General features: G+C 68.6%; 107 protein-coding genes and 2 pseudogenes (2 of these 109 only partly in view). 56 read left to right on the top strand and 53 right to left on the bottom strand.

The features are described 5' to 3' along the window. Positions 1-260, bottom strand: partial view of a bifunctional lysylphosphatidylglycerol synthetase/lysine--tRNA ligase LysX gene (lysX, locus tag ACFPJ1_RS04140; RefSeq protein WP_380101461.1) — the 5' end (the start) only. The gene continues 3,097 nt to the left of window position 1, outside the view; only the first 260 of its 3,357 coding nucleotides appear in the window; it begins with the start codon at positions 258-260; its stop codon lies off the left edge, out of view. A 128-nt stretch (positions 261-388) separates the two neighbouring features. Between lysX and ACFPJ1_RS04135 the strand changes: the two genes are divergently transcribed. Together ACFPJ1_RS04135 and ACFPJ1_RS04130 are read left to right on the top strand one after the other, a co-directional pair. Beyond that, positions 389-1,135, top strand: coding sequence for an alpha/beta fold hydrolase (locus ACFPJ1_RS04135; protein WP_380101460.1), 747 nt, complete (start codon positions 389-391; stop codon positions 1,133-1,135). 71 nt (positions 1,136-1,206) lie between these two features. Next, positions 1,207-1,629 carry a PPOX class F420-dependent oxidoreductase gene (locus ACFPJ1_RS04130; protein ID WP_380101459.1) on the top strand — a complete coding sequence of 141 codons (423 nt, stop codon included), beginning with the start codon at positions 1,207-1,209 and terminating at the stop codon, positions 1,627-1,629. 6 nt (positions 1,630-1,635) lie between these two features. On the opposite strand, the gene ACFPJ1_RS04125 is transcribed toward ACFPJ1_RS04130, so the two are convergent. From ACFPJ1_RS04125 to ACFPJ1_RS04110, 4 genes are all read right to left on the bottom strand, one after another. After that, positions 1,636-2,865 (bottom strand): ROK family transcriptional regulator, encoded by a 1,230-nt coding sequence (locus tag ACFPJ1_RS04125; RefSeq protein WP_380101458.1) that lies wholly within the window; start codon positions 2,863-2,865, stop codon positions 1,636-1,638. 183 nt (positions 2,866-3,048) lie between these two features. Further along, the gene (locus ACFPJ1_RS04120) at positions 3,049-5,970 is read right to left on the bottom strand and encodes an ATP-binding protein (RefSeq protein WP_380101457.1); all 2,922 of its coding nucleotides are present in this window, start codon (positions 5,968-5,970) and stop codon (positions 3,049-3,051) included. 151 nt (positions 5,971-6,121) lie between these two features. Beyond that, positions 6,122-6,322, bottom strand: a complete 201-nt coding sequence (locus tag ACFPJ1_RS04115; protein WP_380101456.1) for a hypothetical protein — start codon at positions 6,320-6,322, stop codon at positions 6,122-6,124. 37 nt (positions 6,323-6,359) lie between these two features. Beyond that, a complete protein-coding gene (locus tag ACFPJ1_RS04110; RefSeq protein ID WP_380101455.1) occupies positions 6,360-9,245 on the bottom strand; it encodes a type 2 lanthipeptide synthetase LanM family protein in 2,886 nt (961 codons plus the stop codon). Between the two features lie 436 nt (positions 9,246-9,681). Between ACFPJ1_RS04110 and ACFPJ1_RS04105 the strand changes: the two genes are divergently transcribed. Together ACFPJ1_RS04105 and ACFPJ1_RS04100 are read left to right on the top strand one after the other, a co-directional pair. Then, on the top strand, positions 9,682-10,761 hold the full coding sequence (locus tag ACFPJ1_RS04105; RefSeq protein WP_380101454.1) for an MsnO8 family LLM class oxidoreductase: 1,080 nt from the start codon (positions 9,682-9,684) through the stop codon (positions 10,759-10,761). A gap of 82 nt (positions 10,762-10,843) precedes the next feature. Then, positions 10,844-12,304: an NAD-dependent succinate-semialdehyde dehydrogenase gene (locus ACFPJ1_RS04100; protein WP_380101453.1), complete on the top strand. Its 1,461-nt coding sequence runs from the start codon at positions 10,844-10,846 to the stop codon at positions 12,302-12,304. 112 nt (positions 12,305-12,416) lie between these two features. Here the strand turns inward: ACFPJ1_RS04100 and ACFPJ1_RS04095 are convergent, their stop codons facing one another. The 4 genes from ACFPJ1_RS04095 to ACFPJ1_RS04080 are packed head-to-tail and all read right to left on the bottom strand — an operon-like array spanning position 12,417 to position 16,058. After that, positions 12,417-13,643 carry a glutathionylspermidine synthase family protein gene (locus tag ACFPJ1_RS04095; protein WP_380101452.1) on the bottom strand — a complete coding sequence of 409 codons (1,227 nt, stop codon included), beginning with the start codon at positions 13,641-13,643 and terminating at the stop codon, positions 12,417-12,419. Then, a complete protein-coding gene (locus ACFPJ1_RS04090; RefSeq protein ID WP_380101451.1) occupies positions 13,643-14,095 on the bottom strand; it encodes a hypothetical protein in 453 nt (150 codons plus the stop codon). Before ACFPJ1_RS04090 ends, ACFPJ1_RS04095 begins: the two co-directional genes overlap by 1 nt. Continuing rightward, positions 14,092-15,450 carry an APC family permease gene (locus tag ACFPJ1_RS04085; protein WP_380101449.1) on the bottom strand — a complete coding sequence of 453 codons (1,359 nt, stop codon included), beginning with the start codon at positions 15,448-15,450 and terminating at the stop codon, positions 14,092-14,094. Before ACFPJ1_RS04085 ends, ACFPJ1_RS04090 begins: the two co-directional genes overlap by 4 nt. Before the next feature lie 50 nt (positions 15,451-15,500). Beyond that, entirely contained in the window at positions 15,501-16,058 is a 558-nt protein-coding gene (locus ACFPJ1_RS04080; protein ID WP_380101448.1) for a GNAT family N-acetyltransferase, read from the bottom strand. Between the two features lie 96 nt (positions 16,059-16,154). Between ACFPJ1_RS04080 and ACFPJ1_RS04075 the strand changes: the two genes are divergently transcribed. The 3 genes from ACFPJ1_RS04075 to ACFPJ1_RS04065 are packed head-to-tail and all read left to right on the top strand — an operon-like array spanning position 16,155 to position 17,472. Further along, a complete protein-coding gene (locus ACFPJ1_RS04075) occupies positions 16,155-16,739 on the top strand; it encodes a TetR/AcrR family transcriptional regulator (protein WP_380101447.1) in 585 nt (194 codons plus the stop codon). Positions 16,740-16,786: 47 nt separating this feature from the next. Further along, the gene (locus tag ACFPJ1_RS04070) at positions 16,787-17,062 is read left to right on the top strand and encodes a ribbon-helix-helix protein, CopG family (RefSeq protein ID WP_380101446.1); all 276 of its coding nucleotides are present in this window, start codon (positions 16,787-16,789) and stop codon (positions 17,060-17,062) included. Further along, complete coding sequence (locus ACFPJ1_RS04065; protein ID WP_380101445.1) at positions 17,062-17,472, top strand: type II toxin-antitoxin system VapC family toxin; 411 nt, start codon at positions 17,062-17,064, stop codon at positions 17,470-17,472. The genes ACFPJ1_RS04070 and ACFPJ1_RS04065 overlap by 1 nt, the downstream gene beginning before the upstream one ends. A 220-nt stretch (positions 17,473-17,692) precedes the next feature. Here ACFPJ1_RS04065 and ACFPJ1_RS04060 read toward each other — a convergent pair whose 3' ends face one another. From ACFPJ1_RS04060 to ACFPJ1_RS04040, 5 genes are all read right to left on the bottom strand, one after another. Beyond that, positions 17,693-20,167 (bottom strand): glycoside hydrolase family 2 protein, encoded by a 2,475-nt coding sequence (locus tag ACFPJ1_RS04060; RefSeq protein ID WP_380101444.1) that lies wholly within the window; start codon positions 20,165-20,167, stop codon positions 17,693-17,695. 82 nt (positions 20,168-20,249) lie between these two features. Then, the gene (locus ACFPJ1_RS04055; RefSeq protein WP_380101443.1) at positions 20,250-20,852 is read right to left on the bottom strand and encodes an SGNH/GDSL hydrolase family protein; all 603 of its coding nucleotides are present in this window, start codon (positions 20,850-20,852) and stop codon (positions 20,250-20,252) included. Next, complete coding sequence (locus tag ACFPJ1_RS04050; protein WP_380101442.1) at positions 20,852-21,949, bottom strand: Gfo/Idh/MocA family protein; 1,098 nt, start codon at positions 21,947-21,949, stop codon at positions 20,852-20,854. The genes ACFPJ1_RS04055 and ACFPJ1_RS04050 overlap by 1 nt, the downstream gene beginning before the upstream one ends. After that, on the bottom strand, positions 21,946-22,692 hold the full coding sequence (locus ACFPJ1_RS04045; protein WP_380101440.1) for a sugar phosphate isomerase/epimerase family protein: 747 nt from the start codon (positions 22,690-22,692) through the stop codon (positions 21,946-21,948). The genes ACFPJ1_RS04050 and ACFPJ1_RS04045 overlap by 4 nt, the downstream gene beginning before the upstream one ends. Positions 22,693-23,856: 1,164 nt before the next feature. Beyond that, entirely contained in the window at positions 23,857-24,345 is a 489-nt protein-coding gene (locus ACFPJ1_RS04040) for an SAM-dependent methyltransferase (RefSeq protein WP_380101439.1), read from the bottom strand. Positions 24,346-24,552: 207 nt separating this feature from the next. Here ACFPJ1_RS04040 and ACFPJ1_RS04035 point away from each other — a divergent pair, with 207 nt between their 5' ends. Beyond that, positions 24,553-25,566, top strand: coding sequence for a LacI family DNA-binding transcriptional regulator (locus ACFPJ1_RS04035; protein ID WP_380101438.1), 1,014 nt, complete (start codon positions 24,553-24,555; stop codon positions 25,564-25,566). On the opposite strand, the gene ACFPJ1_RS04030 is transcribed toward ACFPJ1_RS04035, so the two are convergent. From ACFPJ1_RS04030 to ACFPJ1_RS04020, 3 genes are all read right to left on the bottom strand, one after another. Next, positions 25,556-27,658, bottom strand: a complete 2,103-nt coding sequence (locus tag ACFPJ1_RS04030; RefSeq protein WP_380101437.1) for a molybdopterin-dependent oxidoreductase — start codon at positions 27,656-27,658, stop codon at positions 25,556-25,558. The two genes, ACFPJ1_RS04035 and ACFPJ1_RS04030, sit on opposite strands and share 11 nt — an antisense overlap. A 36-nt stretch (positions 27,659-27,694) precedes the next feature. Then, the gene (locus ACFPJ1_RS04025) at positions 27,695-28,213 is read right to left on the bottom strand and encodes an AAA family ATPase (RefSeq protein WP_132189544.1); all 519 of its coding nucleotides are present in this window, start codon (positions 28,211-28,213) and stop codon (positions 27,695-27,697) included. Between the two features lie 82 nt (positions 28,214-28,295). Beyond that, positions 28,296-28,895, bottom strand: coding sequence for a TetR/AcrR family transcriptional regulator (locus ACFPJ1_RS04020; RefSeq protein ID WP_380101436.1), 600 nt, complete (start codon positions 28,893-28,895; stop codon positions 28,296-28,298). A 69-nt stretch (positions 28,896-28,964) separates the two neighbouring features. On the opposite strand from ACFPJ1_RS04020, the gene ACFPJ1_RS04015 reads away from it, so the two are divergent. The 3 genes from ACFPJ1_RS04015 to ACFPJ1_RS04005 all read left to right on the top strand — a co-directional run bounded on the left by ACFPJ1_RS04015 (position 28,965) and on the right by ACFPJ1_RS04005 (position 31,062). Continuing rightward, the gene (locus ACFPJ1_RS04015; RefSeq protein WP_380101435.1) at positions 28,965-29,543 is read left to right on the top strand and encodes a 2TM domain-containing protein; all 579 of its coding nucleotides are present in this window, start codon (positions 28,965-28,967) and stop codon (positions 29,541-29,543) included. 55 nt (positions 29,544-29,598) lie between these two features. Next, positions 29,599-30,246, top strand: a complete 648-nt coding sequence (locus tag ACFPJ1_RS04010; protein WP_380101433.1) for a Pr6Pr family membrane protein — start codon at positions 29,599-29,601, stop codon at positions 30,244-30,246. A 174-nt stretch (positions 30,247-30,420) separates the two neighbouring features. Continuing rightward, the gene (locus ACFPJ1_RS04005; protein ID WP_380101432.1) at positions 30,421-31,062 is read left to right on the top strand and encodes a class I SAM-dependent methyltransferase; all 642 of its coding nucleotides are present in this window, start codon (positions 30,421-30,423) and stop codon (positions 31,060-31,062) included. A gap of 141 nt (positions 31,063-31,203) precedes the next feature. Here ACFPJ1_RS04005 and ACFPJ1_RS04000 read toward each other — a convergent pair whose 3' ends face one another. Then, entirely contained in the window at positions 31,204-31,860 is a 657-nt protein-coding gene (locus ACFPJ1_RS04000; RefSeq protein ID WP_380101430.1) for a transglycosylase family protein, read from the bottom strand. A 643-nt stretch (positions 31,861-32,503) separates the two neighbouring features. On the opposite strand from ACFPJ1_RS04000, the gene ACFPJ1_RS03995 reads away from it, so the two are divergent. Beyond that, positions 32,504-33,103 (top strand): response regulator transcription factor, encoded by a 600-nt coding sequence (locus ACFPJ1_RS03995; protein ID WP_380101429.1) that lies wholly within the window; start codon positions 32,504-32,506, stop codon positions 33,101-33,103. On the opposite strand, the gene ACFPJ1_RS03990 is transcribed toward ACFPJ1_RS03995, so the two are convergent. From ACFPJ1_RS03990 to ACFPJ1_RS03980, 3 genes are all read right to left on the bottom strand, one after another. Then, on the bottom strand, positions 33,082-33,480 hold the full coding sequence (locus tag ACFPJ1_RS03990) for a 6TM ABC transporter family protein (protein WP_380101428.1): 399 nt from the start codon (positions 33,478-33,480) through the stop codon (positions 33,082-33,084). The genes ACFPJ1_RS03995 and ACFPJ1_RS03990 overlap by 22 nt on opposite strands. Next, complete coding sequence (locus tag ACFPJ1_RS03985; RefSeq protein ID WP_380101427.1) at positions 33,477-35,717, bottom strand: prolyl oligopeptidase family serine peptidase; 2,241 nt, start codon at positions 35,715-35,717, stop codon at positions 33,477-33,479. Before ACFPJ1_RS03985 ends, ACFPJ1_RS03990 begins: the two co-directional genes overlap by 4 nt. A gap of 251 nt (positions 35,718-35,968) precedes the next feature. Next, positions 35,969-36,925, bottom strand: a complete 957-nt coding sequence (locus ACFPJ1_RS03980; protein WP_380101426.1) for a catalase family protein — start codon at positions 36,923-36,925, stop codon at positions 35,969-35,971. 204 nt (positions 36,926-37,129) lie between these two features. Here ACFPJ1_RS03980 and ACFPJ1_RS03975 point away from each other — a divergent pair. Then, a pseudogene (locus ACFPJ1_RS03975) lies at positions 37,130-37,621 on the top strand (DinB family protein). A gap of 18 nt (positions 37,622-37,639) precedes the next feature. Here ACFPJ1_RS03975 and ACFPJ1_RS03970 read toward each other — a convergent pair. After that, positions 37,640-38,194 (bottom strand): cysteine hydrolase family protein, encoded by a 555-nt coding sequence (locus ACFPJ1_RS03970; RefSeq protein WP_380101425.1) that lies wholly within the window; start codon positions 38,192-38,194, stop codon positions 37,640-37,642. Between the two features lie 97 nt (positions 38,195-38,291). On the opposite strand from ACFPJ1_RS03970, the gene ACFPJ1_RS03965 reads away from it, so the two are divergent. After that, positions 38,292-38,459, top strand: a complete 168-nt coding sequence (locus ACFPJ1_RS03965) for a hypothetical protein (RefSeq protein WP_380101424.1) — start codon at positions 38,292-38,294, stop codon at positions 38,457-38,459. Positions 38,460-38,529: 70 nt separating this feature from the next. Here the strand turns inward: ACFPJ1_RS03965 and ACFPJ1_RS03960 are convergent, their stop codons facing one another. The 7 genes from ACFPJ1_RS03960 to ACFPJ1_RS03930 all read right to left on the bottom strand — a co-directional run bounded on the left by ACFPJ1_RS03960 (position 38,530) and on the right by ACFPJ1_RS03930 (position 43,076). After that, entirely contained in the window at positions 38,530-38,970 is a 441-nt protein-coding gene (locus ACFPJ1_RS03960; RefSeq protein ID WP_380101423.1) for an SRPBCC family protein, read from the bottom strand. A gap of 61 nt (positions 38,971-39,031) precedes the next feature. Beyond that, complete coding sequence (locus ACFPJ1_RS03955; RefSeq protein ID WP_380101422.1) at positions 39,032-39,370, bottom strand: ArsR/SmtB family transcription factor; 339 nt, start codon at positions 39,368-39,370, stop codon at positions 39,032-39,034. Continuing rightward, positions 39,367-39,831, bottom strand: coding sequence for an SRPBCC family protein (locus tag ACFPJ1_RS03950; protein WP_380101421.1), 465 nt, complete (start codon positions 39,829-39,831; stop codon positions 39,367-39,369). The genes ACFPJ1_RS03955 and ACFPJ1_RS03950 overlap by 4 nt, the downstream gene beginning before the upstream one ends. Positions 39,832-39,924: 93 nt before the next feature. Beyond that, positions 39,925-41,004 carry an ABC transporter ATP-binding protein gene (locus ACFPJ1_RS03945; RefSeq protein ID WP_380101420.1) on the bottom strand — a complete coding sequence of 360 codons (1,080 nt, stop codon included), beginning with the start codon at positions 41,002-41,004 and terminating at the stop codon, positions 39,925-39,927. Further along, positions 41,001-41,813, bottom strand: coding sequence for a molybdate ABC transporter permease subunit (gene modB, locus ACFPJ1_RS03940; protein ID WP_380101419.1), 813 nt, complete (start codon positions 41,811-41,813; stop codon positions 41,001-41,003). Before modB ends, ACFPJ1_RS03945 begins: the two co-directional genes overlap by 4 nt. Positions 41,814-41,895: 82 nt before the next feature. Next, positions 41,896-42,681 (bottom strand): molybdate ABC transporter substrate-binding protein, encoded by a 786-nt coding sequence (gene modA / locus ACFPJ1_RS03935; RefSeq protein WP_380101418.1) that lies wholly within the window; start codon positions 42,679-42,681, stop codon positions 41,896-41,898. Continuing rightward, positions 42,681-43,076, bottom strand: a complete 396-nt coding sequence (locus ACFPJ1_RS03930) for a TOBE domain-containing protein (protein ID WP_380101417.1) — start codon at positions 43,074-43,076, stop codon at positions 42,681-42,683. The genes modA and ACFPJ1_RS03930 overlap by 1 nt, the downstream gene beginning before the upstream one ends. 111 nt (positions 43,077-43,187) lie before the next feature. Here ACFPJ1_RS03930 and ACFPJ1_RS03925 point away from each other — a divergent pair, with 111 nt between their 5' ends. The 3 genes from ACFPJ1_RS03925 (at position 43,188) to ACFPJ1_RS03915 (ending at position 46,056) form a co-directional block, all read left to right on the top strand. After that, on the top strand, positions 43,188-45,143 hold the full coding sequence (locus ACFPJ1_RS03925; protein WP_380101416.1) for an acyl-CoA dehydrogenase family protein: 1,956 nt from the start codon (positions 43,188-43,190) through the stop codon (positions 45,141-45,143). After that, positions 45,136-45,753, top strand: coding sequence for a hypothetical protein (locus ACFPJ1_RS03920; protein ID WP_380101415.1), 618 nt, complete (start codon positions 45,136-45,138; stop codon positions 45,751-45,753). The genes ACFPJ1_RS03925 and ACFPJ1_RS03920 overlap by 8 nt, the downstream gene beginning before the upstream one ends. A gap of 114 nt (positions 45,754-45,867) precedes the next feature. Continuing rightward, positions 45,868-46,056, top strand: coding sequence for a hypothetical protein (locus ACFPJ1_RS03915; RefSeq protein WP_380101414.1), 189 nt, complete (start codon positions 45,868-45,870; stop codon positions 46,054-46,056). Positions 46,057-46,443: 387 nt separating this feature from the next. Here the strand turns inward: ACFPJ1_RS03915 and ACFPJ1_RS03910 are convergent, their stop codons facing one another. Continuing rightward, the gene (locus ACFPJ1_RS03910; protein ID WP_380101517.1) at positions 46,444-46,617 is read right to left on the bottom strand and encodes a helix-turn-helix domain-containing protein; all 174 of its coding nucleotides are present in this window, start codon (positions 46,615-46,617) and stop codon (positions 46,444-46,446) included. Here ACFPJ1_RS03910 and ACFPJ1_RS03905 point away from each other — a divergent pair. After that, positions 46,534-46,986, top strand: a complete 453-nt coding sequence (locus tag ACFPJ1_RS03905) for a hypothetical protein (RefSeq protein WP_380101520.1) — start codon at positions 46,534-46,536, stop codon at positions 46,984-46,986. The two genes, ACFPJ1_RS03910 and ACFPJ1_RS03905, sit on opposite strands and share 84 nt — an antisense overlap. A 28-nt stretch (positions 46,987-47,014) precedes the next feature. Here ACFPJ1_RS03905 and ACFPJ1_RS03900 read toward each other — a convergent pair whose 3' ends face one another. Together ACFPJ1_RS03900 and ACFPJ1_RS03895 are read right to left on the bottom strand one after the other, a co-directional pair. Continuing rightward, positions 47,015-47,167 (bottom strand): hypothetical protein, encoded by a 153-nt coding sequence (locus ACFPJ1_RS03900; RefSeq protein ID WP_380101413.1) that lies wholly within the window; start codon positions 47,165-47,167, stop codon positions 47,015-47,017. Positions 47,168-47,244: 77 nt separating this feature from the next. After that, the gene (locus tag ACFPJ1_RS03895; RefSeq protein ID WP_380101412.1) at positions 47,245-49,791 is read right to left on the bottom strand and encodes a bifunctional FO biosynthesis protein CofGH; all 2,547 of its coding nucleotides are present in this window, start codon (positions 49,789-49,791) and stop codon (positions 47,245-47,247) included. Between the two features lie 90 nt (positions 49,792-49,881). Between ACFPJ1_RS03895 and ACFPJ1_RS03890 the strand changes: the two genes are divergently transcribed. Further along, entirely contained in the window at positions 49,882-50,451 is a 570-nt protein-coding gene (locus ACFPJ1_RS03890) for a TetR/AcrR family transcriptional regulator (RefSeq protein ID WP_380101411.1), read from the top strand. 30 nt (positions 50,452-50,481) lie between these two features. Here the strand turns inward: ACFPJ1_RS03890 and ACFPJ1_RS03885 are convergent, their stop codons facing one another. After that, a complete protein-coding gene (locus ACFPJ1_RS03885; protein ID WP_380101410.1) occupies positions 50,482-51,696 on the bottom strand; it encodes an MFS transporter in 1,215 nt (404 codons plus the stop codon). After that, positions 51,693-52,139: a MarR family winged helix-turn-helix transcriptional regulator gene (locus tag ACFPJ1_RS03880; protein WP_380101409.1), complete on the bottom strand. Its 447-nt coding sequence runs from the start codon at positions 52,137-52,139 to the stop codon at positions 51,693-51,695. Before ACFPJ1_RS03880 ends, ACFPJ1_RS03885 begins: the two co-directional genes overlap by 4 nt. Before the next feature lie 1,284 nt (positions 52,140-53,423). Here ACFPJ1_RS03880 and ACFPJ1_RS03875 point away from each other — a divergent pair. Continuing rightward, positions 53,424-54,596, top strand: coding sequence for a hypothetical protein (locus tag ACFPJ1_RS03875; protein ID WP_380101407.1), 1,173 nt, complete (start codon positions 53,424-53,426; stop codon positions 54,594-54,596). Here ACFPJ1_RS03875 and ACFPJ1_RS03870 read toward each other — a convergent pair. The 3 genes from ACFPJ1_RS03870 to ACFPJ1_RS03860 are packed head-to-tail and all read right to left on the bottom strand — an operon-like array spanning position 54,568 to position 64,417. Then, positions 54,568-57,120, bottom strand: a complete 2,553-nt coding sequence (locus ACFPJ1_RS03870) for an ATP-binding protein (protein WP_380101406.1) — start codon at positions 57,118-57,120, stop codon at positions 54,568-54,570. The genes ACFPJ1_RS03875 and ACFPJ1_RS03870 overlap by 29 nt on opposite strands. Then, entirely contained in the window at positions 57,117-60,671 is a 3,555-nt protein-coding gene (locus ACFPJ1_RS03865) for a phospholipase D-like domain-containing protein (protein WP_380101405.1), read from the bottom strand. The genes ACFPJ1_RS03870 and ACFPJ1_RS03865 overlap by 4 nt, the downstream gene beginning before the upstream one ends. Beyond that, the gene (locus tag ACFPJ1_RS03860) at positions 60,668-64,417 is read right to left on the bottom strand and encodes an AAA domain-containing protein (protein ID WP_380101404.1); all 3,750 of its coding nucleotides are present in this window, start codon (positions 64,415-64,417) and stop codon (positions 60,668-60,670) included. The genes ACFPJ1_RS03865 and ACFPJ1_RS03860 overlap by 4 nt, the downstream gene beginning before the upstream one ends. A gap of 302 nt (positions 64,418-64,719) precedes the next feature. Here ACFPJ1_RS03860 and ACFPJ1_RS03855 point away from each other — a divergent pair, with 302 nt between their 5' ends. Continuing rightward, entirely contained in the window at positions 64,720-66,126 is a 1,407-nt protein-coding gene (locus ACFPJ1_RS03855) for a S1 RNA-binding domain-containing protein (RefSeq protein ID WP_380101403.1), read from the top strand. A 339-nt stretch (positions 66,127-66,465) separates the two neighbouring features. Here the strand turns inward: ACFPJ1_RS03855 and ACFPJ1_RS03850 are convergent, their stop codons facing one another. Further along, positions 66,466-67,725, bottom strand: coding sequence for a glycosyltransferase family protein (locus tag ACFPJ1_RS03850; RefSeq protein WP_380101402.1), 1,260 nt, complete (start codon positions 67,723-67,725; stop codon positions 66,466-66,468). 41 nt (positions 67,726-67,766) lie between these two features. Between ACFPJ1_RS03850 and ACFPJ1_RS03845 the strand changes: the two genes are divergently transcribed. From ACFPJ1_RS03845 to ACFPJ1_RS03825, 5 genes are all read left to right on the top strand, one after another. Beyond that, positions 67,767-68,246: a MarR family winged helix-turn-helix transcriptional regulator gene (locus ACFPJ1_RS03845; RefSeq protein WP_380101401.1), complete on the top strand. Its 480-nt coding sequence runs from the start codon at positions 67,767-67,769 to the stop codon at positions 68,244-68,246. Next, positions 68,239-68,706, top strand: coding sequence for a methyltransferase family protein (locus ACFPJ1_RS03840; protein WP_380101400.1), 468 nt, complete (start codon positions 68,239-68,241; stop codon positions 68,704-68,706). The genes ACFPJ1_RS03845 and ACFPJ1_RS03840 overlap by 8 nt, the downstream gene beginning before the upstream one ends. 87 nt (positions 68,707-68,793) lie before the next feature. Next, positions 68,794-69,444 carry a TetR family transcriptional regulator gene (locus tag ACFPJ1_RS03835; RefSeq protein WP_380101516.1) on the top strand — a complete coding sequence of 217 codons (651 nt, stop codon included), beginning with the start codon at positions 68,794-68,796 and terminating at the stop codon, positions 69,442-69,444. Next, entirely contained in the window at positions 69,441-71,081 is a 1,641-nt protein-coding gene (locus ACFPJ1_RS03830) for an MDR family MFS transporter (RefSeq protein ID WP_380101399.1), read from the top strand. Before ACFPJ1_RS03835 ends, ACFPJ1_RS03830 begins: the two co-directional genes overlap by 4 nt. Continuing rightward, a complete protein-coding gene (locus ACFPJ1_RS03825; RefSeq protein ID WP_132189567.1) occupies positions 71,078-71,377 on the top strand; it encodes a thiamine-binding protein in 300 nt (99 codons plus the stop codon). Before ACFPJ1_RS03830 ends, ACFPJ1_RS03825 begins: the two co-directional genes overlap by 4 nt. A 47-nt stretch (positions 71,378-71,424) precedes the next feature. Here the strand turns inward: ACFPJ1_RS03825 and ACFPJ1_RS03820 are convergent, their stop codons facing one another. Next, the gene (locus ACFPJ1_RS03820; RefSeq protein ID WP_380101398.1) at positions 71,425-72,168 is read right to left on the bottom strand and encodes an SDR family oxidoreductase; all 744 of its coding nucleotides are present in this window, start codon (positions 72,166-72,168) and stop codon (positions 71,425-71,427) included. Between the two features lie 99 nt (positions 72,169-72,267). Between ACFPJ1_RS03820 and ACFPJ1_RS03815 the strand changes: the two genes are divergently transcribed. Further along, entirely contained in the window at positions 72,268-73,119 is an 852-nt protein-coding gene (locus ACFPJ1_RS03815) for a helix-turn-helix transcriptional regulator (protein ID WP_380101397.1), read from the top strand. A gap of 180 nt (positions 73,120-73,299) precedes the next feature. Then, positions 73,300-74,607 carry a ThuA domain-containing protein gene (locus ACFPJ1_RS03810; RefSeq protein WP_380101396.1) on the top strand — a complete coding sequence of 436 codons (1,308 nt, stop codon included), beginning with the start codon at positions 73,300-73,302 and terminating at the stop codon, positions 74,605-74,607. 30 nt (positions 74,608-74,637) lie between these two features. Here ACFPJ1_RS03810 and ACFPJ1_RS03805 read toward each other — a convergent pair whose 3' ends face one another. Both ACFPJ1_RS03805 and ACFPJ1_RS03800 read right to left on the bottom strand, forming a co-directional pair. After that, positions 74,638-75,030: a bile acid:sodium symporter family protein gene (locus ACFPJ1_RS03805; protein WP_380101395.1), complete on the bottom strand. Its 393-nt coding sequence runs from the start codon at positions 75,028-75,030 to the stop codon at positions 74,638-74,640. Continuing rightward, a complete protein-coding gene (locus ACFPJ1_RS03800; protein WP_380101393.1) occupies positions 75,031-75,525 on the bottom strand; it encodes a bile acid:sodium symporter family protein in 495 nt (164 codons plus the stop codon). A gap of 96 nt (positions 75,526-75,621) precedes the next feature. Between ACFPJ1_RS03800 and ACFPJ1_RS03795 the strand changes: the two genes are divergently transcribed. The 3 genes from ACFPJ1_RS03795 to ACFPJ1_RS03785 all read left to right on the top strand — a co-directional run bounded on the left by ACFPJ1_RS03795 (position 75,622) and on the right by ACFPJ1_RS03785 (position 79,378). After that, complete coding sequence (locus ACFPJ1_RS03795) at positions 75,622-76,728, top strand: WD40/YVTN/BNR-like repeat-containing protein (RefSeq protein ID WP_380101392.1); 1,107 nt, start codon at positions 75,622-75,624, stop codon at positions 76,726-76,728. A gap of 75 nt (positions 76,729-76,803) precedes the next feature. Then, positions 76,804-77,655, top strand: coding sequence for an endonuclease/exonuclease/phosphatase family protein (locus ACFPJ1_RS03790; RefSeq protein WP_380101391.1), 852 nt, complete (start codon positions 76,804-76,806; stop codon positions 77,653-77,655). A 262-nt stretch (positions 77,656-77,917) separates the two neighbouring features. Then, positions 77,918-79,378 carry a C40 family peptidase gene (locus tag ACFPJ1_RS03785; RefSeq protein WP_380101390.1) on the top strand — a complete coding sequence of 487 codons (1,461 nt, stop codon included), beginning with the start codon at positions 77,918-77,920 and terminating at the stop codon, positions 79,376-79,378. A 94-nt stretch (positions 79,379-79,472) separates the two neighbouring features. On the opposite strand, the gene ACFPJ1_RS03780 is transcribed toward ACFPJ1_RS03785, so the two are convergent. Beyond that, positions 79,473-79,961, bottom strand: a complete 489-nt coding sequence (locus ACFPJ1_RS03780) for an inorganic diphosphatase (protein ID WP_132189574.1) — start codon at positions 79,959-79,961, stop codon at positions 79,473-79,475. 50 nt (positions 79,962-80,011) lie between these two features. Here ACFPJ1_RS03780 and dacB point away from each other — a divergent pair, with 50 nt between their 5' ends. From dacB to ACFPJ1_RS03715, 13 genes are all read left to right on the top strand, one after another. Beyond that, on the top strand, positions 80,012-81,373 hold the full coding sequence (gene dacB / locus ACFPJ1_RS03775) for a D-alanyl-D-alanine carboxypeptidase/D-alanyl-D-alanine endopeptidase (RefSeq protein ID WP_380101389.1): 1,362 nt from the start codon (positions 80,012-80,014) through the stop codon (positions 81,371-81,373). A gap of 61 nt (positions 81,374-81,434) precedes the next feature. Continuing rightward, entirely contained in the window at positions 81,435-82,529 is a 1,095-nt protein-coding gene (locus tag ACFPJ1_RS03770) for a zinc-dependent metalloprotease (protein ID WP_380101387.1), read from the top strand. Beyond that, a complete protein-coding gene (gene tilS / locus ACFPJ1_RS03765; RefSeq protein ID WP_380101386.1) occupies positions 82,501-83,589 on the top strand; it encodes a tRNA lysidine(34) synthetase TilS in 1,089 nt (362 codons plus the stop codon). Before ACFPJ1_RS03770 ends, tilS begins: the two co-directional genes overlap by 29 nt. A 59-nt stretch (positions 83,590-83,648) precedes the next feature. Then, complete coding sequence (gene hpt, locus ACFPJ1_RS03760; RefSeq protein ID WP_132189578.1) at positions 83,649-84,200, top strand: hypoxanthine phosphoribosyltransferase; 552 nt, start codon at positions 83,649-83,651, stop codon at positions 84,198-84,200. Between the two features lie 193 nt (positions 84,201-84,393). Then, complete coding sequence (gene ftsH / locus ACFPJ1_RS03755) at positions 84,394-86,424, top strand: ATP-dependent zinc metalloprotease FtsH (RefSeq protein ID WP_380101385.1); 2,031 nt, start codon at positions 84,394-84,396, stop codon at positions 86,422-86,424. A gap of 4 nt (positions 86,425-86,428) precedes the next feature. Then, on the top strand, positions 86,429-87,001 hold the full coding sequence (folE, locus tag ACFPJ1_RS03750) for a GTP cyclohydrolase I FolE (protein WP_465261061.1): 573 nt from the start codon (positions 86,429-86,431) through the stop codon (positions 86,999-87,001). Positions 87,002-87,138: 137 nt separating this feature from the next. Further along, entirely contained in the window at positions 87,139-88,281 is a 1,143-nt protein-coding gene (locus tag ACFPJ1_RS03745; RefSeq protein ID WP_380101383.1) for a S1 family peptidase, read from the top strand. A gap of 140 nt (positions 88,282-88,421) precedes the next feature. Next, positions 88,422-89,219, top strand: a complete 798-nt coding sequence (folP, locus tag ACFPJ1_RS03740; protein ID WP_380101515.1) for a dihydropteroate synthase — start codon at positions 88,422-88,424, stop codon at positions 89,217-89,219. Further along, a complete protein-coding gene (locus ACFPJ1_RS03735; protein ID WP_132284383.1) occupies positions 89,216-89,680 on the top strand; it encodes a nuclear transport factor 2 family protein in 465 nt (154 codons plus the stop codon). Before folP ends, ACFPJ1_RS03735 begins: the two co-directional genes overlap by 4 nt. An 11-nt stretch (positions 89,681-89,691) precedes the next feature. Then, positions 89,692-90,078 (top strand): dihydroneopterin aldolase, encoded by a 387-nt coding sequence (gene folB / locus ACFPJ1_RS03730; protein WP_380101513.1) that lies wholly within the window; start codon positions 89,692-89,694, stop codon positions 90,076-90,078. Then, complete coding sequence (gene folK, locus ACFPJ1_RS03725) at positions 90,075-90,641, top strand: 2-amino-4-hydroxy-6-hydroxymethyldihydropteridine diphosphokinase (protein WP_380101382.1); 567 nt, start codon at positions 90,075-90,077, stop codon at positions 90,639-90,641. The genes folB and folK overlap by 4 nt, the downstream gene beginning before the upstream one ends. 2 nt (positions 90,642-90,643) lie before the next feature. Further along, entirely contained in the window at positions 90,644-91,162 is a 519-nt protein-coding gene (locus ACFPJ1_RS03720) for a DUF3180 domain-containing protein (RefSeq protein WP_380101381.1), read from the top strand. 95 nt (positions 91,163-91,257) lie between these two features. Beyond that, on the top strand, positions 91,258-91,614 hold the full coding sequence (locus tag ACFPJ1_RS03715; RefSeq protein ID WP_380101380.1) for a hypothetical protein: 357 nt from the start codon (positions 91,258-91,260) through the stop codon (positions 91,612-91,614). Between the two features lie 42 nt (positions 91,615-91,656). Here ACFPJ1_RS03715 and ACFPJ1_RS03710 read toward each other — a convergent pair whose 3' ends face one another. The 3 genes from ACFPJ1_RS03710 to ACFPJ1_RS03700 form a co-directional block, all read right to left on the bottom strand. Beyond that, a complete protein-coding gene (locus tag ACFPJ1_RS03710; protein WP_380101379.1) occupies positions 91,657-92,967 on the bottom strand; it encodes a type II toxin-antitoxin system HipA family toxin in 1,311 nt (436 codons plus the stop codon). Further along, positions 92,960-93,286 (bottom strand): helix-turn-helix domain-containing protein, encoded by a 327-nt coding sequence (locus tag ACFPJ1_RS03705; protein ID WP_380101378.1) that lies wholly within the window; start codon positions 93,284-93,286, stop codon positions 92,960-92,962. The genes ACFPJ1_RS03710 and ACFPJ1_RS03705 overlap by 8 nt, the downstream gene beginning before the upstream one ends. Before the next feature lie 405 nt (positions 93,287-93,691). Beyond that, on the bottom strand, positions 93,692-94,897 hold the full coding sequence (locus ACFPJ1_RS03700; protein ID WP_380101377.1) for an NADH-quinone oxidoreductase subunit D: 1,206 nt from the start codon (positions 94,895-94,897) through the stop codon (positions 93,692-93,694). A 26-nt stretch (positions 94,898-94,923) separates the two neighbouring features. Between ACFPJ1_RS03700 and ACFPJ1_RS03695 the strand changes: the two genes are divergently transcribed. Both ACFPJ1_RS03695 and ACFPJ1_RS03690 read left to right on the top strand, forming a co-directional pair. Then, positions 94,924-95,412 carry a PH domain-containing protein gene (locus ACFPJ1_RS03695; protein WP_380101376.1) on the top strand — a complete coding sequence of 163 codons (489 nt, stop codon included), beginning with the start codon at positions 94,924-94,926 and terminating at the stop codon, positions 95,410-95,412. Beyond that, positions 95,409-96,836 (top strand): PH domain-containing protein, encoded by a 1,428-nt coding sequence (locus ACFPJ1_RS03690; RefSeq protein WP_380101375.1) that lies wholly within the window; start codon positions 95,409-95,411, stop codon positions 96,834-96,836. The genes ACFPJ1_RS03695 and ACFPJ1_RS03690 overlap by 4 nt, the downstream gene beginning before the upstream one ends. Positions 96,837-96,898: 62 nt before the next feature. On the opposite strand, the pseudogene ACFPJ1_RS03685 reads toward ACFPJ1_RS03690, so the two are convergent. Further along, positions 96,899-97,582, bottom strand: a pseudogene (locus tag ACFPJ1_RS03685) (SAM-dependent methyltransferase); the annotation flags it as partial. Further along, complete coding sequence (locus ACFPJ1_RS03680) at positions 97,579-98,133, bottom strand: 2'-5' RNA ligase family protein (RefSeq protein WP_380101374.1); 555 nt, start codon at positions 98,131-98,133, stop codon at positions 97,579-97,581. The pseudogene ACFPJ1_RS03685 and the gene ACFPJ1_RS03680, both read right to left, overlap by 4 nt. 126 nt (positions 98,134-98,259) lie before the next feature. Between ACFPJ1_RS03680 and ACFPJ1_RS03675 the strand changes: the two genes are divergently transcribed. The 7 genes from ACFPJ1_RS03675 to ACFPJ1_RS03645 all read left to right on the top strand — a co-directional run bounded on the left by ACFPJ1_RS03675 (position 98,260) and on the right by ACFPJ1_RS03645 (position 105,386). After that, positions 98,260-99,117 carry a Rossmann-like and DUF2520 domain-containing protein gene (locus ACFPJ1_RS03675; RefSeq protein ID WP_380101373.1) on the top strand — a complete coding sequence of 286 codons (858 nt, stop codon included), beginning with the start codon at positions 98,260-98,262 and terminating at the stop codon, positions 99,115-99,117. Beyond that, a complete protein-coding gene (gene panC / locus ACFPJ1_RS03670) occupies positions 99,114-99,941 on the top strand; it encodes a pantoate--beta-alanine ligase (protein ID WP_380101372.1) in 828 nt (275 codons plus the stop codon). The genes ACFPJ1_RS03675 and panC overlap by 4 nt, the downstream gene beginning before the upstream one ends. 22 nt (positions 99,942-99,963) lie before the next feature. Continuing rightward, the gene (locus tag ACFPJ1_RS03665) at positions 99,964-101,652 is read left to right on the top strand and encodes an L-aspartate oxidase (RefSeq protein WP_380101371.1); all 1,689 of its coding nucleotides are present in this window, start codon (positions 99,964-99,966) and stop codon (positions 101,650-101,652) included. A 4-nt stretch (positions 101,653-101,656) separates the two neighbouring features. Continuing rightward, positions 101,657-102,511, top strand: a complete 855-nt coding sequence (gene nadC / locus ACFPJ1_RS03660; protein ID WP_380101370.1) for a carboxylating nicotinate-nucleotide diphosphorylase — start codon at positions 101,657-101,659, stop codon at positions 102,509-102,511. Then, complete coding sequence (locus ACFPJ1_RS03655) at positions 102,511-103,275, top strand: type III pantothenate kinase (protein ID WP_380101369.1); 765 nt, start codon at positions 102,511-102,513, stop codon at positions 103,273-103,275. The genes nadC and ACFPJ1_RS03655 overlap by 1 nt, the downstream gene beginning before the upstream one ends. Before the next feature lie 186 nt (positions 103,276-103,461). Continuing rightward, a complete protein-coding gene (locus ACFPJ1_RS03650) occupies positions 103,462-103,905 on the top strand; it encodes a hypothetical protein (protein ID WP_380101368.1) in 444 nt (147 codons plus the stop codon). 35 nt (positions 103,906-103,940) lie between these two features. Continuing rightward, positions 103,941-105,386: a multicopper oxidase family protein gene (locus ACFPJ1_RS03645; protein WP_380101367.1), complete on the top strand. Its 1,446-nt coding sequence runs from the start codon at positions 103,941-103,943 to the stop codon at positions 105,384-105,386. A gap of 1 nt (position 105,387) precedes the next feature. Here the strand turns inward: ACFPJ1_RS03645 and ACFPJ1_RS03640 are convergent, their stop codons facing one another. Further along, the gene (locus ACFPJ1_RS03640) at positions 105,388-105,948 is read right to left on the bottom strand and encodes a carboxymuconolactone decarboxylase family protein (RefSeq protein WP_380101366.1); all 561 of its coding nucleotides are present in this window, start codon (positions 105,946-105,948) and stop codon (positions 105,388-105,390) included. A 98-nt stretch (positions 105,949-106,046) separates the two neighbouring features. Between ACFPJ1_RS03640 and ACFPJ1_RS03635 the strand changes: the two genes are divergently transcribed. Next, positions 106,047-106,238, top strand: coding sequence for a hypothetical protein (locus ACFPJ1_RS03635; protein WP_380101365.1), 192 nt, complete (start codon positions 106,047-106,049; stop codon positions 106,236-106,238). Here the strand turns inward: ACFPJ1_RS03635 and ACFPJ1_RS03630 are convergent. Beyond that, on the bottom strand, positions 106,229-106,636 hold the full coding sequence (locus ACFPJ1_RS03630) for a TIGR03668 family PPOX class F420-dependent oxidoreductase (RefSeq protein WP_380101364.1): 408 nt from the start codon (positions 106,634-106,636) through the stop codon (positions 106,229-106,231). The two genes, ACFPJ1_RS03635 and ACFPJ1_RS03630, sit on opposite strands and share 10 nt — an antisense overlap. An 83-nt stretch (positions 106,637-106,719) precedes the next feature. Here ACFPJ1_RS03630 and ACFPJ1_RS03625 point away from each other — a divergent pair, with 83 nt between their 5' ends. After that, positions 106,720-108,030, top strand: a complete 1,311-nt coding sequence (locus tag ACFPJ1_RS03625) for a hypothetical protein (RefSeq protein ID WP_380101363.1) — start codon at positions 106,720-106,722, stop codon at positions 108,028-108,030. On the opposite strand, the gene ACFPJ1_RS03620 is transcribed toward ACFPJ1_RS03625, so the two are convergent. From ACFPJ1_RS03620 to ACFPJ1_RS03605, 4 genes are all read right to left on the bottom strand, one after another. After that, the gene (locus tag ACFPJ1_RS03620; RefSeq protein WP_380101362.1) at positions 108,016-108,696 is read right to left on the bottom strand and encodes a DedA family protein; all 681 of its coding nucleotides are present in this window, start codon (positions 108,694-108,696) and stop codon (positions 108,016-108,018) included. The genes ACFPJ1_RS03625 and ACFPJ1_RS03620 overlap by 15 nt on opposite strands. A gap of 46 nt (positions 108,697-108,742) precedes the next feature. Then, positions 108,743-109,597, bottom strand: a complete 855-nt coding sequence (locus ACFPJ1_RS03615) for an SPFH domain-containing protein (RefSeq protein ID WP_380101361.1) — start codon at positions 109,595-109,597, stop codon at positions 108,743-108,745. Further along, positions 109,585-110,031: an NfeD family protein gene (locus tag ACFPJ1_RS03610; protein ID WP_380101360.1), complete on the bottom strand. Its 447-nt coding sequence runs from the start codon at positions 110,029-110,031 to the stop codon at positions 109,585-109,587. Before ACFPJ1_RS03610 ends, ACFPJ1_RS03615 begins: the two co-directional genes overlap by 13 nt. Positions 110,032-110,168: 137 nt before the next feature. Beyond that, positions 110,169-110,741: an ArsR/SmtB family transcription factor gene (locus ACFPJ1_RS03605; RefSeq protein ID WP_380101359.1), complete on the bottom strand. Its 573-nt coding sequence runs from the start codon at positions 110,739-110,741 to the stop codon at positions 110,169-110,171. 58 nt (positions 110,742-110,799) lie between these two features. Here ACFPJ1_RS03605 and ACFPJ1_RS03600 point away from each other — a divergent pair, with 58 nt between their 5' ends. Then, a protein-coding gene (locus tag ACFPJ1_RS03600; RefSeq protein WP_380101358.1) for an MFS transporter crosses the window boundary here: on the top strand, positions 110,800-110,869 show its start. It continues 1,208 nt past the right edge of the window; only the first 70 of its 1,278 coding nucleotides appear in the window; its start codon is at positions 110,800-110,802; the stop codon falls past the right edge of the window.

Below are 110,869 nucleotides of genomic sequence, written 5' to 3'. Positions count from 1 at the left end.
CACAGCACCCAGAGCAGCGCCGCTCGCTTCCCGCGCAGCAACGCACTGCCGATGACGGCCAGGTAGACCGCGGAGAAGAACGTGTGACCGGCCGGGATCCCGAAGAACTCGAAGGCCAGGTCGACCTTGCGCACGTACGCCGGTGCGAACAGGTGCAGCGGGATCGCGAGGAAGGACCAGACCGAGGCGGCCACGACCACGCGGCCGACCCAGACAGCAGCCCGGTGCTGCCAGTTCGGCACGTCCTGTGGCGATGACACCGTGCGATCATCCCACCTGGCCGCTTGGCGGCCTCTGCGACGCTGGCCCTCATGGCAGCCATCCAACTCCCGGGCGTGTGTGAAATCCCGGCGACAGCGCCGCCCGGGGTGAGGCAGGCTTTGCTCCGATGAGTACGCGCTGGGTGGTGCTGCCGGGGCTGGCCGAGACGCCTGAGGAGTTCGGCCGGGTCGTCTCGCTGCTGCCCTCGTGCGAGCTCCGCCTGATCGACCCCTGGAGTACTCCGGTCACCTCCGCCCCCGACGTGCTCAGCTCGGCAGCCGGGGTGGAATCGCCCGTCGGCCTGGTCGGTCACTCCATCGGCGGACTCGCGGCTCTGCGGTGGATGCTCACCCGGCCGTTCGAGGTGGACCGGCTGATCCTGGTCGACACCAGCCTCACCTCGGAGACCGGCCTGCGCTGGCTCTACCCTGGCACAGCCGCCGACCGCGGGATCCGCGCACTGCTGGGATTCCTCGGCCGGCTCGGCGTACCGGCGCTGCTCGGGCCGGCCGCACGGCGGTTGCTGGTCCGGGTCGGTAGTGCCACCAACCGAGATCTGTTGTCCAAGGCAACAGCCAGGGCTCGGTACGGCGCGCCGGAGTCGTGGTTGCTCTTCTGGGACGAGCTGGCGAGCAGTTGGGCGCTGGCGGCCGAGGTGGCCGCGCTGTTGGAGCATCCGCCGGAGGACCTGCCGCCGACGGTCCTGCTGGTTGCCACTGGAGGCAGTTCGCGGTTCACCGCCAGCCGCTGGCTGGCCGGGCAGCGTGCCCTTGCGGCCAAGCTGAACGCGACGGTCGAAGTCCTGCCAGACTCGGCTCACCTGGTCCACCTGGACCGGCCCGACGCGATCGCCGACCTCCTCGTCCAGATCTGACCTCGTCGGGCTGTCGATCCAGGAGGGCGCCCGTTCGTGTAGAGGGTGACCACGTCTATTGAGGAGGACTGATGGGTTTCACCGACGAAGAGATCGCGTACATGCGGTCGCAGCCGCTCGCCCGGCTGGCGACGTCGGGCGACAACGGGCAGCCCGACCTGGTCCCGGTGGCGTTCGAGCTCGACGACGGCGTCTTCTGGGTCGGCGGGGTAGGGCCGGGTGTCGCGCAGACGCGGAAGTTCCGCAACCTGAGGGCCGGCCGCGACAAGGTCGCTCTGGTGATCGATGACCTGGTCTCGCTGGAGCCGTTCATCGCCCGCTGCCTCCGGGTCTACGGCCGGGCGGAGCTACCGATCGAGCGCGTCGGGATGGTCGGCCCCGGCCTCTACAGCCGGATCGTCCCCACCACGAGCTGGAGCTGGAACATCGAGGGCAAGCCCGCCGGCGACACCTGGTACCCGGCCCACCGCACCGTGCACCAACCGGTGGACTGACCCGGACTAGGCGGGTGTCGTCAGCGCCGGGGTCGGGAGCTTGCGCTGCCAGACCTCGTCCAGCGCCATCCGCATGGCACCGGTGACTACGGCGTCCTCCGCGAGGGCGGAGAGCTCGAGCTTGGGGTGGTTCAGCGTCAGCAGCCGGAGCTGGTCGGAGATCGCGTCGAGCAGCACAGCACCCGCACGCGCCACACCGCCACCGATCACGACAGCTGTCGGGTCCAGCACCAGTACTGCCGGCGCGAGAGCCCGGGCGAAGTCCCGGGCCACCTGCTGCACGACCGCCTGAGCAACGGGATCACGCTCGGCCGCGGCGGCGAACACGTCGGCCGTGTCCAGCTGGTCCCGGCCGAGCTCTGCCAGCCGGGAGTCCGGGTTGTCGAGCACAGCCTGACGCCCGAGGGCCGCGATCGCCTCCGAGCCGACAGCGCGTTCCAGCGGACCGCGGCTGTCCTCGGGGTTGATCACGTCGTCCGGGCCGGTGGCGATGAAGCCGATCTCACCAGCGGCGCCAGTACCCCGGTGCAGCCGGCCGTCAATCACGATGCCGGCACCGAGCCGCTCGCCCCACTGAACCGCCAGCAGGGTCCCCGTGCCGCCACGGGCCGCGGCGATCGCCAGGGCCGCCAGGTTGGCGTCGTTGTCGAGTATGACCGGGCAGTCGAGCAGGCTGCGGACGTGTTTGGTCAGGTCGATCGCAGACCAGCCCGGCACGCTCGGGACCAGCTGGACCCGGCCGGTGTGCTCGTCCACGATGCCGGGACTCGCGGCAACCGCTGCGGCGATGTCCTCCGCCGGCACCTCCGCCTCGGCCAGTGCCTCGGTGATCACCTCGCTGATGACCCCCAGGAGCTCCTGGGCGGTCCACCCGGGTCCGGACCGGCGTACCAGTGAGAGCTTGCGTCCGGCCAGGTCGGAGACGCCGACGGTGACGCGATGCGGGCCGACGTCCAGGCCGAGCACGGGCGCCGCGCGGCCGCGCAGGGAGACCCGGATGGCCGGTCGACCGAGCGAGCGGTCGGCAGAGTCGGGGCCGTGCTGCTGCAGCCAACCGGCGTCCAGCAGTTCGTCGACTGCCTGCGCCACGGTCGGTCTGGCCAGGCCGGTGCGTTCCACCAGCTCCGCGACCCGCAGCGGTGCCGGTGCCGAGCGGCGAACCGCGTCCAGCACCGCAGCGACATTGATCCGCCGCAGCATCGTCGTACCGCCGCCGCCGACCGTTCCCTTGCCCATGTCCGACCCCTTGCCTGCCACTCACCCATCCTATATATAAAGCGAGCGTTCATAAATTAACTGTCGCTTGCGCGCGCCGAGCACGCTCAGAACGCCAGGGCGGGCGGTCGCCCCGAAGTCCGTGAGTCGACAACTATCACTCACCAGCCGTCCCGCTGCCCAGCACACGCACTGGGGCAGGGATCAGTCCTGCAACACCGTCCGCGCGAAACTGCTGAGGGCCTCCCGGTCCGGTTGCTGGGTCTTGGTCATCAGGCTCGCGACGTGCTTCTCCACCGTCCGCGGTGAGATGTGCAGCCGCGACGCGATCGACTTGTTCCCGATCCGGTCCACCAGCAACTGCACGACCTCGAACTCCCGCGTGGTGATGCCCAGCTGGCGCAGATTCGCCGGCACCTGGTCGGTGCCGCTCCGCCGCTGCGAGACCGTCGCCCCGAGCTGCCGCAACATGCTGCGGCAGGCGCTCGCCACCGCTGGGATCTCCGCGTTGTGGAAGTAGTCCTCGGCCTGGCGCAGCCAGCTCACCGGCTCGCCCCACCCATCCGCCGCCGCGGGCTGAGCCACCAGGCGCAGCCCGAGGTGCCGGGCCATCGGGTAGAGCGAGGAGGTCTCCTGCGCCACAGAGAGAATCGCGTTCGCCTCGTCGATCCGGCCGTCGCGCCCGAGGAGTACGGCGTGTGCGAGCTGCACGAACTGCTTGTTCCACCGCATCCCGCTCGCCGCCGTCGCCGTCACCGCCTCGAAGTGCGGCCACCCGTTCCGCCCGGCCAGGACGCCGAGCAACAGGCCGAGCCCGTTCTTGCCGGAGGTGTGGAAGGTGGTCGGGTTCTGGGCGTCGTACGCGAGGGCCTGGGCCATCTCGGACTCGGCCAGCTCGTGGTTCTCCTCCAGCAGCGCGCAGAAGGTCCGGGCCAGGCCGTAGGAGTAGGGCAGCTCGTACGAGCCGCGCTCGCCCCAGACGGCGACCTCCGCGAGCGTCTCCTCCATCGCGGCGCGCCGTCCCTGGTGCGCCTGCATGATCGCCTTCGTCACCAGCACGTACGCCGCGCCGCGGCCGAGCTTGAGCCGCCGGGTCACCTCCAGGCACTCCTCGAGGATCACCGCGGCCTTGTCGTACTCCGAGCGCAGGATCGCCTGTTGCCCGAGGATCCCGTCCACCTCGTACGCCAGCGGGATGGCGCCGATCCGCAGGGCCTGCTGACGGGCTCGTTCCAGCTCGACCACGCTGCCGTTGGTCAGGCAGATCGTGCCGGCCTGGAACAGGTGCGAGCAGACCCGCTGGAAGGTCATGTTGTGTTCCTCGGCGACCTGCCGGGCGCGATGGAAGTAGGCGACGGACTTCGCCAGGTCGTGCTCGCGGGAGAGGATCCCCAGCAACTGCAGGGCATCGCAGGCCACGGCCGGCAGCTTGGCGCGTTCCGCGGCCTCGGCGGCGCGGGTGGCGAGCAGTGTCGCGGACCGGAGCCGGCCAGGACTCGGCCGGGCCAGCTCGAGGTGGGCCGCGATCGCGTCCAGCGGCGCAAGATCCGCGTCGCCGGCGTCCGGGCCGAGCAGAGAGCGTGCGGTCGCCACCTGGGTCATCGCCGCGGACCACCGGCCCGCCATGTGCTCCACGTTGGCGAGCTGGATGTGCAGTGCCGCTACCTTCCGACCGTCCAGGTTGCGGTCGGCCATCTCCTCGATGGCGGTCGCGTGTTTGGCGCTGTTCTCGAACATGCCGGTCTCGCTCAGTGCGATCAGCAGCGAACCGAGGACCTCCGCGCGGTAGCCGGTGTCGGGATCCGCGGCGAGCAGGGTGTTCGCGCGTTCCAGCAGGTTCACCGCCGAGCCCATCGAGCCGTCGTCGAAGGATCTGCGGCCGGCCAGCGCGAACAGGCGGCCGGCCCGGGCCAGGTCGCCACCGGTCTCGGCGAGCTCCGCGACCATTGGGCACCACTCGCCGGGCAGGCCGGGGTGGAGCTCCTCGATGGCGTCGGCACACCGCCGGGCCAGGATGGACCGCTCGGTCGGCGTCAGCCCGGCCAGCAACGCGTCCGCGGTCAACGGATGGCGGAACGCATACCAGTCGGGCACCGGCTCGTCCGGCCCGACCAGCTGGGCTGCCAGGCCGGCCCGCAAGGTCGCGAGCAGCAGCCGCTCGTCGGTACCGGTGGCCTTCCGGACGACGCTGAGGGGGAATCGATGCCCGATCACCGCGGCCAGGATCAGCAGGTCCCGCGACTTCGGTCCGAGCTGGCTGGTCCGGCTGCCGATGCTGCGCACCACGGCCGCCGGGACGCTGGTCTGGAGCCCGTCGACGACCTGGATGCTGCCGTCCGGTCCGGACAGCAACTGGCCCGACCTGCCGAACTCCTGCAGCAGTTCCTCGACGATGAAAGGGATCCCGGCACTGTCCCGCCAGAGCTGGTCGGTGAGGGGGTCCGGTACGCCACTCAGCGGCACTTCCAGGCAGCCCGCGACGAGCTCGCCGACCTCGTCACGGGCGAGCGGTTGCAGGTCGATCATCGCCGCGGTGCCTCGCTGGGCGGAGAGACGGGCGAGCTCCAGGCCGGCGCACCTTTCGGAGCGCAGTGTGGCGACCAGCGCGATCGGCTGCTCGCTGAGGTTGTCCAGCAGGTACTCGACCACGGCCAGCGTCTCGGGATCGGAGCCGTGCAGATCCTCCAGCACTAGCAGGCAGCCTCGGTCGCGGCCGACCAGGGTGAGCAGGCGCAGGATGCCCTCGCCCAGCACGACCGCGGACGTCGCGGTCTCGTGGGAGGTGCCGTCGTCCCAGTCCGGGACGAGCCGGCCGAGCACCTGACGGTACGGGCCGAGACCCTCGGACGGCGGCATCTCGCCGCGCCGGATCAAGGACAGCAGCGCTTCGGTGAAAGGGCGGAAGGCCACCATGTTGCCGACGGCTCCGACCCGGCCACGAAGGGTGGCCATGCCCTCGTCGAGCGCCTTGGTCGTACTCACCGCGGCCAGCCGGCTCTTGCCGATGCCGGGCTCGCCGACCAGGAAAACCGCACCCCCGCGACCGGCACGTGCCGAGGCCAGCAGACCGCGGAGATGGTCGATCTCCCCGTCTCTGCCGACCACCTTCGGCGCATGGGTCTGCATGCTTGCTTACTTTAACGACGTGTCGGTCCGGTCGCAGTCGAATCGGCAGGTTGGCCCGGGCTGCCGGATGGCGCGGTCGACCGGTGCAGCAAACGTATGTTCAGCCGCCGGCGGACGTCCGCGACCATCCGCCGGCAGCTGGCTCATGGGGTCATTCGGCGATCGTCGGCCAGGTGCTGAAGGTCTCGGTGAGCGCGGCGACGCCGACGCTCGCGACACCGACCACGCCGGCCAGAGCCATCGCCCGGCGGCCGAGGCGCGAGCGGGTCGGCACGTCGATCGGGCCGAGCGGGTCGGTCTCGGGGGCCTGGGAGTCGAACTGGTCGTCACTGGAGGTGTTCTGGGCGGTCATGGTGTTTCCCCTGTCGGTGGTGGGTCGGGACCGGTTCTCAGCGCTGTGATGGGTGCTGGGGGCCGGTTGTCGGTTCGAGCAGCAGCACGGACGGAACCTGTCCGCCGAAGGCGAGGCGCAGCAGTCCGTAGCCGATGCCCGCCAGGCCGGTCAGCAGACCGGCCGAGGCGACACCACGGGGACTACCGCAGCGCGGCCCGTACTGCTGTACTGCGGCGAGCACCAGCCCGGCCCGGCGACGCCGGACCGCCTCGACGGCGGGGTGATCGCGTTCGGCGAGCCACATCAGTGGCTCCACCGCGCCGAGCTCGCCGTGACACAGACTCATGTCGGCGAGCACCGGACGTTCTGTGGCGGTCCCCAGGTACGCCTCGAGGTCCGCGGGGACACCGGCGCCCAGTCGCGCCAGTGCGGTACCGGCATCGCCCGAACACCAACCTGCGTTGGCCGGACGGTTCCGCCGATCAAGGTCGGCCGCCACCCGCGCGCCGTCCCGGTACTTCGCCTCCGGTACGTCGTACTGCCCCAGCGCCCAGGCGATTCCCTGGTACCCGCGGGCGAACCCACCGGCCGGTGCGGGCAGTTCCCGGCGTACGCCGAGGTCGATCGTGGCGAGCAGTTCGTCGGCATAGCGGGTGGCGAGCCGGGCGGCGGCAGGCTGATCGTGGATCGCCTGCATCGCGGCCAGTCCACCGGCAGCCCCGTCGGCGAAGCCCGGGAACATCGTCGGGTCAGGGGCGACCCGCTCGGACAGTTCCAGTGCTGTCGTGAGCCACCCGGGGATGTCCGAGTCGCCGAGCAGTTCCGCGAGCCGGCTGAGCCCGTAGCTGATCCCGCCCAGTCCGTGCAGCCCCGATCCGACCAGTTGCGCCGACTCGAGGTCCGTGCTGAGGGCCTCGAGTAGCAACGGGATCGGGCGGATCGCGTCCCGGGCGAGCTCGCTGTACTTGTCCGCTCCGGTAAGGGCGGCCACCTGCGCCAGGAAGAGCGCAGTACCGACGTAGCCGTTGGAGAGACCTGCTCCCATCGGCATCACGGCCCAGTGGTGGTCGTCGATCAGTTCCAGGCTCAGCCAGTTCGCGGGACCGCCGTTGTCGCCGAGCACGTGCGCGACGATCTCGTCGGCGATGTCGGTAGCCGCGGCAAGTAGTCGTTCGGGGTCTGCTTCTGCTGCGCCCAGGCCGGCCCTGTTCGTCGGACAGGCGTGCACGACGGGCTCCGGGCGGGTGGCCAGACAGGCCGAGATGATCCACTCCTGCCGGTGCTGGTCGATCTCGCTCATCGCCGCGATCTTGGCCTCCACCTCGGAAAGGCCCTTCGCAGCAAGGACTTTCGGCACCCGGGTGCCGTCCGCGGTCCAGAGATCGCGGCTGTCCGGCCGCGCCATGAACAACGGCACGTCGCCGGCCCACAGGTCGGCCAGTTCGAACTGGACCAGGCGTCGCTGGCGAGGGTCGGCATCCCAGAGCAGATCGAGCAACCGGCTCCGGCCGTCCGCGTCGCGCAGTGCGTCCGGGTGCGTCGACTCGTCCAGCAGGGCCACGTAGGTAGCCGTCGGCCGGGGCACGTAGCGGATCTCGTCCGCGGCACAGCGGGCGAGCATGCCGTCCGGTCCCAGCAACTCTCGCGAGTGCCGCGCGATCGCCTCATACGAGGCCCGGAACCCTGTCAGCAAAGCGATCTCGTGGTCGCGCGGGTCCATCGGGACATCGTCGAGCCGCGGCCGGTTCCGGCCGCCGCGCGTCCGGCCGGGCCGCCGGACCAGGTGCATCGAGTCCAGTCCCGGGTCCGCCCAGTCGACCGTGCTTCTCGGCGCTACCTCGCCCGCGTCTCCACCTAGGCCGGACATGTCTGTGACACCGTGCTCTCCGGTCAGCAGCAGCGGCAGCAGCGCAGTGCGATACACCGAGCTCCGCAGGGCCGCGTGGGCCGGGTCGTGGCTCAGTACTCCGACAGTGGCCGGACTGGGGTGGAACAAGGTCTCTACGTCCACGAGCACCGGCTGGTCGCCATCGGCGATCAGGTTCTCGTAGTGCATGTCGGTGCCGTCCAGCACGTACAGCAAGGCGAGCAGAGCGCCCTGCCGGTGGTAGAAGCGGCGTACTGCGGAGAGGTCGGCGCACGGCGTGTGCGGGACGAACCCGAGCCAGCCGTAGCCGGGACGGCGGAGGAGTTGGACAGTGCGGAGGCCCAGGCCGGTCTTGTCGTTCAGCCAGTCGACGAGTTCGTTGAAGTGGCCGTGCAGATCCAGCGGCCTGGGCTTGTAGATCAGTTGCCGGCCGTCCGCGAAGGCGAGGGTCGCGGTCAGCCGGCCGCCGCGGTGCGGATCGCCCCCGGGCTCGACGCTGACCAGAGCGCCGGGGTCCGCACCGGACAGCAACTCGGTGATCAGTTGCTCGCGGTCCTCGGCGAGACGAGCCAGCAACTCGAGGTGACCCTCGACCGCCTGCCGACACGCCTCGCCCAGAACCCGGGCCAGCACCGGGTATGCCGCCAGGAACTCCGCCAGCTCGCTCCCTCCGACGAGCCGGTGGGTGAAGTCGAGAAATCGCTCGGCCGGGGTGTCCCCGGCCAGTTCGCCACGGTCTCGCGCCCGGGCCAGTTCCAGCACCAGCGTCCGGGAGGCCAGCTTGACCAGCCGGAGACCGAGGCGCTGCAGCAACTGCTCTGTGAGGACGCCGGTCTGCCCCGCCGCGGCGAGGTCCTGCCGGGCCGAGGCCAGCAGTGGTTCGAGACACCGGACCAGGGCCTGCTGCCAGTCGTCGGCGACCGGCGGCGGGGTGGAGAAGGTGGTGGTACTGCGTTCGACGTACTCCGCCCACGCGGGCATCGTCCGGCCCAGCTCATGGGGGCCGACCCCGGCTGACCACCAAGCCTTGGCCTGGCTGGTCCGGGGTGTCCCGGTAGCGGTGGAGTTGAGCACGCGCTCAGGCTGCCATCGGCGTATGGGTGCTGCCATGGGTATCCGGCCCCCATATTCTGCGCGGGATTCTGCGGGGGCGGCGGGCGGTCCTGCTGTTCCGCGGGATGGCGACTGGGGGTTGGCCACCCCGCGGTCCAGCAGCGCCTGGCCGGACGACCTCTGGTGGAAGGTAGGCCGGCGCAGGAATTCAGGTGCGGCAGGTGACCGTTGTCTGGCCCCTGCGGTTCAGGTCACTCGTGGCCGGCCTCCTCGTGATCAGCGCGTCGACGACTGGGGGAACGCCGTGAACGATGCCGGAGCGCCGGAACGGGCGGCAAGGGCCGTGAGCACCCAAATTCCCGTCGCCGCCCCGGCGTGCAACCGTGGGGGAGCGTGAACCGGAACATGGGGGACGAACCCCCATGCGCTGAGCAGCAGGGACTGCGACGGTGGGCTCGTGTACAGCCCAGCCGCTCCAGGCCTCCCGGTCTCCGCCCACTCGGTGCTCGACGTGGTGCCGCAGCTGGCCGGTCAGTCGGCGGCCGCTGCCTTGCGGGAGACTGTCGAGGTCGCACAGGCGGCGGACGACCTGGGCTACCGCCGGTTCTGGCTCGCGGAGCATCACGGCGTCCGCGGCACCGGCAGCGCCAGTCCTGCTGTGCTCGCCGCGATCCTGGCCGCCCGGACCGACCGGATCAGGCTGGGCTCGGGTGCCGTGCTGCTGACGAACCACCAGCCACTGGTGGTCGCCGAGCAGTTCGCGGCCCTCGCGGCCGCCTATCCGAGCCGGATAGACCTGGGTGTCGCCAAGGCGCCGAGTGCCCCGCCCAGCACGGCCGTCGCACTCGGGTGGACCGACAAGGCGTGGGACAGCTTCCCCCAACGACTGGACGAGCTCTGCCGCTTCCTGCGGGACGGGCTGCCCGGTCGTGCTCCTGTAGGGGATGTACGGCTCGCCCTCGCTGGGTTGCCGCCACCTGTGTTCGTCCTTGCCGACAGCCCGGCCGGAGCGCAGGTTGCCGCAGTACGTGGGTTGCCGGTGTTCCTCTCGCACCACACGGCGTCGGCAGCCACGCTCGCGGCCGCGGCGGCGTACCGGGACAGCTTCGAACCGACCGGACCCACTGGCAAGCCGTACGTCGGGGTGACGGTCGGGGTGGTCGCCGCGGACACCGACGAGGAGGCGGTCAGCCGGCTCGCGGAGTACGTGCGGGTGAAGGGGCGGCTGAAGACGGCCTCGAACCGAGCGACTCCCGCGGAGCTGATGCACCTGCTGGAGCCGCCCATCACCAATCGCGAGCGGTCGCGGGCCGAGCGGCTATTGGACGACCCGGGGTACGTCGTCGGCTCGCGGTCCGGGGTCGCCTCGGGCCTGGCGACCGTGGCCGCCACCACCAGCGCGGACGAGATCATGCTGGTCCCGCTGGCCTTCGACAGCCTGGTGCGCTCCGCCATCCTGCGGACGGTCGCCGCCGGCCTGACCCGCGCCATCCGGACCATCCCACGCCACGCCCCGCACTTCGTCGCCACCGCCTGACACAGCGACTGACTCAGGGCTGCAGGAGCGTACTTCACCACCGTCCTAAGGTGGGAAGTGCTGACTACTGAAAGGCAGACTGATGTCGCGGGAGCAGGAAGTCGTCGAGGCGTGTCCGGCTGAGCTCTTCATCGCAGGCAAGTGGCGAGCGGCCGAAGGTGGTAAGACGCTCCCGGTCGAGGATCCCTCTACCGGGGCGACCTTGTGCGAGGTGGCGGACGCGAGTCCCGCGGACGGGCTGGCCGCGCTGGACGCGGCGGTCGAGGCGCAGGCGGACTGGGCCGCGACACCGCCACGAGAGCGGGGCGAGATCCTGCGGCGGACGTACGAGCTGATGACCGAGCGCGCCGACGAGTTGGCGTTGCTGATGACGCTGGAGATGGGCAAGCCGGTCGCGGAGTCGAAGGCCGAGATCGCCTATGCCTCGGAGTTCTTCCGCTGGTTCGCCGAGGAGGCGGTGCGGATCGACGGCGGCTACCAGGTCGCGCCGAACGGCAAGGGCCGCTTCCTGGTGATGCGGCAACCGGTCGGGCCGTGCCTGCTGATCACGCCGTGGAACTTCCCGGCCGCGATGGGCGCCCGCAAGATCGGCCCGGCCGTCGCCGCCGGCTGCACGATGGTGATCAAGCCGGCCGCCCAGACGCCGCTGTCGATGCTGAAGCTGGCCGAGCTGATGACCGAGGCGGGGTTGCCGCCGGGCGTGCTGAACGTGATCACCACCAGCGACTCCGGCGGCGTGATGGAACCGCTGATCCGCGACCGCCGGTCCCGCAAGCTCTCCTTCACCGGCTCCACCCCGGTCGGACAGAAGCTGATCGAGCAGTCCGCCGAGCAGGTGCTGCGGACCAGCATGGAGCTCGGTGGGAACGCGCCGTTCCTCGTCTTCGAGGACGCGGACCTGGACCAGGCCGTGGCGGGCGCGATGCTGGCGAAGATGCGCAACGGCGGCGAGGCCTGTACGGCGGCCAACCGGATCTACGTGCACTCGTCCCTGATGGACGAGTTCGCGACCAGGCTGACCGAGCGGATGTCCGCGCTGACGGTCGGCCGCGGTACCGAGGACGGGGTCGACCTCGGCCCGTTGATCGACGCCAAGCAGCGCGACAAGGTGAGGGAACTGGTCGAGGACGCGGTCGACCGCGGCGCTCGGGTGCTGACCGGCGGAACAGTTGCTGAGGGCAATGGGTACTTCTACCCGCCGACGGTACTGGCCGACGTGCCGAAGACCGCCCGGCTGCAGAAGGAGGAGATCTTCGGCCCGGTCGCGCCGCTGACCGCCTTCGACACCGAGGACGAGGCGATCGCGATGGCGAACGACACCGAGTTCGGCCTGGTCTCCTACCTGTTCACCAGGGACGTCAACCGCGCGCTCCGGGTCAGCGAGCGGCTGGAGAGCGGCATGGTCGGCCTGAACCAGGGCATCGTCTCCAACCCCGCGGCGCCGTTCGGCGGTGTCAAGCACTCCGGCCTCGGTCGCGAGGGCGGCTCGTCCGGCATCGACGAGTACCTGGAGATCAAGTACGTCGCGGTCGCGCAGGACTGATCAGCTCGCCCGCACTATCAACTCGTTGCGGGCGTTCTGGCCGAGCGGTACCGACGTGTGCAGCCATCGCGCAAGTAGTCGCTGCCACGACCCCAGCGACCCGGCGGGCGGGTTACTCCGTGAGCCAGCGCTGGATGGTCTCGTCGTCCGGCCGGGCCTCGGTGCCGATCGCGTGCGGGACGAACCGGGCGTAGTAGTCGGTGATCGGCCCGTCGGACTCGCGCACCATCATCCCGGCGGCCACGCCGTCGACCACCCAGCTGCCGATCACCGCGCGGTTGCCCTCGTACGACGGGAGCGGGTGCCACTCCTGGTAGACCATCGTGGAGGTGTCGTACGGGCCTTCGTGCACGTGGTCGTCGGTCGAGGCGATGGTGTGGATCTGGATGTTGCTGCCCTCGCGACCGTGCAGCGGCTTCGCCACCCACTCGAGCAGATCACCCGGCGAGTCGAAGTACGCCGGCAGCAGGTTCGGGTGGTCCGGGTACAGCTCCCACAGCACCGGCAGGATCGCCTTGGTGGACAGCATCGTCTTCCAGATCGGCTCGATCCATTGCACCGGCTCCCGCTCGACCCCGGCCAGCACGTACCGGCCGAACTCGTCGTCGAGCATGTCCTCCCACGGGTAGAGCTTGAACGCGGTCCGGATCGGCCGCCCGCCCCAGTCCACGAACGCGCGCTGCTCCGACTCCCAGCCGAGGTCTTCGATCTCATGCCCGTACGTCGCCAGTCCCGCCATCGCCGCGGTGTCGCGCAGGTAGGCCACCGTCATCGCCTCTTCGCCGGTGGTCTCGGCGCCGGAGTTGAAGAAGTGAGCCTCGTTCCCCGGGAAGCGGCCGGCCGCGAGCTGCTCGGCCCACCACCTGACCAGTCGGTCGTGCACCGAGTTCCACTGGTCGGCGTCGGGGAAGACGTCCTCCAGCCAGTTCCACTGGATCACCGCGGACTCCAGCAGGCCCGTCGGGGTGTCCCCATTGATCTCGAGCATCTTCGGCTCGACGCCGTTCCAGGCCAGGTCGAACCGCGCGTACACCGACAGGTCATCCCGCTTCAGCGACTCCCGGACCAGCGGCAACGTGCCGGAGGCGAGTCCCAGTTGCCCATCGCTGAACCGGTCACCCGAGGCCATCACCGAGGCGGCGTGCTTGCACATCTCGTAGAGCTCCTCGGTGACGCGTTCGAGGTGCAGGACCTCCTCCAGCGTCACCTCGTACCAAGCGCTCTCGTTCCAGTACGGCCGCTCGCTGCCGTCGGGCATGTCGGTCATCGGGAAGACCAGGCCCTGCTCGACGACCTTGTCCTTCCAGTCCGGGCGGGGCTTGATCGAGTGACGCCACATCAGCCGCCGGAGCCCCCCTTGCCCGCCTTGCCGAAGCCGCCGCGGGTGATGGTGCCGATGTTGCCGCCCTTGGTGTCGAGCCCGCCGCGCTTGATGGTCGCCGCACCGCCCGCGGCGCCGCGCAGGCCGGCGGTGGTGTACGAGCCGGCCGCGGTGTTGTAGCGGCCGCCGATCGGTGGCACGAACGCGTTACCGCGGGTGGCCATGTAGAACCAGAAGAAGCCGGCACCGGAGCCGTGGTACTCGCGGTCGTCCTTGCAGTTGCCGTCGTCGGTGCGCTCCTGCGTCTGCGGGTCGACACAGATCGCCGCGTAGTCCGGCTGGTCCTCGTCGTTGGAGCACCCGGTCAGGGACGCGGCGACCAGAGCGGTCAGCCCGAGCGTGATGCCCGCGCTCCGCATCCTCCTCTTGCCGGCCTGCGACTTGCCTGCCTGCGACCTCTGTTGGGTCATCGCCTTTCCCCTTCGGCGGGCGGCTTCATCGAGAACATGATGATCGCGCCCACGACCATCGTGACACCCACGACAACCAGGGGACCGGTACCGACGTCCGCGACGGCCAGTACGAGCACCACGACGAAGGAGCCGGCCGCGACGAGCGGGATCACCGCGCGCTGCAATACCCGCCCCCGGATCGCCCCGCTGAAGTACACCGGTACGGCGAGCGCCGTGGCCACGTAGTACAGCGACACGAGCACGGACACCGCCGCGACGGAGTCGGCCAGTACTGCGTCCGACGTGAGCACAAGTGTCACGTAGACGAGCACGCTGGCTGCCGCGAACACCCAGGTGGACACGCTGGGCGTCTGGTAGCGGGCGGAGATCCGGGCGAACTGCCCGGGGAACGCGTCCCGCCGGGCCATCGACAGCATCGTCCGGGCCGTCGGCAGGATCGTCGTCTGGGTCGAGGCCAGGGCGGAGACCAGCACCGCTCCGATCAGGACCTTGCCACCGGCCGTGCCGAGGAGGTCCGTGCTGAGGATCGCGAAGAAGTCGTCGTCGGCGATCTCCGTCAGCGGGTCCACCCCGGCGTACGCGATCGCGGCCCACGTGACCACGACGTACAGCACGATCAGGAAGGCGTTCGCGATCAGCGCGGCGATGGCCGGGGTACGGCGGGGGTCGCGCGACTCCTCGTTGACGCTGAAGGAGGAGTCCCAGCCCCAGTAGAGGAAGATCGCCACCAGGATCCCCGCGGCCCACGCGCCATCGCCGGTCTCCGAGAACGCCGGGATGCGGAGCGTGCCGGCCTCCTGGAACGCGCTGATCACGAACCACAACAGCGCGAGGACTTCCACGCTCACCAGGATCAGCTGGGTCCAGGCGGCGACCCGGATGCCGCGGTAGGCGAGCAGGGCCATAACGAGGATGAACACCGTGCCCAGGGCGGCCTGCGCGAGCCGGGAGTCGGCCGCGCTGTCGAGACCGAGCAGGTCGTAGGTGTAGACGGCGGCCACCTGGGCGAGGTTGCTCATCACGAGCACGCACGCCATGACGGTGGTCCACCCGACCATCCGGCCGATGCCGAGCCCGAACGCCTTCTCGGTCCACGGGAACGTCGTACCGCAGTCCGGCTCGGCTCGGTTCAGTTCGCGGAAGCACAGGGCCACCAGGACCACCGGGATCGCGCTGACCGCGAGCAGCAGCGGAGCGGCGGCGCCGACGTACCCGACGAGCAACCCGACCGACACCGCCAGTGAGTACGCCGGGGCGGTGGAGGCGATCCCGATCGCTGTGGACGACCCAATGCCGAGGGTGTTCCGGCGCAGGCTCCGGCCCCGGGAGCGTGAGTCAGCGGTCGTGGTCATCGTCCCCAGGGTCGCACGCGCGAAGGTCCGGGCTGAGTGAGGCCCAGGCGTCAGGCCGCCCAGGGGCGGTGGGGCCACTCGTCGCTGAGAAGGGACCAGACCTGGACGTCGTGGAGCTCGCCGCGGTACGGGAAGGCCTGGCGGAGGGTGCCCTCCAGGGTCATCCCGAGCCGCTGGGCGACCGCGACGCTGCGGGTGTTCGTCGGCACGCATCGCCACTCGACCCGGGTCATCCCGCGGGTGTCGATCGCCCAGTCGACCAGTTGCTGCGCGGCGCGGGTGATCAGCCCATGCCCCTCGGCCTCGGCCGACAGCCAGACACCGATCTCGCAGCTGCCCCAGGCGGCCTCGAAGGTGCGGAACAGCAGTCCGCCCACGAGTTCCCCGTCCAGCCAGATGCCGTAGATCCGCCCCTCGTCGGCCGCCTGGCGCTTCGCGTACCGCTCGAGGAAGTTCCGCGCCTTCTCCTCGTCGACGACCACCTCGGCCCACGGGATGTACGGCTCGATATTGGCGCGAGCCTTGTCAACGTGCGCCAGGAACTCGGCCGCCTGCCACGGCTCGAGGGGGCGGAGCTCGGCATTCTCGGTGATGTTCGATGCGAACAAGGCGGCCTCCCGGAGTACATAACAAACGTTCGGTACGTACTATAAACCCTGTACGTGTGGAGCTTCTACGGGATTCCCCGGATCTGGAGGTCGGCGATGCCGGCGAAGACGGACCACGACGCCCGGCGGCGGGACGTGTCGGCCGCGGTCTGGCGAGTGCTCGCCTCCGCAGGCTTCGGCGGACTGACGCTACGCGCTGTCGCCGCGGAGCTGGGCGCGACCACGGGTCTGGTGACGCACTACTTCCCCTCCAAGCAGGCGCTGATCGTGCACGCACTGGAGCTCGCGGAGACGCACACTCGCGCCCTCGTGCCTTCTCTTGATGGTGCCCACGGCTTGGAGGCGCTGCGTGCGGCGCTGGCGACGGTGCTGCCGTTGACCCCCGAGTCAACCGAGATCAACCGGGTCTGGGTGAGCTCTTGGGATGCTGCGCTGGCCGATCCCGAGCTGCGCGCGCTGGAGAAGGCCCGCTACAAACGTTGGCGTGCCCGGCTGAAGCCCCTCGTCGTCGAAGCCCAGGCGGACGGAGACCTGCCACCAGGCGATCCGGACGACCTGGTAGCAGCCCTAGCCGCCTTCACCCACGGCCTCGTCGTACAGGCCCTCTTCGACCCCCGCCTGTTCCCCCACAAACGGCTGCTCCGGCTGCTCACGGACCACCTCGAAGCACTCCGTCCCTAGCGGAGATTTGGTGCCACTGATGGTACCGACTGCGGTACCATCAGTTCATGGCCATGAACTTGAGACTCACGCCCGAGGCGGCGTCGGCGCTCCAGGCTGAGGCTGAGCGGACCGGCAGGTCACAGCAGGAGATCCTCCGGGAAGCGGTCGATCGCCACCTGCACCTGGTGGACGCCGAGCAGCCCGCAAGCGATCGCGACCAGGCGAGGTCCGCGCAAGTCGTGCGGCCGGCGCGGGTGGCCTATCGCAGGGTGGTGCCCCGGCTCCGGCTCCCGAAGGGCACCACCAGTCTCGACCTGCTCGATCGGGACGACCGTTTCTGATGCGTGTGTACGTGGACAGCAGTGCACTGATCAAGCGGGTGATCGTGGAGGAGGAGTCCGACGAGCTGGTGGACTTCCTCGATGCGCATTACCGGCAAGCCGACCTCTTGGCGTCGTCTTCGCTCGCCTGGGTCGAGGTGTCCCGGGTGGTGCTCGCGCGCGCCAAGTCGTCGACCGATACCGGCGAGCTGATCGACGGAGCGATGTCCGGAATCGACGAGCGGTCGATGACGACCGACGTCATCAGCGTTGCCCGCCGGATAGAGCCGCTCGTACTGCGGAGCCTCGACGCAATTCACCTTGCGACGGCCGTGTTGATCGACGCCGACCTCGTCGTCACCTATGACGACCGGCTAGCCGACGCTTGCCGTCGCAACTCTCTCGCCGTCGCGATGCCTGGTCGCGCGTGACTACTCCACGACGATCGCCGGGGCGACGACGAGCGCGGCGAGACTCAGAAAGGCGAGCGAGGTGGCCTTCAGCAGAACAGATCTGGGCATGACGAACAAACCTCCAGGACGGGCGGGGACCATGAGGTTGCGAACTGTCAGCACCAAGTAGGGGGTGCCGCGATCACTTAGTCAAGGTCTCGACGTAATTGCTTTCCGGCCCGTCCTGGAGGGCCTGCCATCAGGTCAGCAGGTCGTTCGCCGATCGCAGCACCGGTACGCCGAGCGCGCCGGCCGGGATGGACGCGCCGGTCACGTGGAAGGTGTGCGACTCGCCCGCGTTCAGGGTGATCAGGCCGCTGTCGACCCGGGCCGAGGCCTCCAGCCGGTCCGGGAACAGCGCCAGATCCTTGGCGAGCGCGGTCGCCGTCACCGTGACGTCGTAGCCGTTCTCAGTGCCGACCACCTGCGCGGTGTAGGCGTCTCCGTCCAGCTTCAGCGCAGTGTCCTCCACGAAGTACCAGTACGCCGAAGCGCCGTCGGCAGCTCGGACCTCCACGTACTCGGTCGCCAGCTCATCTGGCGTGGCAACCGGCGCCGGCAGCGAGTTGAGCATCGCCGAGCGAGCCGGGACCTCCAGTGCGAAGGTCTCGCTGGCCAGCACCTCACCACCCTTCGAGGTACTCCGGCGGGACACCGTCACCTCGGTGCTCCAGGCAACGTCCGTGTCGTTGTGCGCGGCAACCACCGACCCGTCCTCGCGAGGTTGCACCGTCAGCAGGCGATCGGCGTACACCCTGCGCAGGGCGAACCACAGTGGCTTGCGGATGCCGTGCCCGTCGACGGCAGCCCAGGATACGACCGGCCAGTTGTCGTTCAGCTGCCAGACGATCGCGCCGGTGTTCAGCGGGAACAGGCTGCGGAAGTGCTCGATGCCGTAGGCAACCGCGCGGGCCTGGTTCAGCTGGGTGGTCCAGTGCCAGTCGTTGATGTCCTTCCACTTCGGCAGGTGCTCGCCGAGTCCCCGCTCCAGCTTGAGGTTGCCCTCGAACGCCTTCTGGTGCACGAGCATCTGCTCGCCGTACGGGTCGAGCGGCTGGTCGTGCACCACCGAGGTCAACGTCGACCAGGCGGGCGGCCCCTGGAAGCCGAACTCGGAGACGAACCGCGGCTTGTACTTGCGGTACGTCGAGTAGTCCACCTGGTTCCAGACGTCCCAGATGTGCATGGTGCCGTTGCGCTCGTCGTTCGGGTGGATGTACCGGTCGTACGAGAACGGGCTGCCCGCGCTGTACGGCGTCCGCGGGTCGAGCTCGGCGACGATGGCCGGGAGCAGATCGAAGTAGTACCCCTCGCCCCAGGTGCGTCCGGCCAGCGGAGCGCGCCAGCCCCACTCGACGTACCCCCAGATGTTCTCGTTGTTGCCGTTCCACAGCGCGAGGCTGGCGTGCCGACTCAGCCGGGTGACGGCCTGCCGTGCCTCGGCCTCCACCTCGCCTCGCAGCGGCTCCTCCTCGGAGTACGCGGCGCAGGCGAAGAGGAAGTCCTGCCAGATGAGCACGCCGAGCTCGTCGCAGACGTCGTAGAAGTCGTCGGTCTCGTAGATGCCGCCGCCCCAGACGCGGAGGAGGTTCATGTTCGCGTCGATGGCGTCGCGGATGCTGCTTTCGTACGTCTCGCGGCTCAGCCGGGTGACGAAGGCGTCGTCGGGGATCCAGTTCGCGCCGCGTACGTAGACGGGCTTGCCGTTCACCGACAGGACGAACGGGCCGCCGTTCTCGTCGGGCGCGACGTTCATGGTGATCGTGCGGAACCCGACCCGGCCTTGCCACCCGTCGGACTGCGCGCCCGCCTCGAGGGACACGGTCACGTCGTACAAGGGCTGGTCGCCGTACCCGCGCGGGTACCAGCGGTCGACCGCGTCGACCGTCGAGGTGACCGTGGCCTCGGTGGAGCCGGCCGGGACGGTCACCTGGTTCGTGGCGCCGCCGACCTCGACGGTGATGGTGGCGTCGTTTGTGAAGCCGTCTGACCAGGCGAGTGCGACCTTGGTGTCCAGCACACCGCGGTCCTCCTCGAGGCCGGCGAGCGGCCGCACCGAGTCGATCCGCACGCCGGTCCAGGACTCGATCCGGATCGGCCGCCAGATCCCGACGGTCGCGACGTCCGGTCCCCAGTCCCAGCCGAAGTTGCTCGCCATCTTGCGGATCGCGTTGTAGGGATGGAGGTTCGTGTGCGGCCAGAGGCCGGACTCCTCGGACAGCCGGTTCGCGGTCGCCACCGGGGAGGCGAACTCGATCACCAGCTCGTTGCCCTCGGCAATGAGGAGTCCGGTGACGTCGAACCGGTACGAGCGGTGCTGGTTGCAGGTGCGGCCGAGCTCGGTGCCGTTCAGGGTCACCGTGGCGGCCGTGTCGAGGCCCTCGGCAACGAGTTCCTGGACGGCCTGCTGGTCGTCGGCCCAGTCGAAGACCGTGCGGTAGGTCCAGCTGGTCAGGCCGATCCAGGCGAGCTTGCCCTCGTTGTCGCCGTCGAACGGATCCGGGATCACGCCCGCCGTCAGCAGGTCGGTGTGCACCTCGCCGGGGACAGTGGCGGCGACCGGCGTGGTCAACAGGTCGCCCTGCCCCTCCGGCACCGGGCCATCGATCGCCCGCACGGTCCAGGCGGCACCGCCTGCGGTGGTCAGCGGGACAGTCCTGAGAGTGGATTTCACAGACGGATCTCTTTCCGGAGAGGGGTACTTGACCGGTTTACTTGATTGACGCGACGAGGTCTGCCGGCATGCTGCGGGGATTTCAGGAGACGGTACTGCGCCAGAGATCGGCGAGCAGGCGGTGTCCGGCGGCCGTCGGGTGGACGCCGTCATCGGCGAGCGTGGTCGCCCCGACAACTGCTGCCTGCCGGTTGAACTCGACATCGGCCGGCACCAGCACAGCGCCGTACTCCGAAGCCAGTCGGCGGACCACCTCGATCTTCGGGTCCAGGTCTTCCCGCCAGGCGTCCTGGTCGTCCTTGACCGCGAGCAGGAACGGCTCGACCAGGATCAGCTTCGCCCGCACCGGCTCGAGGAGGGCCCGGTAGGACCGCTCGAACGACGCGGTCGAGGTCGGGTCGTTCTTGTCATACCGGCGCCAGGTGTCGTTGATGCCGATCAGCACCGACACCACGTCCGGCTGGTGCGCGAGCACATCGGTCTGCCAGCGCGCCTCGAGGTCGGCGGCGCGGTTGCCGCTGATTCCGACGTTCACGATCCGCGGCCGCTGCGGGCCGAGGGAATCGAACAGGTCCCGGACATAACCATCGCCCAGGCCCCGCCGATCCTCCCGGCGGCCGCAGTCGGTCACGGAGTCCCCGGCGAACACGACGGTCCGCCGGGGATCCAGGAGTTCTTCGATCATCAGATGGTCGAGGCGTGCACGTCCCAGTCGTCCGGCAGGACGGCGGGGATCTCGACAGTGCTGGTGACGTCCACGAAGGCGCCCGTGTCGATCGACTCGGTGATGGAGGCCATCACGTCGACGACGTGGAACGCCAGCGCCCCGGTGGCCCGGTGCGGCCGGTCCTCCCGGATCGCCCGCGCCATGTCCAGTACTCCGGTACCGCGCTCGGCGGACGCCTCGGTGCTGGCGACGGTCTCCCAGTCCTCGCTGCCGCGGCGGCGGATCTTGATCTCGCCGTCGAAGCGGTTCGGGTCCGGCAGGGCGAGGGTCGCGTCCGCGCCGGTGATCTCCACCAGCCCGGCCCGCGGCAACGGCGAGTCGAAGGAGAAGATGCTCTGCGAGGACTGCCCCGACTCGAACCGGGCGATCGCGGAGACGTGGGTCGGAACCGTCACGTCGAAGTCCGTGCCCTGCAGCGGGCCAGACCCGATCGTGCGCTTCTCCCGCGACTTGGAGCCGAGCCCGGCGACGGCCGCGACCGGTCCGAAGCTCTGCACCAGGGCCGTCAGGTAGTACGGGCCGATGTCGAACAGCGGGCCCGCGCCCTCCTGGAACAGGAAGGCCGGGTTCGGGTGCCACGACTCCGGGCCGGGGGACTGCATCAGGGTGAGCGCGGTCAGCGGCTCCCCGATGTCACCCTTCTCGATGATCCGCCGGGAGGTCTGCAGACCCGGGCCGAGGAACGTGTCCGGAGCGCAGCCCAGCCGGAGTCCCGCGTCCTGAGCGGTCGCGAGCAGCTTGAGTCCGCTCTCCTGGTCGAGCGAGAAGGGCTTCTCGCTCCACACGTGCTTGCCTGCGGCAACGGCCGCCAAGGCGACCTCGACGTGGGCGAGCGGGATGGTCAGGTTGACCACGATCTCCACGTCCGGGTGGCTGAGCACCGCCTCGGGACCACCGTGGGTCTCGATGCCGTACTCCTCGGCTTTAGCCTTCGCCGCCTCCGGCCGCAGGTCTCCGATCGCGACCACCTTCAGGTCGGGGAAGCTCTGCATGCTCTTCAGGTAGGCGTCGGAAATGGTTCCGGCGCCGATCACGCCTACGCCGACAGCGCTCATGCAACATCCTCTCCGGTCAGGTAGGCGAAGCTGCCCGCCACCGCGTCGAAGATCTCGCCGTCGAAGTCGTCGAGCTCGACGACCCGCAGCGTGCCCGGAGACGCCTTGAGGATCTCGTTCACGTTGATGGAGCCGGCGCCGACCGCGACCTGCGCCTTGTTGTTCAGCGTGCCGTCGCCGTCCTTGACGTGCAGCGCCTTCACCCGGTCACCGAGCCGGCCGAGCAGAGCCGGTACGTCGGCGCCACCGACCGCGGCCCAATAGGTGTCGAGCTCGAGGATGACGTCGTCGGACAGGTTGTCGGCCAGGATCTCCAGGCCGTGCACCCCGTCGATCACGGACTCCAGCTCGAACTGGTGGTTGTGGTACCCGACCGTGATGCCGTGGTCGGCTGCCTCGACCGCCGCCTTGTTCAGCGCTTCCGCCGTCGCCTTGATGTCGTCCGCGGCCTGCCAGCGCGCCGGGTCGACGTGCGGGTCGATGACGGTGGTGATGCCGAGCTTCTTCGCCACCTCGAAGATCGGGCCGGACTCCTCACGCAGCAGACCCGCGTGCGTGGTGGGAGCCGTCAGGCCGTACTTGGGCAGCGCCTCGGCCAGCTTGTCCGCCAGCCCGACCACACCGAACGGCTCGACCTTCTTGTAGCCGATCTCCGCGATGCGGGCCATCGTGGCGTCGAAGTCCTCCTCCAGCTTGTACCGGACCGTGTAGAGCTGAAGGGACAGATTGTCCACTGCGACCATGTTTTCTCTCCTCGTCCCCGAAGCACCCCGCTGCCCGGGAGGCGCTCCGGCCGACCTAGCCGAACCGGTTAAGTAACTCTCCGCAGCGTATCCCACCACCCCACCCCCCGGCCACCCCAAAACCACCAGATGAGCCGCCTCCACCCCCCAAAGGCAAACGCTTACCCATGCACCCCACCCTCCGGCCAGGAGGCCCCCACACCCCCCGTCCCCATCCGACAGGCTGACACGCCCCACCCCCGGATTCCCTCGGCCCGGGCGACGCCAGCCGCCACACAGCGTCGAGTCGTGGATTTGGGGAACCGGCAACCGTTTACCAGCAACCGCGATCCACGACTGAGCAACCACTCACCGGCTGAGACGCCATGGCCGGCGCGGGCGCGGGGACGTAGGGGTGCGTGGCGCGCGAACCCAGTCCAGCGGGACACGCCAGCCACTTTGTGCACCACCGGAGTACGGCGCCCGCCCGGCGGCACTCACCTCGTGCACAGAGTGGCGGCGGGTGCCTCAGCCGGGGGCCGGCCGCGACCTCGTGCACCAGTTGAGTACGGCGCCCGCTCGGCGGCACTCACTTCGTGCACAGAGTGGCGGCGTCGCGTGCTCTGGCGGGGGCCGGGGCGCGACTTTGTGCGCCACCTGAGTACGGCGCCCGCTCGGCGGCACTCACCTCGTGCACACAGTGGCGGCGCGTGCCTCAGCCGGGGCCGGCCGTGACCTCGTGCACCACTTGAGTACGGCGCCCGCGCGGCGGCACTCACCTCGTGCACAGAGTGGCGGCGTCGCGTGCTCTGGCGGGCGCCGGGGCGCGCGACTTTGTGCGCCACTGAGTACGGCGCCCGCTCGGCGGCACTCACCTCGTGCACAGAGTGGCGGCGGGTGCTTCAGCCGGGGCCGGGCCGCGGCTTTGTGTGCCACCGGGCCGGCGAGCTCCCGGCGGGTGAATGTCGATGCACGACCTGATCGTGGTGCCGCGGCCGATCCCGGAGCCGCCGTACGACGTGGTCGCCGTTCGGGCGCCCGGTTCACTCCACGAACCGGCGGCCGGCATGGTCCGGGTCACCCACCTGTCCGTGACGGGACGCGATGACACATCGACCGTCCGGTCGCCGGAATCCCCCACTCTTCTGGCGCTTCATCACCGAGAAGTACGGCATCCACCCCCGGCTATTCGTTGGCGGCAGGGGCGAAGTAGTTGGTGAGCATCTCGGTTGGCCAGGATGGTTGGCTGAGGGGGCCGCGGGGGCCGAACTCGGTGAACCAGGGCTTGATGTCGAGGACGGGGGTGCCGTCGACGGCGTCGAGGTCTTCTACGTGGAGGTCGAGGCCGTCGACCTTGAGGAGTCGGCAGCGGGAGACGCCCAGCCAGTTGGTACGGCGCATGTTGCGGTGGCCGAAGATGCCTACCTCCGGCCAGTCCGGGTTGTCGCGGGCTCGGCGCGCGCCAAGGTCCAGGTCGGTTTGATCGGTCAGGTGGAAGTGGAAGACGACCTCGAGATGTGAGAAGTCTTCGAGCCCCTTCGTCGAGTCTGCGCCGAAGCGCCGGCCGTCGATCCGGATGATCGCGCGAGTGCCGCCCCAGTAGTCATCGGTCGGCTCGACCCGACCTCCGAGAACGTGGGCGATCGGCTGGACGGTGATCGACTGATCAGCCATCGGTTTCCTCAGGTTATTGGGCGCGGGTGTACCGACAGTAATTGTTCCGTGCGTTTGAATGTCTTGCATGCAGGGTTTGTTCGATCAGACAGGTTGCTGTGGGTAGGGGAGAGCGGTTGCCTGTGGACAGGGTGTAGGCGGGGAGGCGGAGAATGGGGATTGCCGGGTCGCCGTCACGATCCGGGTTGCCTGTTGAAGGAGGCCGTTGTGGCCCGCATCACCATCAAGGAGATCGCCAGGCGGGCCGGGGTCTCCAAGGGCGCGGTGTCGTATGCGCTGAACAACCAGCCGGGGGTGTCCGAGGCGACCCGGGCGCGGGTGCTCAAGGTCGCCGAGGAGTTGGAGTGGGTGCCGAACCGGGCAGCCCGGCAACTCTCGGCCGCGCGGAGCGAGACCTTCGGGCTGGTGCTCGCGCGGACCGCGAAGACTCTCAGCGAGGAGCCTTTCTACATGGGGTTCGTCGGGGGTGTGGAGTCCGTGCTGAGCGAGAAGTCGTACGCGCTGGCGCTCCAGGTCGTGCCGAATCTGGACGAGGAGATGGCGACGTACCGGAAGTGGGCCGCGGAGCGCCGGGTGGACGGGGTGCTCGTGGTCGATCTGCGGGTCGACGATCCGCGGATCCCGCTGCTACGGAAGCTCGACCTGCCCGCCGTACTGGTCGGTGATCCGGCGATGGCCGACGGGATGACCTGTGTGTGGACCGACGGGACGACCGCGATGGAGGCCGCAGTCGGGCACGTCGCGGAGCTCGGGCACCGGGAGATCGCGCGAGTGGCCGGACCTCCGGAGCACGGGCACGTGTGGATCCGGGATCAGGCTTTCGCAGCGGCGAGCCATCGACTCGGCCTGGCTGCACGGGTGGTGCACACGGACTTCTCCGGCGAGGCCGGCGCGGCGGCGACTCGCGAACTGATGGCGAGCGACTCCCGGCCGACGGCGATCATCTACGACAACGACCTGATGGCCGTTGCCGGGTTGTCCGTCGTGAACGGCCTGGGGTTGAGGTCGCCCGACGACGTCACGATGGTCGCCTGGGACGACTCGACCCTGTGCCGGCTGACCCACCCGACCCTGACCGCGATGAGCCACAACATCGTTGCCTACGGCGCCGAGGTCACTCAGCGGCTGTTCGACCTGCTCGACGGCGCGCTGCCCGCCGCGCACCTCTACTCGACGCCGGCCCTGGTGGCGCGAGAGAGCTCCGGCCCGCCTAACCGATAGCCGCGGCCGCCGTCACCTTCACCGGTACTCCGTTCAGGGCGGCCGTACCGGCGAGGGTGTCCGTCAGGTCGGCATCGGTCACGTCGTTCGCACTAGCCCCGGCCACCTGGTTCGCGATCGTCAGCCGCGCACCGGGTCGTCCGTGTCCGAACCCGTGCGGCAAACTCACCACCCCAGGCATCATGTCGTTGCTGGCAGCAACCTCCACGTCGACCGATCCCGCTGCGGAGCTGACGCAAACGAGCTGACCGTCGACGAGATCACGCGACAGAAGGTCATCCGGATTCATCAGCAACTGATGCCGCGGCTTTCCCTTCACCAGCCGAGCCGAGTTGTGCATCCACGAGTTGTTGCTGCGCAGGTGCCGTCGCCCGATCAGCACCAACCCATTGCGCCCAGCAAGCAAGAACGCCGACAGTCGCGGCAGATCGTCGAGAATCATCCGCTGAGCAAGGTCGATCCGCTTGGACTTGTTGCGCAAGGCGCCTGGCAGCGCGGGCTGCAACGGCCCGAGGTCGATCCCGCCCGGGGATTTCCGCAACTTGCCCACGGACAACCGGTACGGCCCGATCCGCAGCCCCAGATCGACGACCCGCTTCGGCGACAACCGCAACCGCGCCGACGCGATCACCTTGTGCCGGCTTCTCGGCGTACGGCGTAACAGGGCGAGCCCGAGTCCGCGGAAGATCTCCCAGTCGTGCCGGGCCTCCGGCGGACGAGGGAGTACGGCGTCGTTCCAGCGGGCCGTGTTCCGTACGGCGAGCTGGTGGAACGCCAGGTCGTAGTGGTCCCGCTCGAGCGGTGGCGTCGGCGGCAGGATCACGTCCGCGTGCCGGGTGGTCTCGTTGATGTACGGGTCGACGCAGACCATGAAGTCGAGCGTGCCCAGGGCCTCGTCGAGCTTGCGCCCGTTCGGCGTGGAGAGCACCGGGTTGCCCGCGATCGTCACCATCGCCCGGATCTGGCCCTCGCCCGGCGTCAGGATCTCCTCGGCCATAACGGACGCGGGCAGTTCGCCCCCGAATTCGGGCAGTCCGCGCACCCGGCTCTTCCAGACGCCGATGTGGCCGCGGCCGATCCCGCGCAGGGTGTCCACGGCCGGCCGCGGGATCATCGTGCCGCCGGGCCGGTCGAGGTTGCCGGTGATGATGTTGAGCACCTGCACCGCCCACTGGCACACCGCGCCGAACTGCTGCGTGGAGACGCCGACCCGTCCGTAGCACGCAGCCTTGTCCGCGCCGGCGAACTCGCGCGCGATCCGACGGATGGTGTCTGCGTCGATTCCCGTCACCGGCGCCGCCCGCTCAGGCGTCCACTCGCGCGTCGCTTCCGTCACCGCCTCCAGCCCGTCGACGTACTGCGCGGGTCTGGCGTGACCGTCGGCGATCACCTGATGGATCAGCGCGAGCAGGAACGCCGCGTCCGTAGCGGGCCTGACGAAGTGGTGCTCGTCCGCCACGGCTGCCGTCTCGCTCCGGCGCGGGTCGATCACGACCACCCGGCCGCCGCGTTTCTGGACCTCCTTGAGCCGCCGGCCGAATCCCGGCGCGGTCATCATGCTGCCGTTGGAGGCGAGCGGGTTCGCGCCGAGCATCAGCAGGTACGACGTACGGTCGATGTCGGCGACCGGGACCATCAACTGGTGCCCGTAGAGCAGGTGTGACGCCAGCATGTGCGGCAGTTGGTCGACCGAGGTGGCGCTGAACCGGTTGCGGGTCCTGAGCTGCCGGACGACCGTCGGCATGTGCGTCATTGCCCCGAGGCTGTGGACGTTGGGGTTGCCCAGGTAAACCCCGACAGAGTTCTTCCCGTGCTTCTGCTGGATCTCGGTCAGCCTGGCGGCGACCAACTCGTACGCCTCGTCCCAGCCGAGCTCCTCCCACCCGTCCGCGGTACGGCGTACCGGGGTGGTCAGGCGGTCCGGGTCCTCCTGGAGATCGCGCAGCGCGACCGCCTTCGGGCAGATGTGCCCCCGCGACAGCGGGTCCGCCTCGTCGCCCCGGATGTCCGTGACGTGGCCGTCCTCCACCGTCACGAGCACGCCGCAGATAGCTTCACACAGATTGCACGAGGTCCTCCGCACGGTCGCCATCCGGTCAAACTACCCCCGGGTAGCGGCGACCACTAGTCACTCGAAGCGGGCCTCGTCGAGGCGGCCGAGGATGGCGTCGACGGTCTCGTGCGGGGAGAGGTCGGAGTTGTCCAGCCAAAGGCCGCGGCGCGGGGTGAAGGCGTGCAACTCGTAGTCGAGCTCGTCGACCGAGTGCTCGTACCCCGAACCGAGGCGGTTCGAGATCACGTCGGGTCGCGGCGTCAGTACGACGAGGTATCGCGGCCGGGTCTGGATGCCGTCGAGGAACTCGCGGAGCAGTTCACCGATGACAACATCCTGGAGTACGACGGTGAACCCGGCCTGCGCGTAGCCGTCGGCCGCTTGGCAGGCCAGCCGGTACCTCAGCTTCAGCTGCTTCTGCGCCTCGGCCCCGTTCTCGATGGCCGAGGAGGCCTGGCCGCTGACGATCATCCGGCGGAAGACGTCGCCGCGCAGGTGGACGCCGTACTGGAAACGCTCGGCGAGTAACTGGGAGACAGTGGACTTCCCGGCCGCCGTGATCCCGCTGACGACGATCACCCCCTCGGTCTCCATGAGGGGATGGTGCCACGCAGGACAAGCTTTTGGTCAGGCCTCGTCCATTCTTGTCTCTAGTCGGACATAGCGGGCCCGCTCGTCAAGCGCGCAACGATTCCAGGTGCGCGCCGAGGATCGCGCGAACGCGGGCCGGTGTGGTGTGGTCCGGCTGGATCGACGCGTGCATCGCGAGGCCGTCGACCAGGGCGTGCAGACGCTCCGCCTCGAGGTCCTTGTCGAGGTCGTCCCGTACTGCGCCCGACTCGGACAGGCCGGTGACCAGGGACCGGCAGAGCCCGCGTAGACCGTCCTGGACCGGCCCGAGATGTTCGCGCAGCCCGCCGGCGCCCGACTCGGCCTGGGCCTGCGCCATGAACGACAGCCAGATGTCGAACTCGGCCTGCCGCTCCTCGTCCAGCGGGATCACCTCTTCGAGGTACCGCAGCACGATCTCGGTGATGGTGCCCTCGGGCCGGATCGCGCTGATCCGGTCCTGGACCCGGCGGGAGACCAGGTCCATCGCGAAGCTGATCAACCCGTCCTGGTCCGGGAAGTAGTACCGGACGGCGCCGGCGGACCAGCCGGCCTCGGCGGCCACGGTGCGGACCGAGGCGGCGCGGATGCCGTCGCGGCGGACCACCCGCCACAGCGCCCGGGCGATCTCCTCGCGGCGGGCCTCGTGATCGACGATCTTGGGCATCTGCTCTTTTTAGCACACCTGTGTTATGGTCGATCAAGAAAACACGGTCGTACTAAATACGAGGGGAAGGTGGACGCCGTGCTGCTCGCCGTGATCGCCGCCTGTGAGATCGGCTTCTGGGTCCTGCTCGCCGCCGGGATGATCACGCGGTACGGGTTCCGGCTGCCCAGGCTGGGGATGGCGCTGCTGATGGCGGTCCCGCTGGTCGACGTGGTGATGCTGGTGGCCAGCGTGATCGACATCCGCCAGGGCGGTGAGCCGTCGTTCAAGCACTCGCTGGCCGCGATCTTCATCGGGGTCAGCGTCGGCTTCGGCCACCAGACGCTCAAGTGGGCCGACGGCTGGGCGGCGTACCGGTGGGCCGGCGGATCGCGGCCGGTCAAGCCGCGCAAGGGGACCCGGGCGAAGGCCCGCAAGGAACGCCAGGGCTGGTACCGGCACGTGCTCGCCTACGGCGTCGGCGTCGGGGTGATGGTTGCTCTCGGCCTGCTGTCCGGTCAGGGGTACGACGCGTTGCTGGGGCCGGCCTGGACCTGGACCATCGTGCTGGTGATCGACGGCTTCGTCTCCTTCAGCTATGGCGGCAGTGGCGAAGAGGAGATCGACGAGGACGAGCCAAGCAAGGTCGAGCACAAGCAGACCGCCTGAGCGACAAGGCCGAAGATCCGGGCCGGACCCGTCCGGAAGCCGTACATTGACGGACATGACGAAGTCCGTGGCAGGGCGGGTCTGGTTCGGTGTCACCGCGGTGGTGGTTGCGCTCGGCATCGTGATCCAGTTGTTCGTGACCGCGAACGGCACCGAGGGTTTCTACCCGGACAACCCGGAGCGCGTGCTCAATGTGTTCGCGTACTTCACCATCCAGTCCAACCTGTTGCTCGGGGCGACCTGTCTGCTGCTGGCGCTGGATCCCGACCGGCCGCGGGGCGCGGTGTTCCGGACGCTCCGGCTCAACGGAGTCCTCTGCATCGCGGTGACCGGCATCGTCTACCACCTGGCGCTGGCCGGGCTCGACGAACTGTCGGGCTGGAGCGCCTTCACGAATCTCCTCGTCCACACGGTCACCCCGCTGCTCGGCGTACTGGGGTGGTTGCTGTTCGGACCGCGGCGGCAGACCGACGGGCGGATTGTCGGCTGGTCGCTCGTGTTCCCGCTGCTCTGGCTGGCCTTCACGTTGATCCGCGGTGAGGGGACCGGGTTCTACCCCTACCCGTTCATGGACGTCGGCCTGCACGGCTACGGGCAGGTCCTGCTGAACTGTCTGCTCGTCGCGCTACTGTTCCTGGCGCTGGCGGCCGGGGCCACCTTCCTCGACCGCCGGATAGGCCAGAAAGCCACCGTCGAGAGGTAGGAGTGCCTTGCACCAGGGACCAGCACGTCATCTCCGGCGCCCATGCGGGCACCTCGCGGCGTTGGAGCAAAGGGCACGATGGAAAAGCATCGAGCCCTTCACTCCGCCTTGCGATGCACCCACCTGGACACCGGAGCTAACGCACTGGTCCCTGGTGCAAGGCACGCCGTGCTCGTGACGTCTCGCTCGTACGCCGAGTACGAGGCGATGTTCGACCTGTCCGAGCTCCCCGGCTCGGTGCTCGACTGTTGTGCCGGGGGTGCGAGCTTCACCGCGGAGGCCGCCGAGCGCGGGGTCGACGCGGTGGCGGTCGATCCCGCCTACGACCTGCCGTCCGCCGAACTGGTCGACACCGTACGGCGCAGTCTCCCGGCGACGGCCGGCATCGTCGACGAGCACGCCGCGAGCTTCGTCTGGACCTGGTACGGCGATCCCGGGCGCAAGGACGACCTGCGGATCCAGGCGGCCGACCGGTTCCTGCAGGATGTGGCGCTGGCTCCCGAGCGGTATGTCGCGGGGAGTCTGCCGGAGTTGCCGTTCGAGGATGAGCGCTTCGACCTGGTGCTGTGCTCGCACCTGCTCTTCACCTGGGCGGACAAGTACGACCGGGACTGGCATCTCGCGGCGCTTCGGGAGCTCATCCGGGTCAGCCGTTCGGAGGTGCGGATCTTCCCGCTTGTCCATCAGGGTGCGGGCGAACCGGTCGCGTATCTGCCCGACCTCCTCGAGGCGTTGCCCGGGGTCTCGTCCGAGCTCCGCAAGGTGCCCTACGAGTTCCAGGTCGGCGCCGACCAGATGCTGGTCTTGACCCGCTGATCGTCTGTACTGCGAGCCCCGGGTGCCCCGTGCCACAGGGCGGAAGGATCCGTGGCGCGGGGCGACGGTGGTGTCCGTGCCGCGAGGCGGCAGTGGTCGCCGCCGCCCCGCAGTACGGGGGGATTCGACTGCTGTGAGGGGTCAGCGCAGGAAGCGGCCACAGACGGGCCACGGTGAGGCGCCACGCTGGGAGTAGAGCTTCTTCGCCCGCATCAGCTGCTCGCCGGCCGACGCCTTCGCCGGGTTGCCGGAGCCGCCGACGCTGCGCCAGGTCCTCATGTCGAACTGGAACAGGCCGTAGTAGCCTGCCGGGTTCACCGCCCGGGAGTTGCCGCCCGACTCGCAGTTGGCGACCTTGCGCCAGCCCGAGCTCATGTTCGCACTGCCGCCGCTGGCACGGGTCTCGGAGCGGGTCGTGCGAGCCTTCTTGACGGTCTTGGTCTTCTTCGGCCTCGACGACTGGCTCTTGGACGAGTGGCTCTTCGTCGACTTGGTGGTCTTGGCCCGCCGCTCCGTGTGCCGGACGGTGGACTTCTTCACACCGTCGAGCTGGAGGGTCTGGCCGATCAGGATCAGGTCCGGATCCTTCAGGTTGTTCAGTCTCGCCAACTCGTGCCAGTCGGCGCCGTTGGCCTGGGCGATCTCGGAGAGGGTGTCGCCGGACTTGACCGTGTAGTCGGTGGCGAACGCGGCACCTGCGCCGGCGGCCGTGATGCCGGCCCCGAGGCCGGCGATGGAGATGGTCCGGACGACCCGCCGGGTACTTCGGCGGGGACGGGCATGTCGAGCTTTGGACATCAGATTGCTCCTCATGAGCTGGGCATGGTGAATTTCTCCAGCCCGGATGATTCAGCCGCGTGCGCACTTACCCCGAGAACCTCGCGCCGGGAAGTGCGGACCGGGGCGAGATGAAGGTGGACGTCACCTGGGTGCGTGAGGCTCGGATCGCCGGCCGCTCCCTAGCGAGCAGCCGCACCGGGCTCCGCAGTCTGGTGAGGTACCACTCCTTCCCGGGTGCAGGGGACCGACATCCGGCCGATATCACGGGACGGCGTCCGAATGATCACGTGACGGTAACGACGTGACCGGCCCATCGTGCGCGAGACGGCCGTCGAACGCAAGAGTCCTCGCCGAATCAGGGCAAGATTTTTCGGCGGCTGTGAGAGCGCGAAACCTCAACAACAGAACGGTTTCCGAGCCCCTCGTCAGGCGGGGAATCAGCCATTCTTCCCCACTTCGCGCGGTCCAACCATCCCACTTTGCCTGCTGCCGCGGAGCCGCCCGGATTCCGATATTCGTGCGTGTCATCCGCGCGGTTCACTCGTTGTTCGAGTCACGAGCCTGGCTGCTCCGAGTGCCGCGTTTCGATCCGTCAGTGACGGATTGGACGCTCTCGGTGGCCGTGGCGTGAGTTGAGGCGATCGACTGATGGGGGCGAGCGGTGATCCGAGTAGTCCTCGGCCACCGCGGCACGATGGTGCGAGGCGCACTGGCCGCGGTGTTGTCCATGCAGGCCGATCTGGACGTGGTGGCCGAGCTGGACCGCTCGGACGACGTCCTGGCGGCGGTGAGCCGGCGACCGCACGTGGTGCTGCTCGATCCGCAACTTCCCGGCAAGATCGGGATCGAGGAACTGTGCCGGAAGCTGACCGGCCGCGGTGTGCTGGTACTGATCGACCACGAGGCGATCGCAGCGACGAGTCTCGCGCTGGTCAAGCAGGCGCCACGGATCGGCCTGATCGCGACCGACTCGTCCACCGACCAGTTGGTCGAGGCGATCCGGGATGTCGCGAAGGGCCTGCCCGTGGTCGATGTCCGGCTCGCCGTCGCCGCGCTCAGGGCCGGTGACAATCCGCTGACGGACCGCGAGTGCGAAGTACTGCGTCAGGTCACGACCGGTGCGACCGCACAGGAGATCGCCCGCACGCTCAGTCTGAGCGCCGGCACAGTGCGGAACTACCTGTCCCGGATCCTGGCCAAGACAGGTGCGCGCAGCCGGATCGAGGCGATCCGCAAAGCTCAGGACGCAGGCTGGATCTGATCACCTCCGGGCTGCCAGTGGCCGAGGAGTTCCCGGTAGAGCGGAGACGACCTCAGCAGGGTCGTGTGGTTGCCGACGGCAGCTTTGTTGCCGTCGAGGACCAGGATGCGCCGTGCGCGCAGTGCGGAACTGATCCGGTGCGCGATGACGATCACCGCGAAGGCATCGACGATGCTGCAGGCGATGCCGACGGCAACAAGGGTGCTGGCGATCAACAGCCAACTGCCGTAGTCGTCTCCCGCCACGATCGCGTCGACGGACCGGCCCAGCACGGCCGGCAGGGCGAGCGCAGTACCGCTGCTCAGTAGGGCGGTCACACCGATCATCGGCAACCAGCCTCTGCCGTGCCGCGCGACCGAACCGAAGGTGGTGGTCATTGAAGGAGCCCGGTGTGGTGGCCGAGGAAGGCCAGCATGTCGGCTGCCAGCCCGATGCCCTTGCTGGCCGAGCCGGCCGCGTGGCCCGAGTCTCGTTCCAGTCGCAACAACACCGGCCGCTGACCGTCTGTCGCATGCTGAAGCGCGGCACACATCTTGCGAGCGTGTAGCGGATCGACTCGCGTATCACTTCCGAATGCGGTGAACAGCACGGCCGGATACTTCACACCGGGCTTCACCCGGTGGTACGGCGAGTAGGCCAGTAGGTGGTCCAGCTGGGCGGGATCCGAGGCGGATCCGAACTCCGGCACCCAGCTCTCACCGAGGCCGGACAACTCGTAGCGGACCATGTCCAGCAGCGGTGCCGAGCAGACCGCCGCTGCGAAGAGTTCCGGGCGTTGCGTCAGCGCGGCTCCGACGAGGAGACCACCGTTCGACTCGCCACACAGCGCGAGCTGCTCCGAGGTGGTCCAGCCTTCCGCGATCAGGGATTCGGCCGCGGCGATGAAGTCGTCGAACACATTCTGCTTCTGGTCGAGGGTGCCGCCGTGGTGCCAGTCGGCGCCAAGTTCACCGCCGCCGCGCAGATTCGCCGTCACGAACACGCCGCCCGCCTCGACCCACGCGAGTGTGAAGGCGGAGTACGTCGGTGTCAGCGACTGGCCGAAACCCCCATAGCCATAGAGGATCGTGGGCCGCGGGCCGTGATGACCAGGCTTGGCGATCACCAGCATCTGAAGCTCGGTGCCGTCGGGTGAGGTGAACCCGACCTGCCGCGACTCGGCCTCCGGTACTGCGGTCGCGCCGGGCGGGTGGGACCACAGCGTCGTACGAGTTGAGGTTGTGTCGTAGCGGTATACAGCCGACGGGGTGATGCTGTCGGTGTAGGAGAACCAGACCTCGTGGCCGCCTTCCGGCCGGGTCATCAGCGAACCGACCGAGCCGATCCCGGGCAGCGGGACCTCGCCGAGCCGCCGTCCGGTGACCAGGTCGTGGATCGCGATCTCGCTGACAGCGTTGCGGGTCCGGCCGACCAGGACGACCTTGTCGAGGATCGCCAGGCTGCTCAGTGGCGCGTCGGGATCGGCCGACACGTAGGCGTGCCACACCAGCGGATTCTCGGGATCACCCACGCGGATCCGGCCGGTCGGCGCGTCGCGCGTGGTCACGACGTACAGGCGGCCGTCGGAGCCGACCGACATCACCGTGATCGCGTCGACGCCCTGCTGCACGACGGCAGGTGGTTCGTCCTTGCTCAGATCGGCGAGCCAGAGATCGTTCGCCATACCCCGGGCGGCCGAGATCGTCAGCCACCGGCCATCCGCACTCAGATCCAGCCCGTACGACGCCTCGCCGCCGAGCACGAGTTCGTCCTCAGTCGCGCCGAGGTGGTGTCGCCGGACCTGGCGGAATCGCACGTAGTAGAAGGACTTCCCGTCCGGGAGCCAGGCGACGGGGGAGTAGAGGCAGCCGTCGAGCGGGTCGTCCACCACCTGGCCGGTGCTCACATCGAGCACGCGCAGGACGGACTGCTCGCCGCCGCCACGGGAGACCTGGAACGCGAGCAAGGAGCCGTCCGGGGAGGGCTGCCAGCTGTCGAGTGAGGTGAGTCCGCTCGGGTCGAGCTGTGTGGGATCCAGCAGTACCGTGTCATCGCAGTACAGGACCGGGTGTTCCTGCTCGGAGGAGCGGCGGACCAGGAAGCAGTGGTCGCCTCGCCAGAGTGGCGCGGAGACGGTGCCGACGCTGGAGAGCGCCTTGACCCGGCTGCGGAGCTTGTAGCGGCCGGGGAGTCCGACGGCGTGGTTGAGCCAGAGCTGGTCCTGGATCGCCTGCCACTGCTGGGTTTCCGGCGAGGCGGCGTCCTCCAGCCAGCGGTAGGGATCGGGGACGGCGTGGCCGTACAAGTAGTCGACGAGCGGTAGACGCTCGGCGTCGGGATAGCTCAGCTCGAGTTGCCGCACGGGTGTCTCCCTCCCGTTCTCGGGGGTCCCGTCGCCCGGCGGGCCGGTCGACGGAACAGGTTCGGCCCTGGGCAGGAATGCTGCCCGCCCAGGTCGTCCGCCGGCGCGAAGGTCGCTCGGCGCGTAGTGCATCCAGGTGTCGCCGGGGACGTGGTCCCAGCCGGCCGGCACCGGCCGCGCAGACAGCGCGAAGTCCGGATGCTCGGCGCCCCGATTGGTCGGGGTCTCGTAGAAACGCCGGTCGGCCAGGCAGTAGAGCTCGTAACTTTCCATGGCGGTTCGTCCCCCTCTCGTTCGGTGCCCCGGCACATCTTGGGCAACGGGAGGAGGGCTGGCGTAGTGCATGACGTCACGACTAGGGCGTGAAGAACACACACGCTACGAGTGAGTAAGTAACCACTCTTTGTTAAGTCGTGATCACTCTGAGCGGTGTTCGTGGCGGTGGCGTAACAGGCCGGATAACTCGACCTGGATTTGATCGTAGTGAGTCTTGCTGTCCGATCAGGAGTGCTTGTAGGCGCCGGTCACTTCGCGGACCGGTTCTCCTGGCTGGCGAAGTACGCGACCTTCCGGGCCCGCATCACCTCGCCCAGCGGGCGGTGCGCGACCACCGCGTTCCAAGGGTCGAACTTGGCCGCCTCGACCTCCTCGTCGAATGTCTCGTCCCTGGTCTGCCGGGGAATGGTGAGCCTTCCGATCGACAGGTACGGCGCCTCCCAGTTGACCGACGCGTCCTCGATCGGGGTGGACTGCTCGTCGCTGAAGAACTGGACCTGGAGGTCGTAACGCAGTGGCCGCTCGGCGATCCGGCGGTAGATGTCGGTTCCCCAATCCTCCCTCGCGGCCGGATCCGGCTCGCTGGAGGCGGCGACCAGCTTGATGCGTACGGCGTACGGACCGAAGCTGATCGGGGCGGCGCTGAAGAAGTCGGCGGTGGCGAATCCACTGAACGGCGTCTTGAGGGCAGCCGAGACGGTTCTGAGCTGCGGGATGATGCTGGGCCTCTTGAGGGCCTTCAGGAGGATCTGGCCCGTGGTGCCGGAGCCGGTGGTGACCACGGTGACGAAGTCCTCGCTGGTCGGGGAACTGAAGCGCTCGTGGTTGATCAACGCGAAGTCCTGCGAGACCGCCTCGCCGCCGAGCGCCGCCGCGCCGTTGACGCCCAGCACCTTGATGGCGAAGCCGCGGATGTCCGGCACCTGGTCCGGCGCCCGGTTGAACCCGCCGTTCGAGAGCCGCACCCAGGCGTCGTACTTGTCCGGGGCCGAGAAGATCCCCTGCCTGGCGTAGTCAGGCAGCTCCGCCGGAACCTCCAGCATCGCCCGAAGCGCCGCCACCTGTTTGCGATGCAGAGCCCGCCCGGTCCCGTACTGCGTGTCCTTGCGCTGCTGCATCTCCCGGAACAGCGCCGCCTGCCGCTCATGCCTCTCGCCCTCGTCCGGCAGAACCACTTCACGCCACTGCGTACTCGGCTCACCCACGACAGCTCCCCTCGCCGGACCGACCAGTCCCCTCCAGTATCCGCCCACCCGGTAGTTGCACCCGGCAACTTCCCACTTCGGCCCGTCCCCGGTTGCCCTCCGGGCTGGCATGCGCCGCGTCAGGGTGGTGACGATCGCGATTGGTTCGAGCGCCCGCGGCCGCGAGGGGAACCCCAGGTTGAGTCCTCGCCCTAGGATCGGCGGATGAGTCGTGTGCGGCCGTCGGGTGACGCTGATGAGGGGGCGATGCTCGTCGGGTGGCTGGACTGGCAGCGGGGGACCGTCAGGTTGAAGTGCGTTGGGTTGTCTGACGAGCAGGCTCGGCTGGCGCCGCTTCCGTCGTCTCCGCGGATGACTGTGGCGACGTTGGTCGCGCATCTGCGGTGGGTGGAGCTTGCCTGGTTCGAGGTGAGCTTTCTGGGGGCGCGGGAGTTCGCGACCGACGATCCTCTGGACCGGGAGGATCGTCCGTCGGCGCCGCTCGAGCGGCTGTTGAGCGAGTACGACGCGCAATGTGTCCGGTCCAACGAGATTGTCGCAGCCTCCAAGCTCGATGATCTGGAAGCCTGGGCGCCCGCCGGGCTGGAGTTGGTGTCGTAGCGGTGGATCGTGACGCACCTGATCGAGGAGACCGCTCGTCACCTCGGCCACCTTGATGCTCTGCGCGAGCTGATCGACGGCACCACCAGTTACTAGCCGGCGCCGGCTGGTGGATCAGCCCTTGAAGTCGACCTCCTTCGTCTCGGCGACGGCGGCGGTGCGGCCGGGGGCGGTGTGGTACTGCCAGTAGAGGTTGGTGTGGGCGATGACCTTGTCGGGGGGCGGGGCGCCCCACTCGGTCTGGTCCTCGGTGGTGTGGGCGTCGCCGACCAGGGTGACGTCGTAGCCGCGGACGAAGGCGCCGTGGATGGTGGAGCGGATGCACTCGTCGGTCTGGGCGCCGGTCACGATCAGGCGGCCGATGCCGGCCTCGGCCAGGACCTGCTCCAGGTCGGTGTCCTCGAAGGAGTCGGCGTACGTCTTGTGGACCAGCGCCTCGGACTCCTGGCGCGGCAGTTCGGGCACGTACTGCCAGTCGTCGCTGCCCTTCGGCAGGTTTTCACTGCTGTGCGCGACCCAGACGATCGGGACGGCCTCCTCGCGTGCCTTCTCGACGAGCGTGCCGATGTTCGCGACGACCGCGTCGCGCTCGTGGGTGCCGGTCACGACGCCGTTCTGGACGTCGATGACCAGCAGGGCGGTGTTGGGTCGATCGGACAGCGTGGTCATGACGATCTCCTAGCTGGTCGGACTCGGAATCTGCCGCGGAGAACACGCTAAAACGATCCGCCGACATTTTCTGCGGCACAGGGCCTCTCCGCGCCACTTGCACATCGTTCAAGTCGTCGTCCTGGTCGGGAACGCCGTGATCCTCTACAGCAACCTCACCGCCGTGAAGTCCGTCCAGGCCGCCTTCGCCCGCAAGGGTGACCCGGTGCTCGCCGGTATCGACGTCGCCTCGATCGTGGTACTGCTCGCCCTCGCCATCGCGTGACAGCGGCTCCCGCTCACCGACCCTGGACATGGTCGGCAGAGCGGGAGCCGCAGGCTTTGCGAGGTGAGGCTCAGTGCCAGTTGCTGATCTGGACATCGCGGGGAGACGGGGCGCCCTTGCCGGTCTCGACCAGGGACTTCAGGCTCATCAGGTAGATCGCCCACTTGGTGCTGCAGTGGTTCATGAACTCCACCTGCTCCTTCCACCCCTGATGCTGAAACAGGATGATCGTGTAGTCGCCCTCCTGCTTCAGCTCCCAGACGACGTTCGTGCCGATCCACTCCTCGGGTCCGTCGACGACCTCCCACAGCACGCGCCGGTCGGGCTCCAGTTCGAGCACCTTCATGTCGAAGCCGCCCGGCAGGAAGCGGAACTGGAGGACGTCCCCGATCCCGCTGTCGCCCTGCGTGTCGTCCGTCCACCAGCCGGCCAGGCCGTCGCGGGTGGTCAGAGCCTGGTAGACCTCGTTCGGGGACGCGGTGATTCCGACTCTGTGCAGAATGTCGACCATGATCAATTCCTCTTTCCAGTCTTGGGTTGAAGGACTTTCCCGCCGGCGGGTGAGCCGCCGGTCACTGCTCTTTCCTGCGTTGGATCGCCTCGGCGATGCGCTTGATCCGCCGCAGCCTGGCGTCCCAGGTCGCGCCGACCGTGGACAGTTGTGCCGCTGCGCGGGCGAGTTGCTCGTCGTCCACCAGATACCGCCTCTCCCGTCCGGCCGGTGTGCCCTGGACCAGCCCGACGCGATCGAGTACTGCGAGATGTTTGGCGACGGCCTGTCGAGTCACGGGGAGTTGCTCGCTCAGGGAGGTCGCCGTACCGCCGTCGCCCGCCAGTAGCAGGTCGAGCATCCGACGCCGGGTCGGATCCCCGATCGCGGACCAGAGATCGTCGTCGACCGTGATCGTCATGACTTCGAGGCCAGCCGCTCGGTGTACTTGATGAGCCGTGGGAGGAAGTAGTCCCAGCCGGTGGAGTGGTCGTTGTACTGCTCCTCGAGCACGGCGGCCTCCCAGCCCTGCTCCCGGAACCCGGTCTCGGTGAGCCGCAGGACGGTACCGGCGCCCGATGGCTCGAGGCGGAACGTCACCAGCAGGGAGTTCGACGGGGTCGGGGCGTCGCCCTTGGGGTGCGTCCACCGGAAGGAGAACAGCCGCGGCGGCTCCGCCTCCACGACGGTGACCTGGACGACGTTCGCCTCGGGGGAGGTCCGGTCGCCGAAGACGATCTCGCCGGTGCCGCCGGGCGACGGATCCAGGTCCGCCTCGTCCGGCCACCACTCCTTCAGGTGCTCCGGGCTGCTGATCACGTCGAACACCACCTCGGGTGACGCGTCGATCCTGATCTCGCGCTCGAGGTTTCCGTACTCCATGGTCGTCCCACTTTCCGCAACGTTTGGTTGCACGTCACGGTAGTACAGGGGACACCTGATACGCAACCTTTGGTTGCAGATAAAGTGCCGGTACTACGTGGGGTAGGTCTGCGTTTCGGTGGCCTTGAGGGTGGCGTGGAGGCGTTGGCCAGGGGCCAGATGGAGGTCGGCCACGGCGGCGGTGGTGATGTCGGCGAGCAAGATTGCCGGGGCTGCCCGGTCCTGGGTGGCGCTGGGGTCCGGGGTGAGGCGGACCCGGACCGTGTGGGCGTGTTGCTCGATGCCGGAGACGACCATCGGCCAGGTGTTGCGCGGGGTGCCGGTCGGGCGCTCGGGGTAGAGGCTGACGGCCGCTGGCGGGAAGGCCACGTAGACCCGGCCCGACGAAGGTGTCGCGATCGTCAGCGAACCACCCCCTTCGAGGACGACGGTGGTGCCCTCGGCAACGCCGCGGTAGAGGTTGAGGCCGACCAGTTGTGCCACGTACTCCGTCCGCGGGCGGCGGGCGATCTCTGTCGGCGCACCCTCCTGGACGACCCGGCCGTTCTCCACGATCACCAGGCGATCTGCGAGCACCATCGCGTCCAGCGGATCATGCGTCACCAGGAGAGTCCGGCCTTCGTAGCGGGAAAGGTGCTGTCCGAGTTCAGCCCGCACGTGCAGCGTCGTACCGGCGTCCAGAGCGGCCAACGGTTCGTCTAGCAACAGCAGTGCAGGTCGCGTCGCCAGGGCACGAACCAGAGCGACCCGCTGCGCCTGACCTCCGGACAGTGCGCGTGGACGGCTGCGAGCTTGGTCGGTCAGTCCGACGGTGTCGAGCCACTGGGCAGCCTCGGCTCGGGCGACCCGCTTCTCCATGCCGCGGGCACGCAACCCGAACGCCACGTTCTCCACCGCACTCAGGTGGTTGAACAGCAGGTAGTCCTGGAACACCACACCGATCGGCCGACGGTCGGCGGACCGGAACACCCGGGGCGGTTCGTCCCACACCTCGTCGTCGAGCCGGATCTGCCCGGCGGTCACCGGCAGCAGCCCGGCGATCGCGCGGAGCGCCGTCGTCTTGCCCGCGCCGTTCGGCCCGAGCAGGGCGACCACCTCGCCCGGTTCGACGGTCAACTCCAGGTCGAGCTGGAAGGAGTCCCGGGTCACCGACAGATCGGCGTACAGGGTCATCGCAGACCACTGATCCAGCGTTCCCGCAGGCAGGCGAGAACCACGACGGACACGGCCAGCAGGACCACGCTCAGCACGATGGCGACATCGGGATCGGTCTCCAGCGCCAGATAGACCGCGAGGGGCATCGTCGTGGTCCGGCCCGGCAGGTTGCCCGCGAAGGTGATGGTCGCGCCGAACTCCCCGAGCGCGCGGGCCCAGCACAGTACTGCGCCCGCCACGATGCCCGGCGCGATCGACGGCAGGGTGACCCGGCGGAAGGTGAGCCAGCGACCGGCGCCGAGGGTTGCGGCCGCCTCCTCGTACCGCGGGTCCGCGGCGCGCAGGGCGCCTTCCACCGAGATCACCAGGAAGGGCATCGCCACGAACGCCTCCGCGACGATCACCCCGGCCGTCGTGAACGGCAGGGAGAATCCGAACCAGGTGTCGAGGTGCTGCCCGATCAGCCCGCGCCGACCGAGCACCAGCAGGAGAGCGACCCCGCCCACCACCGGCGGGAGTACCAGGGGAACCGTGACCAGCGCCCGGATCAGGCCGCGGCCGGGGATCTCGGCACGGGCGAGCAGCCACGCGAGCGGTACGCCGAGGAGCAGGCAGATCACCGTGGCCGAGCTCGCGCAGACCAAGGACAACCGGAGGGCCTGGCCGACCTCCTCGCTGAAGAGCCGCGACGGGAGGGTCGCCCAGGGAGCCTGGGCGAGCAGGCCGATCAGCGGGACGAGCAGGAACGCGAGCCCCAGCAACGCGGGCAGCAGCAGGACCAGCGGCAACCGCCCACCGATCCGCCGCTGCCTGTGTCTGTCGCTCATCGGCCGCCCTTCACGCACGCCAAGCTCTCACGAACCCGAAGCGCCCGGCACGAGGCTCACTGCGCAAGACTCAGGGCGAGGCTCACGGGGCGTCGAAGCCGGCTTCGGTGAGGACGGTCTTGCCGCGGTCGGAGAGCACGAAGTCGACGAACGCCTTGCCGCCGTCCGGGTTCTTCGCGCTGGTCAGCGTCGCGATCGGGTAGTCGTTGATCGCCTGGTCCGCTTCGGGGAACTGGATCCCGTCGACCTTGTCCTTCGCCGACAGCACGTCGGTCTGGTAGACCAGCGCGGCGTCGACCTCGCCCAGCCCGACTTTGGTCAGCGCGGCCTTCACGTCCTGCTCCAGGCTGTCCGGCTGCGGGGTGATCTTCGCCGCCTCGAACACCTTCTTCGCGGCCGCGCCGCACGGCACCTGCTCGGCGCAGAGTGCGATCTTGCGGTCCTTGTCCGCGAAGTCGGGGAGCCCGGTGATCTTGGCCGGGTTGCCCTTCGGTACGGCGATCTCCAGCTTGTTCTTCACGAAGATGACCGGGGTGCCCTTGTCGGTCACCTGGTCCATGTTCTTCGGGGCCGCCGAGGCGAACACGTCGACCGGCGCGCCCTGGTTGATCTGCTGGGCCAGCGCCGAGCTGCCGGCGAAGTTGAGAACCACCTTGACGCCCGGGTGCGCGGCCTCGAAGTCCTTGCCGAGCTGGGTGAACGTACCGGTCAGCGACGCCGCCGCGAACACGGTCACCGTGCCGGAGATCGCGGAAGCGGACGACGACGAGGGCGACGAGGGCGACGCGGCCGGGGTGTCCGATCCGCAGCTCACGAGGGTGAGCGCGGCGACGGAGGCCAGGGCGGTGAGGACGGTGCGGCGGAACATCAGGCCTCCGGGATTTCGACGACGACATGGGTGGACTTGATCGAGGCGACGGCGATCACGCCGGGCTCCAGGCCGAGCTCGTCGGCGGCCTCGCGGCTCATCAACGAGACCACCCGGAACGGCCCGGCCTGCATCTCGACCTGGGCCATCACCCCGTCCTTGAGGACGCGGGTGACGATGCCGCGCAGGCGGTTCCGCGCCGAGGCCGCCGTGGTGACGCCCGGCTCGGGCGATTCGGCCAGCTGCTGGGCGAACGCGGCCAGCTCACGTCCCTCTACGGCCATCCGTCCGTTGCCCTGGATCGCGGGCAACCGCCCCTGGTCGACCCAGCGCCGGACGGTGTCGTCGCTGACTCCCAGCAACGCGGCCGCCTCACTGATCCGCAAATTCGGCATGCTGTGCAGCCTAGTGCCGCAAACGCGGATCCCGAAGACCTTTCGCGCCTATAGGCTGCGAACGTGAGCGTCGTTACGCCGCTACCTGTGCCCGCGACAAAGGTTTGGTCTATGAGCACGGGGCTGCGGGAGTACCTGGACGGGCCGCACAAGGCGGTGCGAGACGTCGTACGGGACGGGCTGGCGGCGAATGCCGGGCTGCTCGACGCGGGGCTGGACCTGTCGCGGGACGAGTACCGCGATCAGGTGCTCGCCGTGATGCAGCAGGTCACCGCCGAGAGACACACCGGCAGGGGCTTCCCGAAGGAGTTCGGCGGGCAGGGTGACCTGGGCGGCTTCATCGCCGGCTTCGAGACGCTGGCGTTCGGGGATCTGTCGCTGATGGTGAAGGCGGGGGTGCAGTTCGGCCTGTTCGCCGGGGCGATCCTGCACCTCGGCACCAGCGGGCACCACGAGCGGTACCTCACCGACGCGATCGAGGGCCGCTTGCTCGGCTGCTTCGCGATGACCGAGACTGGGCACGGTTCGAACGTCCAGGCGCTCGGCACCACCGCGACGTACGATCCGGCGACCGACGAGTTCGTCGTCCACACTCCGACCGCGGCCGCGCGCAAGGACTACATCGGCAACGCGGCCAGGCACGGCCGGATGGCGGCGGTCTTCGCCCAGCTGGTCGTCGGCGGCGAGACGCACGGCGTGCACTGCCTGCTCGTCCCGATCCGTACGCCGGACGGCGAGTCGATGCCCGGCGTGACCTTGAGCGACTGCGGCCCGAAGCTCGGCCTCAACGGCGTCGACAACGGCCGCATCGTCTTCGACCAGGTCCGTGTACCCCGTACTGCGCTGCTGGACCGTTACGCGCAGGTGGATGCCGACGGCACCTACTCGAGCGAGATCGAGAACCCGGACCGGCGCTTCTTCACCATGCTCGGCACCCTCGTCCAGGGCCGGGTCTCCGTCGGCGGCGCCGCGATCAACGCGAGCAAGGTGGCGCTCACCATCGCCATCCGGTACGCCGACCGGCGGCGGCAGTTCGGCGCGCCCGGGAGTGCCGAGGAGGCGCTGCTGCTGGACTACCGGATGCATCAGCGCAGGTTGCTCCCACTGCTGGCGAGGACGTACGCGCTGCACTTCGCCCAGGCCGAGCTGGTGGACGAGTTCGTCCGGATCTTCGGCAGCGACGGCACGGATAACGCAGAGGGCGGCCTCGGGGATCGCGCCGAGCACGACCAGCGGGCCCTCGAGGCGCACGCGGCCGGTACCAAGGCGATCGGCACCTGGCATGCCACCGAGACCATCCAGATGTGCCGTGAGGCCTGCGGTGGCGCGGGCTATCTCGCGGAGAACCGCTTGGCCGCACTGAAGGCCGATACCGAGGTGTTCACCACCTTCGAGGGTGACAACACGGTGTTGCTGCAACTGGTCGCGAAGGGGCTGCTGACCAACTACCGGGAGTCGTTCGGGAAGCTCGATCCGCTCGGGACGGCCCGGTTCATCGCCGCGCAGGCGGTGGAGATCGCGGTCGAGAAGACCGCGCTGCGGACAGTGGTCGAGCGGCTGCGCGACGCAGTACCGAATCGGAACGACGCGACCGACCCCGATGCCGGGCTTCGGGACGATGCGTACCACTGCGGCATGGTCCGGTTCCGCGAGGAGCACATGCTGGCCGGGGTGGCCCGACGGCTCAAGAACGGCATCGACGCCGGGGAAGACGTGTTCGAGGTGTTCAACCGGTGCCAGGATCACGTCATCGCGGCCGGCCGGGCGCACGTGGAGCGCGTCGTACTGGAGGCGTTCCTGACCGCCGTACAGGCCTCGCCCAAGGGGCCGGTGCAGGATCGGCTGAAGGAGCTGTACGACTTGCATGCGCTCGCCACCATCGAGGCGGAGCGGGCCTGGTACATCGAGCACGGCCGGTTGTCGGGCCCTCGATCGAAGGCGATCACTGCGCTCGTGAACGAGCTCTGCGCCGCCGTCCGGCCGCACGCGGACGAGCTCGTGGAGGCGTTCGGAGTACCGGGCGCGGCAGTCGATGTGCCGATGGTTGTACCGTCGCAGCATGAGTGAGCCGATTGAGCCCGCGTCGGCCGCCGAGGCCGCCCGCGAACTGGCGAAGGTGCTGCTGGAACAAGCCGACGCTCTGGACCTGCACGATCTACGGGCCACCACGGCGATCGAGAACGTCCGGGTCCAGGCCCGGATGCTCGCCGACGCCGTGCACGAGCGCGGCTGGGGCGACATCTTCCTCGGCATCGACTCCTACGACCCGGACGAGCTCGACGACCTGCCGCTGGGACCCGACGACTTCGACGACCCGGCCGACTACCGCGAGATGGTCGAGCGCGGTGAGCTCGACGATCTGGAGGAGCCGCTGGTGCCGGAGAACGGCATCCGCCTCAGCTACCAGGCGCGGTACGACTTCGTGGTGACGGACCCGGAGGCGTTCATCGCGTATGTCCGCGGACGCTCCGACGAAGCGCAGAACGACGACGTGATCGACGACATCGAGGACGCCCGCTCGGCCTTCGAGCTGCTCGGCTACCTCGACGGCATCGGCTCGAAGGACTACGACGGCCTCGGCCTGAGCCCCGCCGGCGGCGAGGAGTCCCACAAGGTCGTCGAGTTCTCCCTCTGGGACATGGACCCCACCCGCCGAGACGACACCTACCCGTACTAACAGCGTCTGGTTGCCGGCAGCACCCTTCGGCATCCTCTGCGGCGTACGGACCGACAGGGAGTACTGCCTTGTGTCAGCGCCTTGACCGTCTCGGTAGGCGTGGGGGTGGACGTCGTGAGCGACCTCTACCTGTCGTTCGGTACAGCGGTGCCGGCGCAGCAGCTCGGGGTGGACAGGAGCCGCGACCTGAATGGGTGGAGTGCAGCGGCGCAGGAGCTGCGCCGGCGTAGTACCGGTCTGGTCCGCATCTTCAAGTTGTTGTTGCTGAAGGCAATTTCTTCTACTGGTGAGTACGCAAGGTGAGGCCCGGTATACAGAGCGTCGCCTTAGTCAAGATCAATGCAAATGTTTGACCCGGTCCGTGGCGGCTCTCCGCCACCTCGTGACAACGTTCTGTTGTCGGCGACGGACGGGTCGCTGACACAGGCTCCAGGCGGTACCGCGGTACTCCCGTCCGCGACCGGACTGTACCTCCCCTGCCGGTCACGGAATGAGACGGCGGCACCTCCCTCCTTCGGGCCGAACCGCCCTCTCGGGGCAAAGCAAGACGCCGGCCGTGTCGCCGGGGTGCCGGTCGCCAGTGAGGTGGTGACCGACACCCGACGCGGTCGGCGTTTCTTTTCCCGAGGTAGTGATGCAATTTCTGGGGATCAGTACCTCGGGAAGCTGCGGGTGGCAGGCAATGACGTGTCAGGCGGTGAGTTGGGTGAGGACGGCAAGGACCCGGCGGTGGCTGTCCGGGTGGTCGTCGATCCGGAGCTTCTGGAAGATGCTGCGCATGTGCGTCTCGACCGTCCGTTCCGCCAACACCAGCCGAGCTGCGATCGCGCTGTTCGACAGGCCTTCCGCGACCAGCCCGAGCACCTCGCGTTCCCTTGCGGACAAGGCGGCCAGCGGATCGTCCACCCTGGTCGGCGTCACCAGCGCGGCCACGATCGCCGGATCCAACGCAGAACCGGGTTCTTCCTGCGGAACCGGATCTCGGCCTTCATCGCGTACATCGCGATCTTCGGCTACTCGTTCACGTTCCAGTCCGTCTACCTGCTGAGGTTCTCGATCGGCGGCGACGGCGACGCCTTCCCGACCGATCCGAAGGAGCTGCCGGTCGGCTGCCTGGTCGTCACCGCGGGCATCTACCTGGTCGGTTTCCTGCTGGTAGCTCTCGGCCACCGCCTCGGCACCAGGCGCCGGACTCGCTCGACGGTCGCGGTCGACCTCGACCCCGCGCGCTGACGGACGGCGACGCGGCCGGTCCGTGAGGTCAGCCGGCGTCGCGGGTTTCGCCTGCCAGGTCTTCGGAATCAGGTGGCCGGCGCAGGTCGACCAGGTCGTCGAGGACCGGCTTCGCGGTCAGGCCGAGGTACAGACCGAGTGCGATCGCGATCGTGACGATCGCGAGAATGGCGATGAGCATGATGTTCCCCCCCGACGTACTGATGCACTGTTGTTTATCTGTACGTCGGGGTTCCGTGGTCAGTTCATCGCTGAGCGTCAGGCGAGTTCCAGCGCGTTGATCGGGTGCCGCTGGACCTCGCCGTACGTCGTGGTCCGCTGCCGGGCCGGACGTCCGGCGGCGGTGGCCATCTGGGTCAGCTCCTCGATCGACTTGCGGGAGCCGTGCTTCGAGCCGGCCATCCGGCTGATGGTCTCTTCCATCAGGGTGCCGCCGATGTCGTTGACGCCGCCGTTGAGTACTGCGACGCAGCCGTCGACGCCGAGTTTGACCCACGAGCACTGGATGTTGTCGATCCTCCCGTGCAGCATGATGCGGGCCATCGCGTGCACGGCCCGGTTCTCGTCGTACGTCGGCCCGGGCCGGGCCACACCGGCCAGGTAGATGGGTGAGTTGGTGTGGATGAACGGCAGCAGCACGAACTCGGTGAACCCGCCGGTCTGGTCCTGCACCGCGGCGATCGTGCGGAGGTGCTGGACCCAGTGGTGGGGTGAGTCGACGTGGCCGTACATCATCGTCGACGACGAGGGCAGCCCGACCTTGTGCGCGGTGGTGATGACCTCGATCCAGCTGGCCGTCGGGAGCTTGCCCTTGGTGAGGATCCAGCGGACGTCGTCGTCGAGGATCTCGGCCGCGGTGCCGGGGATGCTGCCGAGTCCTGCTTCCTTGACCGAGCAGAGGAACTCTTCGATCGACAGGCCGGTGCGGACGGAGCCGTTGACGATCTCCATCGGCGAGTAGGCGTGCACGTGCATGTCGGGCACGCGGTCCCTCACCGCCCGGACCAGGTCGGCGTACGCAGTACCGGGCAGGTCGGGGTGGATGCCGCCTTGCATGCACACCTCGGTCGCGCCGATCACCCAGGCTTCCTCGGCGCGCTGGGCGACCTCGTCCATCGACAGGGAGTACGCGTCGGCGTCGGTACGGCGTTGGGCGAACGCACAGAACCGGCAGCCGGTGTAACAGACGTTGGTGAAGTTGATGTTCCGGTTCACCACGTAGGTGACGTCGTCGCCGACTGTTGCCTTGCGCAACTCATCGGCGATCTTGGCGAGCTGGTCCAGCGCCGGGCCGGTGGCCGTCATCAACGTCAACGCGTGCGCGTCGGACAGCCCGGCCGGGTCGCGCTCCGCCGCGGCCAAGGCTTGCTTGACGTCGCCGTCGATCCGTTCAGGTGCAGCCCTGTTCGCGACGTCCTCACGTAGTACGTCCCAGTCGCCGTAGGCCGCGTCGAAGTCCGACCGGGTCTCGGTCCGGCGACCCTCGGTGTCGATCGCGGTGTGCAGATCGGTCCGGCCGACGCTGTCCCAGCCGCCGTCGGGCTCCTGCCAGGGCAGCCCTTTGGGGAAGGCAGCCTCGTTCGCCAACCCGGTCTCGGGATCGACCAGCGCCTCCACATGCGAGATCAGCCGCGGATCCAGCCACGGCTCGCGCAGGTACTCCGGGTGGGCGGTCAGCCGCTCCCGCAAGGTGAACCCGGCGTCGGCGGTCACCTTGGCGAGGTGGTCGATCTGTGGCCACGGCCGTTCCGGGTTCACGTGGTCCGGGGTCAACGGCGACACCCCACCGAAGTCATCGACTCCGGCGTCCAGCAGCAGGCGGCACTCGGCCAGGTCGACCAGGTTCGGCGGTGCCTGCACCCGCATCCGGGGTCCGAGCACGACCCGGGTGGCAGCGATCGCGGCCAGCCACTCGTCCAGCGGTACGTCGGCGTCGTTGCGCATCGCCGTGTCCGGCTTCACCCGGAACCCCTGGATGATGACCTCCTGGATCCCGCCGTACTGCCGGGCGATCCGACGCAACGCGAAGATCGAGTCGGCCCGCTCGGCCAGGTTCTCCCCGATGCCGATCAGCAGGCCGGTGGTGAACGGTACGTTCGAGCGGCCGGCGTCCTCCAGCACCCGCAGCCGGATCGCCGGGTCCTTGTCAGGGGAGCCGTAGTGCGGCTGACCCTTCTCCTCGAACAACCTGCGCGAGGTCGTCTCCAGCATCACGCCCATGCTCGGCGCGACCGGCTTCAACCGCTGCAGGTCCTGCCACGACATCACTCCGGGGTTCAGGTGCGGCAGCAGCCCGGTCTCCTCCAGCACCCGGATCGCCATCGCCCGGACATAGTCCAGGGTCGAGTCGTACCCGGCCTCCTCCAGCCAGGTCTTCGCCGCGTCCCACCGGTCCTCGGGCGCATCCCCGAGCGTGAACAGCGCCTCCTTGCACCCCAACGCCGCACCCTGCCGGGCGATCTCCAACACCTCGTCCGGACTCAGGTACGGCGAGTGGACCCGGCCCGGGGTGGTCGCGAACGTGCAGTAGTGACAGCGGTCCCGGCACAACCGGGTCAGCGGGATGAACACCTTCTTCGAGAACGTCACCACTCCGCTGCGCCCCGCATCGGCCAGCCCCTGGTCCCGCACCCGCGCGGCCGTCGCCATCAGCGAGGTGAGCGCCTCGCCCGTGGCGGACAGGAGGACTTCAACCTCGGCCGGGTCGAGCGTCTTGCCGTCGTCGGCACGCTTCAACGCGCGCCGCATGGCGGTGCTGATCGAGGTGTTGCGGGGAGTGGCTGAGCGCTGTTCGGGATCGGTCACGACGACGAGCGTATGTCGTGAAATCGCCCGATCCGACCGAATCCGGGACCCAAAATCAAGTGGTACGTTCGTCCTGGTAGTTTGCCGTTCGTGCAGGTCAGAGAGGTACTGGGAGCACCGAGGCCGGACGGTCGGCTGGTCCGCGGCCGGCTCCGGCGGACGGAACTGCTGACCGCCACCCTGGCTGTGATCGAGCGGGACGGCGTCGCCGGCGTCAGCCATCGGGCGGTCGCCGCGCAGGCCGGGGTCTCCCTCGCCTCCACGACCTATCACTTCGCAAGCCTCGACGATCTGCTGGTCGCCGCGCTGACCTGGGCAGCCGAGGACCTGACCGCCGAACTGCAGGAGCGCGTCAACGAAATGGGCGCCCGTCCTGCCGACGAGCTCGCCCGGCTGATCGAACACTGCCTGGTCTACCGCCGCGGGCGCACCCTCGCAGAGTACGAGCTCTATCTGCTCGCGGTCCGTCGCCCCGCCTTGCGTGAAGCCGCGGCGGCGTGGCTGGAGCCGCTCACCGAGATCGCGCGCAACTTCACCACGGACCCGCACAAGGCGAGCCTGCTGGTCGCGGCGCTGGACGGCATCCTGCTGCAGTCCCTGATCGGCGCCCGCCCCTACAACAAGGACGACTTCTCCGCCTTGCTGACGCTACTGCGTTGACGTCGGGACCAGCTTCAGCCCAAGACTCTCTCAGGCGTCGGCGGTGGTGAGGGCAGTGGCCTCGGCTTCGGAGTGGGCCTTCGGCACCCGGAGGTGTGCCAACGGTTTCCAGCCACTGGCGAGCACGCCCACCGCGAGCAGGACGGCGAAGGCGCCGACGTAGAACGGCAACTGGATGTTGACCTCCTCGCCGAGCTTGCCCGCCAGCCACGGCGCGACCGCACCACCGGAGAAGCGCACGAAGCTGTACGCCGCGGAGGCGGTTCCGCGCTCGACCGGCGCCGCGCCCATCACGGCCTCGGTGATCAGGGTGTTGTTCACGCCGAGGAACAACCCGGCGACGATGACGCCGACCGCGAGCACGCCGCGGTGGTGTGCGTACGCGCCCATCACCGCGAGATCGGCGGCGAACAGCAGCAGCGAGGTCATCACCACGGGCAGCGTGCCGAAGCGGCGCTGCAGCCGGGGCGCGGCGAACACCGAGGTCAGGGCCAGCCCGATGCCCCAGCCGAAGAAGATCAGGCCGATCTGCCGGGCCGACATCCCCAGCGGGAACGGCGTGAACGCCAGCAGCGTGAAGAACCCGAAGTTGTAGAGCAACGCGGTGACCGCCACGGTGGCGAGCGAGCGGTGCCGCAGTGCCTTCAGCGGTTCGATGATCGAGGTACGGCGAGGTGCCGGCGGCGAGGCGGGGAGCAGGAAGGCCGTCGCCGCGAGCGCGATCGTCATCAGGACGGCGACGCCGAAGAACGGGCCGCGCCAGGAGATCGTGCCGAGCTCACCACCGACCAGCGGGCCGGCCGCGATGCCGACGCCCAGCGCCGCCTCGTACAGGATGATCGCCTGCGCGACCGAACCGCTCGCGGAGTTCACGATGGTGGCCAGCGCGGTCGCGATGAACAGCGCGTTGCCCAGGCCCCAGCCGGCCCGGAAGGCGACGATCATGCCGATCGAGTTGGACAGACCGGCCAGCGCGCTGAACACGACGATGATGGCCAGGCCGATCAGCAGGGTGCGCTTCGCGCCGATCCGGCTGGAGACCGCGCCGGTGATCAGCATCGCGACACCGATGACGGCCATGTAGCTGGTGAAGAGCAGGGAGACCTGGGACGGGCTCGCGTGCAACTGCTCGGCGATCGGCTTGAGGATCGGGTCCACCAGGCCGATGCCCATGAACGCGATCACACAGGCGAAGGCGACCGCCCAGACGGACTTGGGTTGTTTGAGGAACGAGTTGCTGCTCAACGGGGGCTGTCCTCCAGATCGAGGGTGAGGATCGAGTGCATGACGGTGACCGCGGCCTCGAGGGTGGCGAGGTCGGTCGGCGGCAGGTGCCGCAGGCGCGCCGCGATGGCGGTCCCGGCTTCCTGACGGGCGCGGTCGAGCTCCGCCCGGCCGGCATCGGTGAGGCTGATCAGGCTGGCGCGCGAGTCGGCCGGGTCGGGCTCGCGCCGGACCCAGCCGCTCTCCTCCTGGCGCTGGACCAGGTTCGACATCGTCGGCTGAGAACACCGGTCGGCCTTGGCCAGTTCGCTGATCCGGGTCGGCCCGAGCTCGTCCAGCCGCCCCAGCAGCCGCATCGCCGCGTGGGGGAGCGCACTCACGTCGCGGCTGGCGAGCCGCGCCAACCGGGCCGCCGCCACGACCACGTCGACACCAAGCTGAGTCAGAGCTGTCGTAGCGATCATGTGACTCAACGATACATAGGAAAGCTATGCATTTCCAGAACGAGTGAGCCAGGTCACCTGACCCGGTTGTCGAGAATCGCCCGATCTCAGATTTGTGTCGGTCAATCTGAGATTGGTTCTGAGGCTGGTGCGACTGAGGCGGCCCCGCTCGACTGGAAGGCCTACCCTGACCGGCCACTTCGACCGGTCAGATGTCCGACTGGTGCTGGGGTTGGTCGGGCTCGGCCGAGATCTCGTACTCGTCGACGATCTGCACCCGCGCGGCCGGCAGACAGATTCGGAGACCTCCAGGATCGTGCCGTCGGCTGCCCGAGCGACATGGATGACGCGAAGGACCGAAGCACAGGTCGGCAGGTTGAGGGACACGGCCTTCGACAAGGACGTCAGTTCGGTCCGCCAGGCCAGGAGTGCCGCCACAAGCTCTGCGGCTAGCCGCCCGAAATCCGCGTCGAATTGCTCGATCGACAAGCCACTCCGGCGCTGCGTTCCATCCCGATCCACACCATCGATGCTGCGAGTAGAAGCGACCAGCCGAACGCGGCGAATGCCATCGGCTCACAATGCAGACGGAGTCATTGCCATCCAGAGTGGAAGGGCAACGCCGATGGGGATGAGGACTCGCCAAGACGGCGTGCCCGCAACTGAACCCCGGCCAGCTCAACGGTCAGCTGCAGCGCGACCAGATGGCGACAGTGGACGCGAACCCGATGGTGACCTGTGGTTGCCAACCTCGACAGTCGCATCGTCCCGCAGTGGAAGTTGTGGCCACCAGACAACCGCTGTCGTCCAGTGATTCGCTCATCGTATCCATAGCAAACTTCGCGCGGATCTGTCACAGACCGGCTCCAGCAGTGGTCTGGGGGCCCTGTCCTCGGCTTGGTGATCACGCCGAGCCGGTCAAATAGAATCGGTGCACCAAGAGATCCTCGGGGCATACGCAGCCGGCGGCACATGGACTGAATATGGCACCGATGTAGGCAACGAGATGGCGTGCCGCCGAGCGACTCCAGGGTGGATTCCGGATGCTGATCAGGCCTGCGCGCTCTCGGGCAGGGCCCTGGACGACAAACGTGAATCGAGTTCGGCTAGCAGGACCACGACTCCGGGCGGACGGCGTCTCATTCTCCTGACCTCGAACCAGAATTAGTCGATTGAATTTGTCCCGATGTCGCGCAGAAGTCCGTACGATTGCTTTCTACACATGTATGTGCCCGCGTCTGATGGGCGGGTCGGCAGTGGGGGGTGATTTACCTGCCTGGCAAACGTCAGTGGACGATTGGGGTTTTGGGCGACCTGCAGGTTTTCCGGGACGGTGAGGTCGTCGATATTCGTGGCAGCGTCGTACCGCGAGCTCTGGCGCTCTTGGCGCTGGCCGGTGCCGAGGGACTGAAACCGCAGAGGCTGAAACGGCTGCTGTACCCGGACAGTTCCGATTCGGCTGACTTGAACGGCGTCCACCAGAGTTTGCGGACGCTGCGCAACGACCATGGTGTGCCGATCACAAACCTGAAGAATGGCGCCGGCGCGTACCGCCTTGGTGGACCGGAAGTGGAAGTCTCGGTGGATGCGTGGGATTTTGTCGAGGGCATGTCGCGCCTCGCGTCCGCCGCGCACCCGGACGGTGCAGACGTTGACCAAGTCCGCCACCTGCTCTCGATCTGGCGCGGCAACCCCTTCGATCGCTGGCAGATCGATGAGCAGGACACCGTACTGGGTGAGGACCGAGCCGCCTTGGTCGAGGCTGCTCGCAGAGTTGTCGACCGGCGGCAGACAATGCCTGAACTCGTTGCCTTCGCCGATTGCTTCCCGGACGAGACTCGCCTGCGCCGGCTGGTCGAGCAGCAGTCGCCACAAGGCAAGCTCTTGATCGTGGAAGATCAGGTGCTCGACGCCTTGACCGAGATCCTGGAAGCCGAAGGCTTCGACGTGCTGCCTGTGTCCTCCTACGTCGAGTGGCTGAAGGTGAAGAACAGCGGGGAACTCGACGACGTCAGGGGCGCACTCATCGACCGGCACCTCAATGCAGATCTGACTCCCCGCGACGAGGGACTCCGAATCGCCGAGTACCTGCGCGACCGTACTAGCGTACGTCCGTCGCTGCTGACGGTAGACACGGATCCGAGCACCATCGAGAACGAAAACCTTCTCGTGCACTACCGCCTGCTGGATTGCGTCCGGAAGGAAGCCGCAGCCGGCGGAAGGCTGGATGAGCGCTCGATCCGCAAGGCGGCAGAGAATGTGATGAGCCCGGAACCCGCTGTCGCGCGCAGATGGCTCGAACGCTGTCTGGACAGCGCGAGGTTGAGGGCTGACGCGACCTTCGGACAAGGGACCATCGGCCGCTCCCGTCTGAAGCAGTTCCGCGATGAGCTGAAGGTCGTCGAAGCCTTACTGGAGCGAGGTGAGTTCGAAGAGGCATCGGAGGAGTTCACGCGTCTTTCGGCTCGTCGGGAGTGATCGTGTGCCGCGGGAGCCATAGCCGAATCAGCCCTCCGGCCGCTCCGGGCTCTTGCTCACAGATCTCCAAATCACCACCGAAGTTGCGGACGATCGCGGCGGCGAGCGGCAGACCGCGACCGTGTTCGGCCGAACCGGCCAGCAGCCGCCGGACGTCTTCGTCGACACCGATCTCCGCTTGTAACCGGGGCAACTGCTCGGTGGGGAAGCCGGGGCCGTTGTCACGGATCTCGATCATCACCGCGTCTCGGGGAGCCGAGGGCGGTGACTCCGGTTCCACGGCGCCATCGCCCGTTACGCGCACCGTGACGAAGATCATGGCCCTAGGCCAAGGCTCGATACCCGACAGGGCCGCCGCGGCGTTCTGGATCAGGTCTTGCAGGCAGGTTTCAAGAAGAGCGGGGACGATCTCGACCAGGCAGGCCGATGATGGAAGATCAGCCTCCACTGCCATCCCCCGCGGGACGGTGGTGAGCGCCTGTCCGGTGGCCTGCCTGACGACTTGGCGCACGTCGATAACCTGACCCGGGGCAATCGAGTCGAAGTAGATCTTGGCATAGGCGCCGCCGCGCATCACGGAGATCTCGGTCCGAACCTGATCCAGATCGGCTCGGAGCACTTCGCGCTCGTCGTCACCGCGGCTCAGCGCCCGGTCCAGTACGCGGCCGATCCGCAACACGTCATTGTCCAGCCGGTGGCTCATCGCCCGAACTGCGAGGGGGCCGGTGACCGCCGTCGCGGCCTCGTTCAGGGATACGGCCTGGCGTTCGAGATCCTTGGCCAGAGTCTCGAGGTCGAGCGGATTGCTCATCAGTGCTTCGGTCAGGGCCGTCGCCGGCAGGCGGAAACCGGCGTCGGACCGACGGAGGATGCGCAACCGCACCAGGCCGTGCAGCGCATCGCCGATGCTCTGGGCATCGACCAGGCGTTCTTGGCCACGTGGGCCGGCCACCGCGCTCATCGACGTGTAGACGTCGGCGTCGCTGAAGAGGCCACCGGAGCTGAAACTCTGCACCGCGAGCCACAGCGTGGCCTGCAACGTCGTCCCGGCCCGAACGGAGTCCAGAACGTCGAGGCGGAGCTGCGGCAGAAGGCCGGAGACCAACGGGCGCCAGTCGTCGAGGGTCAGCCGGGCGCCGCGGTCAACGGACGCGGTCAACGCGAGCAGGGCGGTCCGAAGCGCGAGGGGATGCTCCCCGATCTCGTACAGCAACGCGTCCAGCAACAACTGGTCCGGGGCACGGTCGAGGAGGTCGAAGACCCACGCCAGAGCAGTGCGTGGGGGAAGCGGGCCAGCCAGCTCGACGCCGTCGCTCAGAAGGTCGGCGGGCGGGATGCGGCGTAGCAGCGCCCGCAGCAGATTGATCGATCGCGTCGACCGAACTGGGGCGTTACGTGCGGGCCGAGCCAGGATCAGCAGCAGGTCGGTAGCTGACAGAGTCGTTGGTTCCCCGTTCGCATCGGACGGTGGACCCGGATGGAATGTCACGCCGCGGGATGGTGGCGGGCCCGCCGGGATGTCGTCCGGCGACAGATCGACACGGATCGGAATGCCGCGCCGGATCGACGGAAACAAGCTGGTCAGCATGCTGTCGTTCGGGGTGAGCTGGAAGGTGAGCTCGGTATCCGCCCCGGAGCTCGCGGCCGGAAAATGCGCCTGGCCGTCGCAGATCTTGGCTATGCTCAGTGCCAGCGCCTCCGCCCGCGGAAGATCCTTCGCCGCGCGAAGCGCGCCGATCGCGTCGACCAGCTGCGCGGCCGCGTCGTCGTCGTGGTCTGGCAGGAACCGGTTCTCCTCTGCCGTCGCGCGCGCTCGGCGACCGAACCGGTCGAGCATCTCGTCGAACGAGTCCGGCCACGGCAGGCCGGTCGGCACTTGGGGGACCGTGAGCGGACCGCCGACGTCGAGCGATCCATCCGGGCCGGCGCGCAGGATCTCCTGCGCAAGATCGAAGTCACCGGCTTCGAGCGCACGGTTCACACCGAGCGGGAGGTCCGAGAGCTGGCCGCCGGCCGCCGTTCGACTCAGCTCAACGGTCAGCTGCTTACGTCGGCCGCTCTCGGCATTCTCGACATCCAGCTTCCGGATGGCGAACAGCCGGTCCACGGCGCGGGCAGAGCTGGCGACGGCGGTCAGCAGTGGATCGACCGGCGCAAGAGCCAGGCCGGCCCGCTCAGCGCGCTTGTTCAGCGTCTCCCACTTCGTCTCGATCTGGCGCCGGGCAGTGTCTCGGGCCGCTGACAGCAGGTCCGGAATGCCCGCGATCCGCGGATCGTCATCGGCCGATCCGGGTCCCTGCGGGTCCTGCATGTCCTCGTACACAAGCTCTGCGGTGTCGAACTCGCCTGCGGCGACCAGGGCCTCGAGGGTTGCATACGGGTCGCGGGGTCGGGCCAGGCCACGCAGCAACAGTCCGGACAACTCCGACGGCGCCGATGGCAAGTTGCCATCGGCAAGCGCCTGCGTGAGGTCGAGATAGCGCCAGCGCCGTGGTGACTCTGCGACGAGCTCTGCCAGTGTCACCGCGACCCTCCGCTTGCTCCGGTGTGCTCGTCAGCGCTGTCACCACTGGTCCCCGAGTTCTCGGCGAGGTGCCAGCTCTCGAGCAGGAGGAGATCTCGCATGATGTCCTGGACCAGGCGCCTTTCTGGGACGCCGGCCTCAGGTGAGTCGGCATCCAGCATCATCACCGGCAGTACCTCCGCGACGACAGCGGCGCAGTGCCGCGCGGCGGTCAGCAGCGCGATCTCTTCGGGGCCGCTCGTCGCCTCTACCGCATCGGGCAGGCGATCGAGTCGCCGGGCCTCCCGGACGATCTGGCTCAAGTCCCGGATCACCTTTCGCCGGTGCGTGCTGTGGATGGCCGGCCGAGATGGATCGACCCGCTGCCCGGCTTGGTCGATCCACTTTCCGAAGCCACTCTCCGCCGTCGGTGCCTGAGCGACCCAGGTGCGCAGCAGGGAACGGCTCTCCTGCTCGGCGATCTCGCCCAAGGCGCCTATCCCTCCCTCATCGGTACGCATCAGTTCATGAAGAGTTCGCTGGCTGTGCGTGTTCGCCAGCTGAGTTTCGGTGGCTCGGCGGATGGCGATGCGAAGGCGTTCCCACAGCCGAGTTACGGCGAGCGGTGCGTCGCCCTGGGCGATGAGTACACGGATCTGGTCCTGCGGCAGCGGGCGTCCAGACCCCTCCTCGGCGAATGTGATGGCCGCACTCACCAGCCGCCTCCAAGCCGGAACCAGGCGCATCATGTCGGTGGTCTCCTGCGGCCGGGACAGCAGTGTCTGGTACTCGGCCAGGACCTCGATCGCCATCGGGTCGGCGCGGAAGAGTACGAGCTCGACCGCCGCAGCCAAGATCGCGGAGCGCTCACCGGACTCGACATCGGTCAGGTCAAGACGCAGCGGCACGCCTTCTCCCGGTGTGGGGGGGAGCTCGACGTAGGCCTCCAGGAAGGCGGTCGAATACTGCGGCGTGTTCCGGGCAGCTGCCAGGATCGCGATCGCCGTTCGCGGCCGCGCCGTGTCTTCCGTCAGGGCGGCTCGCAGGACGGCGGCTTCGAGATAGGCACCGGAGGTCCAGAGGTCGGTCACCAGCCAGCGGTGCCAGTGGAGACGACGCCCCGGTGCCCCGTCGTCCGGCCACTGACTCAGGCACAGCGCCGCCGCGATCCGCAGCACGGATGTCGAGGCATTACTGAGTCGATCGAGCAGCAGCCAGGGGTGACCGCTCGCAGCAAGGTGGTGCTCCACGGAATCCGCCGGATCGGCATCCTCCGCGACGGCGTTGAGGAGCTGCTGCGCCTCTGCGGCCAGCGGGTCCGATACCGATGCTGGAAGATTCTCCTGGTCGGGACGATCAGTGATGGCGAGTCCCGCCCAGCGGGCGACATCGTCGGCGAACGCCGCACCGGACAGCTGGAGGCTGATCTCACTTCGTTGCCGGAAGGCGTTCCGGGTGCTGTACGTGCCTTCGTGAGACAAGAAGTTGAAGCTGCCGATGACCGCGACGTCATCCCACAGGAGCACTTTGGCATGGGTACCGGACCTGCGAACGATCAGCCGGCCTGGGAACCGTTCGGCCAGCTGAAACAGCATCCACTCGGCCGTCGTTGCCGTCCCGGCGGGATCCTCGGGATCGATGTCTTCCCCAGAGTGCGGTTCGCCGTAATGGATTCGGACGTCGACGTTGCGCTCGAGCGCGAGTTCCAGGGCTCGGATCAGCTGGTCGTTGACCACTTCGCCGCTCAGCCGGTGCGAGGCAATGACCAGCCGTACGCGGGCCCGACGGAGCGCTGACCAGAGAGCCTGTCGGTGGCCGCCGTCGATCACCAGCGTGGCCGTGGGCAGCGTGCGCCCTGCCAGCCAACCGCTGATCGCGGCAGCCGTTGAGGACCAGTTGGACGCCCACTGCCGGACGGCACCGAGCGTGTTCTCGTCCGTGCCCTCACCCGGAGGTGGGCCGGGGGTCTGAAGTCGGAGATCGTCGGGCTCCGGATCGGCAGTCTCGGACTTGGCGGGAAGAGCGAACGCGCTCTCCTGCGCCAGCAGTTGCCGACTCATCTGGTACCCCAGCCGGGAACTGGACCATCGCAGCAGATCGTGCACAGGTCGGCCGGAAGCCGCCTGCCCCGGCGCCCGAACCGCGACTCCGATCTCATTCCGTGCGTCGGCCTTGCTCATGAAGTTCCAACTGGTCACGAGGGCCGTTCGGGCGTCGGCCACAGCGAGCTTGGCGTGGATGCGGGAGGAGTCCGGCGGCACCAAGAACCATGGGCCGGTGGGTGTCCCTTCCACGGCAACGCTGGACGTGCTCACCGCGCCGGCGCCGGTCGGCTCGGAGAGATCCTCTGTGTCCAGCGCGCCGTACGAACGCGCCTTTGTCTTCAGCGCGAGTTGATAGAGGGCGTTGGCGGCCCGCGGGTCTTTCTTCTCGCCGTACCCGATCCCCCACAGCAGGCACACCTGTGTGCGGCGCTCGGTCATCGCCTTCGCCAGTCCATCCTCGATGGCGGTCAGGCCGCCTTCTCGCATCCATGGCCCGGCCATGACGATCTGCGTTCGCGCCTCATCGATCAATTCGTCAAGGACTGCGTTGTGGTCGGCGCCGACCACCAGGTCCGCTGTCACCTCTTGGGCCAGGTACTCTCCGATCATGCTGCGCGTGTACCCCAGCAGCGACTCCAACTCGCCATGGGCCTTCATCCGCCGGCCGGCCATGGTCTCGCCTGCGCGTCCAGCGAGCTGCGTGAGCCGCGCCACGATCGATGGCAGCGTCGGCTGATCCAGGAGAATAGGGCGGGCACGCCCGCGAAGGGCCCGAGTGAACTCGTCATCGGGCCGGTTCGTAACCAACGTCGTCAGGGTCCGGCTGCTCAGGTCGCGGTGCGCGGCCGGAAGCGCGTCGTCCACGACGGAGATCATCAGCTGGTCGGTGTCCGGGTCAACCGTTGCGCGGACATCCAGGGGCAGCCACCGTCGTCCTGCTCCGGCCCCACCGCCGGTCTCCTGGACGTAGGCACCGAGCACGCGCCGGTACTGGCGACCAGATTCCTCCCTGTCCTCCGAGCGAAGATCACGCTCGAGAGCTTCGATGATGTCAGTGACTTCCGCGTCCTGGATGAGAATCGGGCTGTTCTCGATCGGGACGGCGAGCGATCTGTCACGCGGCGCCATCAATTCACGACGGCGTACCGGCAGCAGGTATCCGGAGAGCTTCTCGATCATGACTGCCCGGTTCTCCACGACCGTTTCGGCACTCGGCAACTCGGCCAGCCGACCGCGCGTGATCTTCTCTCCGACGGTGGGCGAGACCTGCAGCCCGGCGTAGGACCGGACGAGCCTGAGATAGTTCGCCTGCCACAGGTCGTGCACCAGATCGACTGCCATTCGCCGGGTAAATCCCAGCTCGACGCACAGATCCGGCAGCGTCGCAGCGCCCGCGTGCACGGCCCGCAGCACGATCTGCTCGATAGGAGTCAGCGTGTCCTGATAGCCCAGGCGCGCACGGACAGATGCCACATCGCACGGAACGTAGATGGTGAGCGTCTCGCTGACCGGTGTGACCGCCGTCATGACGTCGGCCTGTCATCGGCGGACGGACCGATGGACGTGAGGTCGACGCCGTCGGCGAACCGGTTGGGGACGTCTCCCAGCACCTCTTTCACCGTCAGGCGTTTGCCGTAGAGCTCCACCGCACGGCAGACTCTGGTCCAGAACCCACCTTCGCCCATGATCTCGGCGTAGTGGTCGAACCGGCCGACGATGACGAGCATTCGGCGTGCCCGGGAGAACAGGACGTTTGCCAGCTGCGCCTGCGCCAGATGTCCCAAGCCGGAACCGATTCGTGCCGCGCCGTGCCCGTGCACGGTGTCCCGCACGAGGGAAACGATGACCATGTCGGCCTCGCGCCCCTGAAAGGCGTGGACGGTGGCGAGATGCGGGGCGGCCGTGCTCGATCCTGCGAGCAGCCGCAACTGCTCGCGGTAGGGCGTGAGCACGGCGAGTGGGTCTGGCCCATGACCGTTCTTGCCCGCCGTCGGAAAAGGATCGACAACCTCGAGCAGGCGCAGTACCACCGATGCCTCGCCCGGGTTCGACCAGTGGGGTTTGTCGTGACAGGCGGGAGTGTCGTGGGTGTCCAGCCAGACCACTGACAGCCCGGATAGCATCGGCGGATTCTGCAGGTGGAGCGCGGGAATTCCGTCTCGTCGCGCTCCTGAGTAGAAGGAGCTGAGCTTGCCTTCGGGCAGGCCGCCGCGGACCATCGGCCCCGGTACCGGGTAGAACGACCTGCTCACCAGCTCACCCAACGGCTCGCGCATCCGGAACTGCACTCTGAGTGTGTGCAGCGGTGGCTTGCGGTTCGACGATGGGTCCGGCCGGTCGGTGAAGAGCCCACCGAACATGTCGAAGTGGCGCAGAAACGAGGCCGCCCGCTCAGCTGTCACCGTGGCCATCGCCTCGTTGGGATCTGCCACGCAGTCTTGGAGGAAAGCCTGCAGGTCCTGGCGCCGGTGAGCAGGCAACTGGAAGTGATCCCCGATGAGCGTCCAGCGGCGCCCCAGCAGGAGAGGCATAGCGATCTCGGTTGGCCACGCTTTGGCCGCTTCCTCGACGATCACCCAGTCGAACAGGGCCTCCGACGAGCCGATGAGGATGTCCGGAGTCGACGCGGCACACGTGGCGAACACCAGGTTGGCGCCCCTGGCAAGGCGGTCGGCCAGTTCTGGAATCACGGACTCGCCCGAGTCGGCCAGCATCTCACGCCAGTCCTCCAAAACATCGCGAAGATCCTTGCCGGCCATGGGCTGGCGGCGGCCGACCGTGCTGTAGAGCTGGCGAGCCAGTCGCATGGCCGCGTTCAGTCGCCGCCAGGGCTGGATGGCACTGTCCACCCGTTTGCCGGCCTCTGAACCTGACGTGGTCGCCCTCAAGGCGAGTGGTCGACTCGCGAGGCCTGCAGAGCCTGCGGGCGGCGTCACTGGCCGCCCGTCGGCGTCCATCTCGCCTACCTCCTTCAACACCTGGATGGCCAGGTTGTCTAGTGCGAAGTTCGACTGCGCGGACACCAGCACCCTGCCGGCTGGGTCATGCTGGAGATAGGCGGCGATCGCCGTCGCGGCCACCCGCGTCTTCCCGGTACCCGGCGGCCCCTGGATGGCAACGAACGGCTCGCTCACCAGCATGTCCTGAACGACCTCGGGAGCGTTTCCCTCGAGATCCTTGCCGACGTCCTTCCATCGGTGCGCCAACGTCCGAATGGCGAAGGGCGAGCGCAGTTGGCCCTGCAGATACGTGTTCCCGTACAGGGAAGTGGCGGCCGTTCGTTGTCGCTCGATCCCCACCTTGGTCCCGCGCTCGCCGCTCGCACGCATCCACCCCTGCGCCGGAACGGGAGAATCGCCATGTTTGCGGTGGAGAACGATCCGGTCGCCGCCTTCAACGCGTTCGACAGTGGCGGTGGTCACCCGTTCACCTGGCCGCCCGGACCGGTCGGCAAAGACATCGACCTTGCTCTCCCCCTCCTCGTCCTCCAGCTGAGCGAAAAAGTGACCGAACTCGGGCCGGAGGGCGGCCGATGCGGCGTACTTCACGAACATCGCGGATCCGCGGATTCGTCGCTGGTCCGCGGGCAGATCGTGCCGAACGGTGACCAGACCACCCTCGTAGTCGTCCACCCGGAGGAAGGGATAGGTGCGAGCGGCCAGCTCGGTCTCCTGGTATTCGATCAGCCAGCTCAAGGCGTCGCGGAACTCGACCTCAGGTCCGGTCACTGTGCTCTGCGTGCGGGTGGCCTCCACTCGTGACGTCCACGACGGTGCCCGCTCGATTTTACGATCCATCAGCAGCCCGGACACGTTCCTGGCGATCAGATCGACGTCTGGCATCCGGCGGGCAGACGACCAGTCGAGCTGCTCGAGTCCGCGGCGGACCGCCGCGATGTCGAGTCGAGCGACGAACCGGATGACCAGCGCCCTGTCGGTCGGCGAACTGAGATTGCCGTCCTGGTCCATCGGCCGAAAGTAGTCGCAGAACCAGGCAACGTCCCGGCCCTTGACCAGCACCCGCGCGCTACTGAGGCCCACGAGGTTATGGCCCGAGACGAACGGCGTGGCGCCGAGAGGAGAGTCGGTCACATAGGCGCCTCGGATGTCGTCGCCGATGAAGGCAGCCAGTTCCTGCTCGCCCACCTCGGTATCCGGCCTGTGGTCGATGAGGCTCCACTTGTAGATGGTGTCGGTGCTCTCCTTCGGCATGTAGACGAGCAGGTGGGGACGCCCGAGCTCAGGGCCCGCGAAGGTGTTGAGGATCCGGTCGTACGCTTCGGAAAGCATCCCGACAACGAGGTCGGCAGCCGGCCGATCGTCGGGGTCGGGACTGAGCATTTTTGCGAGGATCTCGGCGAGGTCTGGCGGAATACTTCGGTCACCCCGCAGAACAGCTTGCAGCCGGCGCGCGTAAGCGCGCTGCTGCTCGACCGCGTGGCTACCGTCTTCCTGCTCCGCACGCTTCGCGGGGCTCAGAGCCGGCTGCTTGTGCAGGGAGCCTAGGTACCACTCGGCCGCCAGTGCGGCCAGCGCAAAGACATCCGACCCGACGTTCTCGACCAGATCGGCGTCGCTACCGAGCAAGAACGCCACCCGCTCCGGCGGCACGTAGTGCCACTCCGTTTCCGGCAGCAGCAGCGCGCGGAGCTCGGCGGTGGATTCGGCGCTGTCCACCGTTGCCCGGAAAAGGTCGGTCAGGAAGGCGCTCAGCTCGTACCGGGAGAACTGCAGTCTGCGGCTCTCGGGTGTGACGACGCTGAGACCTGACGGGCAGATGTTGCGGTGCGTCAGGCCGGCGAAATGCAGGTCTGCCAGTGCCCGGACGAGTGAACGGAACTGGTGGAATGCGAGCTCCGGATGATCGTGGAGGTACACCGCGTCGCGCTCGCCGTAGGGACGGGAGCCGTACTCGGCACGGGTGGCGACGAAGGCCATGCCACCTGCCGGCGTCATGTTGTTGGTCTGATCGGCCGGCACATATCCACCGTCCACGATGGTTGCCAAGCCGGGGTGCGTCGAGGCGGAAATTCGCATCAACGCGCGGACGTCCTGCTCCCAGAGCAGGCCGCCGAGATCTTCGATACCCAGGAAGATCTGGACTTCGACGCCGTATTTCCGCCGGTCCACGAGTTGCGTCCGATACAGCCGGTCCTTGAGTATTTCCTCGATCTCTTCGGGCTCGTCGGGAGTGATCCATGAGTAGGGTCCGAAGCTGGCGTCCTCGCCCATCAGGAACTGCTGGAGGAGCGCCCGAACGATTTCAGCTGACATCTCGGACCGGGCGGGTTCTACGCTGTCGGAGCACAGGTTCAGGTTAACCAGAACGAAGCCCCGGCGGGGGATCCACGAGCCAAGAAAATATCATCGAACGCTCGTTTGCACCCCGGCTGGCGCCGATCTCGGTGCTTCCCTGCGGTCAATGAGCCACAAATGAGCCGACGGGTGGAAAACGACTGAGTCGTAGCTGCAGAACTCAGTCGAGTCTCAGCGGGAACGTTCTGTCGCCTTCAGCGGTCGCTTGGAAATCTGGTCATAGCGGGCGGAAAAGCCGCCCCGAAACCCGGAGGAATCCAATGAACGGCGACCTGAACCTGGCCACGACCGAACATCCCGTCTTCGGGAAGGTGTTCGTGGTCTGCCCGTACGGCCCGCGGAAGTACGGCGACATCGAGTTCGACCACGACGAGTTCTACGCCAAGGACCTCGTGCCGGCCATCGAGGCGGCCGGATGCGTGGCCGAGCGGGCAGACTCGATCTACGGGCCGGAGTCACTGATCGGGACGATCTGGAGCGGTCTGCAGCGCAGCGAGATCGTCGTCGTCGACTTCACCGGACGATCGCCGAACGTCGCACTGGAGTGCGCCTGGGCGATCCTGCTGCGGAAGAAGATCGTCATCCTGACCCAGGATCCGGACGACATCCCGACCGACCTCCGCGGCCGCTTCCGGTACATCCGGTACAGCGACCGTCACCGGGACATCCGCGAGATGCGTGAGGAACTGGTCAAATCCCTGGAGGCACTCCGCGAGGAGCCGCTGCGCGAGATGGGTCTGGTGCCGCTGACCTCGGCAGGCACCGAAGTCGTTCCGGGCGTCGTGGTCTCGACAGCGACCGAGTTCGCGGTGATCGAGGCCGCCGGCGGTCGGCGTGGCGTCCTCAACAACACCGATGTCGACTACGCCCGGATAGTCCCCGACATGACCAAGCAGTTCACGATCGGTGACCGCGTCAGTGGTGCGTTCGACGTCGACCCGCACGGGGTCCCGAGGTACACACTGCTGGCCGGCATCGCCAACCCCTGGCTCCGTGCCCGTGAGGATCTCCCCAAGGGCACAACACTGACGGGCCCGGTCAGGAGGGTCGTCGAAGGTCTGGGTGCCTTCGTGGACGTCGGCAACGGCCTCTGCGGGCTGATCCACGTGTCGGCACTGGGCGGTCGCTCGGTGGGCGTCGGCGACCAGGTCGACGTCGCCATCCGGTACATCGACTCCGACCGTCGCCGGATCGCCCTCGATCTGAACGGCATTCGGTCGGAGGGAGCGACAAGCCGGCGCCTCTCGACCGTGTCGGACGAGGCGACCTTCCGGGTCGGACAGCGGCTGGAGGCCGAGGTCCGGAAGGTCGTCCAGCAGCCGAACGGTGGGTTCCTGCTGGTGGGTGTGCCAGGTCGGGCGGCCCCCGCCATGCTGCACAGCTCGGCGATGACGCAGGAGCTGCGCGACGACCTGGCCGACGGCGAGGTCGAGCCCGGCGAACTGCTGGATGTCGAGGTCGTCACCGTGGATCAGGCTCGCGGCCGGCTCAGCGTGCGAGATCTTCCGGAGACGGGGGTCGAGGCCGGCCTCGACATCGACGGCGCCGACGCCGGGTCGAGCGTCGAGGTACCCGCCAACCGCGACCCGCAGAAGGGCGAGATCGTCGCGGCACCGGCCGACCTGACGGCGGATGAAGGGTCGGGGGTGCTGTCCATCGCATCGTGACAGATCCGGACCTCGAACGGGCCCCCGCGCAACCGCGCGGGGGCCTGCGCCGTTGCCGACCAAGGGCAGCCGGGCTGGTCGAACGTCGAATCCGTCATCTCCGTACACGGGCACGATGGCGCAACCGTCATCGAATGGATCGAAGACCAACCAAGCAACCCAGTTTCGGGCGATTGCCTTGGCAACCTCTGCCGTCTGACCCAGCCATCCCGGGCCTTGTGGCCGATGTCGACTTCAGACGGCTCTGAGATGAAACTCGTGAAATCTGAGACCTCCAGCGTCAGGTCATCTGAGATCTAGCCCATCTCCACACACTGGCTTGCCCGGTAGCTCTATCGGTCAGAGGTGTCTTGCGATGGCTTCCGCGGCCTGAGCCGGGCCGTCGACGGCGGCGTAGAGCTTCTGGATTCGTTCGGCGGCTTCCAGGTGGCGGCGGTTGTCGAGCATCTTGCCGGCGGTGCCGGCCAGGCGGTTCAGGTGGTGTGGTGCGACGTGGCGAGCCGCGTCGAGACGTTCGACCAGGGCGACGTTCAGGTCCTGCTCCGGTTGCAGCGGGATGCCCAGCAGGGGAGTGCCGCAGGCCATCGCGGTCTGGACGCTGCCCTGGCCGCCGGTGGTCACCGCGAGGTCGACCTGCGGCATCACCAGCTGACTCGGCAGCACGCCTCCGACCATGAGCCGGTCCGTCGCGAGATCGCTGAGGTCGTGGATGGTGCCGGCTACCAGGATCCGTACGTCGAGTGCGCTGAGCGAGGTGACCGCCTCCCGGACGAGTGCGGGCGGTGTCGACGTCATCGCCAGGTAGACCACCGGGCCAGGTCGGTCGAGGAACTTCTGCACCCCATCCGGCAGCGGGACATCAAGATGCGCGAAGAGCGGGCCGATCCCCAGAAGGCGGGTGTCCGGGCGATACCCGACCTTTCCCGCGGGTGTCCACGCGGCGAGTTCCGCCGCCGAGATGCCGAGCACCTCGGGCACTTCCGGCACCAGTGAGAGATCGCCGAGCAGGAGCGCCGCGAGGCTGGGGATTCCCTCGACTCCGAGCGAGGCGGCCACCCGGTTGAACCCGGCGCAGTACGCCGGGGTGCGGTTCGAGGTTCGGTTGACGAGGAAGCGGCTGAGCCAGTCCGGTGCGTGCTTGAGCCGGGGGTCCACCGGTCGGCTGGGCGCGGGTAGCAACCTGTGCTCGGCGACCGGCGGGACGAAACTGCCCGCGTGCTCGGTGATCAAGCGGACGTCGGCGAGCCGGGACGACAGCAACGTGGTCAGCGTGAACCCGGTGACGGCCACGGTGATCCCGTGAGCGCGGAAGTACTCCGCCTCCGCCCGGACGTAGGTCTCGATCTCGGCGTCGTCGTACATGCTCTGGCGGGGGTCGCCGAGGCCGACCGCCGACGCCACGAAAGATGCCGCCCGCTGGGGTGACATGCCCTGGCCCAGTACGTCGTACGGGATGCCGGCTTCGACCAGGAGGCGCTCGTGCGGGCCGCCGTGGGTGGCGACGCGGACGGGAACGCCGAGCACGGTCAGGGCTCGGTGGATCTCGAGCATCCGGGACGTCTCGGACAGGTAGGCGCAGTGTGGCAGTAGGCAGATCACGGTGCTTGCCCCCTTCGACGGTGATAGGTAATATATTGCCTATGTCGCGCGAGAGCAAGACCGAAGTACTGCTCGGGATCGGGCCGGGGTCGCAGTTGGAGCCGTCCATCCGGGCGTTCCGGACCACGCTGACGCTCGCCCAGAAGCTGCGCTACGCCATGGACGAGCGACTCCGCGCGGATGGGCTGACCACCCAGCAGGCCGCGCTGATCACCGTCGTGGCGGCCGCTGGCAAGCCGTCGCTGGCCGAAGCTGCGGCCGCGCTGGGGAGCACCCACCAGAACGTCGCCCAGATCGTCGCGGCCCTGGTGCGCAAGGACATGCTGCAGGTCGAGCCAGATCCCGCGGACAAGCGCAGGAAGTTGCTCTCGACAACGAACCGCAACGCGGCGTACTGGAAGGAACGCGACGAGGGTGACTTCGGCGCGGTGGCCGACTGGTTCGGTGAGCTGTCACCGGCGGAGGTCGAGACCTTCTGCGAGTTGTCCGACCGGGTGATCGGCAGGCTCGACGATGCTTAAGGCGGCCCTTGGCAGCACCGCCTTCTTCTTCGCCGCGCCCTGTGTGGTGGCCGGGCTGGTGCCGTGGTGGATCAACGGCTGGACCGACCCGCGCTTCTGGCCCGCACTCCTGTTGGTGGCAGGCGGCATCCTCGTCGTCGTGCGCGCCTTCATCCGCTTCGTCCGCGAGGGTCGTGGTACTCCGGCTCCCGTGGTCCCGACGGAGCAGTTGGTCGTCGGCGGCGACTTCCGCTACGTCCGCAACCCCATGTACGTCGGCGTCGTGGCGGCGATCCTCGGCCAGGCGCTGCTGTTCCTCGACCTCTGGTTGTTCGTCTACGCGCTGGTCGCGTGGGCGGTGATGGCGTCCTTCGTTCACTGGTACGAGGAGCCGGTACTGCGCCAGCGGTACGGCCGGCAGTACGAGGACTATCGCCGGGCGGTGCCCGCGTGGTTCCCCCGGCTCAGGCAGTCGAAGTGATCTAGACCACTCCCTCCGTGCAGTTGTGCAAAGTTGCAGGAATATTAATTTGCAGTGTGTGCAACTTCGTCTACCGTAGACGTCGTGATGCAGACCGAGGAGAGCGCGCCGCCCGGGCGGCGGGAGCGGAAGAAGCGGGAGACGCGGGCCGCGTTGATGGCCGCCGCGCTCCGGCTGGCACTGGAGAAGGGGCCGGACAACGTCACGGTCGAGGAGATCAGCGAGGCGGCGGACGTCTCGGTGCGGACCTTCTTCAACTACTTCCCGCACAAGGAGCACGCGATCCTCGGTTGCGACCCCGAGGAGCTCGAGCGCGCGCTGGAGCGGCTCCGGGACGCGCCGGCCGGCCAGTCACCGCTCACCACGATGCGGATGCTGATCGCCGAGGCGCTGGTCGACGTGGAGCAGGACAGCACCACCGCCTCGCAGCGGTTCGCCCTGATCGTCCAGTCGCCGACGCTGCTGTCCCAGTTCGTCCTGCTCGGCGCAGAGGACGAGCGGGTGCTGTCCGCGGCGATGGCCGAGCGGATGGGTGAGCCCCGGGAGGCGATCAGGCCGATGCTGATCGTCGCCGCCGCGAGCACGGCGGTCCGGATCGCGTTCGAGAAGCAGAAGGACGCCGGTAGGCGGTCAGTGCGTTCGCTCATCGACGAGGCGTTCCTGCTGCTCGCCGACGGGGTGGATCCGGACTTCGACAAGACCACAGTTTTCCGAACCGACCAGGAAGGTCAGTCATGACAACGACCTCTTCGCCCAAGCCCCCCGAGACGGCGGGCGAGGTCAACTCCGACGACACCGTGGCCACCCGGCCGCAGGACGCGACCACTCCACCCGAGGTGGCGGCCGAGCAGGTGGCCGCGCTCACCCCGCGGCAGACCATCCAGGCGATCTCGGGCCTGATGATGGGGATGTTCGTCGCCATCCTGGCCGGCACCGTGGTGTCGACCGCGCTGCCGCGGATCATCCACGACCTCGGCGCGAGCCAGTCGTCCTACACCTGGGTCATCACCCTGGAGTTGCTCACGATGACGGCCACGGTGCCGTTGTGGGGCAAGCTCGCCGACCTCTACAACAACAAGCTGCTGGTCCAGCTGTCGCTGGGCTTCTTCGTGGTCGGCTCGCTCGTCGCCGGCTTCGCCCCGAACATCGAGGTGCTGCTGGGCAGCCGGGTCCTGCAGGGTCTCGGCGCCGGCGGTCTGACCGCCCTGGTGCAGATCGTGATGGCGGCGATCATCCCGCCGCGTGAGCTCGGCCGGTACTCCGGGATCTTCGGCGCCATCTTCGCCTCGGCGACGGTCGGTGGACCGCTGCTCGGCGGCTTCCTGGTCGACTCGCCGCTGGGATGGCGGGCCTGCTTCCTGATCGGCGTGCCGTTCGTACTCGCCGCGATCGTTCTGCTGCAGCGCACGCTGAAGTTGCCGACCGTGCGCCGCGAGGTGAAGATCGACTGGTGGGGCGCGTTCCTGATCACCGCCGGCGTGAGCACCCTGCTGGTCTGGTCCTCGTTCGCCGGGAGCAAGTTCGAGTGGGCGTCCGGTTGGAGCTTCGTGCTCGTGGCTGTCGCCCTGGTGGCGCTGGTGGCCGCCGTTCTGGTCGAACGCCGGCACCCTGAGCCGATCATCCCGATGGACCTGTTCCGCAACCGCACGGTGACCCTGGCCATCGTCGCCAGCGCGCTGGTCGGGGTGGCGATGTTCGGCGGCTCGGTGTTCCTGGCGCAGTACTTCCAGATCGCGCAGGGCTACTCGCCGACCAAGGCCGGGCTGATGAGCCTGCCGATGATCCTGGGCATGATGGTCGCGTCCACCGTCGCCGGTGGGCTGATCACGAAGTACGGGAAGTGGAAGATCTACCTGGTCGTCGGCAGCATCCTGCTGCCGATCGGGCTGGCGCTGTTCGGCACGATCGACGCGCACACTTCGAAGTACATGTTGTGGGCCTTCATGATCATCCTCGGTGTCGGCATCGGCCTGGTGATGCAGAACCTGGTGCTCGCCGCGCAGAACGACGTACCGGCCCGGGAGCTCGGCGCGGCCACTTCGGCGGTGAGCTTCTTCCGCAGCATGGGCGGCACCATCGGGGTCAGCGTACTCGGCGCGATCCTGGCCAACAAAGTCACGGAGACGCTCAACCCGGGCGGTGCCTCGTCCGGTGGCAGCAACGCGGTGCCGAACATCGCGGAGCTGCCGGAGCAGGCCCGGACGGCCGTCGAGAACGCGTACGGCGCAGCGACCGCGGACCTGTTCATGATGTCGGTGCCGTTCGCGGTGCTCGCTCTGATCGCGGTCCTGTTCATCAAGGAGAAGGCGCTGCTGACCACGTCCGGCGCCGAGCGCCGGGCCCATGAGGAGCAAGCTGGCAAGCTGGACCTATGATCGTTGCATTCAGCATCAGCCCGGCAGCCGGGGACGAGACCGGCGGCGTGAGCGAGGCGGTCGCAGAGGCGATCCGCGTCGTCCGCGCCTCCGGTCTCCCGAACGAGACCAACGCGATGTTCACCAACCTCGAGGGCGAGTGGGACGAGGTGATGGCGGTCGTGAAGCAGGCGGTGGACGCCGTCGCCGCCGTCTCGCCTCGCGTCAGCCTGGTCCTCAAGGCCGACATCCGGCCCGGCTACACCGGCCAGCTGACCGCCAAGGTCGAACGCATCGAGCAGGCTCTCTCCGACTGACCACCCCGGCCGGCGCCCGTACTGCGGGACGCCGGCCGGTCTGTCGGTCAGTGCGAGTTGACCGCGGCGAGGGTCTGGTCGTAGGCGCCGGTCCGTTCGGCCAGGCGGAGGAACTTGACCCGGTCGACCTGGACCTCGGTGACGTCCGGCTGGTCCCGCAGGATCGCGATCGTCTCGGTGAGGTAATCGTCCACCGGCATCGCCTGCGGATTGTCCTGCTGGTTCATCAGCGTGGTCTGCACAGGCGGCGGGACCAGCTCGATCACCTGGATGCCAGTGCCGGCCAGCTGGATCCGCAAGCTCTCCGTGTAGCTGTGGATCGCGGCCTTGGTCGCGCTGTACGCCGGCGTGAGCGCGAGCGGCACGAACGCCAGACCCGACGACACCGTGAGCACGGTGGCGTCCTGCTGGTTCGCCAGGTGAGGCAGGAAGTGGTTGAGGACCCGGATGGTGCCGAGAAGGTTCGTGGTGATGGTGGACTCCGCGATCCGGAGATGCTCGGGGTCCAGCAGGTTCTCCGGCTGCATGATGCCTGCCATCGTGAGCACGACGTTGACCTCGGGGTGAGCCGTCGTGACCTGGTCGAACGCAGCCGCGATCGAGGTCGGGTCCTCGACGTCGAGCACGACAGTGTCGATGCCCTCGTAGTCGGTGGCGATCTGGTCGAGCAACTCCTTGCGGCGCCCGCCGACGATCACCTTGTTGCCGAGCTCGTGGAACCGGAGCGCCAACCCCAGGCCGAGACCCGAAGTACCGCCGGTGATGAAGATCGTGTTGCCTGTCGTTTTCATGGCTCCAGACTTGGTCAGCCGGCGGCAGGCAACCAGGCTCGGCTCAGCCACTGCTCGGCAGACCGTGGTTAATGCCGCCTGTCGCTGAACAATGGAGTCATGGACTACGTCGAGCTTTCGGATTTCCTGCGCAAGCGGCGGGAGTTGCTGCAGCCCGAGGACGTGGGTCTGCCGCGTGGACGACGCCGCCGTACTCCGGGGCTGCGGCGCGAGGAGGTCGCCGCGCTGGCCGTCATGTCGACGGATTACTACAGCCGGTTGGAAGGCGGGCGCGGGCCACAGCCGTCGGCGGAGATGCTCACGGCGATCGCCCGCGCGCTGCGGTTGACCTTGGACGAGCGCGATCACCTGTTCGTGCTCGCCCGGCACGGGGTACCGCCGCGGACAGCCAGCAGCGATCACGTGAACCCAGGGCTGTTGCGGATCATGGACCGGTTGGACGACGACACCCCGGCCGTGGTGCTCAACGAACTCGGCGAGTCGCTCGCGCAGACCAGGGCGCATGTCGCCTTCGAGGGAGAGCAGACCGGGCTCGAGGGATTCGAGCGCAGCGCGGTCTACCGCTGGTTCGCGCAGGAGGACGGCAGGGCCCTGTACGCCGAAGAGGGCTGGGCGAATCACAGCCGCGTACTGACCTCGGGGCTCCGGTCGGTGGTCGCGGTGGCGGGGGAGCGGTCGAAAGCCGGGGTGTTGGCCAAGGCCCTGCGCGAGCTCAGCGCTGAGTTCGCCGAACTCTGGGAAGCCCACGAGGTAGGGGTCAGTCACGGCGGGCTGAAGCGCTTCCTGCACCCGGTCGTCGGTGAGCTCGAGCTGTACTGCCAGTTGCTGGACGACCGGGCGATGCAGCAGACGCTGCTGGTTTTCACCGCCAGCCCGGGGAGTGAGAGCGACGAGCGGTTGCGGCTGCTGTCGGTGCTCGGCAACCAGAGGCTGCAGCCGACAGAAAACTGAAGGATTTTCGGAAAGAGCTTGCTGAAGTCTTTACTGGCGGTTTGGCCGTGAGTTAATTTAAGCCCTGAAATTCCACTCCGTCACACCTCGATCACCGAGGGGATTCAGTCATGCCCGCTCGGCTCCTGCCGCCTGCCCAAGAGCACGCGCAGTAGCACTCCCACGGAAGGACCCGCCCCCATGCTTTCCGACCGCAAGATCCCGATCACCCGACTACTGGCGCTGCTCGTCCTCGGCTGTCTGTGCCTGACCTCCGGGAGCGCCTTCGCCCGCGAGGCCCGGTCGGACAGCCAGAACGCCGTCGCCGCGAACTTCAACGTGCTGGCGTTCTACAGCGGCACCTGGGACGCCGCGCACATCGACTTCGAGAAGGAGGCGAACCAGCGGTTCCCGCAGTTCGGCGCGCAGAACGGCTTCACCTACACCGCGACGACCAACTGGGACCAGCTCAACAACCTGACCGCCTCGCAGTACCAGGTGGTGATGTTCCTGGACGATTCACCGCACAGCGCCGCGCAGAGGGCCGGCTTCCAGCGGTACATGGAGAACGGCGGTGCGTTCTTCGGCTTCCACGTCTCGGCCTACAACGATGCCAGCGGCAACTGGCCGTGGTTCAACAACACCTTCCTGGCCACCGGCCGGTTCGCGACGAACACCTGGGGACCGACCGCGGTCACCTTGAAGGCGGAGAACCGCTCGCACCCGTCCCTGGTGAACACCGGCGCGACGTTCCGGTCGTCGGTGAGCGAGTGGTACAGCTGGCAGAACGACCTGCGCACCAACCCGAACATCCAGATCCTCGCGTCGATCGATCCGTCCAGCTTCCCGGTCGGCACGGACCCGGCGCAGACCTGGCGCAGCGGCTACTACCCGATTGTCTGGACCAACAAGAACTTCAAGATGATCTACGCCAACTTCGGCCACAACGCGATGAACTACGAGACCAACACCCGGCTCTCCTCGACCTTCGACAGCCCGGCGCAGAACCAGTTCATGATCGACGCTCTCAAGTGGCTCGGTGGGGGCGGCGGCACCGTCCCGCCGGTCGACCAGCCGTCGCCCGCCGCGTGGTACTCCGTGGCCAACAAGGGCAACAACAAGTGCGTCGACGCCCGGGCCGCAGGTACCGCCAACGGCACCGTGATCCAGCAGTACTCCTGCAACTTCTCGCAGGCGCAGCACTTCCAGTTCCAGCCGACCTCGGACGGCTTCGCCCGGGTCAACAACCGCAACGACGCCACCAAGGTGATCGACGTGACCGGTGTGTCCGCCGCCGACAACGCCGGCCTCCAGTTGTGGACCTACGGCAACGGCGCCAACCAGCAGTGGCAGGCGGTCTCCGAGGGAGGCAGCTACTTCCACTTCGTCAGCCGCCTGAGCAACAAGTGCCTCACGGTCCCGGGAGGCTCCACCGCAGACAGCACCCAACTCGTCCAACTCACCTGCAACAACTCCGCCGCCCAGTCCTTCAAACTCACCACGGCCTGATCACCTGCGTGCGTCCGGAGAATCTCGGAGTCAGACCTCCAGGTTCTTCGGACGCAATGCGGTGGAGCGGTGGCTGAGGTAGTAGGCGAAGGCGCCGGTGGGGAAGAACATGACGATGCCGTAGACGGCGACGGGGATGGCCATCTCGCTGTTGTTGAGGAGCGACGGGCTGAGGGCGATCGTGAGGGCCAGGGTGGCGTTGTGGATGCCGATCTCCATCGAGCACGCGATCGACTGCCGCTCACCGAGCCGGGCCAGCCGCGGTACGGCGTACCCGAGGGCGAGGCTGAGGACGTTCAGCAGTACTGCGACCACGCCCACGGCGGCCAGGTAGTCGAGCACGTTGTCGCGCTCGGTGTAGACCGCGGCGAAGATCACCAGCGCGAGCACCAGGATCGAGCCGAGCTTGACCGGCCGGGTCATTCACTCGGCGAACCCCGGTTTCTTGTTGCGCAGCAGCATTCCGAGCGCGACCGGGACCAGCACGATCGCGAACACCTGCAGCATCTTGAGCGGCTGCAGGCCGATCTGGCCGTCGCCGAGGAAGTGCGCGAGGGACAGGTTGACCACGATCGGCAGAGTGATCACGGCGAGCACTGAGTTCACCGCGGTCAGGGTGACGTTGAGCGCGACGTCGCCGCCGGCCAGGTGGCTGAACAGGTTCGCCGTCGTTCCGCCCGGCGACGCGGCCAGCAGCATCATGCCGACGGCGAGCGCGGGTGCGAGGTCGAAGAGTTTGACCAGGCCGAAGCAGATCACCGGGAGCAGGAGCACCTGGGTGCCCAGCGCAACCAGCACGGCGCGAGGCATCCGCATCACCCGGGTGAAGTCGGCGACGGTCAGTGTGAGACCCAGGCCGAGCATGATGATCGCGAGTGCGACCGGCAGCAGGACCGAGGTCAGCACGGAGTCGTTCACAGGCGGCTCCTTTGAGCGGGTGCTCAGAGTGACAGCGGGCTTGAGCTGTCGGCAAGACCTCGTCTTGTGTCGGGTCGGTGTATTACGTTGCCGCCCATGAAGACGCTGCGCATCGCCGCCCTCGCGGCCGGAGTCCTGCTCGCGATGTCCCAACTGACGCCGGCCCAGGCGGTGACGAGCCCCGGCCTGACCGGCGGCAGTCACCACGGGCCGAAGTACCAGTGGGACTTGAAGCCGACCGGGAGTGCGTCGCAGTTCCGCGGGCTGGCCGCGGTCAGCGCGGACGTCGCGTGGGTGGCGGGCAGTGCGGGGCAGGTGCTGCGGACGACCGACGGCGGGAAGAAGTGGCAGAACGTCAGCCCGGCCGGTGCGGAGGCGCTGCAGTTCCGCGACGTCGAGGCGTTCGACGCGAAGCGCGCGGTCATCCTGGCGATCGGCGTCGGTGAGGACTCGCGGATCTACCGGACCGTCGACGGCGGGAAGACCTGGACCGAGTCCTTCCGCAACACCGACCCGAACGCGTTCTACGACTGCCTGGACTTCAACGACCAGCGCCACGGCTTGGCATTGAGCGACCCGGTCGACGGGAAGTTCCGGATCGCGGAGACGTCCGACGGCGGTAAGTCGTGGCAGGTGCAGTCGACGAAGGGCATGCCGGCGGCGCTGCCGGGCGAGTTCGCCTTCGCCGCCAGTGGGACCTGCCTGGTCGCGGGGCCGGGGCGGACCGCCTGGTTCGCGACCGGCGGTGGCGACCGGCCGCGGGTGTTCCGCACCAGCGACGGCGGTCGCAACTGGAAGGTGACGGACTCCCCGATGGCCAGTGGCGCGGCAGCCGGCATCTTCAGCCTGGCGTTTCGTGGACCGCTGTTCGGTGTCGCGGTCGGCGGCGACTTCGAGAAGCCGACCGAGGCGGTCAAGGCAGCCTCCGTCACGTACGACGGGGGCCGCACCTGGAAGCTGGTTCCGGCGGACAAGGCGCCGAAGGGATACCGCAGCGGTTCGGCCTTCGTACCGCGGACGCCGGCGACGGTGATCGCCGTGGGGCCGTCGGGCAGTGACGTCAGCTACGACGGCGGCCGGAGCTGGACGCAGTTCTACGACGGCAGCTTCGACAGCGTCGAGTGCGCCGGGCACGGGTCGAAGGCGGCCTGCTGGGCCTCCGGCGCGAAGGGCGCGGTCGCCCGCCTAGCCGTCAAGCGCTGACTTGCTGCTGGTCCGTTGCCAGGGCGACACCCGTACGTCGTGCGGGGGTCGCCTGGCTGCGGTGAGGATGAGGGCATGCGCAAACTTCCGAAACGTTTGCTGGTCACCTTCACGGGTCTGCTGATGGTCCTGCCGACGGCGGTGGCGGCGACGGCAACGGCGGCGGCCGCGAGCCCCGGGCACTCCGACGACCGCCCGGGCCGGCCGCTGAAGGTCCTGACGTACAACATCCACCACGCCGCGGGGACCGACGGCGTCCTCGACCTCGAGCGGATCGCCCAGGTGATCGAGGACTCCGACGCCGACGTGATCGGCCTGCAGGAGGTCGACAACCACTGGAGCGTACGCAGCAACTGGGAGGACCAGGCCGCCTGGTTCGCCCGGCGGCTGCACATGCACTACGCGTTCGCGGCGAACCTGGACCTGCCGCCGCTGAACCCGGGCGAGCCGCGCCGGCAGTACGGCACGGCGGTGCTGTCGAAGACGCCGATCCGGGACTTCCACAACACCCTGCTGCCGCTCTACCCGACCGGTGAGCAGCGCGGGCTCGCCGTCGCGACGATCAAGGTGCGGGGGCAGAACGTCCGGTTCGCCAACACCCACCTGACGTCGAACAACAACGCCGAGCGCCTCGAGCAGGCGAAGAAGGTGGTCGAGTTGCTGGCCGGCTCGAAGACGCCCACCCTGCTTGTCGGCGACCTCAACGCCACCCCGGAGAAGCCGGAGATCACCACTCTGACCGCGGTCTGGCGCGACACCTGGGCCGAGATCGGCGTCGGGCCCGGGTACACGATCGAAGCGGACATCCCGACGGCCCGGATCGACTTCGTCCTGCACACCCGCACGCTGCGGCCGACTACGGCCGAGGTGATCACCACCAACGGCTCCGACCACCTCCCGGTGGCAGCCACCTTCACCCTCCGCTGACCCCGCCCCGCGGCGACTGACTCGCCGTACAGACGCACCGGCGCCACCCGACTTCGGGTGGCGCCGGTTTGCTGTGCGCTGAGGACACGTGAATTACAAGCTTGTAGTTTGTCAAGCCGACACGCAGGTGAAACAAAGTTATTCATGTGAAAGGTGTTCCCAATGGGGCTGCAGGCAACTAGTGTCACCCATGTGGTCCAGGAGGACCAAAGGTTCACGAACCCTGGGGAAGGGGTTCGCGACTGGCGGAAGGAAGTACCCGATGCGGACGCCCACGGGGGCTACGTCCGGTCAGCGGGACACGAGCACTGGGAAGACCGGCAGGGCTTTGCTCTCCGGGGTGCTCGCGGTCTGCCTGGCCGGAACAATGGCCCTGACCCCGGTCCCGGCGAAGGCTGACCCCAAGCCACCGGTCATTCCGTCACAGTCCACCGTCGACGCTGCCAAGCGGGCGGCTGCCGCGAAGGCGGCCCAGGTCGCCACGATCGAGCAGCAACTCGCCGCCGCGCACGATCGCCTCGAGCGGCTGGGGATCGAGTCCGGCAAGGCAGACGAGGCCTACAACGGCGCGATGTATCGCCTGCAGCAGGCGAAGACCGATGCCGCGGCCGCCGCCGACCGGGCGAAGAAGGCGGAGCAGACCCTGGACACCCAGCGCCGCCAGATCGGCCGGTTCGCCGCCGCGTCGTACCAGGGCGGTGGCGACCTCGCGAAGATCGGGCCGCTGCTGACCTCGGAAGGGCCGCAGCAGTTGCTCGACTCGGCCGGCGCCGCGCGCTCGGTGTCCCAGGCGATGCAGGGATCCTTCCTGCGGTTCACGGCGACGCAGGTGGTCAGCAACGCGTTCAAGGTGCAGGCCGACCAGGCCGTCACCAAGGTGAAGGCCGCGACCGACGAAGCAGCGAAGGCGAAGGCCGCTGCCGAGGCCGCCGAAGCGAATCAGACCGCCGCGGTCACCGCGATCGGTGCCCAGCGCAAGCAGCAGATCGCTCAGCTCGCGACCCTTCGCAACACCTCGGTCCAGGTCGCCGAGCAGCGGCAACGTGGCCTGGAGGAGCTCGCCCGGCAGCGGGCCGCGGCGCTGGCCGCCAAGAAGGCGGAGGAGCTGCGCAAGCGGATCGCGGCAAGGGAGGCTGCCGAGCGCGCTCGCGAAGCGGCCGAGACGGCTCGCGAGGAGCGGGAGAACAAGGCCAGGAACCAGCACAAGGCGAAGCCGCCGAAGCACAAGCCCGACCGCGGCGGCACCGGCAGTGGCAGTGGCACCGGCAGTGGCAGTGGCACCGGCAAGGGCAGTGGCACTGGCAGTAGTACTGGCAACGGCGGCAACGGCAACGGCGGCGGCTCCGGGCACAACTCGCGCGGTGCCCGAGCCGCCGTCGACTTCGCGCTCTCGCAGCTGGGCGACATGTACCTGTGGGGCGCGGCCGGACCCGACCGCTGGGACTGCTCGGGTCTGACGATGGCCGCCTGGGAGCGGGCCGGGGTGCAACTGCCGCACTACAGCGTCGCGCAGTACGAGCAGACCAAGCGCATCTCCGAGGACGAGCTGCGGCCCGGCGACCTGATCTTCTGGGCCGAGAACGCGAACGATCCGGGCACGATCTTCCACGTCGCGATGTACCTCGGCGGCGGCCGGATGGTGCACGCGCCCCGCACCGGCAAGCCGGTCAGGATCGACAGCGTCTACTACTGGGAATCCCCGGACTTCTTCGGCCGCCCTTGATGAATCGACCGCGCAGCAGGGCGCTGCTCACCTCCGCACGGCGTACTCCTTTATCGGCTGGTAGAGCTCTGCCAGCCGATAAGAACCGCAGGGGTCAGTGCGGCTGGGTCTTGAGGCGCTCGAAGGAGGCGCTGATCTCGGCCTCGGCGTCGGCGCGGCCGACCCAGCTGGCGCCCTCGACCGACTTGCCCGGCTCCAGGTCCTTGTAGACCTCGAAGAAGTGCTGGATCTCCAGCCGGTCGAACTCGGGCAGGTGGTGGATGTCGCGCAGGTGCTCCTGACGCGGGTCCCCGGCGGGCACGCAGACGACCTTGTCGTCCGGGCCCTTTTCGTCGGTCATCCGGAACATGCCGATCGCGCGGGCCCGGATCAGGCAGCCCGGGAAGGTCGGCTCCGGCAGCAGGACCAGGGCGTCCAGCGGGTCGCTGTCCTGGCCCAGCGTGTCCTCGATGAACCCGTAGTCGGCCGGATACTGGGTCGACGTGAACAGGGTCCGGTCGAGCCGGATCCGGTTCGTCGTGTGGTCCAGCTCGTACTTGTTGCGGGTGCCCTTGGGGATCTCGATGAAGACGTCGAACTCCATACGGCAGATACTGTCACGGTTCTCACCGTTGAAATGACAGGAGCAGCCCGGTGGCCCGTCCTCCCCGTGCGGTTTTCGTCACGCTGCTGGCCTGCACGCTGTTGGCCGGCCTGACGAACGGCGCGCAGGCAGTGCGTGGCTCGTCGCAGCGTGGCACCGCCGCCCCCGCAGTACTGGCGCCGGCCAAACCCAAGGGCACCGCGCCCACTCCGGTCGGCGTACAGAAGGTGCTGGCGGCGGCACTCAAGGACCCGTCGCTGGGCAGGCATCACGGTGTCTACGTGTACGACGCGTCGCGCGGCAAGGCTGTCTACTCGGCTGGTACTGCGACGGGGTTCGTGCCGGCGTCCACGATGAAGCTGCTGACCACGGTGTCGGCGCTGGAGACGATGGGGCCGGACCACACGTTCACCACGAAGGTGGTGCGCTCCGGGGCTGGCTCGATCGTCCTGGTCGGCGGCGGGGACCCGTTGCTGACGACGAAGCGAGTCACGGACCCGCTGGACTTCCCGCCGCGCGCCTCCCTGCAGGAGCTCGCCGCCAGTACTGCGATCGCCCTCAAGGCCGAGGGGGTCACCAGCGTCACCCTCGGGTACGACGCCGGCCTGTTCACCGGACCCGCCGCGAACGCGAAGTGGGAGCCGAACTACCTCACCGAGGGGATCGCCGCCCGGACCTCCGCCCTGTGGGTGAACGAGGGACGGCTGACTCCGGGAATGGCGAGGCGGGCGACCTCTCCGGCTCAGGCGGCTGCCAGTGCGTTTGCGCTGCAGCTGCGGGCTGTCGGGATCACCGTGGCGAAGGCGATCAAGCCAGCGGTGGCCGCCTCGTCGGAGGAGGAGGTCGCCCAGGTGCACTCGGCGTCGCTCGGGGACATCGTCGAGTACGTCAACCTGCACAGCGACAACGACGGCGCCGAGGTGCTGCTGCGGCACGTCGGGCTGGCGACGGACAACGGCGGCTCCTACGCCGGTGGGATCGAGGGAGTCCGGACCACGCTGACCAAGTTGGGGCTGAACGTCAGCAAGACTCGGATCGAGGACGGCAGCGGGCTGTCGCGAACCAACCAGGTGCCGCTCGACGTGCTCGCCGGCGCGGTCCGGGTGGCGGCCTCGCCTGACAATCCGCAACTACGCCACCTGCTGACGGGTCTCCCGGTGGCCGGCTTCACCGGAAGCCTCGAAGACCGCTTCGCCAGCCCTGGTACAAGTGCAGGCACCGGCCTGGTCCGCGCCAAGACAGGCACTCTGACCGGCGTCCACTCTCTCGCCGGCCTGGTCCGCACCACCTCAGGCACCGTCCTCGTCTTCGCCGTAGCCACCGACACCGCCCCACCCGCCAAGGCCCTAGACGCCCGAGCCGCCCTGGACCGAGCCTCCGCTGCCCTCACCACCTGCGGCTGCACCAGCTGACCCCGCCTCAACCGGTCCGGGTGGGCGGGCGCGGGTTGGAACATGGCACTAGGGTCGAAACATGAGTACGGCGGAAGGTGGGACCGCGGCTGACATGGTCGACTGGCAGCTGGCGACGGGAGTGGCTCGCAAGCTGCTCCGGCCGGGGCCGGCGGTCAGTCGCGCCGAAGCGGACCAGGTGGTCGCCGAGCTGCGGCAGTTCGCTGCCGACTCGGAGCATCATGTGCGGGAGTTCACTGGGCTGCAGGCGACCTCCGCCACGGCACCCGTGGTGATCGTGGACCGCCCCGGCTGGGTGCAGGCCAACGCCGACGGCTTCAAGACCGTGCTGCAGCCCCTGGCGGACAAGCTGCGCGAGAAGCAGGAGCGGACCGGCGGGCTGTCGTCCGCGGTCGGTTCCCGCGTCACCGCGATCGAGGCCGGCGCGCTGCTGGCCTTCCTTTCTTCCCGGGTGCTCGGACAGTTCGACCCGTTCTACCCGTCCGAGCCCGACCCGGCCCGTCCCGACCTGACCGGCCGGCTGCTGCTGGTCGCGCCGAACGTGATGCACGTCGAGAACGAACTCGGCGTGGTACCGCGGGACTTCCGGCTCTGGGTGTGCCTGCACGAGGAGACCCACCGGGTGCAGTTCACCGCGGTCCCCTGGTTGCGGGACCACCTGCGGTCCGAGATCGCCTTGTTCCTGGACGAGGCCGAGCTGGACGCCTCGGCGTACGCGGCGATGTTCCGCGAAGCCGTGCAGCGGCTCGGGCGGTCGGTGAAGGGCGATGCCGAGCTCAGCCTGGTCGACCTGATGCAGTCGCCGGAGCAGCGGGCGGTGCTGGACCGGCTGACCGCGGTGATGTCGCTGCTGGAGGGCCACGCGGACTTCGTGATGGACGGCGTCGGGCCGAGCGTCATCCCGACCGTGGACACCATCCGCGCCAAGTTCACCTCCCGCCGGACGAGCGGCAGCCCGGTGGACCAGTTGCTGAAGCGGCTGCTCGGGCTGGACGCCAAGCTCAAGCAGTACCAGGACGGTGCCGCCTTCGTCCGGCGCGTGGTCGACCGGGTCGGCATGGCGGGCTTCAACCGGGTGTGGACGGGCCCGAACACCCTCCCCACCAAGAACGAGATCGCCAACCCCGATGCCTGGGTCTCCCGACTCCACGGCTGACACCGCGCCGGTCGACGGGCCGGTCGACGGGCCGGCCAAGGAGCCGGTGGAGGAAATGGTGGCGGAGCGGCGTGGCCGGCTCCACCCCGCGATCGCGCGGACGCGGGAAGCCGTGCGCGCGGGACTCGTCGAGCTACCCCGCGGGACGCTTGTGCTGGTCGCCTGCTCCGGTGGCGCTGACTCGCTCGCGCTGGCCGCTGCGACTGCCTTCGAGGCGCCGAAGCTCGGACTCCGGGCCGGGGCGGTGATCGTCGACCACGGGCTGCAGGCGGACTCCGCCCACGTCGCGGAGACCGCTGCGGACCAGTGCCGCTCGCTGGGCCTCGATCCGGTCCAGGTGCGCGCAGTAGAGGTCGGAACCGAGGGCGGCCCTGAAGGAGCCGCCCGCAGAGCCCGGTACGACGCCCTGCGCGACGCCGCCGACGAGTTCGGCGCAGACGTGATCCTCCTGGCTCACACCCGGGACGACCAGGCCGAGACCGTCCTGCTCGGGTTGGCCCGTGGTTCAGGTGCCCGGTCGCTGGCGGGGATGGCTCCGGCGGCAGGACTGCTCCGACGTCCCCTGCTGGCCGTGCCACGGAGTACTACGGCCGCCGCGTGCATCGCGTCGGGCCTGCGGCCGTGGCACGACCCGCACAACGACGACCCGACGCACAGGCGAGTGCGGGTGCGGCACGAGGTGCTGCCGGTGCTCGAGGAGGCACTCGGGCCCGGTGTGACCGAGGCGCTCGCCCGGACTGCGGGGCTGCTCCGGGCCGACGCCGACGCGCTTGACGTCCTAGCGGCCGACCTCGCGGAGACCGCGGTACGGCGTACCGAGGACGAGGTGGTCTGCGACATCGGCATGCTCGAGGTGGAACCGACCGCTATCCGGACCAGGGCGCTTCGGCAGGCGGCCCTCGAAGCCGGCTGCAAAGCGACGGATCTCACAGCGGGCCACATCGCCGCCGTCGACCTGCTGATCACGGACTGGCGCGGGCAACGCTGGATCGACCTGCCACAAGGCGTTCGGGCCGTCCGGCGCGACGGCTCGATCGTGCTCGCTCCCGGGCTGACCTGACCGGTCAGGGCCCGCCCCCGGATTGATCGGATCGGGCCTGCGTATGACACGCTGATCAAGTGGATGCGGCGGACATCGAGAAGGACCTGACCAAGATCCTCCATACCGAGGACGAGATCCTGGCCAAGCTCAAGGAACTGGCCGTGCGGATCGAGGCCGACTACGAGGGCAAGGACCTGCTGGTGATCGGCGTCCTCAAAGGTGCCGTGATGGTGATGGCCGACCTGGCCCGCTCCTTCCGCCGGCACGTCGAGATGGACTGGATGGCCATCTCCTCCTACGGCTCGGGCACCAAGTCGTCCGGGGTGGTGCGGATCCTGAAGGACCTGGACACCGACATCACCAACCGGCACGTGCTGATCGTCGAGGACATCATCGACACCGGGCTGACGCTGAGCTGGCTGGTCAGCAACCTGCAGTCCCGCAAGCCCGCCTCGGTGGAGATCTGCACCGCGTTCCGCAAGCCGGACGCGGCCAAGATGGCGGTCCCGGTGAAGTACGTCGGTTTCGACATCCCGGACGAGTTCGTGGTCGGCTACGGCCTGGACTACGCCGAGAAGTACCGGAACCTGCGCTGCGTGGCGACCCTCGCTCCACACGTCTACTCCTGATTGGGCGAGAAGGTGGTGACAGTGTCACCCGGCGAAGTTGGTGACAGGCTGTAGACAGGCCCCGTACCGTCGTTCGGTGACCCTCGTGGTGGGCACGCTTGCCCGACACGAGACACTTGGACTTGGTATTACCGTCACAAGCCCACACACCCGGGCCTGCTGAGCTAGGAGGGACGGGGCGTCTGCCCTGATCATGGACGTGAAGCGCATCTTCCGCGGACCCCTGTTCTGGATCGTCATCGCCTTTTTGGGCGTCCTGGTGATCGGACAGCTCCTGACCGGCTCGACCGGCTACAAGACCGAGCCCACCGGCCAGGTCGTGCAACTGATCCAGCAGGCCACCACGTCGAGCGACAAGACGCTGAAGTCGGTGACGTTGATCGACCCGGACCAGGAGATCCGGGTCGAGAAGACCGACGGCACCAAGGTGCGGGCCCACTGGGTCGACGGCCAGGCCAACACGCTGGGCACCCAGCTGCAGACCCTCTTCCAGCAGGGCAAGCTCGAGAAGTACGACGTGGAGAACCCGAAGCCGAGCTTCATCGGTCAGGTGTTCTCGACGCTGATCCCATTCCTGCTGATCGCCGTGGTCTTCATCTTCTTGATGAACTCGATGCAGGGCGGTGGCTCGCGGGTGATGAGCTTCGCCAAGTCGAAGGCCAAGCTGATCACCAAGGACACCCCGAAGACGACCTTCGCGGACGTGGCCGGGTGTGACGAGGCGATCGAGGAACTCGGCGAGATCAAGGAGTTCCTGCAAGAGCCCGGGAAGTTCCAGGCGGTCGGCGCGAAGATCCCGAAGGGCGTCCTGCTGTACGGCCAGCCCGGTACGGGTAAGACCCTGCTGGCCCGGGCCGTCGCCGGTGAGGCAGGCGTGCCGTTCTACTCGATCTCCGGCTCGGACTTCGTCGAGATGTTCGTCGGTGTCGGCGCCTCCCGGGTCCGCGACCTGTTCGAGACCGCGAAGACCAACGCCCCGGCGATCGTCTTCATCGACGAGATCGACGCCGTCGGCCGGCACCGTGGCGCGGGCCTCGGCGGTGGCCACGACGAGCGCGAGCAGACGCTGAACCAGTTGCTGGTCGAGATGGACGGCTTCGACGTGCGCGGCGGTGTGATCCTGATCGCGGCCACCAACCGTCCGGACGTGCTCGACCCGGCGCTGCTGCGCCCGGGCCGCTTCGACCGCCAGATCGCGGTCGACGCTCCGGACCTGCCGGGTCGCGAGAAGATCCTGAAGGTGCACGCCCGCGGCAAGCCGATGTCGGAGAACGCCGACCTGCGCGCGGTGGCCCGCCGTACGCCGGGCTTCACCGGTGCCGACCTGGCCAACGTGCTGAACGAGGCGGCGCTGCTCACCGCCCGGCTGAACAAGCAGCAGATCGACAAGAACGCGCTGGACGAGGCGATCGACCGCGTCATCGCCGGACCGCAGCGCCGGACCCGGCTGATGTCGGACAAGGAGAAGGTGCTCACGGCGTACCACGAGGGCGGACACGCCCTGGTGGCCGCGGCGCTGCCGCACTCCGACCCGGTGCACAAGGTGACGATCCTGCCGCGTGGCCGTGCGCTGGGCTACACGATGGTGCTCCCGGACGAGGACAAGTACTCGACCACCCGGTCGGAGATGCTCGACAAGCTCGCCTACATGCTCGGTGGCCGCGCCGCCGAGGAGATGGTGTTCCACGACCCGACCACGGGCGCGAGCAACGACATCGAGAAGGCGACCGCGCTCGCCCGGGCGATGGTCACGCAGTACGGCATGACCGAGCGGCTGGGTGCGATCAAGTTCGGCCAGGACTCCGGCGAGCCCTTCCTGGGCAGGGATCTGGGCAGCCAGCGCAACTACTCCGAGGAGATCGCCGCGGCGGTCGACGAGGAGGTCGGCAAGCTGATCCTGAACGCGCACCAGGAGGCCTTCGACACCCTGGCCGAGAACCGCGCGGTGCTGGACCACCTGGTCGAGGAGCTGCTCGAGAAGGAGACCCTCGACAAGGCCGAGATCGCCCGCATCTTCGCGCCGATCCAGAAGCGTGAGCTGCGGCCGGCCTGGACCGGTTCGTCCACCCGGGTGCCGTCGGAGCAGCCGCCGGTGATGCCGCTGCCTAGCCGGGGCGAGCAGAACGGCTCGCTGTCCGACGTGATCCCCGGCGGAACGGTCGGACCGGACGAGGCCGCGCACGGCCCGAACTACGGTGGTGGCCCCACTCCGCCCGCGGAGTGACCGGGTGACCTCGCCGAAGTTCGATCACGCCCGGGCCGAGCGTGCGATCCGGGAACTGCTGATCGCGATCGGCGAGGACCCGGATCGTGAAGGCCTGAAGGACACCCCGGCCCGCGTCGCGCGCTCGTACGCCGAGATCACGGCCGGGCTGGGGCAGAACCCCGAGGACGTGCTGACCACCACGTTCGACCTCGGCCACGACGAGATGGTGCTGGTCAAGGACATCGAGGTCTGGTCGGTCTGCGAGCATCACCTGGTCCCGTTCACCGGGGTGGCCCACGTCGGCTACATCCCGAGCGCGGACGGGCGGATCACCGGGCTGTCGAAGCTCGCCCGGCTGGTCGACGTATACGCGAAACGCCCGCAGGTGCAGGAGCGGTTGACCACCCAGGTGGCCGAATCCTTGGTGGAGCTGCTGAAGCCGCGCGGCGTGATCGTGGTGATCGTGTGCGAGCACCTCTGCATGACCATGCGGGGCGTCCGCAAGCCGGGCGCCAAGACGATCACCTCGGCCGTCCGCGGCCAGCTCCGCGACCCGGTCACCCGGGCCGAGGCGATGAGCCTGATCGTCGGCTGACGCCGTACCCGTAGCCTCACCGCGCCGGTTTCGTTGAACATTTCGGCGCCGTAGCCATGGACAATCTGTGTCTGAGCGAATACTTTCCGTAGTGGTGCTTTGTCGCACAAGCAGGGCGCCGGCGTGAGGAGGAAGGTATGTCAGGGCGTTTTCGGGTCGGCGCCGCTCTCACCTGGATCGTCGTACTGACGGCTGCCGGGCTGATCGCGGCGAACGGCGCGCAAGCGGATCCCCGGACCGCTGCGGTGGGTGACGCCGAGTTGCCCGTGGCGGACCAGCAGTTGCTGCAGGTCCAGAGCCAGGCGCAGGACCTGGAGGACAAGCTCGGGTCCCGGGCCGTCGGCAGTTATGTCGACGAGACGGGTGCCCTGGTGATCGCCGTGACCGATCTGGCCACCGCGGAGCTCATCCGGCAGGCCGGCGCGATCCCGCGGCTGGTGCGCTTCACCGCGGACCAACTGCTCGCCATCCAGCGCGAGCTCGACCACGTGGCGATCGGCTCCGGCGCGGGCCGGGTCAGGTCCTGGTTCGTCGATCCCCGCAGCGGGACGGTCGTCGTCACGGTCCCGTCGGGCGCTCGCGACGCGCTGACCAAGCGGTTCCTGCGCAAGGCGCAGGCCAACGGCGACAAGGTGACGATCCGCCGGGCCCCGGGCGTGGTGACCACCACCGACGGCGAGTTCGGCCTGCTGGGCGGCTATCAGGTGGACAAGAACACCGGCTACACCTGCTCGCTCGGGTTCAACGCCCGGACGACGGACGGCGCCCGGATCTTCCTGACCGCGGGGCACTGCACCGCGGGCAAGCCGTCCTTCTCCCGCAACGGCTACATCCTCGGCACCACCAGGTCCTCGAGCTTCCCGGGCAACGACTACGGCTCGGTGAACGTGATCGAGGGCTGGGACCAGCGCGGCCTGGTCGAGCGCTGGGGCGCCACCGACGTGATGATCCGCGGCTCGGCGGACGCGATGGTCGGCGCCACCCTCTGCAAGTCCGGCAAGAGCACCGGCTGGACCTGCGGGCAGATCGTGGCCCGCAACGTCACGGTGAACTACGGCAACAACAGGATCGTCAAGGGCCTGTTCCAGCACACCGCTTGCGTGGAGGCCGGCGACTCCGGCGGTGCCAACATGACCGGCGACTACGCGCAGGGCATCACCAGCGGGGCCGCGCTGATCAGCGGCCAGTGCATGGACAAGCACGGGCAGGCGAACGAGTCCTACTCACAACCGATCGGTGAGGCGCTGTCCGCTAGCGGCGCCTCATTGGTACTGGGTTAGCGACCCCCGGCGGAGCCGGGAGTTGATGGGGGCCTGGTACCTAGGTGGGGCGGTTCGGGCACGGCCACTACGGTGGTCGGGTGCGAACTGCCCCACCGAGTCATGTCGAAGGCCTGCCCACACCGGACCGCTGTCTGGTGATGGGTGTCGTCAACGTGACCCCGGACTCCTTCTCCGACGGTGGTGAGTGGTTCGAGCCGTCGGCCGCGATCAAGCACGGCCGCGAGTTGCTGGCCGAGGGTGCGGACCTGCTCGACGTCGGCGGCGAGTCCACCCGGCCGGGCGCCGAACGGCCCGCGTCGGCCGAGGAGATCCGCCGGGTACTGCCGGTGATCGAAACCCTCGCCGCCGAGGGAGCACTGATCTCGGTGGACACCATGCGGGCCGAGGTCGCCACCCTCGCGCTCGACGCAGGCGCCGTGATGGTGAACGACGTCTCCGGCGGCCTGGCCGATCCGGACATGCTCGGCTTGGTGGCACAACGCGGTTCGCCGTACGTGTGCATGCATTGGCGTGGGCACTCCGCCGACATGCAGCAGCGGGCGCAGTACGACGATGTGGTGGCAGAGGTGATCGCGGAGCTCGGCGAGCGGCTGGAGGCGATCCAGCAGGCTGGAGTGGACTTGAACAAGGTTGCACTGGACCCCGGACTGGGGTTCGCGAAGAACGCGGACCACAACTGGGAAGTCCTGCGCCGGCTCCGGGAGTTCGGTGTCCTCGGGCGGCCGTTGCTGATCGGTGCGTCCCGCAAGGCGTTCCTCGGTAGGCTGCTCGCCGACGAGAAGACCGGCGAGCCGAGACCGGCCGTCCGACGAGACGACGCCAGCGCGGCCGTCTCCGCCCTCGCCGCCGCGGCGGGCGCCTGGTGCGTCCGGGCCCATGCGGTGGCGCCGAGTGCGGATGCGGTGCGGGTGGCGCGTAGGTGGGGAGCGGTATGACGGAAGAGCCGGGCGGCACGCGGCGAGGGACGAGTGCCTCCGCCGAGAGCGTTGTGCTGAACGCGAACACGGCGTTCTACAACGCGTTCGAGGCGGGTGACCTGGACCTGATGGCCGCGGTCTGGCTGCCGGAACCCGATCCGGTCTGCATCCACCCGGGCAACGCCGCGATCTACGGCTACAGCGAGATGATGCGGGCCTGGGCGATGATCTTCGCCAATACGCCGTACATCCAGTTCTTCCTCACCGACGTACAGGTAAGAGTGGATGAAGACGTGGCTTACGTCACGTGTACGGAGAATGTCCTGTCCTCCGGCGAAGGGGCCCCGGAAGAGGGTTTCGCGGGGGGCAAGGCACTGGCCACGAACGTCTTCAGGAAAACTTCTTCCGGCTGGCGGTTGTGGATCCACCACGCCTCCCCGGTACTGTCGTCTGGGGGTCGACAGGAGGAGGCGGAGTGAGCGGTTCCGTGATGCCTGCCGCCGGACCTCCTGACGTCATCGAGATCCGCGGCATCCGCGGCTTCGGCCGGCACGGCGTCTTCGACCACGAACGGGCCGAGGGCCAGGAGTTCGTGGTGGACGTCCGGCTCGAGCTCGACACCCGCAAGGCCGCGGCGACCGACGACCTGGCCGACACCGTGAACTACGGCGTGGTCGCGGAGCAGGTGCACGCCGCCATCGAGAACGACCCAGTCGACCTGATTGAGACACTGGCACAACGGATCGCGGATCTGTGCCTCGCCGACCGGCGGGTGAGCGGAACCGCGGTGACCATCCACAAACCCTCGGCGCCGATCAAGGTGCCGTTCGACGACGTTGTCCTGACCGTGCAGCGCAGAGCCGGAGAATCCTCGTGACCGAGACCCCTAGCCCCCACGTCATCGATGCGGACACCCTCAGCGGTGGCCTCAAGCCGATCCGTCAGGTGATCCTGTCGCTCGGCAGCAATCTCGGCGACCGTGAGGCGAACCTGCAGGGCGGCGTCGACGCACTGCGGGACACCCCCGACGTCGTCGTCGTCGACGTCTCGCCGGTCTATGAGACCGAGCCGGTCGGCGGCCCGGACGAGTCCGGCCCGTACCTGAACATCGTGTTGCTCGCCGACACCACGTTGTCGGTCGACACGCTGCTGGACCGCGCACACGCGGTCGAGCAGGCGTTCGGCCGGGAGCGCAGCGTGCCGGGAGCGCCGCGAACCCTGGACGTCGACCTGATCACCTACGGCAAGAAGACGATCGAGTCCGAGGAGCTGACGGTGCCGCACCCGCGGGCGCACGAGCGCGCCTTCGTGCTGGCGCCGTGGCTCGACATCGAGCCCGACGCGGTCCTGCCCGGCGTCGGCCCGGTGGCGGAACTGCTCGCCGCTGTCGGCAGCGCCGGGGTGAAGAAGATCGACGACCTCACCATCGAGCTGCAGTAGTGGTGTCAGGCGGTCCCGGCCCGGATCGTGCTCCAGGCGCAGGCAAAGAACCACCGCGTCCTGGCTCGGTCCGGCCGACCTCCCGTCGGCTGCTGGTCGCGATCGTCGTCCTCGGGGCGGCGATCGGCTGGACCCTGGTCAAGGCGATCGAGTCCGGCGGCGGCGTCGCGCCGACGGTGTCCTGGCTCACGCTGGTCGCCTGGGGCTTCCTGGCCGCGCTGCTGTTCGCCGCCGCCCGCAATACCCACCAGCGGATCCAGGTCCGCCGGGAGCGGATCGAGCCGTCGCGCGCGGTCTTCCTGCTGCTGATCGGAAAAGCCTCGGCATTCGTCGGCGCGTTGTGTACCGGTGTTTACGCAGGGTTCGCGTTATCCTTCCTGGGCGCGCTCGGTTCCTCCGGGCCGCGCAACCGCGTGATCACAGCCGGTGCTGCGGCGGTGATCTCAGTGCTGGTCGTGATGGCCGGATTGCTCCTCGAACGGGCGTGTCGTATCCCCGATGATCCCGAGGACACCCCCTAACATGTCGGTCCATGGGGTCAAGGGGTAGCCGCCGTCGAACCAGGGCCACAGTTCTCGCCGTCGCGAACGGCTTACTGGTCGTCATCTGCCTGACTGTGAGCATCGCTCTCTTCTCCCAGAATCAGTGGATCCTGCGCGCCGCCGCGGCCGCCGCCGTCCTGGGCGCGATCGGCGCCTCCTTCCTGGTCCGCCACCAGCTCCTGGTCGAACGCCTCGCCCACAGCGACGAGCGCGCCCAGGTGGCCCAGGAGTACTCCCGCATCACCAGCGCCCGCGTGGTCGAGAACGCCGAGTTCGTCGACCTGATGCAGCGCCGCCTGGACCGGATCGACGAGCGCCTCGACAAGATCGACGAGGAGGTCGCCACCGTAGTTGCCGCCGGCGACAAACACTCGATCGCCGACGCCCCCACCGTGGTCGACCTGAAGCTCCGCGGTCTAGCTGCCAGTTGACGTACTCCGAGCTCCACGCGGCTCTGCTGGGCTGGATCCGGATCAGCTGAGTCGGCGGGCGATGACGGCTTGCTCGTGCTCGAAAGCCGGCGCCAGCTGGTCGAGCTGCCTCTTCGTCTGACCAAGCTGAGTTGCCACGTCTCGCCAACGTGAGACCGCCTTCGCGACCTCGGCCATCGCCGCCTTCGCCTCCGACCGGTCGAGGCGGAACATCTCGGCAACATCCAGGGCCAGCTCGACGCTGGCGTCGGTGTCCGTCTCGTTGATCGTGGTCGAGAGGTACTTGGCGCCGGGCGAAGGATCAGGGTTCAGATCGAAGGCAGGCGACAGCGCCCACGAACTGGTGAGCAGCCGGAGGAACCCGTGGTTGCGCAGATGATCGTCGAGGTTGGAGCTGAGGACGGAGAAGACCATCCGCTTCCAGAGTTGGCGGAGCTCCGCACTCGCGGCGGCTGAATGCTCCTCGATGACCGCGCCGATGTCGAGATAGCTGCCGGTGTCGCCGTCGCGCGCTTCGAGCATCGTCATCGCGCTGACGTAGCCGATCCGGCGGGACGCCTTTCGATCGAAGCGGTTGATCACATGGACGTCTCGTCCCGCGATCTTCAGCAGTGTCGAGTCCGGTACGACGATGCCGGCTGCCCGGGCGAGGTCGAAGGCGACCTTCTCCCACGTCATGACGTTCCACTCGTCGGAGCGGCTGGGGAACTTCGCGATCGCGATCGCGCCGCTGTCGGTGCGAACGTGCGCCTTCGGCCGGGCGCCGCCGAGCGAGCTGCCGGCTCGGAGCAGCTTTGTCAGGCCGGCAAGGTCGGCATCGTCGTCTTCGGTCCTCTCGGCAAGGTCGAGCAGTGCGGGAAGGTCCGTGAGGGCCGGTACGCCGCTCGCGTCGTCGGCAATGAACCCGGTGGTCCCGGGCAGAGCGAACCGGATGGCGCCCTGCCTCAGGTCGTCGCGGACGCCGAGGAGGTAGCTGAATTCACTCAGAGTGCGGGGTGTCGAGGCCGCGTCCCTCGCGCGGCGCCGCTCAGCCTTGGTGATCAGAACCTTGCCCCAACGATCGGGAGAGCTGTCCGCGAAGGAGTGGAACATGGAGACGCCGACCGCGGTGTGCTGTGCGCCGATGGTGAGTGGCAGCGCCGGTTCGAGCGGATACGCCCGCGGGTCGGCAAGGTAAGACGGGTCGTAGAGGAACGTCGCCCACTCCGTGCCCCGTCCGTAGTGCGAGTTCAGTTGACCGGCTCTGACATCTTGTCCGTCGACCTGGACATGCACATCAACCTTGCTGGGCAACGGGTCACCCGTGGCAGCAATGGTGCGGTCGGCCTGATCGCCTCTCGGGGACTTAGCCATCGGAACGCTGCCGGGCCGGGCGCACTCGCTGAGGAAGCTCCTCGTCTGCGCGCAGACGACCGACGTCGGTCGTGTATGGATCCAGCGACGTTACCAACTGCTCGAGAACACCCAGTGCCCTCGCGACGCGAAGTGTGCTCTCGAGGCTCACGCCTTCGCCCGCCTCGAGCCGCCGAACGGTCCCTCGGGAGACTCCGGCGCGGTCTGCCACCTGCTCGGCAGTGAGGCGCTGGAGACGGCGCCAAGTGCTGAAGTGTTCACCAGCCGTCCTCAGTGCGCGCGCCACCGGGCGTGGCAGTGGTTTGGTCTGCCGAGGCATGCTATCTCCAAAGATAAGGATCTATTTTAGGCCCATTAGGGCTGATAGTGATCTAAAAATAGTACAGTATTTCTGGATTCAGCCTAGCTCGCCCTTGTGAGGATGTGTCGAGGTTCAGTGATCCTGCTGTGGATGAAGCAGTCGCCGACCTCGACGCCGAAACCTGGGCACAAGGCAGCCCGTTGTGGAGTGTCGGCCAGCCGGACGAGCGAGCGGCGTACGGACCGACAGAAGTACTACGTTTCTCTGCGCCTCAATCGCCTCGGTGAGCGTGGAGGTGGACGTTGCGAGCGACCTCTCCCTGTCGTTCGGTACAGCCGCGCCGGAATAGCTGCTCGGAATGGTCGTCCGCGCGAGGCGAGCCCGGGCCGCCTGACCACCACGCGGCGGCCTTGTAGCCACCGGCTATTTATCGATGTCGCCGACTACGAAGAACATTGAGCCGAGGATGGCGATCATGTCGGCGACGATGGTGTTCGGGAGCATCTCGGGGAGGACGGAGATGTTGTTGAAGCTGGCGGAGCGGAGTTTCATCCGCCAGGGGGTCTTGTCGCCTCGGGAGACCAGGTAGTAGCCGTTGATGCCCAGTGGGTTCTCGGTCCAGGCGTAGGTCTGGCCCTCGGGGACCTTGAGGATCTTGGGCAGCCGGACGTTGACCGGGCCGGCTGGCATCGTGCGGAGCCGGTCCAGGCAGGCGTCCACCAGGTCGAGGGACACCTTGACCTGCTCCAGCAGCACCGAGAACCGGGAGAAGCAGTCGCCGTCGGTGCGGGTCACCACTCGCAGTACGCCGTCGTGGGCGAGCTCCTCGTAGGCGAGGTAGGGCTCGTCGCGGCGCAGGTCGGCGTCGACGCCGGAGGCGCGGGCGATCGGGCCGGAGACGCCGTAGGCGGCGATCAGCTCGGGGGAGAGGCGACCGACGCCGACGGTCCGGGCCCGGAAGATCTCGTTGCCCAGGACAAGGTCCTCGATGTCGGGGAGCCGGCGGCGTACGGCGGCCGAGGCGGCCCCAGCGCGCTGCAGCCAGCCGAGCGGAAGGTCCTCCTTGAGGCCGCCGACCCGGTTGAACATGTAGTGCATCCGGCCGCCGGACAGCTCCTCCATCACCGCCTGGATCGTCTCGCGCTCGCGGAACGCGTAGAAGACCGGCGTGATCGCGCCGAGCTCCAGCGGGTAGGAGCCGAGGAACATCAGGTGGTTCAGGATCCGGTTCAGCTCGGCCAGCAGGGTGCGCAGCCAGACCGCCCGGACCGGGACCTCGAGGCCCATCATCCGCTCGACGGCGATCACCACGCCGAGCTCGTTGGAGAAGGCGGACAGCCAGTCGTGCCGGTTCGCCAGCACCAGGATCTGGCGGTAGTCGCGGACCTCGAAGAGCTTCTCCGCGCCGCGGTGCATGTAGCCGATGATCGGCTCGCAGCCGACGATCCGCTCGCCGTCCAGGGTCAGCCGCAACCGCAGTACGCCGTGCGTCGCGGGGTGCTGTGGGCCGATGTTGAGCACCATGTCAGTGGTGGGCAGCTCGGAACCGGAACCCGTGCCGCCGCGTTCGTACAGCGGATCCAGCCCAGCGGCTCCAGCCCCGATTCCCACCACTCTTTCGGTACTCATGACCCCTATCGTGACAGGCTGGAGGGGTGGATGACCTCTTCGCACCTTCGGATGTCAGCTGGACGCCGGTCTCGCCGAAGCTCGCGACGGTGCGCAGGCTGAACGCGGCGATCATGTTCGGCCTGCTGGCGATCGCGGGCCTGCTGCTGTTCGGCCTGCTGATGGACTGGCTGTACGGCGTACTGGCCCTGGTGGTCGCCGCGATCGGGCTCGCCTGGTCCTGGGTCCTGATCGGGCGCAACCAGCGGTCCTGGAAGTACGCCGAGCGCGAGGACGAGCTGCTGGTCAGCCACGGCATCATGTTCCGCCAGCTGGTGGTCGTGCCGTACGGGCGGATGCAGTTCGTCGACGTGGCCGCCGGGCCGTTGGAGCGCGCGTTCGACCTGGCGACGGTGGAGCTGCACACCGCGACTCCAGCGACGGACGCGAAGATCCCCGGGCTGCATCCGGACGAGGCGGCTCGCCTGCGTGACCGGTTGTCCGCCCTCGGTCAGGCGCAGGCGTGGGGCCTGTGACCGAGCCGTCAGCGCCCTCCGAAGCGCCGGAGATCCGGCAGGCCGAGGCCGGCGGGGCCCGGCTGCACCCGCTGACCCCGTTCGTGAAGGGCTGGGGGTACTTCGTCGTGGCCGCGTTCGCGATGGCCAACAACGAGGGCCTGCGCAGCGACCTGACGATCGCCGGCCTCGGGCTACTCGCGGTACTGGTGGGCGGGATCCTGCTCGGCGCGCTGTCCTGGTGGTTCACCAAGTGGCAGCTGACCGCGGACGCGATCCGGGTGGACAGCGGGTTCCTGTTCCGCCGGACCCGGATCATCCGGTTCGACCGGATCCAGGCGATCGACGTGGCCCAGCCGTTCGTGGCCCGGCTGTTCGGCATGGCCGAGCTGCGGATGGACGTGGCCGGCGGCGGCAAGAGCGACGGCCGGCTGAGCTACTTCAGGTACGACGAGGCGTTGAACCTGCGGGCGATCCTGCTGTACCGGGCCAAGGGTGAGCAGGCCGCCGAGCAGCAGGTTCCGCAGGTGGAGCCGGAGCCGCTCCTGGTGGTTCCCACCGGCCGGCTGCTCGGTGCGACGCTGCTGTCGTCGACAGTGCTCGCGAGTACGGCCGCCCTGATCTGGTTGATCGCCGCGACCACGGTGCTGGAGTTCCACATCGGTCTGTTCGCCGCTCTCCCGCTGCTGCTCGGTGTCGTGCAGCCGATCTGGAAGCAGGTCGTCGGCAACCACAGGTTCACCCTGTCCGAGACGCACGACGGGCTGCGGACGAAGCGCGGCCTGTTCGACCTGCAGCGCCAGACGGTACCGCCGGGCCGCGTCCAGGGTCTGTTGATCACCGAACCGCTGATCTGGCGGCTGCTGGGCTGGTCCCGGGTGGATCTGGACATCGCGGGCGTCGTCGGTGGCAACGGTGGCGACGGCGAGGACAGGAACGACGGAGCTCAGCTTCTCCCGGTCGGCGAGCGTCAGGAGGTGGCCGGCGTCCTCGCCAGGGTGCTGCCCGGCTTCGACCTGGCCGCGATCGAGATGCACCGCGCCCCGGAGCGGGCGAAGTGGCTGCGTCCGATCGGCTGGCGCTACCTGGCCTACGGAGTGGACGACCAGGTCCTGGTGACCACCCGCGGGTGGGTGAGCCGGCGTACGTCCATCGTGCTTCACCACAAGACGCAGTCGGTCCGTCTCCAGCAGGGACCGCTGCAGCGCCGTCTAGGGCTCGCCAACGTCCATGTAGACACTCCGCAAGGCCCGACCGACGCTGTGGCCCTCCATCGCGACCTGGCGGAAGCTGCGGCCCTCCTGGAGGCTCAGGCGGACAGAGCCCGCGAGGCCCGCCGTACTGCGGACTCCCCGGCCGCCGTCCACACCCAGCCGAAGGCGCCGAGCCCCGACGGGTCCAGCAGCTCTGCGGCCTCTCCTGCGGACGACAGCTCAGCCAGGTAGCGCAGGGGCTCCTCACGGGCCAACTCCTGGCTGGGCCGGGCTGCGGTGATGCCCAGGGCCTGCAGAGCCCCTCGCTGGGTGGTCACCGTGCCGCCCAGCGAGTCCAGCGCGACGTGCGCCGTGATGTCACACGAGCCATCCGGCACCGGGTCGCACTCGCGCCCGTTCCGGAATCCCGTCATGGTCCCGTACGGCGGCCTGCCGGCGCGCAGGTGTCCGTAGTCGATCGCGACGGCGACAGCACCTTCCTCGAGCCTGCCGAGCACGTCCACCCAGGCCTCGTCGCGGGTGATCCCGATCTCGGCCCGGTCGCCGGGCTCCAGCAGCGGCCACCACTTCTCCAGCCACACCAGGTCGTTGCCCTCCACAACCTCACCCGGAGTGAGGTCCGGTCCCAGGTAGCGCGGGACGCCGGCCGGGTCCAGCTCGGCCAGCTCGCACGGGACGTTGTCGAGCCACTCGTTCGCGATCACCAGGCCGGTCAACCGGTCGGGCAACTCGTCGTCGAGCTCGATGTCCAGCACCTGCAGACCTTCGGCGCGCAGCACCTCGCCGAGTTCCCCCGAGCCGGCGGCGATGTCGACCACCTGGGAGGCCCCGACGCCACGGGCCAGCCGCGCGATCGCCTGGCCGAACAACCCGGACGCATGCACCGAAGTACGGAAGTGGGCCGCGGGGCGTTCTCGACGGTAGAAGCCCTCGGGACCGTAGAGCGCCTGGTCCCAGGCCTGCCGGAAGGTCGTCATCCCAGCGGGACCGACCCGGTCAGCTGCCACACCTGGTCGTCGCCCTCGCGCCAGATGGTCAGGTCGTCGAGCGTCACGGTCGGGGCCGGAGCGGCGGCGAGAGCAGCCTGGACCTCGGGCAGCACCGGGTCGTTGTCCTGCGCGGAGATCGTCAGGTGCGGATGCGGGTCGGGGTGGTCGCCACCGTAGGGCGGGCACTCGGGGAACGCGCTGATCACCGTCCGCACCAGAGCGCGCACTTGGTCGAAGGGCTCGGGCCGGAGCCAGACGGGGCCATTCGGGAACTGCTCGGCAGTGGGGAAGCTGAGCTCGAACGACCGCACCTCCGAGACCGCGTCGGTCAGCCGCTGGACGTGTTCAGGCGTCGGGTTCTTGAGCCAGGGCACCAGCACGGTCACGTGCGGCGGGATCAGCTCGGACAGCGCCAGGTCGGGCCGGGCCGACGGGAACGTCGCCGTCCGCCAGCGATCGGTGTACTCGGCGAGCTCAGGCACGGCGATCAGGATCGCGGTCAGCCCCGACCGCTTCGCCCAGGGGTCTTGTCCGTTCACCGGCACATCGTCCCACCTGTGACGAACAACTCGACCTCATCCCCGCCGCCAGCACTACCCTGTTCTGAACCGCATCAATCGTCTGGTACCCCGATCCGCCTGGGGACTGGAACGTAGAGAGTGGACATGGAACGCATCGGCATCATCGGCTCCGGCCGGGCCGGCAGCGCCTTGGGAGCAGCCCTGGCGTCCGCCGGACATCCCGTCACCGGTCTCACCGCGCGCTCGCGGGCGTCACTCGACCGCGCCGCGCGGCTTCTTCCGCACGTACCCGTCCTCTCGCCCGACGAGGTGACCACCCGCGCCGACGTGGTCCTGGTCGCCGTACCGGACGACGCGATCACCCAGGTCGCGGCCGGTCTTCCGCTGACGCCGAACCAGTACGTCGTACACCTGTCCGGCGCGCACGGGTTGTCCGTGCTGGCCGGGGTCCAGGCGATCCCGGTGGCGCTGCACCCGCCGATGACTTTCACGGGCGGCCCGGCAGACCTCACGGACGTCGTGTTCACGGCGACCGCCCCGGAAGAGGCACGGGAGGTCGTCGAGCGGCTGGTGAAGAGCCTCGGGGCCGGTGTGCAGTGGGTCGCGGAGGAGGACCGGGCGCTGTACCACGCGGGCGTCGTACACGGCGCGAACCACCTCACCACCCTGCTCGTACAGGCGTTCGAGGTCCTCCGCGAGGCCGGGATCGCCGACCCGGCGGCAACACTGCGGCCCTTGCTGATCGCAACTCTCGACAACACGCTGCGGTCCGGTCATGATGCGCTCACCGGGCCGATCGCGCGCGGCGACGTGGACACGGTGGCTGGCCACCTGGCGGTACTGCGGGGCCGCACCGCGAGCACGTACGCCGAGCTGGCCGGGGCGACGGTGGACCTGGCGGCAGCGGACGGACGACTGGACCACACGACGGCAGAGCGGTTCCGGCAGGTGTTGGCGGCAGGGGTGCTGGAGCGGGATCGAACAGGGGAGGCACCGGCGTGAGACTCACCCAGACCAAGGCGGAGTTGCGGGCGGCCGCGGCGATCCGGCCTCGGGCGGTCGTGATGACGATGGGCGCCCTGCACGAAGGCCATGCGGCGTTGCTCGCCGAGGCTCGCGAACGCGTCGGGCCGGACGGCAGCGTGGTGCTGACCATCTTCGTGAACCCGTTGCAGTTCGGGCCGACCGAGGACTTCGACCGGTATCCGCGGACGCTGGCCAGTGACCTTGCGATCGCCAAGAGCGAGGGCGTCGACCTGGTCTTCAACCCGTCCCGCGACGAGCTCTACCCGAACGAACCGTCCATCACGGTCCATCCCGGGCCGCTGGCGGACGAGCTCGAGGGGATGGTCCGGCCGGGTCACTTCGCCGGCGTCCTGACCGTGGTGTCGAAGATGCTGCACCTGACCTCGCCGGACCTGGCGCTGTTCGGGGAGAAGGACTACCAGCAGCTGACGCTGATCCGCGAGATGGTGTGCGACCTGGACATGGACGTCGACATCGTGCCGGTGCAGACCGTGCGCGAGGCGGACGGACTCGCGCTCTCGTCACGCAACCGCTATCTCAACGAGACCGAGCGTGACGAGGCTCTGGTGCTCTACCGGGCGCTCACCGCGGGCGCGAAGGCGGGCATGAACGGGCCTGACGCCGTCCTGGCCGCCGCCCACGCCGAGCTGGAGGCCGTTCCATCGGTGGAGATCGACTACCTGGCACTCAGAGCACCGGACCTGGGTCCGGTGATCGGCCCAGGCGAAGCCCGCATGCTCATCGCCGCCCGCGTAGGGACCACTCGTCTCATTGACAACATTTCCATCACCCTCCGATGAAACCGGTTGATACGGTCGCCGGATGACTGCTCCTGCTGTGCCGCAGCGATTGGCTGCGCCCGAACCCGGCTGGACCGACACCGTGGACGTGGTGGTGATCGGCTCGGGGATCGCGGGGCTGACGGCCGCCCTGCGCGCCCGGGAGCTCGGCTCGGTGCTCGTGGTGACCAAGGACGTCGTCGCCTCGGGTTCCACGCAATGGGCCCAGGGCGGGATCGCCGCGGCACTCGGTCCGGGTGACTCCCCGGAGGACCACCTGAAGGACACCCTGGTGGCAGGTGCCGGGCTGTCCGACCCGACCGCCGTACGGGTGCTCGTGACCGAGGGACCCGAAGCGGTCCGCGACCTGATGGACCTGGGCGCGCGGTTCGACACCCAGGCCGGGGGAGACCTGTCACTGACCCGCGAGGGCGGCCACCACCGCAACCGGATCGCGCACGCCGGCGGGGACGCCACCGGCGCGGAGATCGAGCGGGCACTGGTCGCCGCGGTGAATCGGGCCGACGACATCCGCATCATCGAACACGCGCTGGTGCTGGACCTGCTGACGGCCGAGGACGGTGCGGTCGCGGGCGTCACCCTGCACGTGATGGGCGAGGGCCAGCTGGACGGCGTCGGGGCGATCCGCAGCCGCGCGGTGATCCTCGCGTCGGGCGGACTGGGCCAGCTGTACGCCGCGACGACGAACCCGAGTGTCTCCACCGGCGACGGTATGGCGCTGGCGCTGCGGGCCGGGGCGAAGGTGCGGGACCTGGAGTTCATCCAGTTCCACCCGACCGTGCTGTGGCTCGGCAAGAGCGCCAAAGGCCAGCAGCCGTTGGTGTCCGAGGCCGTCCGGGGCGAGGGCGCGTTCCTCGTCGACCACGAGGGCAACCGCTTCATGCAGGGGCAGCACGAGCTCGCCGACCTCGCCCCGCGCGACATCGTGGCGAAGGCGATCATGCGGCAAATGCTTGCCACCGGCAAGGATCACGTCTACCTCGACGCCCGGCACTTCGGCGACGAGAAGTGGCGGGTGCGGTTCCCGACCATCCTGGCCTCCTGCCGGTCGCACGGCATCGACCCGGTCCGCGAGCTGATCCCGGTCGCCCCCGCGTGCCACTACTCCTCCGGCGGAGTCTGGACCGACCTGTACGGCCAGACCTCGGTGCCGGGGTTGTACGCCTGCGGCGAGGTTGCCTGTACCGGCGTGCACGGCGCGAACCGGCTCGCCTCGAACTCCTTGCTCGAAGGACTCGTCTTCGCCCGGCGGATCGCCGGATCCCTGGCCGAGAAGATGCCGGTACTGCGAGAGCCCGCGGTCGATCACCGAGTGCCCGGGCTGGTGGACGCGGACGTCGTACCGGAGTTGCAGCGGGTGATGACGGTCGGTGCCGGCGTGATCCGGAGCGCCGGCGGGCTGTCAGAGGCGGGTGCAACCCTCGGCAAGCTGATCGAGCAGCCGGCCGGAGATCCGGGAACACCCGGATGGGAGGCGACGAACCTGATCACGGTCGCGGCCGCCCTGATCGCCGCGGCTACCACCCGGGAGGAGAGCCGCGGCTCGCACTGGCGGGAGGATCACCCGGATCGTGACGACCGGAAGTGGTCCGGCAGTCTGGACATCACTCTTCCGGCCGAGGAAGATTCGGCCCGGCCCGCCACGACATTCGTGGCGCACCAGGCAGCAGAAACAACAGCAACAGGCGAAGCATCACCGGAGGGGAAGTAGCAGCATGGATGAAACACTCGACAGGCCGTGGGTCGAGGACCTCGTCCGGGCCACCATCGAGGAGGACCTGGCCGGAGGCGTGGACGTCACGACCACGGCCACCGTCGAGGCGGACCAGGTCTCGGTGGCGGAGTTCGTGGCCCGGGCCGACGGCGTGGTCGCGGGTCTGCAGATCGCCGAGCTGGTGCTCCGCCTGGTCGCGGGCAAGGAAGAGGTCGAGATCGAGCACTCGGTCGCGGACGGCGCCACCGTCAAGGCCGGTGACGTCCTGATGACCGTGCGCGGCAAGACCCGGCAGTTGCTGACGGCCGAGCGCACCACGCTGAACCTGCTCTGCCACCTGTCCGGCGTCGCCACGCTGACGAGTCGCTGGGTCGCGGCGGTCGACGGTACCGGAGCGGTCATCCGCGACACCCGCAAGACGATGCCGCTGCTGCGCTCGCTGGAGAAGTACGCTGTCCGCTGCGGCGGCGGCAAGAACCACCGGATGGCGCTGTCCGACGCCGCCCTGATCAAGGACAACCACGTGATCGCCGCGGGCGGCGTGGCCGAGGCGTACCGGCTGGTCCGCAAGGCCTATCCGGACATCTCGATCGAGGTCGAGGTTGACTCCGTGGACGACGCGGTGATCGCCGTCGAGTCCGGTGCTGAGCTGATCCTGCTCGACAACATGCCCGTGGAGCAGTTGCGCGAGGCAGTGGAGAAGGTGGCAGGCCGGGCCCGGCTCGAGGCCTCCGGCGGGCTCACGCTGGAGATGGCCCGCGAGGTCGCCGAGACCGGCGTGAACTTCCTCGCCGTCGGCGCCCTGACCCACTCTGCGCCCGTCCTCGACATCGGCATGGACCTCCAGGCGGCCTGATGCTGCTCGCCGTCGCCGTCGAGAACACCCGGACGCTGGTCGGCCTGATCGACGAGGACACGGTCAAGCGGCACTGGTGGGTGGGGACGGACTCCCGTCGTACGGCGGACGAGTGGGCGGTGCTGCTCGAGGGGCTGCTGACCGGGGAGTCCCCGGTCTCGGGAATCGCGGTCTGCTCCGCGGTCCCGCACGTCCTGCACGAACTCCGGGACGTGGTCGCGCGGTACTACCGCGACGTACCGAGCGTGGTCGTCGAGCCGGGCGTGAAGACCGGGCTTCCGGTGCTCGTGGACAACCCGCGCGAGGTGGGAACCGACCGGATCGCGAACGCGCTCGCCGCGGTCCACCGGTTCGGAGCCCCCTGCATCGTGGCGGACTTCGGTACTGCGACGACGGTGGACGTGGTCAACCCCGCCGGCGCGTTCGTCGGCGGGGCGATTGCCCCGGGCATCGAGAGCTCCGTGGACGCGCTCGGCGTCTCGGCGGCCCAGCTCCGCCGGGTGGAGCTCGTCCGCCCGCGGTCGGTGGTCGCCAAGAACACGGTGGAAGCGCTGCAGTCCGGCGCGATCTTCGGCTTCGCCGCGCTGGTCGACGGCCTGGTCACCCGGATCATCGCCGACCAGGGCCTGGACCGCTCGACCGTCACGGTGGTCGCGACCGGTGCGCTGGCTCCGTTGGTGGTTCCGGAATGCGCCCAGATCGACCACCACGAACCGTTCCTGACCCTGCACGGCCTGCACCAGGCCTTTGCCCGCAACAACTGATCCCCTTCGAAGTCCGATCGGGCAGTGTCACTGTCCGTTCGCGCCAGGTCACCGGATAACGGGGTTGTGCGCAGGGCGGTCAGAGGATCACCATGAGGACGAGCGACACCCGGGCGGGGAGGTCCGGGGCCACGGGGTGGGTTCGTGGTCGCATCGGCGCGGGTCGCTGTGATCCGGGGGAGGATCATGAGATCCGCATACCGTGTACTCGCAGGCCTCATCTCGCTCGGCGTCCTGGTCCAGGCGATGTCGATCGCGCTGGCGTGGTTCACCGTCCTGAAGGACATCGACGGCGGTGCCGTGCTCACCGAGAACTCCGACCGCAACTTCGGCCACAACCTGCACAGCATCTTCGGGATCATGGTCATCCCGTTGCTCGCGATCCTGTTGCTGATCGTCTCCTTCTTCGCGGGCGTCGCCGGCGGTGTGAAGTGGGCGGCGATCGTCTTCGGTCTGGTCGTGCTGCAGATCGCCCTGGCGTTCGTGGCCTTCGGCGTGCCCGCGATCGGTGCCTTGCACGGCGCCAACGCGCTGGCGCTGATCGGCGTCGCGGGCATCGCGGCCAGGCGGGCATCGGGCCCGCCGACACCGGCGACGACTGGCACCACGCCCACCCAGGCGTCCATCTAGATGCTCTTGGCAACGAGTAGCGGCCGGCGGAGCTGATGGCCCGCCGGCCGCCCCGCCGCGTCCTGATCGGCCTGCTGGCCACGATCGCGCTGCTGGCGCCGATCGGCTGGTTCTGGCAGCAGAGCCTGGTACCCGGCGGCCTGTCCGCGATGGACATGGGGTACGCCGATTTCGGCGGCGGCCCGTCGGTGGCGATGATGCACGCCGGCCACGGAACCGACCTGAGCACGCTGGCCGCGGCCCCGGACCGCCCGGCCGACGTCTCGGTGAACCTCGTCGCGCGCAAGGAACGCTTCGACATCCCCGGCCGTGGTCCGACCGAGGGCTACACGCTCAACCACACCTCGCCGGGCCCGGAGATCAAGGCGAAGAAGGGCGACCTGGTCGAGGTGACCCTGGTCAACGAGTCTGTCTCCGGGGGAATGACGCTGCACTGGCACGGCGTCGACGTACCGGCCGCGCAGGACGGCGTCGCCGGCGTCACCCAGGACGCGGTGATGCCCGGGCAGACGTTCAAGTACCGCTTCGTCGCTCCCGACGTCGGCACGTACTGGTACCACTCGCACCAGTTGTCGCACGAGCAGGTCAAGGGCGGCCTGTACGGCGTACTGGTGATCTCGCCCGGCCCCACTGACGTGGTCGCCGTGGCCCACACCTACGACAAGGTCCGCACGGTCAACGGCGGGTACGGCGAACGCCGGGTGCCCGGAGTTGCCGGAACCGCCGTGCGAGTCCGAGTGATCAACACGGACAACGGCCCGATGGCGTCGTGGGTCGACGGCGCGCCGTACAAGGTGGTCGCGGTGGACGGGACCGAGGTGAACGCGCCGACGCAGGTCGAGGGGAAGTCCGTGCTCGTGACCGCGGGCGGCCGGATCGATCTGGCCATCACCCTGCCGGCCAAGGCGATCCGGATCGGCCTGGGGGGCGGACCGACGACCCTGGTGATCGGCGAGGGCGACGCGCCGACCGGTAGCGAACCACCCGAGCCGGTCGATCTGCTGACCTACGGGAAGCCCGCCGCGCTGCCCTTTGACCCGTCAGCGGCGGATCGGAACTTCGAGTACCGGATCGGCCGCCGCCCGGGCTTCTTCGACGGCAAGCCCGGTCTGTGGTGGACGATCAACGGCCACCAGTTCCCCGACGTACCGATGTTCGTCGTGAAGCAGGGTGACGTGGTCAGGATGACTGTGAAGAACACCTCCGGCCAGGTCCACCCGATGCACCTGCACGGCCACCACGTGGTGGTCCTGAGCCGCAACGGCCGGCCGGCCTCCGGCAGCCCCTGGTGGGTCGACTCCCTCAACGTCGAGGACGACGAAACCTACGAGATCGCCTTCCTGGCCGACAACCCCGGCATCTGGATGGACCACTGCCACAACCTCCCGCACGCCGCGCAGGGCCTGGTCACCCACTTGATGTACGAGGGCGTCACCACCCCGTTCCACCTCGACGGCCCCAACGGCAACGAACCCGAGTAGGTCAGGCGTCGATCGGGCGGCCGACGGTGAGGGCCGCGCGCAGGGTGGCGGGGAGGCTGTTGTACGCCGGGTCGGGGGTGGTGCCGGTGGCGTCGAGGGTCTTGGAGAAGAAGCAGCGGGCGGCCGCGGCGAGGGCTACATCCAGGATGTCCTCGTCGGACAGGCCTTGCGCGCGGAGGGTGTCGACGTCGGCCTCGGTGATGGTGTGGGCGGCGACGGCAATCTTGCGGGCGAAGGACATGACGGCTCGATCGACCGGGTCGTCGGACGGCTCATGGACCAGCGCGGCGACCTCGTCGGGGGTCAGGAACTTCTCGGCCAGGACCTGGCCGTGGGCGAGGCAGCAGTAGCTGGACTTCAGCGCCGTCGCCGCGGCCAGCGTGGCGAGCTCGTAGCGGCGGAGGTCCATGCTCGCCTTGATCGCGCCGTTCAATTGCTTCCAGGCGTCGTAGACCGCGGGCCGGGCGGCGAACATCGTGACGAAGTTCGGGATGTGCCCGGCCGGCGAGCGGTTCTCCTCGAGGAAGCCCTCGGGCGGGTCGGACGGAGCGAGATAGGCCATGATTCCCCCGGAAGTCGTGTCGGCCACAAGTGTGTCCCATCGCGACCCGCGAAAGTGTTTTCTTGACTCACTCCAGATCAGCTGGAAAGCTGCGGTACATGTACCAGCTGATCTGCCGGAGCTGCGGGCGGATCGAGGACGTCGATCGCGCCGTGGGCGAGACGACCTGCCTGGGAGCCGACGACGGGAGCGGTTTCCGGATCGACGAGGCCGAGGTCACCTACTGGGGACTGTGCCCGGCCTGCGCGGCTGATCACGACACCAGCCAGCGGTCCACCGCTCAGCTGTAGGACCAGCCGGACCAGGTGTCGATCGCCACCGTGATGACCGGACCACGCGGTGGGTCCAGCCGGTACTGCGGGTACTTGGCGACGAGTGACTCCACCGCCGCCGGATTCTGCTCGTCCACCCGGGCCACGCCGTCGGCACGGACCCACCAGAGCTGGGACCAGTCGGCGTCGTACCGGTCGCACAGGACGGCGACGCGGGGATTCCAGGCGAGGTTGCGCAGCCGGCGCAGGTTCGTGGTGGACTTCGGCTTCTGGTCGATCGCGATCACGAGTTCGTCGCCGGCGAGGGCGAAGACGACCGGGACGATGTGCGGCCGGAGGTCCTCCCCGGTGGTGCCGAGGAACGCGCGCTCGGCCGTCCCGAGGTACTGTCGGCAGACCTCCGCCCCGAGTCTCACGGATCGACCCTACTGCCGGTCCGCGAGTTGTTCTGACTAGGTAAGGTCTAGCCGTCGCTGCTGTGAGGGTGGGGTGAGGCGAGATGGTCAGGGTGCGGGCTGTCTTGGCGATGGCTCTCGCGGTGCTCTGCGGAGCCACGGTGCTGACCGCGTGCTCCTCGGACCCGACGCCGAGCGGGGTCACGCTCGCCTGGGCCAGCGACAGCCGCCAGGCCGTCCGGGTCAGCTGGAAGGACTCGAACGCGCCGAACCGGATCACCATCGAAGGCGTGCTCAGCACCAGCCCGTCGTACGTGAAGTACCTGTCGGACAACGCGCCGAACACCTGGGACATCCCGAGCTCGGAGTTCCCGCCGGACGGCAACTACCGGATCGCGGTCGCGGTGGGGACGTCGACCGGCGGTGTCACCAGCAAGCCGGCCAGATCGCCGATGTTCGACACCGACGGCCCGGTCCGCCCGTCCGCCTCGGCCGCCATCCCGACCGGGAGTTCCGGCCAGGACGTGCTGGTCCGCTGGGCCGTGCCGGCGCCCCCGCAGGACTTCAGCCCCGACGATCCCCTCGACGTCACCGGGCGTCCCCAGCTCTACGTGCCGCTCGTCGGCCGGCCGGGGGAGCAGCTGCGCGCGATGGGACCGGGCACCACCTCCACCCGGATAGTGCTCAAGGACCTGAAGCCCCCGTACCTCTTCCAGCTCCGCTCCCAGAACGAATGGACCTCCGCGGTCGGCGGCGAGATCGCGGGCCGGACCAGTACGACGACCGCGTCGGTCCCCGGGTCGGCGCAGTTCAGCGTGGCCATGAGGATCCGCGGCCGGGCGATCCTGCAGGAGGTCCGCTGCGCCCCGGAGACCAGTTGCGTGCAGCAACGAACCACTTCGGCCGGACTGCCGGTGGTCGTCCTCACGCAGGTCAAGCCGCGCGCCCCGTGGACCCCTGCGGGTCGCGGCATCACCAGCACGGGCGGGTACTACGACATACCGGTCACCGCCGCGGGCACCCGTCCGTACATGGTCACCGTGCCGCTCTACAGCGGGGTGGGATCGGTGGTGAGTTCCTCGACGAGCAAGGCGGCGGTGACGAGGGGCGTCGTACGGGTCGCATCGGCCGGATTCATCGGCGGGGCGTCGCGGCGGCGGGGTGAGACGATCACGGTCTACGCGATCGTGAAGCCGCCGATGAACTCGGTCGCGTTGCTGCAACAGTGGAACCGAGTGTCCAAGAGGTGGAACAACGTCAAGCGGGTGCGGATCCTGCGGGGCCAGGTGGTGTACCCCTTCAAGGCCGCGCGGCCGGGTCTCTTCGTCTTCCGGTACGTGCTGCCGAGCGCGACGTTCCTGGGCCGGCCGCTCTACAGCACGGTCACGCCGCACCTGAGGCTAAGCATCCGCTGACGTCTCGACCGCCATCGGCCCCGCCTCCAGCGACTGGGCATCAGCCCGCTCGCCGCGGCGTTTGCGCAGTTTGTAGCCGGCGTACGCCGCGACCACGGCGACGGCGATCACCACGAGAGCCCAGACCGAGACTTCCCCGAAGATCTTGTCCGCGTTGTCGCCGACCTTGAACGCGACGATGCCGATCGTCGTCGCCCAGGCGATCCCGCCGGCCGTGTTGGCGGCGAGGAACCGCGGGTACGGCATCCGCAGCGTGCCCGCCATCGGTCCGGCGAAGATCCGCAGCAGCGCGACGAACCGGCCGAAGAAGACGGTCCAGACGCCGTACTTGTGGAAGTACTTCTCGGCCTTCTCGATCCGGTCCGGCGAGAAGTGGTGGAACCGGCGACCGAGCCGCTCGAACAGCCCGCGCCCCGCCTGGCGCCCGATGAAGTAGCCGACCGAGTCCCCGATGATGGCGCCGGTCGCTGCCGCCGCGATCACGATCGCCAGGTTCAGGTCACCCTGCGAAGCCAGCAGCGAGGCGGCGATCAGCGTGGTCTCGCCCGGCAGCGGCACCCCCATGCTCTCGATGCCGATGACCAGCCCGACGACGAGATACGCCAGTACGGCGACGCCGCCGGTCGGTACAGCGATGGCCAGCGCGTCCAGTGTTGATCCCCCCATACCTCCATCCTGGCACCCGCGCGCAAGCGTTTAGCTGATCTGTGAGCTATTCCCGGGGAATTTCAGGGTGCGTCCCGTTGAACGCCTTCGTAACGTTCTGTAGCGCCGCCGTGACCTCGGACGGGATCACCCAGAAGGTGTTGCCCGGACCCTTGGCGAGCTCGGGCAGCATCTGCAAGTACTGGTAGGCCAGGAGTTTCGGGTCCGGGTCGTTGCGGTGGATCGCCTCGAAGACCGTGTCGATCGCCTTCGCCTGGCCCTCGGCACGCAGGATCGCGGCCTGCCGGTCACCCTCCGCGGTCAGGATCCGGGACTGCCGCACGCCCTCGGCAGTGAGGATCGCGGCCCGCTTCTCCCGGTCCGCTCGCATCTGCTTCTCCATCGATTCCTTGATCGACGGCGGCGGGTCGATCGCCTTCAGCTCGACCCGGTTCACCCGGATACCCCACTTGCCGGAGGCCTCGTCCAGCACCCCGCGCAGCTGCGAGTTGATGTGCTCGCGCGACGTCAGCACCTTCTCCAGGTCCAGGCTGCCGATCACGTTGCGCAGTGTGGTGACGGTGAGCTGCTCGATCGCCTGCTCGAAGTTGGCGATCTCGTACGCCGCCGCGCGGGGATCGGTGACCTGGACATAGAGCACCGTGTCGATGTCGACGACCAGGTTGTCCTCGGTGATCACCGAGCGCGGCTCGAACGAGATCACCTGCTCGCGCAGGTCGATCAGTTGCCGGGGCCGGTCGACGAACGGGATGAGGATGTTCAGCCCGGGCTCGAGCGTGCGCAGATAGCGACCGAGCCGCTCCACGTTGCTCGCCCTGGCCTGCGGGATGATGCGGACGGTACGCAGGACCAGCACGACGGCCAGCAGGGCCACCACGATCCCGACGATCAGTTCGGCCATGGATCCTCCCGGGGATGCACGAGGGCTGTGGCGCCCTCGATCGCGAATACGTCGACGGTGGTCCCGGTCGGGATCAGGACGTCGGGATCGTAGGACCGCGCGCTCCACTCCTCGCCGCCGATCCGGACCCGGCCGGGCTCCCGTCCGACCGGGCTCAGGACCACCGCTTCCCGCCCGATCAGGGCGGCCACGCCGGTCCGTAGCTGCGGGTGCGAGTTGAGGTGCCGGCGAGCGACCGGCCGGACCAGTGTGATCATCGCGGCGGCCGTCACGGCGAAGGCGAGCAGTTGCAGCCCCACGCTCAGGCCGAGGGCGGCGATCGCGGCCGCGGCCAGTGCTGCGACAGCGAACAGCAGCAAGTCAAGTGTGGCCGTCAGCAGCTCGGCGATACCGAGCACCGCGGCAATGGCCAGCCAGAGAAGCCAGGACTGCATGTGATCACCTGCGCGGCGGAGAAACCCTCTCCTTCGAAGGTACTCCGGTGCGGCGGAATCGCGCCCTGCCCGCTGCTAACAGTTCGGACAGCGCCCAAATCGGGCCCAAGTCTGGCCCAAGTCTGGCTCAGCCGGGCTCAGTCGGCTTCTTCGGGGGCCTTGCCGGTGGGGACGACGGCGAGCAGGGTGCTGACCAGACGGGTGGCCGCCGGGTGGCCGGCCGCCGTCCGGCCGCGGCGGTGCCGGTCGATCACCTCGGTGAGCTCCTTGCCGAGCTCCTCGGCCTCGTCCTTCGTCAGCCACAGGCGGGCGCGGCTCATCAGGCTGATCCCGTCCCAGGGGTCGTCGGCGGACATCTCCTCGAACTGCTCCATCACCCGGTTCACGTTCGTGCGCATCATCGTCTGGCTCGCCAGCCGGCCCGCGCCGCTGGCCTGCGACGAGATGACCAGGCTGACCGCCGGCGCCCGCCACGGCCGCTCGCGACCGTCCGTGGTGTCGTCCGCGCGCTCGACGATGCCCCAGCGGGCCAGTGCCCGCAGGTGGTAGCTCGTCGCGGACGGGGACAGCCCGGCCAGCTCGGCGCACTCGGTCGCGGTCAGCACCCGGCCGTTGTAGAGCTCCTCGATGATCAGCTGCCGGGCCGGGTGGGCCAGGGCGCGGATCGCCCGCGGATCGGTCAGCACCAGGCGCTTCTTCTTCGCGGCCACGGCGACAGCGTAGCCGGTCCCTTGACCGCGGCATATCTGAAGCATTAACTTCATAGTTGTGAAGCAATCACTTCAGACTTCGATCTGGTCCTTCCGCGATCTCCGCCTCGTGCTGCCCGCCCGCGCCC

The organism is Kribbella qitaiheensis, from assembly GCF_042657745.1.
In the GTDB taxonomy this organism is placed as follows: Bacteria; Actinomycetota; Actinomycetes; order Propionibacteriales; family Kribbellaceae; genus Kribbella; species Kribbella qitaiheensis.
The sequence above is the reverse complement of the archived record's forward strand: the minus strand, read 5'-3'. Positions and strand labels throughout refer to the sequence as shown.

Bases quoted from the DNA above. Each gene is read 5' to 3' on its own strand.
- ftsH (WP_380101385.1), top strand. From the start codon at position 84,394: ATGGACGTGAAGCGCATCTTCCGCGGACCCCTGTTCTGGATCGTCATC.
- ACFPJ1_RS03855 (WP_380101403.1), top strand. From the start codon at position 64,720: ATGAACGGCGACCTGAACCTGGCCACGACCGAACATCCCGTCTTCGGG.
- ACFPJ1_RS03985 (WP_380101427.1), bottom strand. From the start codon at position 35,717: ATGGAAAGTTACGAGCTCTACTGCCTGGCCGACCGGCGTTTCTACGAG.
- ACFPJ1_RS04050 (WP_380101442.1), bottom strand. From the start codon at position 21,949: ATGAGCGCTGTCGGCGTAGGCGTGATCGGCGCCGGAACCATTTCCGAC.
- ACFPJ1_RS04070 (WP_380101446.1), top strand. From the start codon at position 16,787: ATGGCCATGAACTTGAGACTCACGCCCGAGGCGGCGTCGGCGCTCCAG.
- ACFPJ1_RS03925 (WP_380101416.1), top strand. From the start codon at position 43,188: ATGAGCACGGGGCTGCGGGAGTACCTGGACGGGCCGCACAAGGCGGTG.
- nadC (WP_380101370.1), top strand. From the start codon at position 101,657: ATGGATGAAACACTCGACAGGCCGTGGGTCGAGGACCTCGTCCGGGCC.
- ACFPJ1_RS03675 (WP_380101373.1), top strand. From the start codon at position 98,260: ATGGAACGCATCGGCATCATCGGCTCCGGCCGGGCCGGCAGCGCCTTG.
- ACFPJ1_RS03930 (WP_380101417.1), bottom strand. From the start codon at position 43,076: ATGCCGAATTTGCGGATCAGTGAGGCGGCCGCGTTGCTGGGAGTCAGC.
- ACFPJ1_RS03610 (WP_380101360.1), bottom strand. From the start codon at position 110,031: ATGCAGTCCTGGCTTCTCTGGCTGGCCATTGCCGCGGTGCTCGGTATC.
- ACFPJ1_RS03780 (WP_132189574.1), bottom strand. From the start codon at position 79,961: ATGGAGTTCGACGTCTTCATCGAGATCCCCAAGGGCACCCGCAACAAG.
- ACFPJ1_RS03625 (WP_380101363.1), top strand. From the start codon at position 106,720: ATGGTCAGGGTGCGGGCTGTCTTGGCGATGGCTCTCGCGGTGCTCTGC.
- ACFPJ1_RS03840 (WP_380101400.1), top strand. From the start codon at position 68,239: ATGCTTAAGGCGGCCCTTGGCAGCACCGCCTTCTTCTTCGCCGCGCCC.
- tilS (WP_380101386.1), top strand. From the start codon at position 82,501: ATGCCTGGGTCTCCCGACTCCACGGCTGACACCGCGCCGGTCGACGGG.
- ACFPJ1_RS04040 (WP_380101439.1), bottom strand. From the start codon at position 24,345: ATGGCTGATCAGTCGATCACCGTCCAGCCGATCGCCCACGTTCTCGGA.
- ACFPJ1_RS03785 (WP_380101390.1), top strand. From the start codon at position 77,918: ATGCGGACGCCCACGGGGGCTACGTCCGGTCAGCGGGACACGAGCACT.
- ACFPJ1_RS03655 (WP_380101369.1), top strand. From the start codon at position 102,511: ATGCTGCTCGCCGTCGCCGTCGAGAACACCCGGACGCTGGTCGGCCTG.
- ACFPJ1_RS04115 (WP_380101456.1), bottom strand. From the start codon at position 6,322: ATGACCGCCCAGAACACCTCCAGTGACGACCAGTTCGACTCCCAGGCC.
- ACFPJ1_RS04020 (WP_380101436.1), bottom strand. From the start codon at position 28,895: ATGCCCAAGATCGTCGATCACGAGGCCCGCCGCGAGGAGATCGCCCGG.
- modA (WP_380101418.1), bottom strand. From the start codon at position 42,681: ATGTTCCGCCGCACCGTCCTCACCGCCCTGGCCTCCGTCGCCGCGCTC.
- ACFPJ1_RS04100 (WP_380101453.1), top strand. From the start codon at position 10,844: ATGTCGCGGGAGCAGGAAGTCGTCGAGGCGTGTCCGGCTGAGCTCTTC.
- ACFPJ1_RS03710 (WP_380101379.1), bottom strand. From the start codon at position 92,967: ATGGCTAAGTCCCCGAGAGGCGATCAGGCCGACCGCACCATTGCTGCC.
- ACFPJ1_RS04085 (WP_380101449.1), bottom strand. From the start codon at position 15,450: ATGACCACGACCGCTGACTCACGCTCCCGGGGCCGGAGCCTGCGCCGG.
- ACFPJ1_RS03990 (WP_380101428.1), bottom strand. From the start codon at position 33,480: ATGACCACCACCTTCGGTTCGGTCGCGCGGCACGGCAGAGGCTGGTTG.
- ACFPJ1_RS03650 (WP_380101368.1), top strand. From the start codon at position 103,462: ATGAGATCCGCATACCGTGTACTCGCAGGCCTCATCTCGCTCGGCGTC.
- ACFPJ1_RS03665 (WP_380101371.1), top strand. From the start codon at position 99,964: ATGACTGCTCCTGCTGTGCCGCAGCGATTGGCTGCGCCCGAACCCGGC.
- ACFPJ1_RS04090 (WP_380101451.1), bottom strand. From the start codon at position 14,095: ATGACCCAACAGAGGTCGCAGGCAGGCAAGTCGCAGGCCGGCAAGAGG.
- ACFPJ1_RS03835 (WP_380101516.1), top strand. From the start codon at position 68,794: ATGCAGACCGAGGAGAGCGCGCCGCCCGGGCGGCGGGAGCGGAAGAAG.
- ACFPJ1_RS03845 (WP_380101401.1), top strand. From the start codon at position 67,767: ATGTCGCGCGAGAGCAAGACCGAAGTACTGCTCGGGATCGGGCCGGGG.
- ACFPJ1_RS03735 (WP_132284383.1), top strand. From the start codon at position 89,216: ATGACGGAAGAGCCGGGCGGCACGCGGCGAGGGACGAGTGCCTCCGCC.
- ACFPJ1_RS04125 (WP_380101458.1), bottom strand. From the start codon at position 2,865: ATGGGCAAGGGAACGGTCGGCGGCGGCGGTACGACGATGCTGCGGCGG.
- folP (WP_380101515.1), top strand. From the start codon at position 88,422: ATGGGTGTCGTCAACGTGACCCCGGACTCCTTCTCCGACGGTGGTGAG.
- ACFPJ1_RS03635 (WP_380101365.1), top strand. From the start codon at position 106,047: ATGTACCAGCTGATCTGCCGGAGCTGCGGGCGGATCGAGGACGTCGAT.
- ACFPJ1_RS03810 (WP_380101396.1), top strand. From the start codon at position 73,300: ATGCTTTCCGACCGCAAGATCCCGATCACCCGACTACTGGCGCTGCTC.
- ACFPJ1_RS04130 (WP_380101459.1), top strand. From the start codon at position 1,207: ATGGGTTTCACCGACGAAGAGATCGCGTACATGCGGTCGCAGCCGCTC.
- ACFPJ1_RS03860 (WP_380101404.1), bottom strand. From the start codon at position 64,417: ATGTCAGCTGAAATCGTTCGGGCGCTCCTCCAGCAGTTCCTGATGGGC.
- ACFPJ1_RS03790 (WP_380101391.1), top strand. From the start codon at position 76,804: ATGCGCAAACTTCCGAAACGTTTGCTGGTCACCTTCACGGGTCTGCTG.
- ACFPJ1_RS03640 (WP_380101366.1), bottom strand. From the start codon at position 105,948: ATGGCCTATCTCGCTCCGTCCGACCCGCCCGAGGGCTTCCTCGAGGAG.
- ACFPJ1_RS04075 (WP_380101447.1), top strand. From the start codon at position 16,155: ATGCCGGCGAAGACGGACCACGACGCCCGGCGGCGGGACGTGTCGGCC.
- ACFPJ1_RS04055 (WP_380101443.1), bottom strand. From the start codon at position 20,852: ATGATCGAAGAACTCCTGGATCCCCGGCGGACCGTCGTGTTCGCCGGG.
- ACFPJ1_RS04120 (WP_380101457.1), bottom strand. From the start codon at position 5,970: ATGCAGACCCATGCGCCGAAGGTGGTCGGCAGAGACGGGGAGATCGAC.
- ACFPJ1_RS03950 (WP_380101421.1), bottom strand. From the start codon at position 39,831: ATGGAGTACGGAAACCTCGAGCGCGAGATCAGGATCGACGCGTCACCC.
- ACFPJ1_RS03620 (WP_380101362.1), bottom strand. From the start codon at position 108,696: ATGGGGGGATCAACACTGGACGCGCTGGCCATCGCTGTACCGACCGGC.
- ACFPJ1_RS03770 (WP_380101387.1), top strand. From the start codon at position 81,435: ATGAGTACGGCGGAAGGTGGGACCGCGGCTGACATGGTCGACTGGCAG.
- ACFPJ1_RS04030 (WP_380101437.1), bottom strand. From the start codon at position 27,658: ATGGCGACCGTGCGGAGGACCTCGTGCAATCTGTGTGAAGCTATCTGC.
- ACFPJ1_RS03945 (WP_380101420.1), bottom strand. From the start codon at position 41,004: ATGACCCTGTACGCCGATCTGTCGGTGACCCGGGACTCCTTCCAGCTC.
- ACFPJ1_RS03825 (WP_132189567.1), top strand. From the start codon at position 71,078: ATGATCGTTGCATTCAGCATCAGCCCGGCAGCCGGGGACGAGACCGGC.
- ACFPJ1_RS03805 (WP_380101395.1), bottom strand. From the start codon at position 75,030: ATGACCCGGCCGGTCAAGCTCGGCTCGATCCTGGTGCTCGCGCTGGTG.
- ACFPJ1_RS03900 (WP_380101413.1), bottom strand. From the start codon at position 47,167: ATGCTCATCGCCATTCTCGCGATCGTCACGATCGCGATCGCACTCGGT.
- folB (WP_380101513.1), top strand. From the start codon at position 89,692: ATGCCTGCCGCCGGACCTCCTGACGTCATCGAGATCCGCGGCATCCGC.
- ACFPJ1_RS03795 (WP_380101392.1), top strand. From the start codon at position 75,622: ATGAAGACGCTGCGCATCGCCGCCCTCGCGGCCGGAGTCCTGCTCGCG.
- ACFPJ1_RS03960 (WP_380101423.1), bottom strand. From the start codon at position 38,970: ATGGTCGACATTCTGCACAGAGTCGGAATCACCGCGTCCCCGAACGAG.
- ACFPJ1_RS03880 (WP_380101409.1), bottom strand. From the start codon at position 52,139: ATGATCGCTACGACAGCTCTGACTCAGCTTGGTGTCGACGTGGTCGTG.
- ACFPJ1_RS03745 (WP_380101383.1), top strand. From the start codon at position 87,139: ATGTCAGGGCGTTTTCGGGTCGGCGCCGCTCTCACCTGGATCGTCGTA.
- ACFPJ1_RS03955 (WP_380101422.1), bottom strand. From the start codon at position 39,370: ATGACGATCACGGTCGACGACGATCTCTGGTCCGCGATCGGGGATCCG.
- ACFPJ1_RS04000 (WP_380101430.1), bottom strand. From the start codon at position 31,860: ATGTCCAAAGCTCGACATGCCCGTCCCCGCCGAAGTACCCGGCGGGTC.
- ACFPJ1_RS04065 (WP_380101445.1), top strand. From the start codon at position 17,062: ATGCGTGTGTACGTGGACAGCAGTGCACTGATCAAGCGGGTGATCGTG.
- ACFPJ1_RS03820 (WP_380101398.1), bottom strand. From the start codon at position 72,168: ATGAAAACGACAGGCAACACGATCTTCATCACCGGCGGTACTTCGGGT.
- ACFPJ1_RS03705 (WP_380101378.1), bottom strand. From the start codon at position 93,286: ATGCCTCGGCAGACCAAACCACTGCCACGCCCGGTGGCGCGCGCACTG.
- ACFPJ1_RS03830 (WP_380101399.1), top strand. From the start codon at position 69,441: ATGACAACGACCTCTTCGCCCAAGCCCCCCGAGACGGCGGGCGAGGTC.
- ACFPJ1_RS04010 (WP_380101433.1), top strand. From the start codon at position 29,599: ATGACGAAGTCCGTGGCAGGGCGGGTCTGGTTCGGTGTCACCGCGGTG.
- ACFPJ1_RS04025 (WP_132189544.1), bottom strand. From the start codon at position 28,213: ATGGAGACCGAGGGGGTGATCGTCGTCAGCGGGATCACGGCGGCCGGG.
- ACFPJ1_RS04045 (WP_380101440.1), bottom strand. From the start codon at position 22,692: ATGGTCGCAGTGGACAATCTGTCCCTTCAGCTCTACACGGTCCGGTAC.
- ACFPJ1_RS03700 (WP_380101377.1), bottom strand. From the start codon at position 94,897: ATGAGTACCGAAAGAGTGGTGGGAATCGGGGCTGGAGCCGCTGGGCTG.
- ACFPJ1_RS03865 (WP_380101405.1), bottom strand. From the start codon at position 60,671: ATGACGGCGGTCACACCGGTCAGCGAGACGCTCACCATCTACGTTCCG.
- ACFPJ1_RS03815 (WP_380101397.1), top strand. From the start codon at position 72,268: ATGGACTACGTCGAGCTTTCGGATTTCCTGCGCAAGCGGCGGGAGTTG.
- ACFPJ1_RS03615 (WP_380101361.1), bottom strand. From the start codon at position 109,597: ATGGCCGAACTGATCGTCGGGATCGTGGTGGCCCTGCTGGCCGTCGTG.
- ACFPJ1_RS03920 (WP_380101415.1), top strand. From the start codon at position 45,136: ATGAGTGAGCCGATTGAGCCCGCGTCGGCCGCCGAGGCCGCCCGCGAA.
- modB (WP_380101419.1), bottom strand. From the start codon at position 41,813: ATGAGCGACAGACACAGGCAGCGGCGGATCGGTGGGCGGTTGCCGCTG.
- ACFPJ1_RS04135 (WP_380101460.1), top strand. From the start codon at position 389: ATGAGTACGCGCTGGGTGGTGCTGCCGGGGCTGGCCGAGACGCCTGAG.
- ACFPJ1_RS03645 (WP_380101367.1), top strand. From the start codon at position 103,941: ATGGCCCGCCGGCCGCCCCGCCGCGTCCTGATCGGCCTGCTGGCCACG.
- ACFPJ1_RS04095 (WP_380101452.1), bottom strand. From the start codon at position 13,643: ATGTGGCGTCACTCGATCAAGCCCCGCCCGGACTGGAAGGACAAGGTC.
- ACFPJ1_RS03970 (WP_380101425.1), bottom strand. From the start codon at position 38,194: ATGACCACGCTGTCCGATCGACCCAACACCGCCCTGCTGGTCATCGAC.